We start from the raw sequence: 115,343 nt of genomic DNA, 5'->3' as shown, positions 1-115,343 counted from the left end.
TCAAGCAACTGCTGGTCGACCGCGGCATTCCAGCCGAGCGCATTGGTATCGTGCCGCCGATCGCGGTGCCTCCACGCTGGAGTGATATCCGCAAGGCCGATCCTTGGCAGTGCCTGCAGGACGTACGTGCGGAGGTGCGTGCCGAGCTTGGCTTCGGCGAGCAGGACATCGTGGTCGGCTGCGTGGCCGTGCTGCGTGAGCCCAAAGGCCATGCCGACCTGCTGCAGGCGATGGTGCCGCTGTGCAAAGCCAACCCGGACCTGCACCTGGTGATTGTCGGTGATGGCCAGGCCGTGACGGAACGACTGCAGGCGATGTGCGCCGAGCACGGGCTGCAGCGCCAGGTCCACCTGCTCGGCTACCGCGATGGAGCCTGCAGGCTGATGGCCGGCTTCGACATCTTCGCACTGGCTTCGCACAAGGAAGCGGCCGGCACCGTATTCCTGGAAGCGGCCTACGTGGGCGTACCGATCGTCGCCACGCGGGTGGGCGGCGTGCCGGAGATGGTGATCGATGGCAGCAATGCGATCCTCACCCGTTTGGGTGACAATGCCGCCCTGACAGGTGCATTGCGCCTGCTGGTGGACGACCCGGAACGGCGACGGCAGATGGGGCGCGCTGGCTGGGAGTGGATGCACGGCGCACATCGCTTCACGCCGGACGGCCACGGTGAAGCGACCGAACACTACTACCACCAGTGGCTGAAGGAGCTGGGACATGGCTGATGCACGAACCGTTCCGGTGCTGATGCACCACCACGTCAGCCCTTCGCCGGGCATGATCACCGTGTCGCCGGAGAACTTCGAAAGCCAGATTGCGTGGCTGGCAGCCAATGGCTGGACCTCACTGACGCTGGAGCAGTACGCCGGCTTCCTGGCCGGCAAGCCGGTGCCGCGCAAGTCGATCGTCATCACCTTCGACGATGGCTATCTCGACAACTGGGTGTATGCGCACCCGATCCTGCAGAAGTACGGCATGCACGCGGTGGTGTTCGTGGTCACCGGCTGGATGGGCGAAGGCCCGGAACGTCCGCACGCCGGCATTGCCGGCGCGGCACTGCCGTCGACGCCGGACCATCGTGGCTGCGAAGCGGCGATCTACGAGCAGGACCGCAGCGACGACGTGATGATGCGCTGGAGCGAAGCACGCGCGGCCATTGCCGCCGGCACCTTCGAAGTGCATTGCCATACCCACACCCACACCCGCTGGCTGCGCCGCGACGATCTGGACCGTGCGCAGCGCCGTGCGGGCCTCAGCCGGGATCTGGCGATCTCGCGCGACGTCCTGCAGGACAAGCTGGGCGAGGTGTCCGATACGCTGTGCTGGCCCTACGGCGATTTCGACCAGGACCACATCGAGGTGGCACGCGAGCAGGGCTTCCGCTACCTGCACACCACCCACCCGTTCGGCCGCAACGTGGTCGGCGGTGATCCGGAGCGGATCTACCGCTTCGCGATCCGCAACCGCCCGGCCAGCTGGCTGCGCAAGCGCATCGCGCAGAGCTACAACCCGCTGATCGCGCCAGTGTTCAATGGCTTCAAAGCGCGCCAGAAGAAGATGGTGCCGGGGCCATAAGCACCACGCCCCTGCCGGTTGAATGAAAAACGCCCCGGCTTTGCGGGGCGTTTTTCGTTGGTGCGTATGTGCACGCGCTTCAGGCAGCGGCTTCACGCACCGCTGCGGACAGGCGGTCCAGCGTGTCCTGCATCAGCGTGGCGTCATCGGCCTCGACCGTGACCCGCACCACCGGCTCGGTACCGGACGGGCGCAGGAACGCGCGGCCACGGCCGGCGACAGCCTGCTGCGCCACAACCAGCGCGGACTGCACGCTTTCAGACTGCACCGCAGTCTTGGCCGGGACATTGCCCAGACGCACGTTCACGGTCTTCTGCGGTACCCGCACAAGGCCCTTCAGCGCCTGGCGCAGGGTCTGCCCACTGTTGCGCAGCGCGACCAGCACCTGCAGGGCGCTGACGATGCCGTCCCCCGTGGTGGCGCGGTCCAGGCACAGCAGGTGGCCGGAGGCTTCACCGCCGAGCACACCACCGCCTTCGATCAGCGCCTGGTGCACGTAGCGATCGCCGACATTGCTGCGCACGAATGGAATCTGCAGGTCGGCGAGGGCCTTCTCGATGCCATAGTTGCTCATCAGCGTGCCGACCACCGGGCCGCGCAGGCGGCCTTCGGCCTTCCAGGCACGGGCCAGGATGTACAGCAGGTCATCGCCATCGACCGGGTTGCCCTGGTCGTCGGCCATCAGCACGCGGTCGCCATCACCATCGAAGGCGATACCGAGATCGGCGCCGGTCTCGCGGACCTTGGCCGCAAGGTTGTCGATATGGGTGGAGCCCACGCCTGCGTTGATGTTGATGCCATTGGGCTCGGCGCCGATGCCGATCACCTCGGCACCCAGTTCGCGGAACAGCAGCGGCGCGATCTGGTAGGTGGCACCATGCGCGCAATCCAGCACCAGGCGCAGGCCACGCAGATCGAATGTGCGCGGCACGCTGGCCTTGCAGAATTCGATGTAGCGGCCGACCGCTTCGCGTGCACGGAATGCCTTGCCCAGCTTTTCCGATTCGGCGGTGGTGAACGGAACGTCCAGCGCCGCCTCCAGGGCCAGCTCGGTGGCATCGTCGAGCTTCTCGCCCTGGGCCGAGAAGAACTTGATGCCGTTGTCGTAATGCGGGTTGTGCGAGGCGCTGATGACGATGCCGGCGTCCACGCCCAGCGTGCGGGTCAGGAACGCCACCGCCGGGGTCGGCATCGGACCCAGCAGCTGCACGTCGGCACCGGCGGCGACCAGGCCGGCCTCCAGCGCCGCCTCGAACATGTAGCCGGAAATGCGGGTGTCCTTGCCGATCACCACGATCGGCCGGCGTCCGTCCTGGCCACGCTGGGCGAGCAGGACACGGCCCAGCGCATTGCCCAGGCGCAGCACGAAGTCGGCCGAGATCACGCCCTGCCCGACCCGGCCACGGATGCCGTCCGTGCCGAAGTACTTGCGGGCACCCATCAGGCTACCTGCGGCGCGGGCTGCCGACCCAGCATGGCGAGCAGATCGGACAGGCGGTCGCGCAGTTCGCGGCGATCGCAGATCTGGTCGATGGCACCGTGCTCCAGCAGGAACTCCGAACGCTGGAAACCTTCCGGCAGCTTCTCGCGCACGGTCTGCTCGATCACGCGCGGGCCGGCGAAGCCGATCAGTGCCTGCGGTTCGGCGATGTTGATGTCGCCCAGCATCGCGAACGACGCCGAAACGCCGCCGGTGGTCGGATGGGTCAGCACCGAGATGTACGGCAGCCCGGCTTCACGCAGCTTGCCCAGCGCAGCGGAGGTCTTGGCCATCTGCATCAGCGAGAACAGGCCTTCCTGCATGCGCGCGCCGCCACTCTGCGAGAAGCACACGTAAGGCGCACCGATCTCGACCGCGGTTTCTGCGGCGAGCGCGAAACGCTCGCCCACCACCGAGCCCATCGAGCCCCCCATGAAGGCGAAGTCGAACGACGAGGCGACCAGCGCACGGCCCTTGAGCAGGCCGCGCATGGCGATCAGCGCGTCGTATTCGCCGGTGTTCTTCTGCGCGATCTTGATGCGCTCGCTGTACTTCTTCTGATCCTTGAACTTGAGCAGGTCGGTCGGTCCCAGGCGCGCACCGATCTCGGTGGTGCTGTCGGCATCGAACAGGGCCGCCAGGCGCGCACGCGCGCGGATCGCCATGTGGTGGCCGCACTTCGGGCAGACCTCCAGGTTCTCTTCCAGTTCCGGACGGTACAACGCGCTGCCGCAGTTGCTGCACTTTTCCCACAGGCCCTCGGGGACACTGCGCTTCTTGCTGGGGGTGTTGTCGGTGCGGATGCCGGACGGCATCAACTTGCTGAGCCAACTCATGCGGGAGGACACTTCCGTTCAGGGCGGCCCATGGGCCGCAAAGGCGGACAGTCTAGCTCCGCTTTCCCCGGCCGTGCACCCCCTTGCCAGCTACGGGGCAGCCCGAAAAACCATGCTGGGACGTACGTTTAGGTGCTGCGCGGTGCCGGCCGCTGGCCGGCGGCCCTGCACGCGGGTGGGTACGGACGATGCCGGCCAGCGGCCAGCATTACCGCTACGCGTCCAGCGCCTGCCGCAGCGGGGCGAGGAACGCCCGCGCACGCTGGGCCGCGTCTTCAGCCGAGCCCGCTTCGGCCAGCGCCGCCACCAGCGCACTTCCGACCACCACGCCATCCGCCTGGCGGGCCATGGCTGCGGCACTGCCGGCGTCCTTGATGCCGAAGCCCGCCACCACCGGCACCGAGGCGCGCGCGCGCAACGCCTGCAGGCGGGCGCTGGCGGCGTCGCTGTCCAGGCGCTCGGAGGCGCCGGTCACGCCGGCAAAGCTGACGTAATAAAGGTAGCCACGAGCCAGGGCCAGCAGCTTGTCGGCACGCGCCTGGCTGGTGGTCGGCGACGCCAGCAGGACCAGCGCCAGGCCCGCTGCATCGAAGGCCTGCTGCGCTTCAACGGCTTCTTCCGGCGGAAGGTCGACCAGCAGCACCCCGTCCACGCCAGCCTGCACGGCCGCCCCGGCGAAGGCAGCGTAACCGTGGATCTCCACCGGGTTCAGGTAGCCCATCAGCACCACCGGGGTGTGCGCATCACGCTCCCGGAACTGCGCCACCGCCTGCAGCACATAGCGGCTGCCGGCTCCCCGCGCCAGCGCGCGTTCGGAACTACGCTGGATGGTCGGGCCATCGGCCATCGGATCGGAGAACGGCACGCCCAGTTCAATCACGTCGGCACCAGCATCGACCAGCGCGTGCATGACCGGCACGGTGGCTTCCAGCGAGGGATCACCTGCGGTGATGAAGGGAATCAGCGCCTTGCGCTGCTGTTCGCGCAGGCGCTGGAAGCAGGCATCGAGTCGGGATACGGACATGTCAGGTACATCCTTCGATCAGGTCAACGGCGCCGCTGGCGCCCCAGTACATTCGGGAGATGGTGCCGTCGACGATCTCCACACGGATCGCCAGGTCGGAACCGGGGTCCTGCCAGAGCAGGCTCTCGCCGGCCTCCGCATCATCACCATAGGGTTGCGTGGAAACGCCCTTGGGCAACTGCTGGAAGGCCTGCGCGCGTGGCATGCCCAGATGAAGGCCGAACGGCCCCGGCTGCAGCACCACCTGGCCGGACTCGTCGATGGGGGCCAGGTCGAAGCGCACCACGTCGCCGTCCTGCACCATCATCGCCACGCCCTCGGGCAGCGTGCCGCGCTCGTAGTACTCGCAACGCCCAGCGGTCGACTCGCCCAGCCCGGCCGAGTGCCACTGCGCCTCGCCCTGCAGTTCGCTGAAGGGCTGGCCGATCAGCACCTCACCGGCATGGTCCAGGGCCACCGACACCACCGCCCGGGCCGCCTGGTCCTCGCCGCCATCGCCTGCCGTGAACATCGCCGGGCCCTCGATCGGGCGATGTGCGGCCTCATCGTCGTTGCTGGCCGGTTCGCGTGCCGGGGCGATCGCCGCGGGGGCGGCCGGGGCCGGGGCAAGCACCGGTGGATCGGGCGGCGTGCAGCCGCCCATGCCGATCACCAGCACCAGCGCCCCGCCGTGGCGCAGCACGTGATTCACAGCACAAGCCCTTCGCGCGCGGCGATGGTGTGCACGTCCTTGTCGCCGCGGCCGGACAGGTTGCACAGCACGATCTGGTCACGCGGACGCTCACGCGCCAGCTTGATTGCCTGTGCCAGCGCATGGCTGGATTCCAGCGCGGGCAGGATGCCCTCGGTATGCGCCAGCAGATGGAAGGCCTGCAGCGCTTCCTCGTCGGTGATGCCGAGGTAGCGCGCGCGGCCGGTATCGGCCAGGAACGCGTGCTCCGGGCCGACGCCCGGATAGTCCAGGCCGGCCGACACCGAATGGGTCTCGATGATCTGGCCGTCATCGTCGCACAGCACGTACGTGCGGTTGCCGTGCAGCACGCCGGGGCGGCCTGCCGCGATGGAGGCGGCATGGCGACCGGTACTGATGCCATCACCGGCGGCTTCGGCGCCGACGATCTCGACCTGGCGATCGTTGAGGAAGGCGTGGAACAGGCCGATGGCGTTGCTGCCGCCGCCGACGCAGGCGGTGATCGCATCGGGCAGGCGGCCGTACTCGGCCAGCATCTGCTCACGCGCTTCGCGGCCGACGATGGCATTGAAGTCGCGCACCATGCGCGGGTACGGGTCCGGTCCAGCCACGGTGCCGATGATGTAGAAGGTGTCCTGCACGTTGGTCACCCAGTCGCGCATCGCTTCGTTGAGCGCGTCCTTCAGGGTGGCCGAGCCGGAGGTGACCGGCACCACCGTCGCACCGAGCAGCTTCATGCGGTAGACGTTGATCTTCTGCCGCTCGATGTCGGTGGCGCCCATGTAGACCACGCATTCCAGGCCCAGACGCGCGGCAACGGTGGCACTGGCCACGCCATGCTGGCCGGCGCCGGTCTCAGCGATGATGCGCTTCTTGCCCATGCGTGCGGCCAGCAGTGCCTGGCCGATGGTGTTGTTGATCTTGTGCGCACCGGTGTGGTTCAGGTCCTCGCGCTTGAGCAGGATCTGCGCGCCGCCGACGTGATCGCTCAGGCGCTGGGCGTGATAGATCGGGCTCGGCCGGCCCACGTAGTGCGCCAGGTCGCGGTCATAGGCCGCCTGGAACGCGGGGTCCTGGCGGGCCTGGTCATAGGCCTGGGCCAGTTCCTGCAGCGGGCCGACCAGGGTTTCGGCGACGAAGCTGCCGCCGTAGCGGCCGAAGTGGCCCTGGGCATCCGGGAAGGCGTGGTAGTCGGCAATGGGGGAGGCAGACATGGATACGACCGGTGGTTCAGACAGGTGGATACTCTAGCGCACGGGTCATGACCGGAAAATGGATATTATCTGGCACATATCGTCAGGAAATCTCACGTGAGCCGCTCCCTGCTGCCTCCCCTCAATGCGCTGCGCGCGTTCGAAGCCACTGCCCGCCTTGGCGGCGTCGGGCGCGCCGCACAGGACCTGCACGTCACCCACGGCGCGGTCAGCCGGCAACTGAAGCTGCTGGAGGATCATCTGGGCCTGGCGCTGTTCCAGCGTGCCGGTCGCGGCCTGCGCCTGACCGCTGCGGGCACGCGCCTGCAGGCAGCGTGCAGCGAGGCCTTCGCCGGGATCGAAGGCTGCGTGCGCGAGCTGCGGCGGCCCGCGACCTCCCCAGCACTGGTACTGGGCTGCAGCGGCAGCGTTCTGGCGCGCTGGATGATTCCGCGCCTGCCCGTGCTGCAGGCCGCCCTGCCCGGCGTGCGCCTGCAGTGGTCGGCGCTGGACGGCAGTTTCACCGAAGCGCAGGCGGCGCTGGACGCCGTGCTGTTGCTGGCGCAGGGACCGTGGCCACGGGGCTGGCAGGTCCGCGAGCTGGCACCGGAACGGGTCGGTGTGGTGGTGGCCCCGTCACATCCGGCGGCGCAGCGCCTGCGGCAGGCACCGCCCTCGGCACTGCTGCAGGAAACCGTGCTGCACACCACGTCACGTCCACAGGCTTGGCCCGCCTGGGCGCAGGCACACCGCCTAGACCCGTCAAAGCTGCAGCTGGGCACCGCTTTCGAACATCTCTATTACCTGCTGGAAGCAGCCGTGGCCGGGCTGGGCCCGGCAATCGCGCCCGAGCCGCTGGTGGCCGAAGATCTGGCAGCAGGCCGGCTGGTCGCACCGTGGGGGTTTGCGGCCACCGGCGGCTTCTGGGTGCTGGCGCGGCCGGATGGCCCGGCCGATGCACGGGTAGACGCCCTGGCCGACTGGGCAGCAGCGCAACTGCGATGAGACGAGGCCCCGGGCGGCATCCACCTCCCGGAGCCGGCAATGCAGGCCTCAGCGACCGCCCATCGCGACCCGCTGCTGCTCCTCATGCACCTGCTGCTGGTGCGACGGATCTGCCAGCAGCTTGGCACTGGTCTGCTCCAGCGGCGGCAGCGCCTGGGCCAGATCGACAGCGGTGCGGAAGCCCGGCGTCGTGCCCATCACGAACGGCTTGCCATCCTGCACCGTGATGCTCTGCAGCTTGTGGGCCGCGTCGATACCGTCCTGCTTTGCATGCAGGGTGATATTGGCCGCAGCCTCTTCGGAAAACACGCTGGGAAGCTTGCTGCGGACCGCGTTGTGCAGTGCGTGGTCCGGATGCGATGCATCGTTGAGCGACGGCCCTTTGGGCACAGCCGCTGCGGGTTCATGACCCTGCACACGCCCCGCCGCCAGGGCGGCAGCGGTGTGGCGACCGACGATGCCGTCGGCGGACAGTCCCTGGTTGAGGGTCTGCTGCAAGGCTCACCGTCGACGATGACATCCCGGCGCCCCTCAGGTGACGCGGATCACTCCAGGACGGTGCAATCGGCGCGCCGCACTTCCTCGACGAAGGTGCGCATCTTGTAACCGTCCTTGATGCCCGGCTCCAGTTCGATACCGCTGGAGACGTCCACGCCCCACGGCAGCGTCGCCAGCACGGCGTCGTAGACGTTTTCCGGGTTCAGGCCACCGGCCAGCAGGAACGGCCGATGCAATCCGGTCGGGACGCGGCCCCAGTCGAACGCCACGCCGGTGCCGCCACCGCCACCCGGCGCGTGGCTGTCGAACAGGAAGCCGGCAGCGCTGGGATAACGCAGTTGCAGGGTGCGGGCATTGACCTCTTCGCGCCCCCCCATGGCGATCGCCTTCAGGTACGGCATGTTGAAGCTGCGGCAGAAGCTCTCGTCCTCCTCGCCATGGAACTGCAGCAGCGTCGGTCGTACCGTGCGCAGCACCTCGCGCACTTCTTCCTTGCTGTTGTTGCGGAACAGCGCAACCACGTCGACCATAGGCGCGATTGCCTGGCGCATCGCGCGCGCCTCGGCAGGCGCGACCCGGCGGCTGCTCTCGCGGGCAAAGATGAAACCCACCGCGTCCACGCCCAGCTCACCGGCCAGGCGGACATCGCCGGCGCGGGTCATTCCACAGAACTTGATGCGTGTACGGTAGTAGGAACGGCTCATAGCGTGACCTCGGCGGGCAGATGCCAGTTGTCGGGGTACAGGGGCCCAAGGAACACCAGGCCCTGCGGCGGTGCGGTGGGACCAGCTACGGTGCGGTCGCGCCCAGCCAGCAGTTCGGCGATCCATTCCACCGGTTTTTCGCCGCTGCCCACCAGGATCAACGATCCGACGATATTGCGGACCATGTGATGAAGAAATGCATTGCCACGCACTGCGACTTCGATCACTTCGCCCTGGCGGCTGACCTGCAATGACTGCAGCTCACGCCGGGCATGCAGCGCCTGGCACTGCACCGAACGGAACGCGCTGAAATCGTTCTCGCCGAGCAGGGCCTGGCCGGCGGCGTGCATCAGGGTCTCGTCCAGCGCGCGGCGCTCCCAGCTCAGGGTCTGCCGGTCCAGCGCGGGCCGCACCTCGCGGTTGAGCAGCCGATAGCGGTAGCGGCGCGCACGTGCCGAGAAGCGCGCATGAAAATCATCGGCCACCGGCACGCACCAGCGCACCGCGATCGAACGCGGCAGGCGGGTGGTGGTGCCGAGCATCCAGGCGCGCGGGTCACGCACCACGTCAGTGTCGAAATGCACGACCTGGCACTGGCCGTGCACACCGGCATCGGTGCGGCCGGCGCAGACCACCTGCAGCGGCGCATCCGCCACCGATGACAGGGCCTGCTCGAGGCTGGCCTGCACGCTGGGACCACCCTCGCCCAGGTTCTGCCAGCCCCTGAAATCGCTGCCGTCGTACTCGACGCCAAGCGCATAACGCATGTGCTACCTCGATGTTGCGGGTGGGGCGGCGCTCAGGCCGGATCGCGTTCGGACCAGACCGCCAGTTCGTTGCCACCGGGCTCGACGAACTGGAAGCGGCTGCCACCGGGGAAGGAAAACACCGGGCGTACGATCTGGCCGCCGGCGTCGCGCACGGCGGCCTCGACCGGAGCCAGATCGTCGGCATACAGCACCAGCAGCGGTGCACCGCTGTCGTCGGCCCGCTGCGGCTGGCCACGGAAGAAGCCGCCCTGCAGGCGGCCATCGTCGAAAGCCGTGTAGTCGCTGCCGTAGTCGACGAATGACCAGCCGAACGCCGTTTCGAAAAAGGCACGGCTGGCGGCCGGGTCGCTGGAGGCGAATTCAACGTAGTCGATACGGCGCTCGCGGCTCATGGCAGGGTCCTTGTCGGCGGGTTCGGTCACGGCAGGCGGGCAAGCAGTTCGCGGGCCTGCGCCTGGCTGTGCAGGTCACCGCCCTCGGCCACTTCCAGCAACAAGGTGCGCGCCGTCTGCGCGTCACCCAGATCGAGGTAGGCAATGGCCAGTTCCAGGCGCTCCTGGCCGGCACGTGGCGACCAGCCCGCGTCATCGGCAGGCGCGGGTGCGCTCGACGCGGTGTCGTCGGAATGAGCAGCCTCGGTGCTGCCACGGTCGATGCCGTCGATGGCTTCGGGACCTGCGGCATGCGCCGGAGACGGGTTCTCATGCGCGTCGGCCGGCAGATCGAACACCCCGCGGAACTGCGGCTGCCGTTCGGCATGCAGTGCGTAGTCTGGCACCACCACTTCGGCCGGCACCTGCGGTACAACGCTATCGTCCTGCACCGGCTCGGCCGGGACCACCTCGTCGCCGGTGGTTGCGGGATCGTCCCAGCGCGGCAGATCGGTCACCGCTTCAGGCAATGCCACCGCGTCCTGGTCGCGCAGCGTGTCGGCCTCCTGGTCGGCCCGCACCGCGTGCTCAGCGGTGGGTTCGGCGACCACCACGTCGTGCACTTCGGTTCCGGTCGCCCACGCAGGCATCGCCGGTTCCTGGCGGCCGTTGCCGGCATCAGGCGACGACCACGAGGACTGCTCGGCCAGCGCATCCAGCGCGGCACCTGCCGGCACCGCTGCGGCCAGGCCGGCGGCATCGTCTTCCTCACGCAGCGGCGGCAACGGCGACGGCTTGCGACGACGCAGCAGCCAGGCCGCCCCCGCCACCAGCAGCAGTACCGGCAGCCCCAGCCAGTACCACGGTGTCGCCGCATCACGAGCACCCGGCGCCTGCGCCAGGCGCTGCTGCGCAGCGGCCAGGTCGTTGTCCTTCATCGCGATCAGCGACTGCTGCTGTTCCCTGAGTTTCTCCAGGTCGGCCACGCGCTGCTTCAGCTCGCCGATCTCGGCATCACGGGTGGCGATGTCCTCACGCGCCTGACGCAGTTGTTCGTTGCCCAGCATGTCGCCCTCGCTGCCGGCAGCTGTGCCGGTGGTTGTGCCCGCGTGCGCGGCGTCTGACGCCAGCGCCGGAGCGATCTCAAGCCGTGGCCCGTTGGCCGCAGCCGGGGAAGAAGCGTTCGTGGCTGCCGCCCTGGCAACCGGTGCGAGCATGCCCGCCGGTTGCGGCACGGTACGCGCCTGACGCCATTGCGCGGCGTGCTCGCGCACCAGCGTCGCCGCTTCGGCGGCGTCGACCGCCGCAAGCGCATCGCTGCCCGGCATGCGCAGCACCGCGCCCTGCTTGAGCAGGTTGACGTTGCCACGGATGAAGGCTTCGGGATTGGCACGCAGCAGGGCGATCATCGCGCGGTCGCGACTGACCTGGTTGCCACGCGCCACCACCCTGGCGATCTGCGACAGGGTCTGACCGCGTTGTACGGTGACGCTGCCATCGGCCGCCGGTGCAGCGACCGGCGCGGAGGCCGCACGCGGGCGTGCTGCTGCAGCCGCCACCGTAGATGGCGGCGCAGCGGGCGCCTCTGCGGCTGGCACCGTTGCCAAAGCCGGTGCAGGTTCGCGCACGATCGTATTGGAGAGCGTGCCTGCCGGCGCGACGATTTCCGGCTCGGCCACGGCCAGCGCACTGGGCGGCGCATCGACCAGCGCCGAGTACTCGCGCACCAGGCGGCCCTGGCCCCAGTCGGCTTCGATCAGGAAGCTCAGCGACGGCGTCTCCACCGGTGCCTGCGAGGTCACCCGCACCACCGCTCTGCCCTGCGTGTCGCGGGTCAGCTCGAACTGCAGTTCGCTGACCAGTCCGGTCGGCCGCTGCAGGCCGACACGCTCGAAAGTGACCGGCGAGGCCAAGGCCACCCGCAGGTTTTCCAGCTCGGACGGATCGGCCGAAACGACCGGGATTTCTGCCAGCAGGGGCTGGCCCGGCCTGGACAGGACGCGGATGTCGCCCAACCCCAGGGCGAGCGCCGAACTGCTGGCCAAGGCGAGCAGCGCTGCGGACAGATAGGTGAGCGGGCGCTTTGCGCCCCTGGCCCGTTTATTCATGGGCGACACTATAAAGCGTGCGGACCAAGGTCCGCACCCACCGGAAAGACCCTTGAGGCAATGCCGGCCAGCGGCCGGCACTACCCGGTGAGGCGACCGCGCCGATCAACGCTGCTCGGCGGCAACCAGCTCGGCCAGCTGTACGGCATTCAGGGCTGCGCCCTTGCGCACGTTGTCCGACACGATCCACAGGTTCAGGCCACGCGGGTGCGAGAGGTCCTCGCGGATGCGGCCGACGTACACCGCGTCGGTGCCTGAGGCGTGGGTGACCGGGGTCGGGTAACCACCGGCCTCGTGGCGATCCACCACTTCGATGCCCGGCGACTGCTCCAGCAGCGCGCGCGCTTCGGCGACCGTGACCTTGTCTCGGGTCTCGATCGCCACCGACTCGGAGTGGCCGTAGAACACCGGCACGCGCACCGCGGTCGGGTTCACCAGGATGCTGTCATCGCCGAGGATCTTGCGGGTCTCCCAGATCAGCTTCATTTCTTCCTTGGTGAAGCCGTTGTCCTGGAAGTCATCGATGTGCGGGATCAGGTTGAAGGCGATCTGCACCGGGAAACGCTGCGGATCGATCTCCTGGAAGCTGAGCAGCTGGCCGGTCTGCTTGCCCAGTTCCTCCATCGCCGAGCGGCCGCCGCCGGACACCGACTGGTAGGTGGAGACGTTGATGCGCTCGATGCCGTACTTGCGGTGCAGCGGTGCCAGCGCCACCAGCATCTGCATGGTCGAGCAGTTCGGGTTGGCGATGATGCCGCGCGGACGGTTGGCGACCTGTTCCGGGTTGACCTCGGACACCACCAGCGGCACGTCATCGTCGTAACGGAAGGCCGAGGAGTTGTCGATCACCACCGCGCCTGCTGCGGCGAACTTCGGTGCGTACTCCTTGGACACGCTGCCACCGGCCGAGAACAGGGCGATCTCGACGCCGGTGGGATCGAAGGTGGCCAGGTCCTGGACCTTGACCTTCTGGCCGTTGAACTCGATCTCGCCGCCGGCCGAACGCTCGGAGGCGAGAACGCTCAGGGTGCCGACCGGGAAATCACGCTCGGCCAGGATCGACAACATGGTCTCGCCGACGGCGCCGGTGGCACCGACGACGGCGACGTGGAAACTGCGCTGTGCATTGCTCATGGGGGAACTCTCACGAAAACGGGAATGGGGAAAAACACGCACGACAGCTGGGTTCGGGGAACCTCCTCAAGCGGGGCGCGCGGAGGTTCCCTATCGTTTCCCGGTTTTTTTGCCCAGCGTCACGCGCGCGGCCATCGCCGCATCAGCGTTGATCGCGCTCGGCATGCGCGACGGGCCGCCGTCCAGGCCGAGCCCAGCAACCAGGTTATCCACGGCCAGCTGTACCATCGCCGTGCGCGTGGCCAGCGAGGCGCTGCCGATATGCGGAGTGAGCACGACGTTGCGCAGCGCCAGCAGTTCCGGGCGCACCGTTGGCTCGCCCTCGTACACATCCAGGCCCGCCGCAGCCAGGCGACCGTTGGCCAGCGCGTCGGCCAGCGCGATCTCATCGACCAGGCCACCGCGGGCGATATTCACCAGCGTCGCCGACGGCTTCATCTTCGCCAGTGCGGCGGCATCGATCAGATGATGCGAGGCCGGCGTGTACGGCAGCACCAGCAGCAGGTGGTCGGACTGTGCCAGCAGCGTATCCAGATCCACATAGGTCGCGCCCAATTCCGCCTCGGTCGCCGCCGGCAGCTGCGAACGGTTGTGGTACAGCACGTTCATGCCGAAACCGTGCGCGCCGCGACGGGCGATGCCCTGGCCGATGCGGCCCATGCCAAGGATGCCCAACGTGCTGCCGTGGATATCGGCACCGAGCATGGTCTGGAACGACCACTGCTGCCACTGCCCTTCGCGCAGCCAGCGCTCGGACTCGGTAATGCGGCGCGCGGTGGCCATCAGCAGGGCGAAACCGAGATCGGCGGTGGTTTCGGTCAGGACGTCCGGCGTGTTGCTGGCCAGGATGCCGGCCGCGCTGAGCGCGTCCACATCCAGGTTGTTGAAGCCCACCCCGACATTGGCGATCACCTGCAGCTGCGGGGCGCCGGCCACCTGGGTCGCGCCGATGCGCTCGTTGAGCGTGATGATCGCGCCGTCGGCGCTGGCCAGTTGTTCGGCGATCTGGTCCGGCGCCCAGGCGGTGACGGTGTCGGTGCTGCGCAGCTGCACGCGATCGCGCAGCGGCGCGATGGCCGCGTCGATCAGCGGCTGGCTCACCCACACGATCGGCCGCGTGTCAGCCATCGATCTGCCCGGGAATGCGCGGGGTGACCGTGCCGACATCGCCGCACTGCGCGCGGTGGCGCAGCGCCTGGTCCATCAGCACCATCGCTACCATCGCCTCGGCGATCGGGGTGGCGCGGATGCCGACGCAGGGGTCGTGGCGGCCGGTGGTGACCACCTCGACCACGTTGCCGGACGTATCCAGCGACGGGCCCGGCAGGCGCAGGCTGGAGGTCGGCTTCAACGCGATCGAGGCGACCACCGGCTGGCCGGTGGAAATGCCACCGAGGATGCCACCCGCGTGATTGCTGGCGAAGCCCTGCGGGGTCAGCAGGTCGCGGTGTTCGGTGCCCTTCTGCGCGGCGCTGGCGAAACCGTCGCCGATCTCCACGCCCTTCACCGCGTTGATGCTCATCAGCGCGGCAGCCAGTTCACCGTCGAGTTTGCCGTAGATCGGCTCACCCCAGCCCGGCGGCACGTTGTCGGCGACCACGTCCACGCGCGCACCGACCGAATCTCCGGACTTGCGCAGCGCGTCCATGTACGCCTCCAGTTCGGGCACCTGTGCAGCGTGCGGCCAGAAGAACGGGTTGTCTTCCACCGCCGACCAGTCGAAACCGGCCGGGGTGATGTCGCCCAGCTGCGACAGGTAGCCGCGCACGGTCACGCCGAAGCGCTCGGCCAGCCACTTCTTGGCGACCACCCCGGCGGCTACGCGCATGGTGGTTTCGCGCGCCGAGGAACGGCCGCCACCGCGCGGGTCACGGATGCCGTACTTGTGCCAGTAGCTGTAGTCGGCATGGCCCGGCCGGAACTGCTGGCCGATGTTGGCGTAGTCCTTGCTGCGCTGGTCGGTGTTGCGGATCAGCAGCGCGATCGGGGTGCCGGTGGTCAGGCCCTCGTACACGCCAGAGAGGATCTCGACCTCGTCGGCCTCGCGCCGCGCGGAAGTGTGCCGGCTCTTGCCGGTGGCACGGCGCTGCAGGTCGTGGGCGAATTCGGCCGCGTCCAGCGCCAGCCCCGGAGGGCAGCCATCGATCACGCAGCCGATGGCCGGCCCGTGCGACTCGCCGAACGTGGTGACGGTGAACAGCTTGCCGAACGAATTGGAGCTCACGGGCGCTGCGCCGCCAGTTCGGTGATGCGTGCGCTGTGGGCGATCAGCTCGCGGCATTCGACCGCGAAGATACCCATCTGGCCGACCTTGAACTCGATCCAGGAAAAATCGACTTCCGGCAGCAGCTTGATCAGGTGCTGCTCGGATTCGCCCACTTCGCAGATCAGCAGGCCGTCCTCGCTCAGGTGCAGCGGCGCGTCACGCAGGATCTTCAGCACCAGGTCCAGGCCGTCGTCGCCGGCACGCAGGCCCATCTCCGGCTCGTAGGAGTATTCCTGCGGCAGGGCGTCGGTCTCGTCGTTGGTGACGTACGGGGGGTTGGTGACGATCAGGTCGTAGTGGCGGCCGGTCAGGCCGTTGAACAGGTCCGACTTGATCAGGGTGACGTTGTGCGCCTGCAGGCGTTCCTTGTTTTCCTCGGCCAGCGACAGTGCTTCGTCACTGAGGTCGACGCCATCCACTTCCCAGTTCGGGTAGTAGTGGCCCATGGCGATGGCGATGCAGCCCGAACCGGTGCACAGGTCCAGCGCACGGCTGACATCGCGGCCGGCCAGCCACGGCTCGAAGCCGCATTCGATCAGTTCGGCGATCGGCGAACGCGGCACCAGCGCGCGCTTGTCGCTCTTGAAGCTCAGGCCGGCGAACCAGGCCTCACCGGTCAGGTAGGCGGCCGGGATGCGTTCATCGATGCGACGCTGGAACAGTTCCAGCACGCGCAGCTTTTCGGCCTGCAGCAGGCGCGCCTGGCCATAGGCCGGGCCCAGATCGTGCGGCAGGTGCAGGCTGTGCAGCACCAGCTGGGTGGCCTCGTCCAGCGCATTGTCGTAGCTGTGACCGAAGGTCAGCCCGGCTTCGTTGAAACGGCTGGTGCCGTAGCGGATCAGATCGATGATCGTGTGGAGTTCGGCGGCCGTTTCAGCGGTCATGGCGGTACTGCGGGCAAAGTGGGCCCCGATTATAGGGGCTGGCGCCCGCGGCAGCATCCGTTGCGGCGGAAACGATCCGGCCTCACCCGGTATGATGGAGCCCACTTCGCGCGGGGGCACCCATGTTCAATCGCAATGCCGGCATCATCCTGCTGATCGCCCTGGCGGCGGGCCTGGGCCTGCTGGCCGCCCAGCAGGTGTTTGCGCCGAAGCCGCCGGCCAATGCCCCGGCCACCGAAGCGATCACGCTGTACCCGCAGCCGCGCGAACTGCCCGACTTCAACCTGGCCCAGTCCGACGGCACCCGCCTGATACCGGGCGAGCTGAAGGGCCACTGGACGCTGGTGTTCCTGGGCTTCACCTTCTGCCCGGACGTCTGCCCGACCACCCTGGCCGAGCTGGCTGGCGCGCAGAACCAGTGGGAGGCCCTGCCCGACAGCCTGCGCCCGCGCGTGCTGTTCATCTCGGTCGACCCGGATCGTGACAGCGCCACCCGGCTCGGCGAATACGCGCACGGCTTCCACAAGGACACCCTGGCCGCCACCGCCGATATCCCGTCGCTGGAGCGCTTCGCCACCTCGCTCGGTTTCGTGTTCCAGAAGGTGCCGGGCAAGCACTTCGACGAGAACCCCGAGGATTACACCGTCGAGCATTCGGCCAGCCTGGCCGTGCTCGACCCGCAGGGCCGCCTTGCCGGCCTGGTACGCCCCCCGTTCAACGCGCCGGCGATCGCCCGCGACCTGCAGAAGCTGACCGAGAAAACCGCCCCATGAGCCTCACCACCGCCCTGACGTACGCCCTGCCCCACCGCCTGCTGTCTTCGATGGCGCGTTCGCTGGCGTACTCGGACGATCCGCGCGTGTCGCGCTGGCTGATCGACACGGTCACCCGCAAGTTCAACGTGAACCTGGACGAAGCGGCCAACCCGGACCCGCGCAGCTATGCGACCTTCAACCAGTTCTTCACCCGCGCGCTGAAGCCGGGCGCGCGCGTGGCCGACGCCGATCCGCGCAGCCTGGTGATGCCGGCCGACGGCCGCATCAGCCAGCTCGGCAGGATCGAGGCCGGCCGCATCTTCCAGGCCAAGGGCCAATCGTTCACCGCCGCCGAACTGCTGGGCAGTGACGAGGACGCCAAACCGTACAACGACGGCCTGTACGCGACCGTGTACCTGTCGCCGCGCGACTACCACCGCGTGCACATGCCGTGGACCGGCACCCTGCGCGAGACCGTGCACGTGCCGGGCCGCCTGTTCAGCGTCGGCCCGGCCGCAGTGAACGGCGTGCCGCGCCTGTTCGCCCGCAACGAGCGCCTGGTCTGCCACTTCGACACCAGCTTCGGCCCGATGGTCAGCGTGATGGTGGGTGCGTTGCTGGTATCGGGCGTCGAAACCGTGTGGAGCGGCGAGGAAATTCCGCATTATGGCGACCGCATCACGCGCAAGGACTACCGCGGCCAGGGCATCAGGCTGGAGCGCTTCGCCGAGATGGCGCGCTTCAACTACGGTTCGACCGTGATCGTGCTGCTGCCGCCGGGCGTGGCTGAGTTCGCCCCGCAGCTGGCCGCTGAAAGCCCGGTGCAGCTGGGCCAGGCGCTGGCGAAGCTGCGCTGAGGTACATGTAGAGCCGAGCCCATGCTCGGCTACTGGCTGCAACCGGCCATGCATTTCTGTGGGCAAAGGAAGCCGAGCATGGGCTCGGCTCTACAGCCAGAAGCGCGTTACTGCAGGACCGGGGCCGGACCGACGTCCATGCCGTCGTAGTCTTCCACGCCATTCTCTGCGGCCAGCGCTGCGAATTCCTGGTTGCGGCGGTCCAGCGAGGCTTCGTCGTGGATCTCCACGCGCTCTACATGCAGCACGTGGAACGGCGCGTCGCCCTCTTCCGGCTCCTGCTCGAACAATTCCACGAAGGTATAGCCCTCCGCCTGCAGGTGCTCTGCCAGCGCCTGCAGCGGCTCAGCGGTGGAGTGCACGAAGAAGTACCCCCACAGCAACGGGCCCTTGATGTCCCAGTCGGTGTTTTCGCGGAGGTTGGCGAACAGGTTGCGGGTGTCTTCGAGGTCCATTGCAGATTCCAGCGGTCGTGGGAATTACTTGTCGCAGCCCTGCAGCTTCAGCGTCTGGCCCTGGCGCAGGCTGTAGGCCGGGGCCTTCAGGCCGTTGGCGCGGGCCAGGGTCGGCACATCGCACTGGAACTTCGCGGCAATGGCGCCCAGGGTTTCACCCCGGCCCACCTTGTGGCTGCGCGGCGGCTTTGGCCGTGCGGCCGGGCGCGGCGCGGCCACCGGAGCGACCGGGGTGGTCGGCACGCTGGTGGAGGCTGCGGCGTCGGCCACCGGCACCACGCCGCCCACGGCCACGCTGCCGGTGTAGCCGGCGGCGGCCGGGCGCTTGATCGCCGCGTTCAGGTCGGCGGTGATCAGGGTACGGGCCAGGTCGGCACGCGGGCCGCTGACGCAGTTGCGCTGGTACAGGCCGGCGATGCGGGTGGTAGCGTTGATCAGCGTGCCGGCCGGAATCCAGCCGTCGGCTTCATAGCGCGGGTTGAGGTTGCGCAGCGCGCGCATGTAGCCATCGCGGGTGCCGTGGCTGCCCAGGCAGATGGTCAGTTCGTAGATGGTGGTGGACTTGGCCAGGCGCAGCGTGGCCGGCTGCGCGCTGATCTTCGGGAATTCCACGCCGTACTGCTGCGGGTGCAGGAAGATCCAGGCCGCCGCGATCACCATCGGCACATAGTCCTTGGTCTCGCCGGGGAACTGGTTGTAGACACTGTCGGTCCAGAAGCTCTGGCCCGCACTCTGCTTGAACACGCGCGCGGCACGGCCTTCACCACCGTTGTAGGCGGCCACCGACATTTCCACGTTGTTGTTCAGTTCGCGCAGGCGCTCGTTGAGATAGCTGGCGCTGGCCTCGGCGGCGCTGCGCGCGTCAAAGCGGGTGTCGAAGCCGGTGCCATCCGGGCCAAGGCCGAAGCGGCGGCCGGTAGCCGGCATGAACTGCATCAGGCCGGCGGCGCCGGCGCGCGAGGAGGCATGCACGCGGCCGTTGGACTCCTTGGCCATGATGCCGAACAGCAGCGCCTCGGGCAGGCCGCGCTTTTCCCACTCCGGCCACATCACCGCACGCAGGTTCTGGTAGTTCTCGTAGCTGGTCAGCAGCGCCGGGCGCATGTCGGTCAGCCAGCGGCGGATGCCCGCCTGCACGGCCGGGTTGTATTCGACCATGCTGTCGAAGGCGTGCCGCTTGTCGTTGAGCAGCGCAGCGGCGCGGGCCGCCTCCGGCACGTCGGCGGTAAGCGGGCCGATATGGTCGGGGTCGGCTTCCAGCCGGTCACCGCCCTCGTCGGCCACCTCATCGCTGCCCGCCGCATCGGCGTCGTGCTTGAGCAGGCGCTTGTAGCTGGCCAGCAGCGTGCCCATCTGGCAGCCCTTCTGCTTCACGCAGTCGTTGAGAACGTCTTCCATGTCCTCCAGCGCGGCGTCGGCCTCGTTGCTGCCCTTGGGGTCGGCATTGGCGACCAGCAGCAGCGCATCGCTGTAGCGCTTCTCGGCGACGGTCATGCGCTGCTGCAGCGCATCCACCTTCGCCTTGTCCCGGGCCGAGACCCGCTGCGCATGGGCGTCGGGCGCCAGGGAAACCAGGCCGGCCAGGGCCAGCAGCGGCCAACCGCGGGAAATCAGGACAGAAACGGGCATTGATGGCACTGTGTGCGAAACAGGCAGGCAGAGTAGCGGCGCCGCCAAGGTCGGGGCAAGCCGACCTTCGGACTGCCACTGCCGGCGGTTAACATTGGGCTATTCACCACAAGGGCTGGACCATGGATCCGATTCTGCTCGGCAAAGGCATCACCGACGATGTGGCCGTCACCCTGCTGCCGAAACTCGGCAACCGCCACGGCCTGGTGGCCGGCGCCACCGGCACCGGCAAGACCGTGACCCTGATGACCCTGGCCGAAGGCTTTTCGCGACTGGGCGTACCCGTATTCCTCGCCGACGTGAAGGGCGACGTGTCCGGCCTGGCCGTGCCGGGCACCGGCGCGGAGAACCTGCTCAAGCGCGCCGCCGAGATCGGCGTGGCCGACTACGCACCGGCCGCCAGCCCGACCATTTTCTGGGACCTGTACGGCAAGCTCGGGCATCCGGTGCGCACCACGGTCAGCGAGATGGGCCCGACCCTGCTGGCGCGCATCCTCGAGTTGAACGACACCCAGTCCGGCGTGCTCGACATCGTGTTCAAGCTGGCCGACGATCGTGGCCTGCTGCTGCTGGACATGGACGACCTGCGCGCCCTGCTTGGCCTGGTGGCCGAGGAGCGCAAGGACATTTCCACCGAATACGGCCTGGTCAGCGCGCAGTCGATCGCCGCGATCCAGCGGTCGGTGCTGCGCCTGGCGCAGGATGGCGGCGAGAACTTCTTCGGTGAGCCGGCCCTGGAACTGGCCGACATCATGCGGGTCAATCACGACGGCCGCGGCATGATCGGCATCCTCGCCGCCGACCAGCTTGTGCTCAAGCCCAAGCTCTATTCCACCTTCCTGCTGTGGCTGCTGTCGGAGCTGTTCGAACAACTGCCGGAGGTGGGCGACCTGGACAAGCCGAAGCTGGTCTTCATCTTCGACGAGGCCCACCTGCTGTTCGACGACGCACCGCCGTCGCTGGTGCAGCGCATCGAGCAGGTGGTGCGCCTGATCCGCTCCAAGGGCGTGGGCGTGTACTTCTGCTCGCAGTTCCCCGACGACGTGCCGGGCAACATCCTCGGCCAGCTCGGCAACCGCGTGCAGCACGCGCTGCGGGCGTTCACCCCGCGCGACCAGAAAGCGGTGAAGACCGCGGCCGAGACGTTCGTGCCGAACCCGAAGCTGGACGTGGCCAAGGTACTGAGCCAGCTCGGCACCGGTGAGGCCTTGGTTTCCACGCTGCAGGACAAGGGCGTGCCGATGCCGGTGCAGCAGACGATGATCGCGCCGCCACGCTGCCGGATGGGGCCGATCACCGAAGCCGAGCGCGCCCAGGTGCGTGCCGGCAGCCCGGTCGGCAGTCGCTACGACACCGCGATCAACCGCGAATCGGCTGCCGAACTGCTGGCCCAGCGCGCACAGAAGAGCGTCGAGCAGGCGCAGGCGCCAGCCGCGCGCAGCCGCGAACAGGACGATGCGCAGGAAGGCGGTTTCGGCCAGGCGATCAAGGATGCGATTTTCGGCACCAAGCGCCGCCAGGGCATGATCGAGACCATGGCCAAGCAGACCACGCGCACGGTCGGCACCAAGCTGGGCAACCAGATCGTGCGCGGCCTGCTGGGCGGCATCTTCGGTGGCAAGCGCTGATCTGATCCGCCGCTGCTGGGGTCAGAGCCCTTCCCGCGGAAGCGGAGTCTGCCCCCCCCTCCGCTCGTCCTCCGGAAAAGAAGTCGTATTGCATGTCGCGCTGGCGTCCCCCTGCAGAAAAGAGCACCGCCCTGATCACCGCCTCCGGCCACGCTCGGCTGAAGGCCGAACTGGATGACCTGTGGCGGGTACGGCGACCCGAAGTGGTGAAAGCACTGGCCGCAGCCGCCGCAGAAGGCGACCGTTCGGAAAATGCCGAGTACACCTACCGCAAGAAGCAGCTGGGCGAGATCGACCGCCGCGTGCGCTACCTGACCAAGCGGCTGGAATCACTGCGCGTGGTCGACACTACGCCAACCGATCCGCTGGCGGTGTTCTTCGGCGCGTGGGTGGAGCTGGAGAACGTGGACAGTGGCGACACCAGCCGCTACCGCATTGTCGGCCCGGACGAGACCGACGCAGGCCAGGGCTGGATCAGCATCGACTCGCCGCTGGCGCGTGCGCTGCTGAAGAAGCGGCTGGATGACGAGTTTTCGGTGGAGCTGCCCGGCGGGCGGTTCACCTTTGCGGTGATCGGCGTGGAATACGAGACGGTGTAGAGTCGCCTGTCAGTCGACTACCGCGCGAAGCGCGGCACAAACCTCCACAGCGGGACGGCAAACGCACCGCGATCTTCATCGCGGTTGGTGACTCGCCAAAGCCATCTGTCAGGCGCTCACGGCCTCGGAACGAAGAGCAGTCGACTGACAGTCGACTCTACATGGCCCCGTGCAATGGCGGCGGGTATGCGCGGCCGGCACGCAGCGGGCGGAAGTAGTCGGCATTGCGATAGAAGGCGGCATCCTGTCCCTCGTGCCACCCCGGGATTCCAGCCAACGGCAGCGGACGCAGCTGCAAGGGATCGGTCACCGCCCTGCCCTCGGCGATGGCCACGGCCACCGCGTCAACGCAGGCCGCATCGGCATCGCTGTGCACCACCACGCACTTGCCCACCAGCAATCGCCCCGGCAGCAGTGCCTGTTCCATCAGCGCATGCCCGAATACCGCGGTGATGGCGATGTCATCGCTCTGCCAGTTCACCGGGTCAAACAACGCGGGCCAGTCGTGTGCATCCCAGGCAGCCCGCAGTGAGTCATCGCGCACGCGCACGATCACACCGGTTTCGTCGAACTGGGTCAACGCGGCCTGCGCGCGGTTGCGCTGGCCAGGCGGCATGGCCTCGATATGCCCGCACTGCTGCACATTGAGCGCATGCTTCAGCTGTGGGCATGAGGCCCAGACCAGCGCATTGAACAGGTCGTGCCAGTTGTCTGCGCGGGTGGCGATGCGCCCCTGCGCGATGCGGGCTTCGTAGTGCAGGCCATCGGCCAGCAGCGCGGCGTCCTGTTCAACCAGGCGCTTCCCGGGCAATGCCAGGCGCGCATCAAGTGCAGCGATGGACGGCCAGCGAGGGCCGAGCAGCAGATCCCGGAAATCCTGCAATCCGGCAAACAACGGATGCGCGAACACCTGCGGATCGACCGCCGCACGCGGCGGCGGCACGAAGCGCCGGACACCGCTGCCGTCACCGGCGGCGGCCGTTGCGATCACAGTACCTTGAGGTCGAACGCCGGGCGGGCATTGGCCGGCAGCGCATCGCCGTACAGGTCGTGCTCGTCGCTCTCGGTGATTTCCACGTCGACGAACTCGCCCACCCGCAGCGGCACCTGATCGGCGTTCTGGATATGCACCAGGCCGTCGATCTCCGGCGCATCGGCCCTGGAGCGGGCCACGGCGATATCGCCTTCGATGGCATCGACCAGGCACTGCTGCACGGTCCCGATCTTGGCTTCCAGGCGCGCGGCGGAAATCTGCGCCTGCTTCTCCATGAAACGGGCCAGGCGTTCCTGCTTTACTTCTTCCGGCACAGCGTCGGGCAGGTCATTGGCGGTGGCGCCCTCTACCGGCGAATAGGCGAACGCGCCCACGCGATCCAGCTGCGCTTCGTCCAGGAACGACAGCAGCTCTTCGAACTCGGCCTCTGTCTCGCCCGGGAAGCCGACGATGAAGGTGGAACGCACGGTGATGTCCGGCGCGATGCGGCGCCAGTTCTGCACGCGCTCCAGGGTCTTTTCGACTGCGCCGGGGCGCTTCATCAGGCGCAGGATGCGCGGGCTGGCATGCTGGAACGGGATGTCCAGGTACGGCAGGATGCGGTTCTCGGCCATCAGCGGCACCACCTCGTCCACGTGCGGATACGGGTAGACGTAGTGCATGCGCACCCACGCATCCAGCTCCGACAGGCCTTCGCACAGCGCCTTCAGGCGGGTCTGGTAGGCCTTGTTGCGCCACATCTTTTCGGCGTACCTCACGTCCACGCCGTAGGCCGAGGTGTCCTGCGAAACCACCAGCAGCTCGCGCACGCCGCCACGCACCAGGCGCTCGGCCTCACGCAGCACCTCGTCCACCGGGCGCGAGACCAGCTTGCCGCGCATCGACGGGATGATGCAGAAGCTGCACGTGTGGTTGCAGCCTTCGGAAATCTTCAGGTAAGCGTAGTGGCGCGGGGTCAGCTTGATGCCGTAGTCCGGCACCAGGTCCACGAACGGATCGTGCTTGGGCGGCAGTGCTTCATGCACCGCTTCCATCACGCTCTGGTAGTCCTGCGGGCCGGACACCGCCAGCACGTTCGGGTAGGCCTCGCGGATCTGCTCCGGGCGCTTGCCCAGGCAGCCGGTGACGATGACCTTGCCGTTCTGGTTCATCGCCTCGCCGATCGCGTCCAGCGACTCGGTCACCGCCGAATCGATGAAGCCGCAGGTGTTGACCACCACCACGTCGGCCGAATCGTAGGACGGGACGATGTCGTAGCCTTCCGAGCGGAGCTGGGTAAGGATGCGCTCGGAATCGACAAGGGCCTTCGGGCAGCCAAGGCTGACGAAGCCGACTTTGGGGTTCAGCTGGGACATGGAATCGCGGGACTCTGGGGGCCTGGGCCCCTGCCGGCATGGCAGGGGGTCCTGGGGGCCGGGGCCTGAAAGGGCGCCAGTATACCGGGGTTGGCGGCGGCGCTCTGAACGGGCCAACCCTGCCCGCAGATAGCTGGAGACGCCAGGCAGCTGGAGATCACCGATCCGGCCCAACTGCCGACATGACGTGCACTGACGCGCACCGGATAATCGGCTTTCAGTTTCCAAAGCGAGTCAGCCGCGATGAACGAATGGATCACCCTGGATACGCACCACGGCGCGGTACGGGCCTGGCAGGCACTCCCCGAGGGCACCGCGCGAGGCGGGCTGGTGGTGGTGCAGGAAATTTTTGGCGCCAACCCGCACATCCGCGGCGTGGCCGAGCGCTTCGCCGCCGAGGGCTATGCGGTGCTGGCTCCTTCGTTCTTCGACCTGGTCGATGGACCCCATGCCGACCCGGATGCCCTGCCCTACGACGCCGACGGCGTGAAGCAGGGCCTGGAAAGGGTCAGCGCGCTGGGCATGGAGAAGGCGCTGGAAGTGGTCCGCGCGGCGGCCACCCGGCTGGCCCCCTACGGCAAGGTCGGCACCGTCGGCTACTGCTGGGGCGGCACGGTGGCGATGCTGTCGGCGCTGCGGCTCGGGCTGCCGTCGGTCAGCTACTACGGCGCACGCAACGTCCAGTTCCTCGATGAGACACCCAAGGCGCCGGTGATCTTCCACTTCGGCACCCAGGACAGGAGCATCCCGCCGGAGGCCGTCCAGGCCCACCGCGAAAAGCTGCCGCAGATGGCCACTTTCGTCTATCCGGCCGACCACGCCTTCAACCGCGAGGTCGGACATGCGTATGATCCAGACAGCGCCGCCCTGGCGCTGCAACGCACCCTGGACTTCTTCTCGGAGCATCTTGGATGAGCGAATTCGAACTCGATTCACGCCTGGCCACCGATAGCGTGCTGGTGGCGGAAGGACCGTTGTCGCAAGTGCGGCTGATGAACGACGAACGATTCCCCTGGCTGGTGCTGGTACCACGCCTGGCCGGGGTGACCGAGTGGATCGAGCTGGACGGCGAGCAGCAGGACAAGCTGCGCACCGAGCTCAACCGCGCCTGCAAGGCCCTGAAGGGCCACGACGGCGTGGAGAAGATCAATATCGGCGCGCTGGGCAACATCGTGCGCCAGCTGCACTTCCATGTGATCGGCCGCCATGACGGCGATCCGGCCTGGCCCGGCCCGGTCTGGGGCAGCGGCCCGGCGCACCGCTACGAGCCTGCGGCCCTGGACCAGCATGTCGCCTACTGGAAGGAACGGCTAGGATATCCAGCCCGTCCCTGAGCCTTGCCCGACCCGATGCGATTCAACCTCGTTGCCGCCATCCTGCTGATCCTGATCGGCCTGTTCATGCTCGCCAGCAACCTCGGCTGGACGCACCTGAACCTGTCCAAGCTGCTGCTGACCTGGTGGCCGGTGGCACTGGTGGGCGTGGGCATTGCGATGCTGTTCGGTCGCGGCAAATGACGTAGCGCCGGGTCGTGCCCGGCGAACGCACCGCGTGGACCATGCGAAAACGCCGGGCACGGCCCGGCGCTTTCGTCATGCAATGACGCGGGCGATCAGGTCCGCGGCAGGGTCACGCCGGTCTGGCCCTGGTACTTGCCGCCACGATCGCGGTACGACGTCTCGCAGATGTCATCGGCCGCGGCCTGGAAGAACAGCATCTGCGCCACGCCTTCGTTGGCATAGATGCGGGCCGGCAGCGGCGTGGTGTTGCTGAATTCCAGGGTGACGTGGCCTTCCCACTCCGGTTCCAACGGGGTCACGTTGACGATGATGCCGCAGCGCGCGTAGGTGCTCTTGCCCAGGCACACCACCAGGGTGTCGCGCGGGATGCGGAAGTACTCCACGGTACGCGCCAGGGCGAAGCTGTTCGGCGGGATGATGCACTCATCGGCCGTGATGTCGACGAAGCTGCCCGAATCGAAATGCTTGGGATCGACAATCGTCGAGTTGATGTTGGTGAACACCTTGAACTCGCGCGAGCAACGGACGTCGTACCCGTAGCTGGAGGTGCCGTAGCTGACGATGCGCTCGCCATTGGCCTGCTTGACCTGCCCGGCCTCGAACGGCTCGATCATGCCGTGCTGCTCGGACATGCGGCGGATCCAACGGTCACTCTTGATGCTCATGCTTTGTCCTGTTGAACGAGGGGGAATGGGACTGGGTCCGGGCCGGCGATTCTACAGCCGGGCCAACTGTGCCAGCCACGGTGTGGATGTTGACCAGTCGCCAGTGACCTGGGACCTCGAGCGATGCACGCGCCCGCAAGGCGGATAACAAATGAGACCACCCCGACCAAAGGAAATCAGTTACCACACATTTATGTCAGTTCCAATCGAAGCGCAGGCAATGACACATATCGACATAAAAAAATTTTCTCTTCAAATTCAACAGGATGAGGCGCCAGAAAGCACTTTTTATAAAATGAGCGCCAGATGAACGTTGCATGACGGGAGCCCGATGATTACGGTTTCATTCATCCTGAACAATTCGTTCAGGCCACTTGAACTGAACCGATTTCCGTCTGCAACCGCAAAGGAACACGATGAATCTCAACTTCAATGGCCGCACACTGAAGCGCACTGCCCTTGCGCTGGTTCTCGGTGCCCTGGCAGGCACCAGCTACGCCCAGAGCACCACCGGCGATATCGTCGGCAGCGTGACTTCGGCAGATAAGATTCAGGTCAAGAGCCTGTCATCGGGCACAACGCGCGAGGTGAACGTCAGTAGCGACGGACGTTTCCGCGTATCGCAGCTGCCAACCGGAACCTACGAGGTCAGCACGGTCAGCAATGGCAGCCCAACCGCGACCACCCGGGTAACCGTGGTCGCCGGCCAGTCCTCGATGGCCACTTTCGCGTCGGCATCCTCCGGCAGCGCGACATCCCTGGAGACCGTGAACGTACGCGCACTGGGCGCGGCAAACGCCATTGATCTGGGCAGTGTCGAATCCCGGACCACATTTACCGCCGACAAGCTCAACTCCCTGCCGGTCGCCCGCGATGTCACGAGCGTCTCGCTGCTGACTCCCGGCACCGTATCATCCAGCGGGTACTTCGGCCCAGCGTCGTTCGGCGGCGCGTCGGCGGCCGAGAACAGCTACTACGTCAATGGCTTCAACGTCACCAATCTGTATGACAGTCTCTCGTTCTCGGAGATTCCGTACCAGGCCATCGACCAGTTGGACATTCAGACCGGTGGTTATGGCGCCAAGTACGGCTTTTCGACCGGTGGCGTGACCAGCGTCAACGTCAAGCGCGGCACCAACGAGTGGAAGGGCGGGTTCAGCTGGACAGGCGCTCCTGACTCGCTGCGTGAGAACGAACCGGACACCTACTACAACGATGGCTCGATTTTCCGTTCCTACGACAAGAACAGCAGCAGTTCGAATGTCTACAGTGTCTGGGCTGGTGGCCCGCTGATCGAGGACAAGCTTTTCGTCTTCGCGATGGGGCAGTTCAGCAACTCCAAGACCGGCAGCTACAGCAACCGCGGATCGCAGTACACCACCAACGGTCGCCCGCCGAGTGCTGCTGCGCTTTCAACGACCGGCTACGACTATGAGTCCAAGACGCCCTACTGGCTGCTGAAGGTCGATTGGTACCTCAATGAGAACAATCACCTGGAATACACCGGCTTCGACAACAGCCGTCGCTACAGCTACAACTATTTCAATGCACTCTATGACAAGCCCGACGCTGGTGGCGAACCCGCACGCACCAATGATCTCGGCGAATTGATCGGCAAGACCGGCGGTCAGACCGACATCTTCAAGTGGACCAGCTACCTGACCGAGAATCTGACGGGCTCGATCCAGTACGGCCAGATGCGCAACCGCAGCTCGGAACACACGATCAGCCCCGACGGTGTGACCAGCTTCTATGACGGCAACATCAACAGCCCTGAAGGCGCATGCCCGTACGTGCTGGATTACCGTTCGGAAACTGGCGGCACCGGCCGTCGCATCGGTTGCGCCGTCGCCAGCACAGTAGGCATGTTCGGCGGCCGCAACGAGCGCAAAGGCGCACGTGCCGACTTCGATTGGCAGCTGGGTGACCACAAGATCGGCTTTGGCTACAGCGATGAGAAGTGGACTTCAGTACAGGGCACCTCCTATTCCGCAGGCGCGCTCTGGTATCTGGAAGATGATTACGCCAACCGCGTGAACTTCCGCAATGGTGGCTCGATCGAAATCAAGCAGAAGTCCTGGTATGTACAGGACAACTGGCAGATCACCAACAACTTCATGCTGTACGCCGGCATCCGCAATGACTCGTTCGACAACAAGAACTCCGACGGCATCAGCTTCGTGAAGCAGGATGATATCTGGCAGCCACGCTTCGGATTCTCGTGGGACATTCTGGGTGACGGCCGCAGCAAGCTGTTCGCATCGGCCGGTCGCTACTCTCTGCCCATCGCTGCCAACGTGGCGCTTCGCGCCGCGAGCGCATCGTATTACCTGGACGAGTACTTCACCTACGATGGCATCAATCCGAACGGCTCGCCAATCATCACTGGCAGCTACGAAGATGGTGCCTATGACAACATCGTCAACGGTGAGAGCGGTGTCACCCCGGATCCTCGCGCGGTAGCGTCCAAGGGTTTGAAGCCCTACACCCAGGATGAAGTGATCCTTGGCTACCAGCAACAGATCAACTCCTCGATCGACTTCTTCAATGATTGGACCGTTGGCGTCAAGGCTACCTATCGCCGTGCGAACAAGGTGATCGACGACACCTGCGATTCGCGTTCGCTCTACAACGCGGCGGTAGCCGCCGGCTATGACCTTTCCAACTGGGCCGATCCCTGGACCGTGCCGGAAGGGTTGCCGGGTTGCTGGATCTACAACCCGGGTAGCGACCTGCAGGTAACCCTGGACGTGGACGGCGATGGCAAGGTTGACGACATCACCGTGCCGGGAGCAAGCCTGGGCCCGAAGGCCAAGCGCGTGTACAAGGCCGTGACCCTCAGTGCTGACAAGCAGACCGAGCGCTGGTATGCCAGCTTCTCGTATACCTGGTCCAAGCTGGAAGGCAATTACGAAGGCCTGGTCAAGAGCACCAACGGCCAGGATGACACCGGCACCACGTCCGACTTCGATTTCGCCGAGATCATGTATGGTTCGGACGGCTATCTGTTCAATGACCATCGCCACAGCATCAAGCTTTATGGCGGCTTCAGGTTCACGGATGAGTGGTCGGTGGGTGTGAACATGCTGGCGCAGTCCGGTGCACCGAAGAGTTGCCTTGGCGGCGGCTGGGGCAGCTTCGACAGCGAGTATGGCTACTCCGGTGTGTTCCACAGCTGCGAACTCAACGGCAACCAGCCTGCTGACGATATCTCCAAGGTCGGCAGCGCGGGCCGAACCCCGTGGCAGTTCACGGTCAGCCCGAACATCACTTATACCCCGAACTGGCTGAAGGGCCTGAGCGTTCAGATGTCGGTGATCAACGCATTCAACAACATCAAGCCTGTGCAGGTGTACGAAACAAAGTACGGTCGCCCGAGCTCGGCGCCGACCATCCGGACATATTACAACTACAACACGCCGAAGTATTTCAACGATCCGCGCTACGTCCGCTTCCAGGTTCAATACGACTGGTAAACGGACAACTCTCCAGGAAAGCGCCACTTGCCGCCGGCCTCGCGCCGGCGGCTTTTTCTTTGTAGCTGTGCTCAGAGCAGCGACGACAGAATCGGAATAGAAGCGCGCGGGCGCTTGCCCACTTCCTCGATCAGGCGCTGGGCGGCATGGCGGTAGGCCTGGGCTGGCACCGAATCGGGCTGCGCCACGGTGATCGGAGTGCCAGCATCCCCCTGCTCGCGGATGCCGATCTGCAGCGGCAGCGAACCCAGCAACGGCACACCATACTGCGCGGCCATGCGCTCGCCGCCGCCCTCGCCGAACAGGTGCTCGACATGCCCGCAGCTGCTGCAGGTATGTACCGCCATATTCTCGACGATGCCCAGCACCGGCACCTCCACCTTCTCGAACATCTTCAGCGCCTTCTTCGCATCCAGCGTGGCGATGTCCTGCGGCGTGGTAACGATCACCGCACCGGCCAGCGGAATCTTCTGGGTCAGGGTCAGCTGGATGTCACCGGTGCCCGGCGGCAGGTCGATCAGCAGGAAATCCAGGTCATCCCACAGCGTGTCATTGAACAGCTGGGTCATCGCCGAGGTGGCCATCGGCCCACGCCAGATCATCGGCGTATCCTCTTCGATCAGGTAGCCGATCGACATGGTGTCCACGCCGAACGCGCGCAGCGGCTCGATGCTCTTGTTATCGGGGCTTTCCGGACGACCGGACAGGCCCAGCATGGCCGGTACGCTCGGCCCATAGATGTCCGCGTCAAGCACGCCCACGCGTGCGCCGAGCTGCTGCAGCGCCACGGCCAGATTGACTGCGGTGGTCGACTTGCCGACGCCGCCCTTGCCCGAACCAACCGCGATCACGTTGCGGATGCGGGCATGCGGCGTGAGTCCCTTCTGGACCTGGCTTGCATGGGGACGGCGGGGAGAACTGTTCACAACGAGCACCGGCGGGTCAGGGGAATAACCCAACATCATACAAGCTGGACACAAGCTGACTGAAATTCAGGATTGCTACAGATTCGTGCACAGATTGTTAAGTTCATGTTACGTTCGCTAAGCACTGGTTTTGGGCTGCGTCGCTGTTTCATTGCACGCACGATGGCGCATGCGCAGTGCCGTATTCGTATTTGCTCTTTGAACGGAACCACATGAAAGACCTTCGCAATTCCGCACGTCGCAACACCCTCGCTGTCGCCTTGATTTCCGCCCTGGTCGCCGCCTCGCCGGCAATGGCCCAGGACAAGGCCACCAACCTGGACAAGATCACCGTCACCGGTTCGCTGATCCCGCAGACCCAGGTTGAGACCCAGACCCCGGTCATGACCATCAGCGCTGAAGCCATCCAGTCGCGCGGCTTCAACAGCGTCGCCGAAGTGCTGCAGCAGTCTTCGCTGACCACCGGCGGCATCCAGGGCGGCCAGACCTCCGCCTCGTTCACCCAGGGCGCTGAAGCCGCTGGCATGTTCGGCCTGAATCCGGGGTACACCAAGTACCTGATCAACGGCCGCCCGATGATGTCCTACCCGGCGCTGTACAACGGCGGCGACGCGTTCAACAACATCAGCGGCATTCCGATCGACATCGTCGAGCGCATCGAAGTCCTGCCGGGCGGCCAGTCCTCCCTGTATGGTTCGGACGCGATCGCCGGCGTGGTCAACATCATTCTGAAGGACCACATGGAAGGCGGCAGCCTGTCCGTGCGTGGCGGCACCTCCACCGAAGGCGGTGGCAGCAGCTTCCGCATCAGTGGCGCGCACGGCTTCTCGGCGCTGGACGACCGCTTCAATGCGCTGGTCAACGTGCAGATCGAAAGCAGCAACCCGATCTGGGGCTACCAGCGTGACCTGACCAAGCAGAACAACACCCACGGCTATACCGCACAGCTGCCGTCGAACGACTTCGCCGTCATCGACGCCAAGACCAATGCGCTGTACATGATGGACCCGGGCAACTGCGCCAATGTCGCCGGCCAGTTTGGCGGCACCACCGTGCTGGCCAACCGCCCGACCGGCCAGTCCTGCGGCTCGGTGTTCGGCGCCGGTTACAAGACCCTGAAGAACGGCAAGGACAGCGGCCAGTTCTATTCGTCGATGACCTTCGACGTGAACGACAACTTCCAGCTGTTCGCCGACGTGCTGTACAGCAAGGAAAAGACCGAGTACACCTCGGGCTCGAACTACCTGTGGTGGGGCACCAAGAGCACCATGGGCGGCTTCTACGACCAGGCGTCAGGCAAGCTGGTCAACCTGCAGCGCGCCTTTGCTCCGGAAGACATCGGCGGCGAAGGCTACAAGAGCATCCTGAACAACGACAAGAGCCGTGCCTACCAGGTCACCCTGGGCGGCAAGGGCGCAGTGGGCAACTGGGACTACAGCCTGAGCTTCACCCGCGGCGAATATCGCCTGGATGAAAGCAAGTTCCAGCGCTTCGGCAATGCCATCAACAGCTACTTCGCCGACAAGGTGCTCGGCCCGCAGCTGGGCACCAAGGATGGCTTCGGCATCTACAACACCAACTGGGGCGCGTTCTACTCGCCGATCTCGCCGGAAGATTTCGCTGGCTTCACCGGTTACACCACCAACCACAGCCGCACCTGGCAGAACCTGGCTCGCGCGCAGGTCACCAACGGTTCGCTGTTCTCGCTGCCGGGTGGCGATGCGGGCCTGGCCGTGGTCGTCGAAGGCGGCAGCGAAGGCTGGGACTACAGCCCCGACCAGCGCCTGCTGGACGGCGACGTGTGGGGCTCGTCGGCTGTTGCCGGCAACGGCCATCGCAGCAACTATGCGGTGACCAGCGAACTGCGCATGCCGCTGCTGGAGTCGCTGACGGTGACCGCTTCCGGTCGCTATGACGCCTTCAAGATCGCCGACAACACCGTCGACAAGGCCACCTACAGCGTGGGCGTGGAGTTCCGTCCGATCGAAAGCCTGCTGTTCCGCGGCAAGTACGGCACCGCCTTCCGCGCGCCGACCCTGCCCGACGCCTTCCAGGGTCGCAGCGGCTACTATGCTGCCAACTCGACCGACTACTACCGTTGCGGCGAGCTGGGCTACACCCCGGGCAACACCGACGCCTGCCGCTACGCCGACAGCGTCTCGGTCTATTCCGAGCGTGCCGGCAACCCGGACCTGGAGCCGATCACCGCCGACGTCTGGAACGCGGGTATCGTCTGGGCACCGATGGCAAACCTGTCGATCTCGGCCGACTACTACAACTGGAAGATCGAGAACGAAGTCGATACGGCCAGCACCGACCAGCTGCTGCTGGCCGAGTACTACTGCCGCAACGGCCTGCCGAATGGCTCCTCGGCCACCTGCCAGAACGTGGCCGACTGGGTCGTGCGCGATTCGGCCGGCAACCTGAGCTCGCTGTACACCCCGAAGATGAACGTGGCCCGCCAGAACCTGCAGGCCGTGACCGTCGGCTTCAAGTACCTGCAGGACATCGGCCGCTTCGGTTCGCTGCAGTTCTCGGGCAACTACACCAACATGCTGAAGCGTGAAGTGCAGGCGCAGCCGGGTGAGGACTTCCAGGACCTGCTGGGCAACCCGAAGTCGATGTGGAACTACGACAGCTACGCCAAGGTCCGTTCCGACGCGTCGGTGGCCTGGTCGCTGGACAAGTGGACCACCACGCTGTACGCGAACTACATCGGCCACACCCCGAACTACCTGGCAGGCCTGAACGGCTACGAGTACACCCACGCCGCATCGGGCTACAAGGCAGGCAAGTGGGGTTCGTACACCACCTACAACCTGAGCGTGAACTACCGTGCGCAGGATGACCTGACCCTGTCGCTGATGGTCAACAACGTGTTCAACAAGATGCCCGAACAGCAGGCCCACAGCTACCAGGGCACCTCCGGCACGCCGTTCAACAACTACCTGTACAACGTCTACGGTCGCACCGTGTACGTGCAGGCCAAGTACGACTTCGGCAAGTAATCCCGTCGTTTTCCGGGTTTGATTCCGGACCAGGCCCCGCTTCGGCGGGGCCTTTTTTTTGGTCGCTCTCCCACCGCGGAGTTGGAGACACCCGATTCGTGGTTCCTGGCAGGCGCTTTGCCAGCGCCCTGCGCCAGGAGCAACCGGCATCTGCAGCTGGCGCCTCAAGCAGGGGCCAACGGCCCACCACGCGCTTGCGCCGCCGCGATCGGTGCCCGAGGAATCGGCTGAATGAACCGTTATGCCAGCCCTTCCGCCCCCGCTGGAAAGCAACTGTTGCGGACTACTGAAAGGCCTGTTTGCGCAAAGGGACCCGACTCCCCACATTCAGCTACGCGTCATCCAGCCTTTACCTGCAAATCACAACTGATACTAAGTGACTGTAATTATTGCACTTTCATGTACTTTTGGAGTGACTTCAGAGACATTGCGTGACATTGGCATGCATTTCTCGTTAAGACCGTGTTAGGTTCCATGAACAACGCCCGTTATCTGAACTCAGATGTAACGAACGGACGGAACGGCACGCTTCACTTCAATAGGGGATCCATCACGATGACGTACAACCGCTCACCTGGCCGCCACCCGCTGACCAGCGCCCTGCTCGTCGGCCTGCTGGCCGCGACTTCGGCGCCCGCCTTCGCGCAGGAAGCCTCCTCCAACCCGGTCGATCTGGACCGCGTCAGCGTGACCGGCTCGCGCATTGCGCGTACGGGCTTCGTGACCTCTTCGCCGGTTACCGCCATCACCGCAGAAGAAATCCGCCAGACCGGCGCGCTGACCATCAGCGACCTGATGAACAAGATGCCGCAGCTGGCACCGTCGTTTACGCTGGGCAACTCCACCCGCTACATCGGTACCGCTGGCCTGGGCCTGATGGACCTGCGTGGCATGGGCTACGACCGCACCCTGGTGCTGGTCAATGGCCGCCGCCATGTCGGCGCCAACCCGGGCAGCACCTCTGTTGACGTCAACACCATTCCGGTGGAGTGGATCGAACGCGTTGAAGTGATCACCGGTGGTGCCTCGGCCATCTACGGCGCGGACGCCGTGGCCGGTGTGGTCAACTTCATCATGAAGAAGAACTACGAAGGTTTTGAAGCCCGCGCCCAGAAGGGCATCGCGGGTGAAGGCGGCTTCAACCGCGGCTTCGTGTCGGCCACGGCGGGCACCAACTTCGCCGACGGCCGTGGCAATGCCGCCGTCGCCGTCGAGTACAGCGAGCAGGGTCGTTTCGGCCGTGGCGACCGTTCGATCGGTCAGCGCTATGACGTGACTGTGCCCAATCCGAACTTCGACAGGACCAAGCCGCCGAGCGAGAGCAACCCGCAGACCGTCTTGGCGCGTCCGGGTGGCAACTACTCCACCTCCTACGGCGGCACCTTCGACCTGGGCGGCAAGTTTGATTTCACCAAGCCGGGCACCTACAAATACCGCTACCACTTCAATCCGGACGGCAGTTTCAGCCGCAACCGCTTCGATGGCCCGGTGGTCAGCCCGAGCACCTGCGTCAACTGTGATTTCGCCGATCTGAACGCCGTTGCCGACCTGCAGCCGAAGTTCGACCGCGTCAGCGTCAACACCGTCGCCCACTTCGACCTGACCGACAAGCACCGCCTGTTCTTCGAAGGCAAGTACACCAAGACCGAATCCACCTTCTTCGGCCAGCCCGCTTTCGACAGCACCCTGCGCATCCGTCGTGACAACGCCTTCATCAGCCCGGAACTGGGCGCGCTGATGGACGCCAACGGTGTCAACCAGTTGCAGATGGCCCGCTTCAACGTCGATGCCGGCCGCCGTGGTGAAGAGGTCAAGCGTGAGACCAAGCGCTTCGTCCTGGGCATCGAAGGCATGTTCGGCGACAACTGGAGCTATGAGGCTTCGGGCAACTATGGCGAGACCGAGATCAACCGCGTCAACGTCAACAACCGCATCAACGAACGCTGGCAGGCCGGCCTGGATGCCGTCCGCGATCCGAGCGGCAAGATCGTCTGTCGTGTCGACCTCGACCCGAATGCCACCAACATCAATGCAGGTGGCCGCAAGTACAACCGCGACCTGATCGGCTCGGGCTGCATTCCGTTCAGTGTTCTGGGCAACGGTGCGGTGTCGCAGGAAGCGGCCGACTGGTTCAACACCCGTTCGCACTACTTCGGCAAGCTTCAGCAGACCGTGTTCAGCGCATCGGTCAACAACAACGCGCTGTTCTCGCTGCCGGCCGGTGACGTCGGTATCGCGGCCGGCGTGGAATACCGCAAGGAAAAGAGCCTGGAGCGCACCGATCCGCTGGCGGCCTCCGGCGCGACCTTCCTCAATGCCATCAACGGTGGCGGCGGCTCGTACAACGTCAAGGAAGTGTTCGCCGAAACCAACATCCCGCTGCTGGCTGACATTCCGGGCATCCGCCGCCTGTCGCTGGACCTGGCCGGCCGCTATTCGGACTACAACACCATCGGTTCAACCAAGACCTGGAACGTCGGCCTGGATTGGGAAGTGATCCCGTCCTTGCGCGTCCGCGGTACCCTGGCCAAGGCCATCCGCGCTCCCAACATCGGTGAACTGTACGACGAGCAGTCGCAGAACTTCGCCACCATCAACGATCCCTGCAACACCAACGCCACCAACTCCAACCGTCCGGCCACCGCTGGCGATCCGGCACTGCGCGCTGCCAATTGCGCTGCGCTGGGTATTCCGGCCAACTGGGTTGACTCCTACAGCGCCAACCGTCCTGGCCTGAGCGGCGGTAACCCGGACCTGAAGCCGGAACGCGCCGAGTCCACCTCGATCGGCTTCGTCTGGCAGCCGGAGTTCTTCGAAGGCTTCGGCATGTCGGTCGACTACTGGCGCATCACCCTGAAGGATGCGATCGGCTCGGTCACCGCGCAGACGCTGGCCACGCGCTGCGTCGACTCGCCGGGGGGCATCAACAACGCCTTCTGCGACAAGATCAAGCGCGCCCCGATCGGCGGCGCAACCGGGGCCAACGGCGCCGAGTTCCCGGCGTACAGCATCTACGACTGGACCGCACTGGCCGAGAACCTGGCCAAGAGCCGTCGTACCGGTATCGACCTGGAAATGAACTATGACTTCGGCATGTTCGGTGGCCACACCAACCTGCGCCTGGTCGGTACCCGCCTGCTGGAATCGCGTGAATGGGAGTTCCAGGACTTCCCGAGCGACTACAAGGAACGCTCGAACTACGTGACCAATCCGCGCTGGCGCGGTCAGTTCACTGCCAAGTACACGCTGGGCAACTTCCGCGCCAGCTGGGACATGGTGTACATCCATCGCAACCTGCGCGTGTTCCCGGAGAGCTACAACAGCAACCCGGGTTCGCAGAGCCCGATCTGGAACCCGTCGTACACCTACCACAACATGCAGATCGGCTACAAAATGGCTGATTCCGGTGTCGAGGTGTACCTGGGCGTGGACAACGTGTTCGACAAGGATCCGCCGGTCAACTACTTCGGTGCGGACCTCGGCTCGGCCTACTACGACAACGTTGGTCGCTTCATGTATATGGGCGTCAACTACAAGTTCTGATCCGTCCGGACTTGATGCAATCCGCAGACCCGGCTTTTGCCGGGTCTGCTTTTTTGTACCCGCAATGCCCCCCTTGCACCCGGCCATGACCTTCGACACCCTTGCAGGTCTGGCCGGCGGCGTATCGTTCGGCCCACGGCCGTCCCACGGCCTTTCCCTGACTCACTCGGCCTGGAGGCCATCAAAGTGACCCGTACTCCCAAGATCGTGCTGCTGACCCTGGCCGTTTCGGCCGCGCTGGTCGGCTGCGGCAAGACTGAAACCCCGGCCAAGGACGCCACCGCCTCCACGCCGGCCGCGGCCGAAGCCACCAACTACACGCTGGACGAAAGCAAGCTGCCGGCCTACAACGCTTTCCAGCCCAGCGATCTGGATACCACCAAGGACGCCTGCGGCGCCTTCGGCGACTATGTGAACAGCAAGTGGCTGGCCGCCAATGAAATTCCGGGCGACCGCACCAGCTGGGGTGCGTTCACCATCCTCGACGAGCGCTCGGTGGCCGTGCAACACCAGCTGGCCGAACAGGTGGCGCAGGTCAAGAATCCGAACCACATCGAGAAAATCGTCGGCGACCTGTGGGCCACCGGCATGGACGAGGCCAAGATCAATGCCCAGGGCATCGAGCCGCTGAAGGCCGACCTGGCCGCCATCGACGGCCTGCAGGACAAGGCGGCCATCGCCGATTACCTGCGCACCAGCGCGGCCAAGGGCGACAACGTCCTGTTCGGCTTCGGTGCCGAAGCCGACTTCAAGAACTCGGCCGTGAACATGGCCTACGCCAGCCAGGGCGGCCTGGGCCTGCCGGACAGCACCTATTACACCGACGCCAAGAATGCCGACAAGCTGAAGGCCTACCAGGCGCACGTCGCCAAGGTGCTGGAGCTGTCCGGTGTCGCCGCTGCCGACGCCGCCAAGCAGGCCGAGGACGTGGTCAAGTTCGAGACCCGCCTGGCCAAGGCCTCCAAGTCGCGCGTGGAGCTGTCGCGCAACGTCGAGCTGTACTACAACCCGGTCACCCTGGCCGATGCCGACAAGCTGACCCCGAACTTCAGCTGGACCGAGTTCTTCAAGTCGCAGGGCGTGGCCGCGCCGGAGAAGTTCTCGCTGGCCATGCCGGCCTTCCATGAGGAAGTAAGCAAGGCGCTGGGCGATACCGACCCGTCGGTGTGGCGCGCCTACCTGCGCTTCCACACCGTGGACAGCGCCTCGCCGTACCTGGCTGATGCCTTCGTGCAGGAAAACTACGAGTTCTACGGCAAGACCCTCAACGGCCAGAAGGAACAGAAGCCGCGCTGGAAGCGCGTGCTGAGCACCATCGAAAACGATGCGGGTGAAGCCTTCGGCCAGCTGTACGTGAAGGTTGCCTTCTCGCCGGAAGCCAAGGCGAAGATGGAAGAACTAGTGAAGAATCTGGCCGCCGCGCTGAAGGAGCGCATCCAGGGCTTGAGCTGGATGAGCGAGGAGACCAAGGCCAAGGCCATCGCCAAGTGGGAAACCTTCACCCCGAAGATCGGCTACCCGGACAAGTGGCGTGACTGGTCGGGCCTGCAGACCCAGCGCGACAGCTTCCTGGGCAACGTGCGCGCGGCCAACGAGTTCAACTACAAGTTCAACCTGTCCAAGATCGGCAAGCCGGTGGACAAGACCGAGTGGGGCATGACCCCGCAGACGGTCAATGCCTACTACAACCCGCTGCAGAACGAGATCGTGTTCCCGGCCGCCATCCTGCAGCCGCCGTTCTTCGACCCGAAGGCCGACGACGCATTGAACTACGGCGGCATCGGCGCGGTGATCGGCCACGAAATGACCCATGGTTACGACGACCAGGGCGCGCGCTTCGGGCCGACCGGCAACATGGAAGACTGGTGGACCGCCGCTGACAAGAAGAACTTCGAAGGCCTGACCGGCAAGCTGGTCAAGCAGTTCGACCAGTACAAGGTCGACGGCCAGGCGGTGAACGGCCACCTGACCCTGGGTGAGAACATCGCCGACCTGGGCGGCCTGGCTACCGCCTACGATGCCCTGCAGAAGGCCAGCGCCGGCAAGGAAGACCCGAAGGTGGACGGCTTCACCCGCGACCAGCGCTTCTTCTTCAACTGGGCCACCGTGTGGCGCACCAAGTACACCCCGGAGAACGCCAAGGTCCGCCTGGCGACCGACCCGCACGCCCCGGCGCAGTTCCGCGCCATGGGTGCACCGTCGAACCTGCCGACCTTCGCGGCCGCGTTCCAGTGCAAGGCCGGTTCGCCGATGGCCCGCACCGGCGAGCAGCAGGTGGTGATCTGGTAAGTCCTGACTGACGCTGTTGCAGACCTGCAAAGGCCCGGGAATTCCCGGGCCTTTGTTTTTCCGGGGTGTCTTTCATCCACACATGGCGTGGATCTACTGATCCCGGCGCTCCCCGGTAGCTGCCGACCTTGGTCGGCGAATGCACCGCGACGCGTGCATCCCGCGCCCATGCCTGGCTTGCTATAGTGCGCGCGCCCTCAATCCATCACGGATTCGTTCCACATGCCCAACTTCCGTCCGCTTGCCATCGCCCTGGGCATCAGCCTGGCGACCCTGGTCCCGACTCACGATGCGTTCGCCGCCAAGAAGAAGGCCGCACGCGCTCCGGCCGTCAGCGCCCAGTGCAGCGACTTCTACGACGCCACCAATGCAGGCTGGCTGAAGGCCAACCCGGTGCCGCAGACCGGCGCCGTCACCGCGCTGGGACAGCTGGTTGACCGCAGCCGCCAGCAGCAGCGTGAACTGCTCGACGCCGCGATGAAGTCGCCGCAGGGCAATGTGCAGAAGCTGCTGGGCGACTTCTGGGCCAGTGGCCTGGACGAAGCCGCCGTGGAAGCAGACGGCTCCAATCCGATTGCGCCGCTGCTGACCCGCATCAACGCCATCAAGAAGGCCAAGGATGTGCCGGCCTCGATCGCCGCGCTGCACCAGGTCGGCATCCCGGTGGCCTTCAACTTCGGCCCGGACGTCGACCTGAAGGCGCTGGATCGTCACATCGGCTACTTCATGCAGGGCGGCATGGGCCTGCCGGATCCGGCGTTCTATACCCGCACCGACGCCGACACCGTGGCGCTGATGGGCCGCTACCGCAACTACGTCAAGCAGATCCTGGCGCTGACCGGTACCCCGGCCGCCAAGCTGGATGCCGAGTCGCAGGCGGTGATCGCGCTGGAAACCGAACTGGCACGCAATGCGCAGTCGCTGGCCGGCATCAACAACCCGTTCAACAACTACGCGCCCATCTCCACCAAGGAGCTCAACAGCCGCTACCGCAACCTGCAGCTGGATGCCTTCCTGAAGGCACAGGGCGTGGACGATGACCTGGTCTCGCTGGCCGACCCGGGCCTGTTCAAGCAGCTCGATGGCATGGTCACCAAGCTCAAGCCGGAGCAGTGGAAGGCGTACCTGCGCTGGCGCGTGGGCGACTCGATGGCGCCGTACCTGTCCAAGGCCTACCGCGACGCCGAGTTCGAATTCCGTGGCCGTGTGCTGCGTGGCCAGACCCTGCCGCCGCAGCGCTGGGAATCCGTGCTGGATGCAATCAATGTGGCCGCCGGCCCGATGGTCGGTCGCGAGTACGCCGCCCGCTACCTGTCGGCCGAAGATCGTCGCCAGGCCGCATGGATCGTCGACAAGGTGCGCGAAGTACAGATCGAGGCGGTAAAGAACAGCAGCTGGATGAGTGCCGAAGCCAAGACCGAAGCGCAGGCCAAGCTGGCTGCGCTGAAGATCGAGATCGGCACTCCACTGCGCGACCTGGACTACAGCGTGCAGCCGATGGGCCGCGGCTCGTTCGGTGGCAATATGCTGATCGCGTCGACCTGGCGCCATCGCGAGGAAATGAAGCGCATCGGCAAGGGCAACGCCGACCGTCGCTGGGACGTGCTGCCGCAGCAGCCGTCGCTGGCCTATGACCTGGCGCAGAACCGCCTGATCGTCACCGCCGCGATCCTGCAGGGCCCGGTGTTCAACGCCAAGGCCGACGCCGCCGACAAGTTCGGCAGCTTCGGTGGTCTGGTCGGCCATGAACTGACCCGTGCGATCGATGCCAAGGGCGCGCTGGTCGATGCCAAGGGTGAGCTGCGCAGCTGGTGGACTCCGGCCGACAAGACCGCCTGGACCCTGCTCGGCAATCGCGTGGCAGCGCAGTACAGCGCCTACGACTTCCCGGGCGTGAAGGGTGCCAAGGTCAACGGCACGCTCACCCAGGAAGAGAACCTGGCCGACATCGCCGGCCTGGAACTGGCCTGGGCCGCATACACCGCGCAGGAGCCGAAGGCCAAGCCGGCACAGCAGCAGGGCTTCTTCCGCGCCTGGTCGACGTTGTGGGCGCAGCAGCTGTCGCCGAACGAGGCCGCGCGCCGCCTGACCGCCGACATCCGCGCGCCGGGCCTGTGGCGCAGCAACGGCACGCTGGCGAACCTGCCGGCGTTCGGTGCTACCTTCAGTTGCAAGGCCGGGCAGCCGATGCAGCGCAGCGAAGCCGACCAGATCAAGGTCTGGCGCTGAGGTCTGATGGTTTGTTATTGATGAAAGGGCGCCTCCGGCGCCCTTTCTTTTGCGGAAACGGAGGGAAAAAGGCCCTGACGGATCAGGGCCAAACCAACCCTTGCGGCGAGAGAGAACCGCTGTTCGCGCAGGTCAGAAGTCGTATGAGGCGCTCAGGCGCACTGTCCGCGGTGGTGTGAAGTAGCTGCCCATACCGTAGATGTTGGAGACCGTGTCGGGTCCGGTCTGGTACTTGGCAGTGGACTGCAGCTGGCGCCGCTGGTTGAGCACGTTGAAGATGTTCAGTCCCAGGCCAAGCCGGTTGTCAGCAAACCCGGGGCGATACATCACGCCCATGTCCAGCTGCGCCGTCCACGGCTGCCGGCCCGCGTCGCCGGGACGCGAAGGCTTGCCATTGCAGTAGTGGTAGGCCGAGCCGTAGCCATTGAGTGGATCGGTCTGATCACTGCCGTAGTAGCCCAGACAGCTTTTCGGCATGCCCGACATCACCCGAACCGTGGCAGAGGCTGTCCATTCGTCATCGATCTGGTAGGCACCGAACGCCTTGAACTGGTGCCGGCGATCATTGGCGAGGTAGCCGCCGGCGTACTCCATCAACGCCGCCGCATCCCAGTCTTGGGTCTTGGACACATCGCTCTGGCCGATATCCGATCTCACCTGCCCTTCGGTGTTGCCGAAGCTACGCGACCAGGTGTAGTCCAGGCGGCCGGACCAGCCGTCGGACATCGGACGTTCGATGAACAGATCCAGTGCCACGTACTGGCGCTTCGCCTTCTTGCCGTCGTAGCCCCAGTCTGTCGAACTCATGCTGACCGGCGTGTAGCCGGAGCCATCACGGTGCCGTAGCTGGAAAGTGTTGGTGGCACCCGGATTGAAGATCACGCAACCGGGCAGATCGAAAGTGTCGGCATCCAGACCCATGCCTGCAAGTCTGTCGACGAAGCGGTCTGAATCGCAGGTATCGTCAATGGCCGACTGCAGCTTGCGGTAGGTGACCTTGGCACCGCTGTTCCAACGGCTGCCCAGGGTTTTCTCGAAGCCCAGGATCAGCTCGTCCTGGTACTGCGACTTCAGGTCGGTCGGCGCGACGGCCAGCGGATCGGGCGCCTGCCCGTACTCGCCGTTGGCCGACACCGGACCCGGCCCCAGTGGTGTGAGGCCGGTCGGGTTGCCGTTGGCGTCGATGCCGGTATAGGCGAAGTATTCGCGCGTGTAGGTCGATGCGGAGGCGCCGCGGATAGCCACGCTGTTGGGCAGCGCCAGGTAGTAGCGGCCCAGGTTGGCAAACAGCTTCAACGAAGCATCGCCGAATACATCCCAGCTGGCGCCCAGGCGTGGCGCCCACTGGTCGCCGCTCTCCACGTAGGCGCGGCCGTCGCTGTTGAAGTTGGTGAAGCGGTCGTTGCGAAGGCCAAGCGTCAGCAGCCAATCGGGTGTCAGCTGCCAGCGGTCTTCCAGGTAGTAGGCCCGCTGCTTCACCGACATGCTGGTGGTAGTGGAGAAAATGTACTTCTGCACGAAATAGCCCTCGCCCCCCGGCGGGGCGATGCCGAAGCCCGGGCTGGGCGATGCGCCCGGATTGCCACGCGAATAGATCCAGGCATGACCGGGGCCTGTCATGGACTGCCCTTCGTTGTTGGCCCGGTAGGTCATGTTGTCGACGCCGGCAGTCAACTCGTGGTTGCCGATGCGGTATTGCAGGTCCATGCGCAGCCCGTGGGTCGTGCTGCCCGCATCAGGTGCCTTGCTGTAGAGATCGGGCTGATCGTTGCGGATCGGCGTGCCACCGTTCAACGAGGGATCCTGGTTGCCGGCACCACTGATATAGGGGTTGCCCGAGTCCAGCGGATTGAATTCAAGGTTGCTGGTACGCGCGCGCCCCCACACGGCACTGAAAGTCAATGCATCGTTGAGGTAACCGGTGTACTTGAAGATATCGACGTCGGTACTGGACTTGACCAGGTTGGGGAACGTACCGGTGCGATCCCCCTCGGACAGTGTCTTGTAGTCGAACTCCCGGTAGTAGCCAGCGGTACGATCTGTGTCCTGGAAGCGGGTGTACTCCAGCGTATTGCCGTCGTTGATGTTCCAATCGATCTTGCCGTAGAACTTCGGCGTGTCAACGCGGTAGTGGTTGCGCACCTGCTGCGCGGCGGCTTCGTTGGCGGTTGCAACGCCTTCGCGACGGTTCGATTCGGCAGCAAGGTGGATGAACAGCCTGTCTTCGATCAACGGGCCACTGGCATAGCCGCTGTAGGTCGTCGTGGTTGCCTTGTCACCGCGCCGGTAGCGGTACAACGTGCCCGGCTTGGACGGATTCTCGAAGGCATATCCTTCAGGAAGGGTCATGTCCGGGTAGTTCACCGATGCCGGAGACTCGGCCAGCCCGGCCGGCGACCAGGTGACCTGCGCACCGAACCGCCACGCGTTGGTGCCACGCTTGCCTACCTGATTGATGACACCACCGGTGGAACGGCCATACGCCGCGCCGTAGCCGCCGGTGAAAGTTTCCTGCTGGTCGATGGAGCCGTACGGCAGGCTGATGCCGCCCAGATAGTTGAGCGGGTTGGTGACGTTGAAGCCGTTGAGGTAGTACGCATTCTCGGTGACGCTGGCGCCGCCAAACGACAGCACCGAGCGCGAGCCATTGCTGAAGGAGCCACTACCAGCGACCACGCCCGGCGCCAGCAGCGCGATGGATTCAGCGCTTCGCCCCAGCGGCAACACATCCAGCTGCTCGGAGGTGATGACCGACTTAGAGACGGTGTGGGTCACATCGATCTTCGGCATGTGGGCGACCGTGACATTGACCGCATCAAGCGTGGTCGCCGGGCCTTGTGCGGCGAAGCTCACTTCGGTACCGCTGCCCACGCGCAGCTGCACATCATCGCGCTGTTCGATGATGCGCCCGTCGCGCTGCAGGCTGATGCTGTAGCGCCCCACCGGCAACGCACCGAAGCTGTAGCGCCCCTGGGCGTCGATAACTGCCCTGCGCTTGAGGCCACTGTCGCTCTGCGCAACGACGGTCGCGCCTTCGGAGCCGCTAGCATTGCCGTACAGCGTGCCGGTCGTGCTCTGCGCGGCAACGCTGCCAACGATGGAAAACAATATTGCCGAAAGTGCGCTGCGCTTTAGCACGCGATGTATGGATGCAACTGCCATGAATTCCTCTCCGTTGATGGAACTACCGGGGAGTTATAGGCACGGGTCTGCCGCGCAAGGCAGTGCTGCAACCGGCGATGAATCGGGTGGAATACGCCACGATGCAAGCCTCGACGCGGCCCATGGTTCAATCCATGCACTTGAAAAGCCTGGATATTCAGTGGACCAAGCAACGACAGGTACGGATGCACGACGCACGCCACGACAGACAACATACGTCACGCCAGAGTGCTGACGCACAACATGCAGCGTCCAAAGCGACAGCATGTCGTTCCGATTCCGACACACCCACTGCAGACATGCTCGCCTGCGTCACCCGTCACGCAGGCTGCAGCGTGCCCCGGTAAGGCACGATGCACCTGACCAGCGGCGCGCCGATTTTCTACATCGAACACGAACTGCCCGTCCACGTCGTACTCGAAGCTGATGTCGCCAGGCAGCAGTGCGCGTGGCAGCGCGATGCCCAGCAGCGGCCAGCATCGTGGCATCAACTGCAGGCGCCCCCACCCGCCACCAGCGCAAGGCCGACCGAGACCGCGCCGAAACGCTCGACCAGCGGCGCGTCACCACGACCACGGCCCTTGGTCTGCAGGGTCGGGCCGCTCGGCCTGCAGCGCCGGCGCCAGAGTACGCCAGGCCACCAACAGCTCCAGCTCCGGCAGGTCCGTCAGCAGGTGGATCAGCCGCCCACCAAGCACCCCAATCCATCCAGGATCAGGGGCTGCACGCTTCGTCCTTCGTGCTGCCGTTGACGGGAACTGCTTTCCCCTGCGCTGCAGCACGATGCCGCATTAACACCAGGCGTGCTATCGCTGCGCCTTCGTCCGCTGCGGAGCCCGACCATGGCACACAAGAACACGATCTGTATCTGGTACGACAACGGCGCGCTCGAGGCCGCCACCTTCTATGCCAACACCTTTCCCGACAGCGCGGTGACCGCTGTCCACCACGCCCCGGGCGACTACCCGGACGGCAAGGAGGGCAACATACTGACCGTTGAATTCACGGTCTGCGGTATTCCCTGCGTCGGCCTCAACGGCGGCACCGCGTTCAAGCACAGCGAAGCATTTTCTTTCCAGATCCAGACCGAGGACCAAGCCGAGACCGACCGCCTGTGGAACGCGATCGTCGGCAACGGTGGACAGGAGAGCCAGTGCGGTTGGTGCAAGGACCGATGGGGCGTTTCCTGGCAGATCAGCCCACGCATGCTGATCGAAGCGGTGACCAGCCAGGACAAGGCACTGGCCAAGCGCGCCTTCAACGCGATGATGCCGATGAAGAAGATCGACATCGCCACCATCGAAGCGGCAATCAAAAAAGGGGACGGAGGGGATTAAGTCGTTATTCCCCATTGTCTGTGACCCAATGCGAATTGCGACTTAATTCCCTCCGTCCCCTTTTCCCGAGGTGCTGATGTCCTGGGATGCGATCATCATCGGTGGTGGCCACAACGGCCTGGTCTGCGCGGCCTATCTGGCGAAGACCGGGAAGAAAGTGCTGGTCCTTGAACGGCGCGGTGTGCTCGGCGGCGCTGCGGTCACCGAGGAGTTCCATCCCGGCTTCCGCAACTCTGTGGCGTCGTACACGGTATCGCTGTTGCAACCGAAGGTGATCGACGACCTGCAACTGCATGCGCATGGGCTGCGCATTGTCGCGCGCCCGGTCAACAACTTCCTGCCATTGCCCGACGACCGCTACCTGTTGTCGGCACCTGGCCGCGCCCAGGCCGAAGTCGCGAAATTCTCCGAACGCGATGCGCAGGCGCTGCCAGCGTATGAAGCACGCCTGGGGATCTTCGCCGACGTACTGCGCGCATGGGCCCTGCGCGCGCCGCCGGACCTGGGTGTAGCAGGCGGTTGGCGTGCGCTGCCCGCGCTCTGGCAGATGGGCCGCCTCGGCCGCGAACTGGCAACGCTGGATGCTTCGCTACGCCAGGAACTGCTGGACCTGTTCACGCTGTCGGCGGCCGAGTACCTGGACCGCTGGTTCGAGAGCGAGCCGATCAAGGCCCTGTTCGGCTTTGATGGCATTGTCGGCAACTATGCAAGCCCGTATACACCGGGCAGCGCCTACGTACTGCTGCACCATGTGTTCGGCCAGTGCAATGGCGTGAAAGGTGCGTGGGGCCATGCGATCGGCGGGATGGGCGCAATCAGCCAGGCCATCGCCGCCGCTGCACGCGCGGCTGGCGCGGAACTGCACGTGGACGCCGGCGTGCGACGCGTACTGGTTGAACACGGCAGTGCCGTGGGAGTGGAACTGGCCAACGGTGAAATCCTGCGTGCACGCGCGGTGATCGCCAACGTCAACCCGAAGCTGTTGTACGAGCAGATGCTGGCCCCGGCACAGGTACCAGACGCGACCCGCGAACGCATGGCGAACTGGCGCTGCGGTTCCGGCACGTTCCGGATGAACGTGGCGCTGTCGCGGCTGCCGGACTTCCGCGCCCTGCCCGGGCCCGGCGATCACCTCAGCGCCGGCATCATCATGGCGCCCAGCCTGGAGTACATGGACCGCGCCTGGCTGGATGCGCGACGCGACGGCTGGTCGCGCGAACCGATTGTGGAGATGCTGATTCCCAGCACGCTGGACGCTTCGCTGGCGCCGCCCGGCCGGCATGTGGCCAGTCTGTTCTGCCAGCACGTGGCACCGGTGCTGTCCGATGGACGTCACTGGGATGATCACCGTGACACGGTGGCCGATCTGATGATCGCGACCGTCGACCGGTATGCACCGGGCTTCGCCGACAGCGTGCTTGGCCGACAGGTGCTGTCACCGCTGGACCTGGAACGCACCTTTGGCCTGGTCGGCGGTGACATCTTCCACGGCGCACTGAGCGCCAACCAGCTGTTCTCGGCACGGCCGATGGTCGGCCAGGCCGGCTATCGCGGCGCCCTGCCCGGGCTGTACCTGTGCGGTTCGGGCACACACCCCGGCGGTGGCGTCACCGGTGCGCCGGGGCACAACGCGGCACAGGTAGTGCTGCAGGATCTCTAGAGGCGTGCCGACCAACGGTCGGCACCTACCGCGTCAGATGATCCTGGCCAAGGTGTGCCAACCGAGGTTGGCACCTACCCGCGTGAAGCGAGGCGCATCGCGCCTCACTTCACGCTGCGCAGATGGTTCGGGCGCTTCGGCGGGCCGGGCGGGCGACGCTTGTTGAACGGCGGCTGCCCGCGCCAGTAGCGGATCAGCAACCACCCGAACAGCATGCCGCCCAGGTGCGCGAAGTGGGCCACGCCTGGCTGCCAGCCGGTCATGCCCAGCACCAGTTCGCCCACACCGAACAGGATCACGAAGGTGCGTGCCTTCATCGGGATCGGCGGGAACAGCAGCATCACCCGCTGGTTCGGGAACAGCATGCCGTAGGCCAGCAGCAGGCCGAACACGCCGCCGGAGGCGCCCAGCACCGTGGCCGGATTCTCCAGCAGCGTTCCCACCAGCAGCTGGCAGACACCGGCACCGGCCACGCAGACCAGGTAGTACAGCAGGAATCGCTTCTCGCCCCAGGTCTGCTCCAGTGGTGCGCCGAACATGAAGACCGCCAGCATGTTGAAGAACAGGTGGCCGAAGCTGCCATGCAGGAAGCCATAGGTCAGCAGCTGCCACGGCTGGAAGTTGCCGCCCGGCGAGAACGCATCGAAGCCCTGCTGCAGCGGTTGCAGCATGAACGGCTCGAAGGTCTGCATGCCGAGCAGGAACGGCTGCTGCAGCAGGAACAGGATCGCGTTGGCGATCAGCAGGGCCTTGGTGACGGTAGGCAGTCGCGGGAACATGGGAGCACCGGCATGGAACGGCCTCCATCATAGCCGCAGCACCGTGTGATGTTGGCGCGCCCCCGGGATGCCCTGTTCAGTCGCCAGCGATGCTCAGCCGGGCCCCCACACAGCAGCATCCAGCGCCGCCGCCGGATCGGCCGCCGGCATCCGCACCCGGCCGTTTTCCACCTGCACGCCCTCGGCACGCAAGCGCTGCGACTGCTCGCGCCAGCCGGCCGAGCCTTCTGCCATGGCGATGCGGCCATCCGAACGCAGCACGCGGTGCCAGGGCAGGCCCGGGTCGTCGTTCTGGCCCAGAATGCGCGCGGTCAGGCGTGCACGCCCGGGCAGGCCCGCGCGCATCGCCACCTGGCCGTAGCCCATCACCTGCCCTGCCGGGATCGCGCGGATCACCGCCAGGATGCGCGCACGCGCCTGCTCCGGGGTCAGCGTCGCAGGCGGGTCACCAGCAGAACGCCGATCAGCACCAGTACGGTGCCGGCGATCTGCGCCGGCCCCATCGGTTCGTCGAGCAGCCATAGGCTCATCACGATGGTGGAAACAGGGCCCAGCATACCGACCTGCGCGGCAAGCGACGAACCCACGCGCTGCACCGCCAACATGATCGCCAGCACCGGCAGCACCGTACAGACAGTGGCATTGACCAGCGACAGCCACTGTACCGGCGCCGGTGCCTGCCACAGCAGTGGCAGCGGATGGGTCACCGCGAAATGCAGCAGCACCAGCACGCTGGCCACGCAGCTGGCATAGGCGGTCAGCCGCACTGCACCGATGCGCGCGACCACCTGCCCGCTGCCGAACAGGTACAGCGCGTAGCTGAGCGCACTGCCCAGCACCAGCAGGCTGCCGACGATGATCTGGCCGCCCTCGCGCTGCAGGTCGTGCCCGAAGGCCAGCAGCACGCCGAGGTAACTCAGCACCAGCGCGCCGATCTGCCAGCGTCCCGGCCGCTGGCGCGCCAGCAGCACGTTGATCAGCAGCACCAGGGTCGGGTTCAAGTACAGGATCAGCCGCTCCAGGGTCACACTGATGTACTGCAGGCCCTGGAAGTCGAGCAGGCTGGACAGGTAATAGCCGGTGAAGCCCAGCCACAGCACGCGGGCGCGATCAGCCCAGGACAGCGGCTCGGCCCGGCGCGCGGCCCACAGGGCCATCAGTACGAACAGCGGCAGCGCCATCAGCATGCGCAACGCGAGCAGCGTGGTGGCATCGACGCCATGGCGCAGGCCGAGCTTGACGATGATCGCCTTGCCCGACGCGGCAATGGCGCCGATCGCGGCGAGGCCGATGCCGCCCAGCGCAATGCGCGGGGAAGCAGTGGCGATGCGGGAAGCGGGAGTGGACATCAGGAGGACGGCGGGCCGCGCAGGGCGGCCCGGTAAGACGTGGGGACGCCCATTGTCGCATGGGGGCGCCCGCTGCCCTGTAGAGCCGAGCCCGCGCTCGGCTTCGCCAGGCCGGGGCGAAAGGCAGCCGAGCAGGGCTCGGCGCCACAACGGCCCGGCTCAGCGCATCAGCACCACTTCTTCGGCCGAGGTCGGGTGGATCGCCACAGTGTCGTCGAACTGGGCCTTGGTCGCGCCCATCTTCACCGCCACAGCAAAGCCCTGCAGGATCTCGTCGGCCGCTTCGCCCAGCAGGTGGATGCCCACCACGCGTTCTTCCGGGCCGGCACAGACCATCTTGAACAGGCTGCGCTGGGGGCCGTTGGCCAGCGCCTGCAGCATCGGGCGAAAGCGGCTGTGGTAGACGCTCACCTGGTCGAAACGCCGGCGCGCTTCCTCCTCGCTCATGCCCACCGCGCCCAGCGGCGGATGCGAGAACACCACGCTGGCCACGTTCTCGTAATCCATCTTCGACTGCGGGCGGCCCCCGAACAGCCGGTCCATCAGCCGCCGCGACGCGGCCACCGCCACCGGGGTCAGGCCGACCTTGCCGGCGATGTCGCCGACCGCATGCACGCTCGGCACACGGGTGGTCTGCCACTCGTCCACCTGCACCTGCTCGTGCTCGCCGATGTCGATGCCGAGCGCTTCCAGACCCAGGCCACGGCTGTTGCCGCGGCGGCCGGCAGCGAAGAACACCGCATCGAACACGCTGTCGAGCGGGCCATCATGGCCGAATGCACGTACGCGCTCACCATCGCGCTGCAGTTCGCGCAGGCGATAGCCGAAATGGATGCGCACGCCCTGCTGCTTCAGGTTCTCGGCCAGCTGATCGGTCAGCTCGTAGTCGAAGCGATCCAGCAGCCGCTGACCGCGCACCAGCAGGCTCACCCTGCTGCCCAGTGCCTGCAGCAGGCCAGCCAGCTCCACCGCGATGTAACCGCCACCGATGATCGCCACCTCGGCCGGTGCCGCGCGCAGATCGAAGAAATCATCGGAAACCAGGCCCAGTTCCGCGCCGGGAATGTCCGGGCGCAGCGGGTGCGCGCCGGTGGCGATCAGGATGTGTTCGGCGCTGTAGCTCACGCCATCGCTGCAGGCCACGGTGTGCGCATCGAGCAGATGGCCGCGCGCCGGAATGCGCACCACGCCGGTTTCGTCCAGGCGCTTGTGGTAGCTGGTATGGATATTGCTGATGTAGGCCTGGCGATGTATCACCAGTTCCTTCCACGACAGCGCCGGGCGCGCTTGGACATCGAAGCCCATCGCACTGGCCAGGCCGATGCGCTCATGCAGGTCAGCTGCCAGCCACATGGCCTTCTTCGGCACGCAACCGACGTTGACGCAGGTCCCACCCAGTTCGCCCGGCTCCAGCAGCGCCACGCGCTTGCCGTGCTGCGCGGCGCGGATCGCACCGGCCAGGCCGGCGGAGCCGCCGCCGAGGACGATCAGGTCGTAGTCATAGGGTGCAGTGCTCATCGGAATCGCTCGGGTCGGTAGGGGGCAGGGTCGATCACCGGCGTACGGACGCAGACGAGATCGGCGATCAGCTGGCCGTTGCCGGCGCTCATGCTGATGCCGAGCATGCCATGCCCAGCTGCAAGCCAGACGTGAGGATGCGCGCCCTGCATCGATCAGCCCTGCCCGGCTCCACGCCGCATCGGTGGCCACTGGCGGTAGGTCATTGCACGCCATAGCCATTCCACCGGACCAAAGCGGAAGCGCGCCAGCCACGCGCGCGAAACAGCCACCTGCGCTGCGAATACCAGCAGCGCGAACAGCAACTGCACGCTGCGCGGCATCCGCTCGAACCCGCCCAGGCCATAGTGGTAGAACAGCCAGGTACACAGCAACGACTGGGCCAGGTAGTGGGTCAATGCCATGCGCCCCACCGGCGCCAGCCATCCCAGCCGCGCGCGCCAACGCACGATCCACGCCAGGTAACCCAGGCACATCGGCAGCCCGCCGATCGTCACCAGTGCCATCGCTGCGGTCACCGGCAGGTCGTAGGCGCCCGGTGCCAGATACGGCTTCCAGGCAACGCCGAGCAGCGTGACCGCCAGGCCCAGCGGCAGCGCCACCCAACGCAACAGCACGTACAGCCGTGGGAAGCGCTCGGGTGATACCAGTGCACCGCTGCTGGCGAACCAGCTGCCGATCAGGAACATGCCCAGCACTTCCGGACCGGTAATCAGCAGCGCGCCCATCGACGATCCGAACTCGTGCAGGCGCTGCGCGGTGGCCTGCATCCAGCTGCCGTGCCCGTACACCAGGCGCTGCTGCGCGATGGCCTGCTGTGCTTCGGCAAGCATCTTCTGCATGTCTTCGGCCGAAGCCATCGACACCATCGCACCCACCAGCAACATCATCGCTACACCGCCGAGGTAGACGATCACGCCCATCCACGGCAGCCAGCTGCGCGGCGCCTCGCGGCAGGCCAGCAACGGCAACGAGACCAGTGCATACATCACCAGGATGTCGCCGGACCAGACCAGCAGTGCATGGCACAGGCCGATCAGCAGCAGGCCGGCGCTGCGGCGCAGGTAGAACGGGGTGAAGTCGCGCCCGGCCACCTCGGCGCGTTGCGCCATCACCGCAAAGCCGGCACCGAACAGCAGCGAGAACAGGGTGAAGAACTTGCCCTGCACGAACACATAGACGAAGGCGTCGGCCCAGTGATCGATGCCCCGCCAGTGCACGTCAATGCCGGTGAAGGCCAGGTCCAGCGGACCGCTGAAGGCCTCGATGTTCATCAGCAGGATGCCCAGCAGCGCGGCACCACGCAGCACGTCCAGCACGGCGATGCGTTCGCCGGAAGCCACCGGCTGCAGGGAAGGAGAGACAGCGTTCACGGGGCGTCCGTCAGGCAGGTCCGCCATTATGCCGCCGGCCCGCGCGCCATGGATGGCCGCGCCATGTTCCAGAAACGCAACGGCCCGCCGAAGCGGGCCGTCGCATCCATCACGATCGCGCTGCGATCAGTGCTGGTGACCACCGTCGCCGTGGACGTGGCCGTGGTCGAGCTCTTCCTTGCCGGCTTCGCGCACATCGACGATTTCCACGTCGAAGTGCAGGTCCTTGCCGGCCATCGGGTGGTTCAGGTCGACGTCCACGACGCTCATGCCGACCTTCTGCACGGTCACCGCACGCGGGCCGAAGTTGGTCTGCAGCACCACCTGCTGGCCCGGGGCCAGCTTGGTGTTGCCGAAGTGCTTCTTCGGCACGCGCTGGGACAGGCCCTCGCGGCGCTCGCCGTAGGCATCGGCCGCCTTGACGTCGACGCTGAAGGTCGCGCCGGCTTCCTTGTCCATCATGGCGTTTTCCAGGCCCGGGATGATGTTGCCATGGCCGATCAGGATCGCCAGCGGCTCGCCGCGGTCCTTGGACGATTCAATCGGCTCCTGGCCGACTTCGGAAACGGTGTAGTGGAAGCGGACAACGCGGTCTTTTTCGATCTTCATGCGCAACTCTGTCTGGATCTGCCGGAGGCAGGCGGGTTGGGGCGGGTTGTCGCCCGACGGGGACGCCGCCATCATGACGGCCATTCCAAGGTGGCGCATTATCCGGAGATCATGCACATCACGCCAGTTTCGTCCGGCCCGCGCCGGTTTCTCGCCCCGGCCCTGCTGCTGGCCCTGCCCGTGTTGATGACCGCCTGTGGCGGCGGCAAGGCCACCCGCCCGGCGCCGCCCCCGCCGACGGCGAACTGGCCCAAGACCGTGCCGGACAACCCCGAGGCCGCCAACTCGGTGCTGATGCGGGCCATCAGCCTGGTCGGCACGCCCTACCGCTATGGCGGCAACACCCCGGACTCGGGCTTCGACTGCAGCGGGCTGGTCGCCTATGTCTATCGCGAGATGCTGGACCTGCGGTTGCCGCGCACCTCGCGCGACCTGGCGGCGGTACAGGGCCCCAGGATCGATCCGCAACGCCTGGCCACCGGCGACCTGGTGTTCTTCGGCAGCCGCGGCAGCGTCACCCACGTGGGCATCTATGTAGGTGAAGGGCGTTTTGTGCACGCGCCGAGTACCGGCGGTACGGTTCGCCTGGACTCGCTCAGTGGCCCCTACTGGAAAGACCACTACACGGGCGCGAAACGTGTCCTTCGCTAAGCTGAACAGGCGATATGTCTAAAACTGTGACATACGTCACTATATAAATAACGATTTTATAACGGAATTTTTAACTTATCCGCGCTTTTACAGGGCATGATGCCCCATCGTTTTTTTCCTGTGACCGACGCGTGACGACTGACGACCTGAAAAGCGAAGGCCAGACTTCCGTATCTTCACGTAGTGCCCGCCCGCTGTTGCTTGGCCTGGCACTGTGCCTGACCAGCCTTCCGGCCTGGTCGCAGACTGCTCCAAACCGTTCCGATGTGACCCCGGCCCCGGTGGCCGAGAGCACCGCCCGACCGGCCGCCAAGGCCGAGGCTGCCGCTCCGCAGCGCAGCCGCGTCGATGCCGCCGCCAGTGCCACGCTGGCCGCCCTGCTGCCGCACCTGGCCGCCAACGACACCATTCCGCTGATGGATCGCTCGGCCGTGGTGGCCGGTGACCTCAGCCGCCTGCTCGCCAACTACGACACCAGCAGCGCCGCCAATGGCAGCGTCGTCGGCACCGCCGCCGACAACGGCAAGGTGCAGTCGCTGCTGCGCCGCGCGATGACCCTGCTGGGCACCCCGTACCGTTGGGGTGGCAGCAACCCGGACAGCGGTTTCGACTGCAGCGGCCTGGTCGGCTATGTGTTCCGTTCGGCGCTGGGCATCGAGTTGCCGCGCGTCTCGCGCGAGATGGCGCACGATGACAACGCCGAACTGATCAACGACCGCACCGCGCTGGCGGCGGGCGACCTGGTCTTCTTCGGCCGCAAGGGCCGCGTCGACCACGTCGGCATCTATGTCGGCGACGGCCGCTTCCTGCACGCCCCCAGCTCGGGCAAGGATGTGCGCGTGGACACCCTGCTCAGTGGCTACTGGGGCAACAAGTTCATGCAGGCCCGCCGGGTGGATCTCTGACCCGCTGGCGCTACAGCGCCGCCTGATGCGAGAAGCCGCTGCCCTGCAGCGGCTTTTTTGTTGGGCCCGTAATGGTGGGTGGCTGCCGACCTTGGTCGCCACCGGCTCCATCCATGCATGGTGTGGATCAAGCGGAGGCCGCCTTGGCCGACACCGCCTCGGCCATCCCCAAACAAAAGGCCCGCCGGTCAGGGCGGGCCTTTCAATTCAGCACACCACCTCAGGCGCGTGGTGGTGTCGGGTCGGGATCATCCACGCCCACGTTGCTGGAAGGGTTGTCGTACACCGCCTGGTCAAGCAGCCCGGTCTCCTTGGCCACGATCACCGGTACCAGCATCTGGCCCGTCACGTTCGTCATCGTGCGCATCATGTCCAGGATGCGATCAATGGCATACAGGTAGCCGATGGTCTCCAGCGGCAGGTTGGCCGCACTCAGCACCACCGTGGCCATGATCACCGCAGTACCCGGCACGCCGGCGGTACCGAAGCTGCCCAGCACCGAGGCGATCAGCACCACCACGTACTGCTCCGGAGTCAGCGGCACACCGCTGTACTGCGCGATGAACACCGCGCACAGCGCCGGGTAGATCGCGCCGCAGCCGTCCATCTTGATGCTGGCGCCCAGCGGCACCGCAAACGAACCGTAATCCTTGTTCACGCCCAGGTTGTGGGTGATCGAACGCAGTGCCACCGGCATCGCCGCGAAGCTGGACGAGCTGACGAACGCAACCTGCATGCCCGGCGCCGCACCACGGAAGAACTTCAGCGGGTTCAGTCCATGCGCCAGCAGCAGTGCGCTGTAGACCACCACGATGTGCAGGGCGCAGGCCACGTACAGCGCCAGCACGAAATGCCCCAGCGGCAGCAGCTTCTCGAACCCGTAGCTGCCGACCAGACCGGCGATCAGGCCAAAGGTGCCGATCGGGGTGACTTCCAGCACGAAGCGGGTCACCTGGATCATGATGTCGCTCATCTGGCCGACCAGCTTGCGCGCCTCGGTCACCTTCTCGCCGAGCTTGACGATGGCGAAGCCGACCAGGCCAGCGAAGAAGATGACTGGCAGGATCGAGCCACGGCCGGCGGCCAGCACGGTTTCGCCGGCCGCGTTGACCTTGGTGCCGATACCGGACAGCGCGTAGAAGACATTGGCCGGCACCACGTCCAGCAGCACCTGCACCACGCTGGGGACCTCGCGCGGCACGTAGTTGCTGGCCATGGTCAGCTGCAGGCCACCGGCGCCGGGCTGCAGCACGGTACCCACGCCCAGGCCGACGCATACCGCCAACGCGGCGGTGATCACGAACCACAGGAAGGTGCGGCCACTGAGCGCGGCGACCGACTTCTGCCCGTGCAGCGATGAGATAGCGTTGATGACCGCGAAGAACACCAGCGGCACGGCGATCATCTTGATCAGGGTGACATACAGCTCACCCAGCGGGCCAAACCACGTTTCTGCGGCCGGGCCAAGCGCCCAGCCGGCCAGCGCACCGAGCACGAAGCCACCGACCACGCGCTGCCAGAATGGAATCCGCAGCCAGGCAGAGACCAGCTTCATAGGCAATCCAGAGGGAAGGAAGGGATGCTGGCACGATAGTCCAAAGCGGCCTGCGGAACGACCGCCGGGCCGGCAAATCAGTGTGTCATCGGCGTGCCTTGCTGGGGCGGGCATAATGAATGTCCCGTTACAGTTTGTGAGATCCCAGCGTCCATGCGCCGTTCCGTCTCCCTGTTGGCCGCCTGCGCCACCACCCTGCTGCTGGGCGCCTGCGCCAGCACCACCCCCGCCTCTGCCCCGGCCGGCCTGAAGGTCGCCGTCGATCCCGTCGCCCACCCGGCCGGCGAAACCCCGCAGTGGTGGTACCGCAGCGGCGCTGCCCAGGCCGCCGCCAACGGCGCGATGTCCGGCAAGGCCAAGAACGTCATCCTGTTCCTCGGCGACGGCATGAGCCTGACCACCGTGGCCGCCTCGCGCATCTACGAGGGCCAGCGCAAGGGGGGCTCCGGTGAAGAGAACCTGCTGTCCTGGGAGCGCTTCCCGGCCACGGCGTTCAGCAAGACCTACAACACCGATTCGCAGACCCCGGATTCGGCCGGCACCATGACCGCCATCACCACCGGTGTGAAGACCCACATGGGTGCGATCGGCGTCAGCGCCGGCAGCCGCACCGACTGTGCCGACAGCCTGTCCAAGGGCCTGCTGACCTGGCTTCAGCTGGCCGACAGCGCCGGCCTGGCCACCGGCGTGGTGTCCACCGCGCGCCTGACCCATGCCACCCCGGCCGCGACCTACGCGCACTCGCCCGAGCGCAACTGGGAAAACGATACCGACCTGACTGAAGCGGCGAAGGCGGCCGGCTGCAAGGACATCGCCCAGCAGCTGCTGTCGACTTCGCGCTACGGGCGCGGCCCGCTGGTCGCCCTCGGCGGCGGGCGCGGGGAATTCACCACCGTGGAAGAGCGCGACCCGGAGTACGACGACAAGGTCGGCCAGCGACTGGATGGGCGCAGCCTGGTGCAGGAATGGCAGCAGGCCCATCCGCACGGCGCCTACGTGTGGAACAGCAAGCAGCTGGCCGCCGCCGCCAACGCACCGGCGATCCTCGGCCTGTTTGAACCGGACCACATGCGCTACGAGTACGAGCGCCCGCAGGATCCGGGCGGTGAGCCGAGCCTGGCCGAACTGACCGCAGCGGCGATCAAGAATCTGTCGAGGCACCCGGAAGGCTACGTGCTGATGATCGAAGGCGCACGCATCGACCACGCCAACCACAGCGGCAACGCCTACCGTGCACTGACCGAAACCGTGGCGCTGTCCGATGCGGTGCGCGTGGCCAGCGAGCTGACCTCGGCCGACGACACCCTGATCATCGTTACCGCCGACCACTCGCACACGCTGAACTTCGTCGGCTACCCGGCGCGCGGCAACCCGATCCTGGGCAAGGTGAAGGACAAGGGCGGCGAAGATGGCGCCGGCAAGCTGGACTACGCACTGGACGGCACCGGCCAGCCGTACACCACGCTGAGCTACGCCAATGGCCCGGGCCACACCGGCAGCAGCAACCAGCAGCCGGCCGGCCCGAAGCGCTATCCGCACAACCCGAGCAGCTTCGAACCGGCCAACGGCCGCCCGAACCTGCGCGAGGTCGACACCGAGCATCCGGACTACATGCAGGAAGCGCTGGTGCCGATGAAGTCCGAATCGCACGGTGGCGAGGACGTCGGCATCTGGGCACGCGGCCCGGGCAGCAAGGCGATCCGCGGCACGCTGGAACAGAACGCGATCTATCACATGATCGTGCAGGCCACCCCGGCCCTGCGCGAGCGCCTGTGCCAGGCCGGCACCTGCGATGACAAGGGCGTGCCGGTGCAGCTGCCGGCACCGACCGCGTTCGAGCGCAAGGCCGAGGCCAAGTGATCGCACGGCAGGCCCGCCCTGACGCTGCCAGCGGCTGCTTCGCGCGGTCGCTGGCCCTGCTTGGCATGCTGGTCAGCGCCACTGCAGCGGCACAGGCACCGGCATGCAAGCTGCTGACCGACGAACACGGGTTGTGGCCGCTGCCCAACTGCGAGGTGATCGATCACCGGCCGAAGATCAGTACCGAGACGTTGAAGGGCCTGAACTACGACGACCACGGTCTGGCGGTGGTGTACGCCGAGCAGGGTTTCCACTACGTCGACCGCAAGGGCCGCAGCCTGCCGGTGCTGACCTGGGACAACGGCCCGGAGACGCCGCAGGAAGGCCTGTTGCGCGGCCGCGTCGGCAACCGCGTCGGCTACTTCGACCTGACGTTCCGCCAGGTGGTGCCCGGCACCTACGATTTCGGGTGGCCGTTCCAGGATGGCGTGGCCGAGGTCTGCAATGGCTGCCGCCGCGGTACGCCGGATGCCGATGGCCACACTTCGATGGAAGGCGGAGAGTGGTTCCGCATCGACCGCGCGGGCCGTCGGGTGAAGTAGGGTTTTCGGCAGGGCTGCGCCCTGCACCTGCAGACGCAACGGCAACGGCCGGAAGCAACAGCAACAGCGTGCATTCCGTGGGATGGCGGGGCACTGTGGGTGTGCGGGGACGGCGCGAGTACGTCCATGTAGCCTTGGTCGCCGCATCCATGCGGCTCACACCCCGCAAACCCACAGTGCCCAGCCTTCGACAGTTTTCCGGCGGCTGTTGGTAGGTGTCGACCTTGGTCGACACATCTGTCAGATATCGAATGAGTCATCCACGCATGGCGTGGATCTACTGTGTCCACCAAGGTCGACACCTACCAAAGCGGTGCAAGACGCCGTTCCGACAGATCGCGGCAATCTGTCGAAGGCGGGGTGGGTCCGGTTGCGGGGGCGTGAGCCGCATGGGCCCGAGGCATGCCTCGGGCGGGTTGGGCAGGACGCCCAACCCCGGTCTTGCCGTGTGCGCAGGACTGCGCACACGTGCAAGCGGCGACCGAGCTTACATGGGTGAGGGCGCTTTGCTTGCGAAGCACTGCTTCGCAAGCGCCCGAACGCACAGCCGCCAGCGGCTGGGCCGGGCCCCGGAGGGGGACTTGCAGCGGCCCCCGCAACCGGACCTACCCCGCCTCCCCTCAGGAGGCCAGCTTCTGCTGTTGCTGTTGCTTTTGCTCTGGATCGTAGCGGGTGCAGGGCGCAGCCCTGCCGAGCAACCCTATACTTGCCGCCGTGACCGCCTTCCCTGCCCTCGTTCCGCTGGATGTGCCGCTGCTGGTGGGCTACAGCGGCGGTGTCGACTCGACCGTGCTGCTGCACTGGCTGTGGCGCTGCGCTCAGCTTTCCGGCACGGCACTGCGTGCGGTGCACGTGCACCATGGCCTGCAACCGGCCGCCGATGACTGGGTGCTGCATTGCCAGCAGCAATGCGCAGCACTGGGCATCGAACTGGCCGTGCATCGCGTGCAGATCGACAACCGCGCAGGCCTCGGCCTTGAGGGCGCAGCGCGGCATGCCCGGCGTGCGGCGTTCGCGGCCGAGCTGCGCGACGGCGAAACGCTGGCACTTGCGCAGCACCAGGACGACCAGGCCGAGACCTTCCTGCTGCGCGCGCTGCGCGGTTCAGGCGTCGACGGCCTTGCAGCGATGTCTGCACACAGCCATCTTGGCGAACATCCCCTGTGGCGACCACTGCTGTCGACGTCGCGCGACGCGCTGCTCCACTACGCCCGGCAGCACGCGCTTCAATGGATCGAAGACCCCAGCAACGCGGAAGACCACGCCGATCGCAACTTCCTGCGCCTGCAGGTGTTGCCGTTGCTGCGCCAGCGCTGGCCGCACGCGGCGTCGGCATTGGCCGGCAGCGCGACGCATTGCCGGCAGACCCGCGAACTGCTGGACGAGGAAGACGCCGAGCTGATCGCACATCTGGAAGTGGCACCGCGCGTGCTGTCATTGGAACTTCTGCGCCAAGTGTCGCCGGGCCGCGCCGCACGCGTGCTGCGCGTCTGGGTGCTGGGCCATGCTGCAGCACCGTTGCCGGCCACGGTGCTGAAACAGGCGCTGGACGAACTGCTGCCGGCCGGCAACGATCGCCAGGCACGTGTGCGCTGGCACGATCACGCGATCCAGCAATGGCGCGACCATGCCTACCTGCTGCCAGCCCGGCTACCTGCGCTCCCCCCCGCGTGGCAGGCCGAATGGGACGGACGCGCGCCATTGGCGCTGCCCGATGGCGGACAACTGCGCCTGCAGGGCGCCCCGGCCTTCGAACGCCCATTGCAGGTACGTGCGCGCGCGGGCGGTGAGCGCATCCTGCTACCCGGTCGCCAGCATTCGCACGCGCTGAAGGACTGCCTGCAACGTGAGCGTCTTGCCCCGTGGCGCCGCGCGCAGCTGCCGTTGATCTTCGATGGCCCGCAGTTGCTTGCCGCCGCCGACGTGGTCATCGCAGCTCCCCTGCAGGCCTGGTTGCAGGCCCACGACGCGCAGCTGCAGTGGCGTCCCGGCGGCTGGTGAATTGACCCCCGCGCGCAGCCCGTCCACACTTGCCGCATGGCCAAGAAGTCCCCCGAAAACGCCTCCCCGGTCGCCCAGTTCGAGCAGTCGCTTGAATCGCTGGAACAGCTGGTGGAGCAGATGGAAACCGGCGAGCTGAGCCTGGAAGCCTCGCTCAGTGCTTACGAACGTGGCGTCGGTCTGTATCGCCAGTGCCAGCAAGCGCTGGAACAGGCCGAACTGCGCGTGCGCCTGCTCAGCGATCCGGCGCAGCCGGAAGCATCCGAGCCGTTCGATCCGCCCAGCCATGACGGCTGAAGCCCTGTTCGCGCGCTGGCGCGACCGCATCGAGAGCCAGCTCGACGCCGCCCTGCCCTCGCCCGCCGAGGCCCCGCAACGCCTGCACCAGGCGATGCGCTACTCGGTGCTGGGTGGCGGCAAGCGCATGCGGCCGCTGCTGGTGTACGCCAGTGGCCACCTGTTCGGCGCGCAACTGGAGCACCTGGACGCGGCCGCGATGTCCGTCGAGCTCATCCACGCCTATTCGCTGGTGCATGACGACCTGCCGGCGATGGACGACGATGCCCTGCGCCGCGGCAAGCCGACCACCCACATCGCCTTCGACGAAGCTACCGCCATCCTCGCCGGTGACGCCCTGCAGACCCGTGCCTTTGGCCTGCTGGCCGATGCGCCGCTGACGGCCACGCTGCGCGTGGCCTGCCTGCAGACCCTGGCCCACGCGTCCGGTGCCTCCGGCATGTGCGGCGGCCAGGCGCTGGACATCGATGCCACCGGCCAGCAACAGACCCTGGCGGCACTGACCCGCATGCATGCACTGAAGACCGGCGCACTGATCCGCGCGGCGGTGCGCATGGGTGCGCTGTGCGGCCAGGCCCACGAACCGCAGCTGGCCCAGCTCGACAGTTTCGCCGATGCACTCGGCCTGGCCTTCCAGGTCCGCGATGACATCCTGGATGTGGAAGCCAGTTCTGAACAACTGGGCAAGACCGCCGGCAAGGACCAGGCACAGGAAAAGAGCACCTTCCCGGCGCTGCTGGGCATGGACGGCGCCAAAGCACAGCTGCGCGAACTGGCAGCGCGCATGCAGGCAACCCTGGCCGGCCATGGCGAGGAAGCCGATCCGCTGCGCGCGCTGGCAACGCTGGCGGTGGAGCGCAATCACTGATTGCTGGCGGCGACGCTGCCGCACTGCGCTCACCGCGCTTGGCCCGGCACGAGCGCCAAACAACAACGCCCGGCAATGCCGGGCGTTGCATGTATCCGCGTGCGGACGAACTTACTTGATCAGGCGCAGCGCGAACGGGTAGCGATACGCCTCGCCGTTGTTGGCCTTGACGGCGGCAATGATGCAGAACACCAGGCTGACCAGACCAACGATCGGCATCAGGATCGCGCCGATGACGACGATGGTCAGGATCATGCAGATGACCATGGCGATGGCCACGGTGATCTGGAAGTTCAGCGCTTCCTTGGCCTGGTCGGTCACAAAGGCCTTGCCCGCATCATCCTTGTTGATCAGCCAGATGATCAGCGCGCCGATGAAGCCGGTGAAGATGCCCAGCAGGTGCGCAGCCAGCGCCATCGTGCGCTGGTCGGCCGGGGCCTCGGTGGTCGCCGGCGGCGGCGGGACGTTATCGAATTCGCTCACGACAAAACTCCTTTTCATTGGGTGGTCTTGACCCACCAGCACCAAGCTGGCTGCGTCAGGCGGGCATAGCTTACGCCATCGACGCCATCAATCATTACCGGCAATGGTCATCCGCCCCACCAGGATCGAGCCGGTGCGGATGTGCGAGCGCGGGTCAACATCACTGCCCACCGCTTCGATGCTGCTGAACATCTCGCGCAGGTTGCCGGCGATGGTGATGCCATCCACCGGATACTGGATCTCGCCATTCTCGACCCGGAAGCCACCGGCGCCCCGCGAATAGTCGCCGGTCACCCCGTTGACGCCCTGCCCCATCAGCTCGGTCACCAGCAGGCCATTGCCCATCTGCCGGGCGATGTCCTGCAGCGCGCCAGCATTGGCGGCCAACTGCAGGTTGTGCACGCCACCGGCATTGGCGGTGGTCTGCAGGCCCAGCTTGCGTGCCGAGTAGCTGCCCAGCACGTAGCGCTGCAGGACGCCGTCACGGACCAGCGCCGAAGCTCGGGTGGCCACGCCATCGCCATCGAAGGCGGCCGAACGCAGGCCACGGCGCAGGTGAGGCAGTTCCTCGATCTGCATCCAGCCGGGGAACAACTGCAGGCCGACGCTGTCCAGCAGGAAGCTGGCCTGGCGGTACAGGGCACCGCCGGACACCGCCGACAACAGGTGGCCGACCAGGCTGCGCGCCACTTCCGGGGCGAACAACACCGGCATGCTGCCGGTGGCCATCGAGCGAGGCTGCAGGCGGGCGACGGTGCGCTCGGCAGCACGACGACCGACCAGGCCCACCTCCTCCAGATCCTCGCGGGCCAGCGCACTGGTGTACCAGCCATCGCGCTGCATGCCATCGCCCTGGCCGGCAATCAGCGCACAGCCCACCGAATGATGGGTGCCGCGCTCACGGCCGATGAAACCATGCGAATTGGCATAGACCGACAGGCTCTGCATGCTTGACACCGAAGCGCCGTCGGAATTGCGGATCTGCGCATCGGCCTCGCGGCCTGCGTTCTCACAGGCCAGGGCCAGGTCCACCGCCTCGTCGGCCTGCAGCGCCCACGGGTGCCAGGCATCCAGATCCGGGAAGTCGGTGGCCATCAACGCGGCCTCGGCCAAGCCGGCAGCCGGGTCATCTTCGGTATGCCGGGCGATCGCACAGGCCTGTTCGACCGTGGCGGCAAGGCTGGCCTCGTTCAGGTCGCCAGTGCTGGCACTGCCCTTGCGTTGCCCGAAATAGACGGTGACGGCGATACCGCGGTCACGGGTGGACTGCACGGTCTCAACCTCGCCAAGGCGGACATTGACCTCCAGGCCACGATCCTCGCTGCAGCTGACCTCGGCCTGGCTGGCGCCCAGCGCGCGGGCACGGTCGAGCAGCTGCTGGGAGAGGTCGGCCAGCCGTTCCAGCCGGGCCGCGCTGTCGTCGCCGACGGCCACTTCAGGGGCGATCACGTTCAATGCTTTATCCTGTACGGGTTGGGCCCGGCATCACGCCGGGCGACTTTTTTGAAATCAGGTATGGACGATGCGCGGACGCGACGAAGAAACCGGTGAATTCCACGACAAGAGCCGCAGCCAGAACCGGCGCGACGCGCTCGACGTCCTGGCCCTGGGCGAGAAGCTGGTGTCGTTGACCCCGGCCCAGCTGGCGCGCCTGCCGATCCCGGAAGACCTGCTGCCGCATATCGCCGAGTGCAAGCGCATCACCGCCCACATCGCCCACAAGCGCCAGCTGGCGTTCCTGGCCAAGCACATGCGGCGCGAAGAAGAGGCCACGCTGGATGCGATCCGCGACGCGCTGGACGCCAACAGCGAGACCGGCCGCCGCGAAGTGGCAATGATGCATCGCGTTGAGGGCTGGCGCGACCGCCTGCTGGCCGAGGGTGACAAGGCACTGGCGGCCCTTCTCGACGATTATCCGCAGGCCGATCGCCAGCAGCTGCGCACGCTGGTGCGCAACGCGCAGGCCGAAAAGGCCAGGAACAAGCCGCCGCGCGCCTACCGTGAGATTTTCCAAGTGCTGCGCGGCCTGATGCTGCCGGCCGCGCTGGGCCTGAAGACGGCGGGCGACGAAGACGCCGGCCACGTCGAGACCGACGAAGCCGACGAGGACTGAGTCCGCGCCGGTCGGGGCGGTGGCGCTGGCCATCGCCCGGCTCAGGCCTGGGTACCGCCGACGGTGATGCCCTCGATCAGCAGCGAGGGCTGGCCGACACCCACGGGCACGCTCTGCCCGTCCTTGCCGCAGACGCCCACGCCCTCGTCCAAGGCCAGGTCATTGCCGACCATGCGCACCTTCTGCATGGTTTCCGGACCGTTCCCGATCAGGGTCGCGCCCTTCACCGGCGTGGTGACGCGGCCATCCTCGATCAGGTAGGCCTCGGTCGCCGAGAACACGTACTTGCCGCTGGTGATGTCGACCTGGCCGCCGCCGAAGTTGACCGCGTACAGACCCTTCTTCACCGAACGGATCATCTCCTGCGGGTCGTGCTGGCCGGCACGCATGTAGGTGTTGGTCATGCGCGGCATGGTCATGTGCGCGAATGATTCGCGGCGGCCATTGCCGGTAGGCGCCACGCCCATCAGGCGCGCATTGAGGCTGTCCTGCATGTAGCCGACCAGGATGCCGTCCTCGATCAGCGTGGTGCACTGGCTGGGATGGCCCTCGTCGTCGATGTTCAACGAACCGCGGCGTCCGTCCAGCGTGCCGTCATCGACGATGGTCACGCCCGGGGCGGCAACGCGCTCACCGATGCGGCCCGCGTAGACGCTGGTGCCCTTGCGGTTGAAGTCGCCTTCCAACCCGTGGCCAACCGCTTCATGCAGCAGCACGCCCGGCCAGCCCGGACCGAGCACCACCGGCATCACCCCGGCCGGAGCCGGAACGGCGTCCAGGTTCACTAGCGCCTGGCGCAGCGCCTCGCGGGCGAAGGCCTCGGGGCGCCCGTCCGCAAACAGTTCTTCATACCCGTAGCGGCCACCGCCGCCTGCATAGCCGGACTCGCGGCGACCGTGGTGCTCGACGATCACCTGTACGTTCAGGCGCACCAGCGGCCGCACATCAGCACCCAGCACACCGTCGCTGCGTGCGATCAGCACCGTGTCGACGCCGCCGGACAGGCTCACCATCACCTGCTTCACGCGCGGATCGGCGGCACGCAGGTAGCCATCCAGGCGCTTGAGCACCTCGACCTTGGCCTCGTTGCCGATACCATCGATCGGGTCCAGCGCCGGGTACAGCGCGCGCGCGTTGCCACGCAGTAGCGATCGCCCGGATTGGGCACCGCCTTCGCGTGAGATCGCACGTGCCGACTGCGCCGCCGCCAGCAGCGCGTCGGCGTGGATGTCATCGGAATAGGCGAAGCCGGTCTTTTCGCCGGAAATTGCCCGCACGCCCACGCCCTGTTCGATGGAATGGGCGCCATCCTTGACGATGCCGTCTTCCACGCTCCAGCTCTCGCGGCGGGCATGCTGGAAGTAAAGATCGCCGAAGTCCACACCGGGGCCAAGCAACTGGCCGAAGGTGCGCTCCAGGCCAGCGGTATCCAGGCCGCCGGGGCGCAGCAGGCGGTCTTGGGCAAGCGTCAGGGCGATGTCAGTCATGGTTCTCGATCTGGGGATGCGGGGGCGCTCAGGCAAGCCCCGTGAACAGGAAGGCCGCGCTCACCGCGGGCGCGGCAGGCCGGTGACGGTCGGTGGAATGGCCGGCGCCGGTGCCGGCGCGGGTGGTGGAGCCTTGTCGCGGCTGCGTTCGATCACTTCCACCTTGGGCTCCTTCCATGGACCGGTCACCTTGTAGGTACGGGCGCCAATCTCGCCCAACGGCTTGGACAATACCGCATTGGTGGCCGCGCCCAACGCCGCTCCCACCGGGCCACCGGCCACTGCCCCCACCACGGTCAGCAGATTGCCGGCACGCGGGTTGACGTCGATGGTCTGGTCGAACTGCTGGTTGCGCAGGTCGGCCTGGCCGCGGATGGTGATGTTGGCTGCCGGGCCTTCGATCAGCACCTTGTCGGTGCGCGCCATGCCCTGGCCGAACTGCATGCTGCCGTCGATCTGGTTGAACGCGAAGCCCTTGGAGAAGAAGTCGCGGAAGTCGAACATCAGGCGCCGCGGCAGCTGGGTCACGCTGAGCAGGCCCAGCACGCGGCCAGCACCCGGCTCCAGCTCCAGCAGCTGGCCGTTGCGTGCGTGCAGGTCCAGGCGGCCCTGCAGGTTGCCCAGCTGGAAGTCCGACGGCCCCCCGCTCCAGGTGGCCTGCAGCTGGGCCTGGCCGGAGCCACCACGCAGCTGGCCGCCGTAGTCCAGGTTCTGCATCAGTCCGCCCAGATCCTCGCTGCGCACCTGGGCGGTCAGCTCGGTGCGGGCTCCGCCGGCACGGCCCAGCCAGCGACCGCTGATGTCGATCTCCTGGTCCGGCGCGCGGAAGCGCAGCTCGTCCACGTTCAGGCCATTGGCCAACGGTCGTGTGCGCAGCACCGCCTGGCCCAGCACCACCTTGCCGAACTTGAGGTCGGCGATGTCCAGCGCGAACGGCGGCAGCTTGGCCGGGTCCATATCGTTGGCGCCGGCCTGGACCCGGGCCGGTGCGGCCGGTGCATCCGGAGCTGCCGGCAGCGATTGCCAGTGCACACGGTCGAGCTGGCCGCTGATGGTACCGCCGTCAGCATTGGGGACAGTCAGGCGCCCGGCCAGCGACGGGCCCGCCAGGCGCACGTCCAGCGCCTGCGCGCCCGGATGCAGCTGCAACCGGGTCTGCTCGAAAACGCCACCGATCAGCTTCAATTGACCGACCTGCACGTCCACCGCACGCAGCGGCATCGTGTTGTCATCGCTGCCGCCCCGCGCCAGGCCGATCCACTCCAATGCGTCCAAGGTCGGGCTGCGGCCGTTGACGGTCAATCCGCTGGGCGGCGGCTCGCGATCGACATGGTCGCTGCCCAGCGTCACCTGCACGCCGGTCTGGTTGTTGTGGCTGCGCGCGGCCAGCGCCAGGCGCTGGCCGAACGCCACATCGATGCGGCCGGCACCCATCGGCAGCTGTGCGGCCACGGTGGTCGCCAGCGGCTCGGCAGCCGGTTTGTCCAGCGGCGCCGGCAGATCCAGCCGGGTGCCGACCAGATCGGAGCTCAAGCGCAGCTCGCTGGGCGGCGCAGGAGCACCTGGCGCCACCTTGGGCAGGTTGACCGCGATGGTCCACGGCGAGGTCCCGGTGATGTAGGGCTTGAGCCAGGCCATCTCCGGTGCGCGGTCGATCAGCACGCCGGCGTCAAGCGTGGCCGACAGCTTCGATTCGAAGGCCAGTCTGCTGTCGTGCACGTAGCCACCGGCACGCAGGCTCAGCCGGCCGTCCTGGCCGAGGTGGCGCACCGACAGTTCCTCGGCATCGAAACCGCCATTGCTGTAGCGCGCCTGCCCGTGCATGTTGTCGAAGGCGAGCTGGAAACGCTTGTCGACCAGCTTCACGCCGGCCAGGTCAACCGTCCCCTGCAGATGGCCACCGCCTTCATCGTGGTGCAGCGGTTGCAGCAGATCGAAGGTCACATGCGCCGGGCCCGCTGCGGTGAGGTTGTCCAGGGTATCGCCATAGTCCTTGTGCAGCGGGCTCTGCCGCAGCATGGCCAGCAGTCTGCCGGCCTCGCTCTGTGCATCGGCGCGCACGTACAGCGGCTGCTGCCCGAAATCCTGGATGCCCGCCTCGAACTTCTGCACCGCCACGCCGGCCAGGTCGCCGCGCCCATGCATGTCGAAGCCGGGGCCGATGAAGGCGATATCGGCATCGACCTGGCTCATCAGCGGCCAATCATGCTGGAAGCGGATGTCGCCATTGGTGATGTGGCCGGTGGCCTCGAAGCGGCCATCGTTGTTGTCGAACGGCCAGTCGTCCAGGTCACCGGTGACCAGGCCGACGCCGCCACGTACCTGGCCGCCGGCCAGTGCCATGTCCAGCCAGTCGGTGGCGCCCTTGCTCATCTTGGAGTGGATCCAGAAGCGCTTGGCCGCCGTCATCGGCACGTCGTCCAGCTTGGCGGCCAGCTGCAGCCACGGCCGCGTACCGTCGCCCTGGAACCACACACCGCCGCGCACGTCGGCCGCATAGTCGGTACCTTCCACACGCATCGCCGGCGTCCCGATCCGCCAACCACCGCCCTCGTCGCGCCAGCCCACGATCTGCCCGGCCAGCTGCAGGTCGTGGCGCACGCCGAAGCCGGTGGGCCAATCGAACTGCAGCTGCCGTTGCGGCTGCAGCTGCAGGCTGAAGCCGTTGGCATCGCCTTCGAAACGCCCGCCAAGGCCGCGCAGCCCCGGTGAATTGCCGACGCTTGCAAAGCCCAGCGACTGCAGTTCACCCTGCGCCCACAATGGGCCATCGCGTTCGCCGGCCAGCTGCAACGCGCGCACGTCCAGCTGCGGCCTGGACAGGAACAGCCAGCGACGCAGGCCCGGCTCAAGGCGATCGCTCAGGGCCAGCGCACGCAGCGCGATGCCGGCCTGCACTTCACCGGAACGCACCCGCAGCTGTTTGCCGACCTGCAGCTGCAGGCCATCGAGGCGCTGCTCGCCGTCTTCATTCTTCAGCCGCAGCCGCGGTACCTGCAGCGCCCAGCCCTCGGCCTGGCGCTGCCAGCGCAGGCGGGCCTGCAGTCGCTGCAGCTGCAGCTGCGGCGCCGCCATGCCGGGTATCGGTGCGCCATCGATGCGCACGTCGCGCAGGTCCGAATCCGTGGTCACCGCCACCGGCACGAAATCGCGCAGGGTCAACCACAGGTTGAGTTCGCCCTTGCCCTCGCGCAGGCGCACACCGCCGGCCGCCAACAGCGGAGACCAGGCATGGAAATCGACCGGATCGGCGCCCAGCCAGGCCTCGCCGTTGCCACGCGTGCGGTCCACATCCAGCACCGCAGTCAATGGCAGCGCTTCGGCCTGGGCCCAGGCGCGCACGCCCACGCGCAGGCGATCGCCATTGACCCGCAGGCGCAGGTCGATGCGCGGCAGCGTGGTGTCGATGCCCAACGTCGGCGAGTGCACGCCCAGGCGCCCCCCGATCACCTGCAGCTCGCCCAGCCGGCGCAGCGCGTCCAGCGGATCTCCACCGTCGGCGGACTGTGGCAGCCCACGCACCGACCAGCGACCGCTTGCATCCTGCTGCAGATCCAGCGCCAGCCCACGCAGGCGCAACTCGGTCAGCGAACGGCCAGGCAACAGGCCGCTGTACATCGATACCAGCACCTCGGCCTCGCCAATGGCCAGGCCGCGGCCCGCGCCGATATGCAGGCCTTTGAGCTGCAGCAACGGGCCACGACGGGTCCAGGCCGTCTGCAGCTGGTCGAAACGCACCGGCTGGCCGGCACGTTCGCTCAGCCAGGCCGCAATCCTGTCGGGGTGGCGCTCGGCCAGCGGCAGCAGCTGGCTGAGGGTGCCCACCAGCAGTGCCAGCCCGACCAGGCCCACCGCGCAGGCGGCAATGAGATGACGGCGGATCCTTCGCAGTCGCAGGCGCGGCGGCGCGCTCATCGGCCACCGCCGGCCTGCAGCCGGCGAGGATCAGAGCAGAACGACATCGAACTGCTCCTGCAGGTATTGCTCGTCCGCCTGGAAGCGGATGCTCTTGCCGAGGAATTCCTCCAGCTCGGCCACCGCCGCCGATTCCTCGTCGGTGATGCGCGCGACCACCTTGGTCGAGGCGATCACCAGCAGGCGCGCGGCGTCGAACTGGCGCACCGCGCGGGTGATCTCGCGGAAGATCTCGTAGGTCACCGTCTCGGTGGTCTTGATGCTGCCGCGGCCGCTGCACTGCGGGCAGGTTTCCGACAGCTGGCGCTCCAGGCTTTCCACCGTGCGCTTGCGGGTCATCTCCACCAGGCCCAGCGGCGAGAAGTCATAGACTGTTGTCTTGGCATGGTCGCGCGCAAGCGCCTTTTCCAGCGTGCGCAGCACCTGGCGGCGGTGCTCGGCATCATCCATGTCGATGAAGTCGATGATGATGATGCCGCCCAGGTTGCGCAGCCGCAGCTGCCGCGCCACCGCCTGCGCAGCCTCCAGGTTGGTGCGGAACACCGTTTCTTCCAGGTTGCGCTGGCCGAGGAACGAACCGGTATTGACGTCGATGGTGGTCATCGCCTCGGTCTGGTCGATCACCAGGTAGCCACCGGATTTCAACGGCACCTGCTTGTCCAGCGCGCGGCCGATCTCGTCCTCCACCCCGAACATGTCGAAGATCGGGCGATCGCCGGAATACAGCTCCAGCTTCTCGGCCAGCACCGGCATGTACTTGGCGACGAAGGCCTGCAGCTGGCCGAAGGTCTCCTTCGAGTCCACCTTCACCTTGTCCACATCCTTGCGGATCAGGTCGCGCACCGAACGCAGCGGCAGGCTCAGGTCTTCATAGATGATGCTGCACGAGGGCGCTTCGCGGCCACGACGCTCGACCACGTTCCACACGCGCGACAGGTAGGCGATGTCCTCGGCGATGGCCTCGGCCGGCTGGCCTTCGGCGTTGGTGCGCACGATGTAGCCGTAGCCGCCGTGCTGCGCCGACAGCTCGGTCACCAGCGCCTTCAGTCGGGCGCGCTCGGCTTCGTCCTCGATGCGCGCCGACACGCCCACCACCTTGGACTGCGGCAGCAGCACCATGTAGCGCGAGGGAATGCTGATCTGCGTGGTCAGGCGTGCGCCCTTGGTGCCGATCGGGTCCTTCACCACCTGCACGACGATGTCCTGGCCGTCACGCAGCAGCTCGACAATCGGCACGCTGGCCGGCGGCGGCAGGGTGGTGTTCTCGGTATCGGCACTGGCCACCGGCGCCGGCCGCACCACGTCATTGGCGTGCAGGAACGCGGCGCGCTCCAGCCCGACTTCGACGAAGGCGGCCTGCATGCCGGGCATGACCCGCTGCACCTTGCCCTTGTAGATGTTGCCGACCACACCCCGGCGCCAGCCACGCTCGATGTGCAGTTCCTGCAGCATGCCATTTTCGATCACCGCGACCCGGGTCTCGCGCGGGGTCACGTTGACCAGGATTTCCTCAGACATCTGCAGCCTCCCTGGCGGCATCGGCGGTGGGGGCCGGCACGCCGCAGCGCGCCAGCAAACGATCGGTGTGCAGCAACGGCAGCCCCATGACGCCGGAGTAGCTGCCGGACAGGTGCTCGATCCAGCGCTCGGCCCCGCCCTGGATGGCGTAGGCACCGGCTTTGTCCAGCGGTTCGCCGGTGGCGACATAGGCGGCGATGTCGGCAGCGTCGATCGGGGCGAAGGTCACTTCGGAAATGACCAGTTCGCTGTCCAGCCCGTCCGCGCCGACCACCACTACGGCCGTCATCACCTGGTGGGTACGCCCGGCAAGACGCGCCAGCATCCCCCGGGCATCGGCAGCGTCGGCGGGCTTTCCAAACACCTCGCCATGCAGCACCACCTCGGTGTCCGAACCAAGCACCCGCGCCTGCGGGTCATTGGCCAGCACCCGGGCCAGGCCGGCGCGCGCCTTGTCGGCGGCGACCCGGCAGACGTACTGTTCGGCGCTTTCAGCGGGCGCACGCTGCTCGACGACCTCCAGATCCAATGCCTGGAAGGGGCGTCCGAGTCGGGCCAGCAGCTGGTTGCGTCGGGGGGAGCGGGAAGCTAGGTAGAGCATCGGCACAGCATAACCTGAGGCCGCCACCTGAATCGTCGGCAACCCGTCCCGGAACGCGTTCAACCCCGAACGGACTCACAACGCGTTCATCGCTACGACACCACCCTCAACGGCACAACAAGGAGATCCCATGCGCCTGACTGCCACCCCGCTGCTGCTCGCCCTGTCCCTCGCCCTTGGAACCTCGATGACCGCCCATGCCGCTCCGTCCTCGCCATCGATCGCCGCACCGGCCGAGGGCACGCTGCTGAACATCTCGGCCAATGCCGAGGCCACCCGCGTGCCTGACGTGGCCACGCTGTCGGCCGGCGTGGTGAGCCAGGCTGCCGATGGCAACAGCGCCATGCGCCAGAACGCCCAGCAGATGGACAAGGTGCTGGCCGCGATCAAGGCCGCCGGCATCGCCGAGCGCGACGTGCAGACCAGCGGCGTCAGCCTCAACCCGCAGTACCGCTACGCCGACAACGAAGCGCCGAAGATCACCGGTTACCAGGCCAGCAACACGGTCAGCCTCAAGGTGCGCGACATCGCCAAGCTCGGCAAGGTGCTGGACGCGCTGGCCGCGCAGGGCGCCAACCAGATCAACGGCCCGAGCTTCGAGATCGACCAGCCGGAACCAGTGTATGACGAAGCCCGCCTGGCTGCGCTGAAGAAGGCCCAGGCCCGCGCCCAGACCTATGCCAAGTCACTGGGCCTGCAGGTGCGCCGCATCGTCAGCATCTCCGAGAACAGCAATGGCGGTTTCCGCCCGATGCCGATGATGCGCACCATGGCGGCCGGTGCGGCGATGGACAAGGCCACCCCGGTCGCGCCGGGTGAATCCACCGTATCGGTCAACCTGGACGTGGTGTTCGAACTGGGTCGCTGAGCCGTTGGTCATTGCCGACAGAGGAGGGTTCCCCAGGGGACCCGCCCTTTTTTCGTGCATTCCGACGGCAGTGGCTGAAGGCCAGCCCAACACGGGTGCCCCTGCCTCTATGCAGTGGTCGCCCGGGCGCGCTACTGATGCACTGCCAGCCGCGTGCGGCAACCCCGCCACGGGCCCTGGTGCGTTGAGGACTTCGTCACTGGCATGGAGGTGGACCATGGTTCGTACGTATCCCGTTGCATCCCTGCACTTCGACCCCGCCCGCGTTGCCGCCTGGAGCGCGGCGATCGCCCTGCACCTGCTGGCCTTCCTGTTGCTGCTCATCCCTGCGACCTACCAGGCCGTGCAGGCCCCGCGTGAAAAGACCACGGTCAGGCTGATCGAGAAGATCCCGCCAACGCCGCCGCCCCCGGTGCTGGAACCGCCCAGGGAGGTCGCCCGGGTCGTACCGAAGCCACAGACGCAGCCGGCCGCGCCGCCGCTTCCAGCTCCTACCGCAACCGTGGAAGAAGCCCAGGGCATCGCGCTGCCGGCCGCCGAACCGGCCCCGCCCCAGCTTGCACCGAGCATCGATGCCTCCGCACCACTGGCCGGCGCCCAACTGCAGTACCGCAGCGCCCCGCCGCCGGCCTATCCGCTGGCGGCATTGCGCAACCGCGAACAGGGCACTGTGCTGTTGCGGGTAGAGGTGGACACCCGCGGGCAGCCGACGGGGGTCAGCATCGAGCGCAGCAGCGGTTCGCGCAGCCTGGACCAGGCCGCGCGCCTGCAGGTGCTCCGGCACTGGCGCTTCGAGCCGGCCCAGCGTGATGGCGTGGCGGTACCGGCCATCGGCATGGTGCCGGTGCAGTTCTCGCTGCCGGAGTGAAGTGATCGCCGGCCCGGCCACCTGCCGGGCCGGCGCTTCCCTGCACGTGCCAACGGACGGAACCGGATCAACCGTTACCGATTAAGCAAAAATTCACGACTTCGTCACCTACCGGAAACCTAGATTGATCCGTCCCGGAATCTTCCGGAGACAGCCCTCAACGCTACGGTTTTCCAGTTAGGAGAGAAGCTGTGAAACACCTGATCCAACGGCCCGCCAGCCGCCGCCGCAGCACTCTGGCATCGTCCATCACCCATATCCTTACCGGCAGCACCCTGTTGCTGGTTGGCGCCGCGGCTTCCACCTCCGCCTTCGCGCAGGATAAGGCCACCAACCTGGACCGCATCACGGTCACCGGTTCGAACATTCCGCGCACCAACACTGAAACGCCGTCGCCGGTGCAGGTAGTAACCCGCCAGGAAATCGACCGCACCGGCAAGACCACGGTTGCCGAATACCTGCAGACCCTGACCGCTGATGGCTCCGGCTCCATCCCCAAGACCTTCGGCAACGGCTTTGCCGGTGGTGGCGCCGGCATTTCGCTGCGCGGCCTGGGCGCGGGCTCGACCCTGGTCCTGTTGAACGGCCGCCGCATGGCCACCTACGGCCTGGCCGACGACGGCCAGAAGGTCTTCACCGACCTGAGCACCATTCCGCTCGATGCCGTCGAGCGCGTGGAAGTGCTCAAGGACGGCGCCTCGGCAATCTATGGCTCCGATGCCATCGCCGGCGTGGTCAACATCATCCTGCGCAGCGACTTCCAGGGCGCCATCCTGCGTGGCTCCTATGGCCTGTCCGGTGACAGCGATGGCGACGCGAAAAAGGCGACCCTGACCGCCGGCACCGGCGACCTGGCCACTGACGGCTGGAATGCCTTCTTCAGCCTGGACGTCGGCAAGACCGACGCGATCAAGATCAGCGATCGCAAGAACCGCAAGTGGATCGGCACCGGCGACATCCGTCCTTGGGGCTATGGCAACAATGCCCAGTTCCTCGGCGGCGCCTACCTCAATGGCCGCACCAGCGGAGGCGTCGGTCCGAATGGCTCGGTGTATGACGACCGCAATGTCACAGCGACCAATCCCGCAAGGCTCGTGCCACTGCCCGGCTGCCAAGGCCTGACCACCATCCCGGGCCAGACCGACGCGTCGGTGGCGGCCCAGGGCTGCCTGTGGGATCCGGCGCAGCAGTTCCGTGATCTCACGCCTGAAGAGAAGTACGTCAACGTGTTCGGCCGCGCCAGCTTCGCCTTCGGCGAAGGCGGCGAGGTCTACACCGAGATCGGCTACTCGAAGAAGGAAACGATCTTCAGCAACACACCGTCCGGCGTCTCCGGCAGCTGGGGCTATCCCCTTGGCCCGCGCAATGCCAGCAGCGGCCCGGGCGCCGTGGTGCTGTCGCCGACCCATCCCGACAATCCGATCCAGGGCCAGGCCTCGCGCCTGCGCTACTCGGCCTGGGATGTCGGCCCGCGCGTGACCAACAACACCAATGAGTTCAACCGCTTCCTGGTCGGCGTCAAGGGCAACTGGGGTGACTGGAGCTACGACACCGCCTACCTGCACTCCGGTACCGATCTGGTGAACAAGCGCACCGGGTTCCTGCGCTACAGCGCTGTACAGTGCGCGCTGGGCAACCCGAACTGTGCCGGCGGCGTGTGGCGTATTGGCGACAATGCCAACCTCAACTCGCAGGCGCTGTACGACTACATCTCGCCGACCATCAGCGCACGCGCCAAGTCCAGCCTGGACATGTTCGACTTCACCGTGTCGCGCAGCCTGATGGACCTGAAAGGTGGTCCGCTGGGCCTGGCAATCGGTACCGAGTGGCGCAAGACCAGCAACAGCCTGACCCCGCAGACTTACACCGACCAGGGTGACATCATTGGCCTGGGCTATTCGGCCTATGACGGTACGCAGAATGTCTACGCCGGCTACGTCGAACTGTCGGCACCGGTGCTGGAGCAACTGGAACTTTCCGGCGCGCTGCGTTACGACAAGTACGAAAGCGGCGAAGGCAAGGCCACGCCGAAGCTGGGCATCAAGTGGACCCCAGCCGACTGGATCGCCCTGCGTGCCAGCTACGCCGAAGGCTTCCGCGCCCCCAACCCGGCCGAGAACGGCGATGGTGGCCTGGCCGCCTTCTCCAACGCCCGCGATCCGGTGCGCTGCGCCGTCAGCCCGCCGGCCGATGTCGGCACCAACTGCAGCTCGCGCCCGGTCGCGATCATCACCCGCCCCAACAAGGACCTGAAGCCGGAAGAGTCCAAGAGCTACTCGGTGGGCATCGTGCTGCAGCCGACCTCCACCACTTCGATGACCGTGGATGCCTGGCAGATCAAGCGCACCAACGAAATCGCCCAAGGCTCCACGGCCGATGCCATCGCCGCCGGCAACGTGCTGCGTGACATCGACCTGATCAACGGCATCGCTGGCACCGGCAGCATCCTGGCGGTCAACACCGCGTACATCAATGCGGCATCCACGCGCGTGCGCGGTATCGATACCGATATCCGCCAGACCTTCGATATCGGCCCGGGCCAGCTGGAAATGGACCTGCAGTGGAGCCATGTGCTGAAGTACGAGCGCACCGACTCCGACGAGACCTTCGACTATGCAGGCACCCACGGCAACTGCGACGTGACCAACTGCATCGGTACGCCAAAGGATCGGATCAACTTCGGTACCACCTGGCGTCAGGGGCCGTGGAGCGTGAGCGGCGTCGCCAACTACATCTCCAAGATGGACAACAAGGATTTCCGTGGTCCGGACGGTTCGTACCAGTTCTCCTACGCCGACGGTACCGACGTCACCAAGATCTCCTCGTTCACCACCTTCGATCTGTCCGGCCGCTGGAACATCACCGAAGCCTTCGAACTGAACGCCTCGGTGCAGAACGTGTTCGATCGCATTGCTCCGCTCGATCCGACCACCTACGGTGGCGTGAACTACAACCCGCTGCACTTCAGCGGCGCCATCGGTCGCTACTTCACCGTCGGCGCCAAGTACACCTTCAAGTAATACCGTTCAACGCATCAACTTCGGAGGCCCGGGCAGCAGCCCGGGCCTTCGTCGTTGCACGCCTTGCATGCACGTTCACGGGCACGTGGCTACCGTGTGCAAGCGGCACTACCGCCGCAGGGGATCACCATGGCCACGACATCGCAACGCCTGGGCCTGCCCGCGTTGACTGCACTGGTAGTTGGCTCGATGGTAGGCGCCGGCATCTTCTCATTGCCGCAGAACGTGGCGCGCAGCGCCGGGCCGGCCGCCGCGCTGATCGGCTGGGCGGTCAGTGGCGCCGGCATGCTGATGCTGGCCTTCGTGTTCCAGGCCCTGGCCAACCGCCGGCCGGATCTTGATACCGGCATCTACGCATACGCGCGTGAGGGCTTCGGCAACTACATCGGGTTCTCTGCGGCCTGGGGCTACTGGGTCGCCTCGGTGCTTGGCAATGCCAGCTTCTTCGTGCTGATCTTCAGCGGCCTCGGCCATTTCCTGCCAGTGTTCGGCGAAGGCAACACGCCTGCCGCCGTGGCGGCGTCGTCAGTGCTGCTGTGGACCGTGCACCTGCTGGTGCTGCGTGGCCTGCGTACGGCGGCCATTGTCAATGGCCTGGTGACGGTGGCCAAGCTGCTGCCGATCACGCTGTTCCTGATCCTGGCAGCAGGTGCGTTCCGCATGGAGGTGTTCCGTGCCGATTTCCTTGGCACGCCCGCGCTCGGCGATCTCGGCCAGCAGCTGCGCGGCATGATGCTGGTGACCGTGTGGGTATTCATCGGCATCGAGGGCGCCAGCATCTATTCACGGCGTGCGGCGCGCCGCGCCGACGTTGGCCGCGCCACGGTGATCGGTTTCCTGGGGGTCTGGCTGCTGCTGGTGCTGGTCAGCCTGCTGTCGATGGGCGTGCTGTCGCAGGCCGAACTGGCCGGGCTGCCCAATCCGTCGATGGCCTATGTGCTGCGCGCCATCGTCGGCGAATGGGGCGCGACGGTAATCATCATCGGTTCGATCATCTCCGTCCTCGGTGCATTGCTGGCCTGGGTGCTGCTGTGCGCCGAAGTGCTCTATGCCGCTGCGGGCGACGGCACCATGCCCGCCTTCCTCGGCCGCGAGAACGCGCGTGGTGTGCCGGCCAATGCACTGTGGTTGAGCAATGGCCTGATCCAGTTGTTCCTGCTGCTGGTGCTGGTCAGTTCGGGCAGCTACACCGGGCTGGTGCTGCTCGCTGCGTCGATGAGCCTGGTGCCCTACTTCCTGTCCACGGCATTCGGCGTGCAGCTGGCCTGGCGCGGGCAGGCCTACGCCGATGAGCCCAGTGTGCGCTGGCGTGATTTCGCGGTTGCGCTGCTGGCCAGTGCGTACGCGCTGTGGCTGGTGTATGCCGGCGGCCTCGACAACCTGCTGTTGTCGGTGTTGCTGTACGTGCCCGGCGTGGTGCTGTTCGCACTGGCCCGGCGCCAGCGCGGCGAGCTGGTATTCACGCGTTGGGAATGGGTGCTGTTCGGCGCGATCCTGGCGGTGGCGATCGCCACGCTGGTCGCGTTCTGGAAGGGCCTGATTACGCTGTAGCGCCGAGCCCATGCCCGGCTTCGAGGATGCAGCCGAGCATGGCCTCGGTTCTACAACACGAAAAAAAAACCTGCATCTTGCGATGCAGGTTTCTCAAGGTGGCGCCCGAAGTTGGACTCGAACCAACGACCCCCTGATTAACAGTCAAGTGCTCTAACCGGCTGAGCTATTCGGGCAGACGACTAGTATAACCATTCTTCACGCGCGATGGTAGGGGTGATTGGCGATCATTGCGGCAGCCCGATACAGCTGCTCGGCCACCACCAGCCGCACCAGCATGTGCGGCAGCGTCAATGGTCCAATCGACCACTTCTCATCGGCCAACGCGGATACTTCCGGCGAATGCCCTTCCGGGCCACCGATCAGGAACGCCAGGTCCCTGCCCTGCCCGCGCCAATGCTCCAGGCGTTGTGCCAGCTGTTCGGAGCTGAGCTGGCGGCCCGGCACATCCAGCGCCACCACATAAGCGTTCTTCGGCAGCGCAGCGATTACCCGCCTGCCTTCATCCTCCGTGGCGCGGCGCGGATCGCGGCCCTTGCCGCGCAGGCCAGGCTCGATTTCGACCAGCTCGAACGGCAGCCAGTGCGACAGCCGCTTCTGGTACTCGGCGAAGCCCTGCGCGACCCAGCTGGGGGCGCGTTCACCGGTGGCGATCAGGCGGGCTTTCATCAGCGGTCCTCCAAAACGTCGACGGCGCCATCGGCGCCGTCGAAGGGATGCATCATCGTGTGGCTCAGGCCACTTCGTCGTCGCTGGACGGCGGCTGGTCGCCGACGGTCCACAGGCGCTCGAGGGCGTAGAACTCACGCACGCGCGGCAGCATCACGTGGACGATCACGTCGCCCAGGTCGACCAGCACCCACTCGGCCTCGCGCTCGCCTTCCACGCCCAGTGGCATCACGTCCAGGTTCTTGGCGAAGCGCACGACTTCATCGGCAATCGACTTGACGTGGCGGGTCGAGGTGCCCGAAACGACGATCATGTAATCGGCAACGCTGGACCGGCCGCGCACGTCGATCTCGACCAGGTCCTTGGCCTTCAGGTCTTCGGTGGCTTGGCGGACGCTGGCCAGCAGTTCCGGCACGGACGGCGGCGGGCTGGGAAGATCGACCTTGATGGTCTGGGGCTGGGTCTGGTTGCTCAAAGTGGATCGACTCGATAAACGTGGGGGCGATTATACGGGGATGGCGCGGCCGCGCCATTCACGCCGTGGCCGGGCGGTACAGCCCGTGTGCAGCGACATAGTCGGCCACGGCCGGTGGCAGCAGTGCGCGCCAGGGGCCGCCAGCGGCAATCTGCGAGCGCACGGCGCTGGCTGATTCCTCGCGCAGCGGGTGGTGCAGGCGCAGGACGCGCCCGGCCGGGCTGGCGAACAGGGCCTGCTCATTGTCGGCCCAGCGCCCTTGCAGGGCACGCCCCAGCTCGCCATCGATCGACGCCTGCAACGGACTGCCCGGCCGTTCGGCCACCACGAAGTGGGCCAGGTCGAACAGGGCCTCCCATTCGTGCCAGCCGGACAGGCCCAGCAGGCTGTCGGCGCCCACCAGCCAGGCCAGCGGCCGGCTCGGGCCCAGCTCGCCACGCAGCTCGCGCAGGGTGTCGACGGTGTACGACGGACGACCGGGGCAGCGGGCGGCACGATCCAGTTCGCGGCGGTCCAACAACAGCCCCGGCTCGTCGCCGATGGCCAGCGACAACATCGTGCAGCGCTGCTCAGCGGTGGCACCGGGCACCGCGCGGTGCGGCGGATCGGCGGCCGGCAGCAGGCGCACGGCGACCTGCAGTTCATCACGGGCCGCACGCGCGATCGCCAGGTGCCCCAGGTGCACCGGATCGAAGGTGCCCCCGTAATAGATCCGCAGGCTCATTGCTCAGGCCCGCGCCAACAGGCGCACGGCACGCGGTTCGGCCACCACCACCAGCAGGCGCTCCAGCGCCAGCCAGGCATCACCCTCGGCGCGGCCCTTGGCGATGCGGTCAACCAGCCCGGCTTCGGCCACGAAGCGTTCCCAACGCTTGCTTTCCGGATGCCGCTGCAGCGCGCGCTTGTACGGGGCCTGCCGCGATTCCCAGATACCGCGCGATTTCATTTCAGCCGCCAGGTTGCCGCCACGGGCCTGCACCCGGGCCAAGCCAGCGCCCGCCAGCAGCTCGCGGATCACCATCGGCATCAGCGCAGCCACCGCCTCGCCCTCGCCGCGCAGTCCGGCCAGCATGCGCAGCACCGCCGGCGGTTGGCCGGAAAAGGCCGCTTCCACCAGCCGGAACACGTCATAGCGGGCGGCATCGGCCACCAGCGACTCCATGCGCTCCACGTCCAGCGGCTGGCCATCGGCCAGCAACGCCAGCTTGTCGATTTCCTGGGCAGCAGCCAGCAGATTGCCTTCCACCCGCTCGGCCAGGCGCTGCACGGCGGCAGGATCGGCACGCAGTCCCTTGCCACGCAGGCGGCGCTCGATCCAGTCCGGCAATTCATGCGGCTTGACCGCCCAGGCCACCGACAGCACGCCGATGCGGTTGATCGCTTCGGCCCACTTGCCCTGGTGGGCCTTGCTCCATTCACTTGCGGTGATCATCAGCACCACGTCCGGCGCCGGGTTGGCACAGAACTGGCTGATCACTTCGGCCCCGTCCTTGCCAGGCTTGCCGCTGGGCAGGCGCACCTCAACCAGGCGGCGGGCACTGAACAGGCTGGGCGCGTTGAAGCTGGCGTCGAGCTGGTTCCAGTCGAAATCACGGCCATCGGCGTCGAACACTTCACGTTCGCCGATGCCGGCGGCGCGTGCGCGTGCGCGGATGGCGTCAGCTGCCTCCAGCACACGCAGGGTTTCCGGGCCGGCAATCAGGTAGACCGGCGCCAGCGCGGTATCAGCGCCCTGGCTGGCCAGCTGCTCCGGACGCAGTTCCATGGCCGCGGCTCAGTGCTTGGCTGCGGGGACCGGCTCGGCCGGTACCGCGCCTTCAATCGGCTTGGCTTTCGGCGCCGACAGGCTGCCGCCCTTCTCGAGCTCGGCACGCACCACGCTGTCGATGCGGCGGATGATCGAGGCGGACATTTCCCGGCGCAGCTCGTTGGCCAGGATCTCGCGTTCGGTGGTGGTACCGGTGGCGTCGGTCGGTGGCGACACGTAGTCGCGCGACAGCTCGATCACCTGCTGCGGCACCAGCTCGCTGCCGTCTTCGCGACGGAAAATGAAGATCACCGCGTAGCGCAGGCTGTATTCCTGCGCACGGCCCTGCGAGTCGATGGCGATCGGCAGGTCGCCCCAGCGTTCGGACAGCACCTGCAGCTGGGTACTGGGTTCGTTGCTGTCCTCATCAGCCAGCCTGGCACCGGAAGCCAGCAGGCTGCGGTTGAGCAGCTTGACCAGTTCACTGTACGGGGCGGTGGATACCACCTTCACCGGGGCGGTGTCGGTGGGCAGCATCAGCTTGTTGCGCAGATGGAAGCCGCAGCCGGCAAGGCCGAGGACAAGAACGAGGGCAAGCAGGATTCGGGTCATGGAGACAGTCTGGCGGAGCCGGGCGATCACGGCAACACACAGCGTGCCCGAAGCCGCGTGAATGCAGGGCCATCAAACGCCTGGCCCTGCACCGGAATGGCACCGGCCACCATACGGGTGGCCGGTGCGGGGTACATCAGGCGGCGACGATGTTCACGATCTTGCCGGGCACGATGATGATCTTGCGCACCGTCAGGCCTTCCAGGAACTTGGCCGCGTTGGGCTCGGCCAGCGCCAGTGCCTCCACCTGCTCGCGCGCGGCGTCGGCCGCCACGTCGATGGTGCCACGCAGCTTGCCGTTGACCTGCACCGCCAGGGTCAGCGCGTCGCGCACCAGCGCACTGGCATCGGCCTGCGGGAACGGCTGGTCTTCCAGCAGCGTCTCCGCGTGACCCAGCACCTGCCACAGGGCGTGGCTGGCATGCGGGGTGATCGGGTTCAGCAGCAGCACGATGGCCTGCAGCGCTTCCTGGCGCACCGCACGGCCCTGCTCACTGCCGTCCTCGAACTTGGCCAGTGCGTTCATCAACTCCATCACCGCAGCGATCGCGGTGTTGAAGCTGTGGCGGCGGCCGTAGTCGTCACCGACCTTGCCGATGGTTTCGTGGGTCTTGCGGCGCAGCGCCTTCTGGTTGGCGTCCAGTGCTGCAACATCCAGTGCCGGGGCGGCGCCGTCGGCGGCATGCTTCTGCACCTGGGCCCAGAGGCGGCGCAGGAAGCGGGCCATCCCGTCCACGCCGGCCTCGTTCCACTCCAGCGACTGCTCCGGCGGCGCGGCGAACATCGAGAACAGGCGCACGGTGTCGGCGCCGTACTTGCCGACCATCGCCTGCGGGTCCACGCCGTTGTTCTTCGACTTGGACATCTTCTCGGTGCCACCGACCACCACCGGCTGGCCGTCGGCGATCAGGGTGGCGCCGGTGATGCGGCCGCGCTCGTCGCGCTGCACTTCCACATCGGCCGGATTGATCCAGTCCTTCGAGCCGTCCGGGTTCGGGCGGTAATAGGTTTCGGCGATCACCATGCCCTGGCACAGCAGGTTGCGCGCCGGTTCGTTGCTGTCCACCATCCGCGCGTCGCGCAGCAGCTTGTGGTAGAAGCGGAAATACATCAGGTGCAGGATCGCGTGCTCGATGCCACCGATGTACTGGTCCACCGGCAGCCAGTAGTTGCCGCGCTTGTCGACAGCGTCACGGGCACCCGGCGAGGTGTAGCGGGCGTAATACCAGCTCGATTCCATGAAGGTGTCGAAGGTATCGGTCTCGCGCTCGGCCGCACCGCCGCAGTCCGGGCAGGTGGTCTTGCGCCATTCCGGGTCGGTCTTGATCGGCGAACCGGTACCCGAGAACGCCACGTCCTCCGGCAGCACCACCGGCAGTTGTTCTTCCGGCACCGGCACCGCGCCGCACTTGGCGCAGTAGATCACCGGAATCGGGCAGCCCCAGTAGCGCTGGCGGCTCACGCCCCAGTCGCGCAGGCGGTAGTTGACGCGGCGCTGGCCCTGGGCCTTGCGCTCGAAGCGTTCGGCCAGCGCTTCGAACGCGCCCTGGAAGTCCAGGCCGTCGAATTCGGCCGAGTTGACCAGCTCGAAGGCACGGCTCTTGTCGCTGTACCAGTCCTGCCAACGGCTGCCGTCCCAGGTGCGCTCTTCGTCGGTGCGCGGATCCTTCAGCGCGATGACCTGCTTGATCGGCAGCCCGTACTTGTTGGCCACTTCATTGTCGCGCTGGTCATGGCCCGGCACCGCCATCACCGCGCCGGTGCCGTAGCCCATCAGCACGAAGTTGGCGACCCACACCGGGACCGGCTCGCCGGTCACCGGGTGCAGCGCGCGCAGGCCGGTATCCATGCCGCGCTTTTCCTGGGTTTCCAGCTCGGCTTCGGACACCCCCCCCTGCTTCAGGTCGACCAGCAGCGCGGCCAGTTCCGGATTGTTCTTCGCCGCGTGCAGCGCCAGCGGGTGTTCGGCGGCAATCGACACGAAGGTCACGCCCATCACCGTGTCCGGGCGGGTGGTGAACACACGCAGCGGGTCCAGCGCGCTGCCGTCGACATCGCGCACGTCGAACTGGATCTCCAGGCCTTCGGAACGGCCGATCCAGTTACGCTGCATGGTCTTGACCGATTCCGGCCAGCCGTCCAGCTCGTCCAGGCCATCCAGCAGCTCCTGGGCATAGTCGGTGATGCGCAGGAACCACTGCGGGATCTCGCGCTTCTCGACCAGGGCACCCGAGCGCCAGCCACGGCCGTCGATGACCTGCTCGTTGGCCAGCACGGTCTGGTCGACCGGGTCCCAGTTCACCACCGCATTGCGGCGATAGGCCAGGCCCTTGCGCATCAGGCGGGTGAACATGCGCTGCTCGTGGACGTAATAGTCCGGGCGGCAGGTGGCGAACTCGCGCGACCAGTCGATGGCGTAGCCCAGCGACTTCAGCTGGCTGCGCATGTGGTCGATGTTCTTGTAGGTCCACGCCGCCGGCGCGGTCTTGTTCTTGATCGCGGCGTTTTCCGCCGGAAGGCCGAACGCGTCCCAGCCCATCGGCTGCAGCACGTTGTGGCCGGTCATGCGCTTGTAGCGGCTGATCACGTCGCCAATCGTGTAATTGCGCACGTGGCCCATGTGCAGCGCACCGGACGGGTACGGAAGCATCGACAGGCAGTAGTACTTCGGCTTGTCCGAAGTCTCGTCGACCTCGAAGGCACGGGTAGCGTCCCAGTATTGCTGGGCGGCGGATTCAACCTGCTGCGGGTCGTAGGCGTTGGTTTCAGCGCTGGTCATGGAACACGCGGATGCGGCGGCAAAGCGGTACAGCGTACCGCAGTGCGGCAAACGTCTCCAATCCTGCCCGCCGGAGGCAGGCGCCGCGACGCCCCGGGAGGCGTCTCAGCGTGGGCGCGACAGCGGCAGGGCCGCCCCCAGCCAGACTGCCCAGCACGCAAACGCCAGCCGTTGTGCCAGCGGCGCCGGCAGTACGCCCTGCAGGGCAAACGCGGCCAGCGCGGCCAGCATGCCGCAGCCCAGCGCCAGTACGCCCAGCGCGCGGCCATGCACCTGGCGCAGACCGGATACGGCCAGCAGCAGGGTTCCGGCGACAAAACCCAGCACCCAGATCATCCAGGCGCTGGCATGCAGTTGGCTGGCCGGCCCGTGCAGGTCATCCACATCCAGCGGCAGCAACCCCATCGCGGCGAAGGCCAACCCGGCCAGCAGCAGCATCTGGCTGCCCACCCGTGGCGCCCAGCCGGCGGTTGCCGGCAGCCCGCGGCGCAGGCACTCGGCCACGATCGCCGCCAGCAGGCCCGGCAGCACGAAGCCCAGCAGATTGAAGGCCAGCGCATGCGGCACCCCCTGCGCGCCCAGCAGTGCCACCGGATGACGGGCTTGTGCGTAGCCGTCCAGGCCGGCGCCGAAACCGATCACCGCCAGTACAAACAGCAGCGCGGCGACCAGGCCAGGCAGGCGCAGCAACGGTGACAGGGACGACATGCAGACTCCGGAAAGTACGGCGAGAGGAAGACTGCATTGTCAGGCATTTACCACAACCCGGGTTGAGACCGGCATCGATCGTCACCATAGAATCGGACTCCAGACGCCAAACGATGCCTCCCCCCATGACCGAGACGACCTACGTATTCGACGCCACCACTGCGACCTTCGAGGCCGAAGTCCTGCAGAAGTCGCTGCAGACGCCGGTGCTGGTCGACTTCTGGGCCACCTGGTGCGGGCCGTGCAAGACCCTGGGCCCAATGCTGGAAAAACTGGCCGCCGAGTACAACGGCGCCTTCGAACTGGCCAAGGTCGATGTCGACAAGGAACAGCAGATCGCAGCGGCCTTCCAGATCCGCTCGGTGCCGACCGTGTTCCTGGTCAAGGGCGGCCAGCTGGTGGACGGCTTCCCGGGCGCGATTCCGGAAGGCCAGCTGCGTGAGTTCCTGGCCCAGCACGGCATCGTGCCGGCCGATGTCGGCGACGCCGCGCCCGAAGATGACGCCCCGCTGGACCCGCAGGCGCAGGTCGATGTGCTGCGTGCCCAGATCGCCGCCGAGCCGGACAAGGACGAACTGAAGCTCGACCTGGCCCTGGCCCTGCTGCAGATCGGTGGCGTGGACGAAGCCGGCACCCTGATCGACGGCCTGCCCGCCAATCTGGCCACCGACGACCGCGCCGTGCGTGCCCGCGCCCGCCTGGCCTTCGCCGCCGCGCTGAAGGATGCCCCGGCCGCTGAAGTGCTGGACGCCCGCATCGCCGCCGATGGCAAGGACCTCAAGGCCCGCCATCTGCGCGGCGTGCAACTGTTGCTCGGGGGCCATGACGAAGCTGCGTTGGCCCAGTTCCTGGAAATGCTGCGGATCGACCGCACGTTCGAGGAAGGGCTGCCGCGCAAGGCCCTGATCGACGCCTTCAATGTGATCTCCGACGAGGACCTGGTCGGCCAGTACCGTCGCCGGATGGCCTCGCTGCTGTTCTGAACGGGAGCCGTCCTCGTTCAGAATCCCTGCACTGAACGCGGGCAATAATGCACTGGATGGCGGCCGTGCGGCCGCCACGATCCGTTCGGGGGGATGAGGTCGGGGCCATGGGGTCTTGCAGCTGCGCCCCCGCATTGCCGGGATTGCAAACTGTGACCTTCGTCCGCTCGCTGTCGTTCGCCATGCGCTTCCAGGGCGCGCTGCTCTGCGCTCTTCTCTTCCTGCCGGCCATTGCCGCGGCCCAGGACTGGAACTATCGGGTCCGTCCCGGCGATACCCTGTGGGACCTGGGTGGCCTGTATCTCAAGCCCTCGGTACGCTGGCAGCAGCTGCAACAGCACAACCGCATCGACAACCCCTACCAGCTGCCGCCGGGGCAGCTGCTGCGCTTCCCGATCAGCTGGCTGCGCATCGAACCAGCCCCCGCCCGCGTGCTGTCGGTAAGGGGCAAGGTCGAACTGTCCGGCGCCGATGGCAGCGCCACGCGCGCGCTACTGGCCGGGGAACAGCTTCGCATCGGTGACACGGTGCAGACCGAGGGCGACTCCAGCGTCACGCTTGAATTCGCCGACGCTTCCCGCCTGCAGCTGCGCGAGCATTCCCGGCTGCGCCTGGACCAGCTCAGCCGTTACGGCCACACCGGCATGGTCGATACCCGCGTGCGCCTCCAGCAGGGCCGCGCCAGCAACCGGGTGACGCCTGCCCGTGGCCCCGCCTCGCGCTACATCATCGATGCACCTACGGCGACCAGCAGCGTACGCGGTACCGTATTCCGGGTCAGCGCCGGTGACGCCGGCCACGTGGCTGCCACCGAAGTGCTGCAGGGCAAGGTGCAGGTCGGCAACATCCACGGCAAGCGCCTGGTCCAGCCTGGACAGGCCAGCCTCAGCAGCAGCGCCGATACGGCGCCGGATGCTGTCTCCGCGCTTCTTCCAGCACCGCAGCTGCGCAGCGACGGCATGCGCCTGGCGCCCTTGCCGGCCCTCCTCGCCTGGGACCCCGTCGACGGCGCCGCCCGCTACCGCGTTGAAGTGGTGCTGTCGGCAACGCCGGAAATCCTGCTGTTTGCCGCCACCACCACCGATACCCGGCTGGCGATCGGCGACCTGCCCCCCGGCCAGTTGCGCATCCTGTTGCGCGCCGTGGATGCGCAGGGTGTGGAAGGCCTCGACGCCAGCGCCGATTTCGAACTCGGCGACCAGCCCCCGCCGCCACTGACGGTGGCCCCGCTGCACGGGCAGACCATCAACAGCGACCGACCGCGCTTCCGTTGGAGCCAAGCGCCCGGTGCGCGCAGCAGCGTGCTGCAGATTGCCGCCGAGCCGAACTTCGAGCAACCGCTGCAGGAACAAAGCACCCCGGTCACCGACCTGCGCCTGGCGCAGCCGCTGCCGCCCGGCCAGTACTTCTGGCGGGTGGCCTCGCGCGATGGCAACGGCCACCAGGGCCGCTATGGCCAGGCCCTGCCCTTGCAACTGAGCAATGAACCGGTCGACCCGGCCCTGCAGCCGCCCGAGGCCACGCGTGGCGAACTGACCCTCCGCTGGCAGGCCGGCAGCGAAGGCCAGCGGTACCGGGTGCAGGTGGACCGTCGAGGCGACTTCCGGGCACCCCTGGTCGACCAGACCGTAAGCGAGCCGCAGGTCAGCTTCAAGCAGCCGTGGAGCGGCACCCTGCATGTGCGCGTGCAGTACATCGACGACGACGGGCATGCGGGCGAGTACTCGCCGGCCCAGCAGATCAAGCTGCCTTGCCGTCTGTGCTACGGCGCTGGTGGCGGCGCCCTGCTGCTGTTGCTGTTGTTATGAGGCGCTCGCCGCTGCCGTGGTCGAAGCGGATTCTGCTGGCACTGCTGGCCGGCGTGCTGACGGTGATCGCCAGCCACGGCCAGTGGCTGTGGCGCCAGGACGAAGCCGCCTATGACGCCATGGTTGGGAATTGGGAGTACCGCCCCGACCCCAGCGTGCTGATCGTGGCCATCGACGAGGGCAGCCTGCAGCGCATCGGCCAATGGCCCTGGCCCCGTTCGGTCCATGCGCGCCTGCTGGACCGGCTGACCGACGCCGGTGCCGAGCGCATCGCACTGGACCTGATGCTGTCTGAGCCGGATCGACGCGACAGCCAGCAGGACGATGAACTGGCCACAGCGATCCGCCGCAGTGGCCGGGTGGTGCTGCCAGTGCTGGCGGCGCCGGCCGCCGGCGACCGCATGGCCGAGGAAATGCTGCCGATTCCGCAGATTGCGAGCAGTGCTGCGGCAATCGGCCATACCGATGTGGAAGTGGACGGCGATGGCGTCGCGCGCGGTGTGTATCTGCATGCGGGCATCGGCCAGGCCCATTGGCCGGCGTTGGGCCTGGCGCTGGCCGACCTGCCGCCGGGCACGGTGCACGGCCTGCCCGATCCCGATCCGCAGATCGGTTCGCCCTATCAGTGGCGACGCGACGACTACGTGCGCGTGCGCTATGCGGGGCCGCCCGAGCGCCTGCCGCAGGTGTCCTATGCCGACGTACTTGATGGTCACGTGGACACGGCGATGCTGCATGGCCGCCGCATCGTGGTGGGCATGACGGCCAGCGGCATCGCACCGCGGCTGTTGACCCCGACCACCCGCGAGTACTGGATGAGCGGCAGCGAATACCAGGCCAACATCGCGTCGATGCTGCTGCAGCACAAGCAGATCGATCTGCTGCCACGCCTCTGGCAGCACGCCATCAGCGGCGTGCTGGCCGCGTTGTGCGTGCTCCTGCTCGGCCTGCGCCTGCCATGGCTTGCCGCACTGTGCTCGCTGCCGCTTCCACCGCTGCTGAGCTGGTTGCTGTTGCGTGCCGGTGACCTGTGGTGGGCACCGGCAAGCGCAATGCTGGGCATCCTGCTGGTGTTGCTGTCCTGGGCGATCTGGCGGATCTCGGCCTGGCACCGCCAGGCCAACCGTGATGCGCTGACCGGCCTCGGCAATCGCCTGCGTTTCGAGCAGTCACTGCAGCAGGAATGCGATGCCGCGCGCCGCAGTGGCAGGTCCTTGAGCCTGGCACTGATCGACGTCGACCATTTCAAGCGCCACAACGACCGCCACGGGCATCAGGTCGGCGACCGCGTGCTGCGCGATGTTGCACGGCTGATCGGTGCGCATGCTCGGCGCCCACGCGACATGGCCGCGCGCTACGGTGGCGATGAGTTCGCACTGGTGCTGCCGGATACCCCGGCCGAAGGCGCACGCCAGGTCATCGAGGACCTGATCGCCTGCGTGCGTGCACTGCCGGCCCCCGGTGATGGCAGCGACGGTGCCGTCACCCTCACCATCGGCGTGTTCACCCGCGTGCCTGACGGCACGCTGCAACCGCATCATTTCGTCGAAGGCGCCGACGCCGCGTTGTACCAGGCCAAGGCCAACGGCCGCGACGGGTATGTGATCGACGACAAGGCGTGACCCTCGCCGCCGCCGGGGTGCAACATACGCATGCGAATGGCTAGACTGGGCGCCTCGCCCTGCGTCCCCGCACCCGCATGAACGCCCACCTGTTCCGCTTCGGTATCAATCTCTGGCCACCGTTCCTGTTCACCGGCATCCATGTCACCCGCATCACGCCGGACTACCGGCAGATAGATGTCGAGCTGCGCCTGCGGCCATGGAACCGCAACTACGTCGGCACGCACTTTGGCGGCAGCCTGTTCGCGATGACCGATCCATTCTGGATGCTGGGCCTGCTGCACATCCTCGGGCGCGACTACTACGTGTGGGACCGAGCAGGCGCCATCGACTTCCTCAAGCCCGGCCGCGGCACCGTACGCACGTCATTCCGCATCGACGACGCGCTGCTGGATGAACTGCGCACGGAAGCAGCCAGTGGTGAGAAGGTGCTGCGCTGGTTCAGCAACGACGTGGTCGATGAGAGCGGCGAAGTGGTCGCCCAGGTGCGCAAGCAGGTCTACCTGCGGTTGAAGCCACACGCACGCTGAGCGCGCCTCAATCGCGCGCCAACGCAGCCGAAGCTGGCTCCGCCTGCAGCGGTACCGTCAGCCACGGGTTCTCATCAGCGCTGCGCGCTGGAGAGCGCCGCGGCACCTGCAGATGGTGGCCATCGGCGGACAGCTGCGGCGACCGCACCGGCGAGCGGAACTGCGCCGGCAGCCGCTGCAGGGCGTGCACCGGATCGTCCGTCTGCTGCCGCAGCCAACGCTGCGCCCCCAGCAGCCGCACCATCGCCGCGGCATCCTGTGGCCGTGACGAATACGCAGGATAGACGGGCGCGGCAATCTCGGTCAGCACGCACCCCATCACATTGGACAGGCAACCGAAATCCCGCTGCGGCGGCGCTTGTAACGGCAGCGGCCGATCGGCCTCCAGCGCGGCCGTGGCGGCTGCGCCACAGGCCCAGCCAAGATTGCCGGCCACGCGCGCCAACGTGCTGCGCCGGTCAAGCACCAGGACGCCACCAAATTCCCGGGCCGAGGACTCGATCGCCGCCCGGCTCATCGCGTACTCGCCCTGCATAGCACGGCACAGGCTCTGTTCCTCGGCCCGCAACGGCTGCATGGCCTGTTCGCACTCGGCCGGCAGGGGGTGGTCGGCAGGCAGTTCAACCAGCATGTCGGCCAGCAGCTGGGCATTGGCCTGCACCAGGCTGGCACCGATGATGCTCTCGACCAGATAACTGCTGCCGGGCACCAGCCGCCGGCCCAGCTGCAGGCCACGGCAGGCACCACGCAGGGCACCGTCAATGTCACCCTGCACATAGGCCAGCGCGCGTGCACTGGTGGCGTCCATCACTACGCCATAGGCCGGCAACGGGACCAGAATGCCCTCGCCCTTCGGCGGGAACGGCGACGCGAAGTAGTCGGCGTCGGCCAGCTGATCCAGCCGCGCATGCAACTGCTGGTGCCCGGCGTGGGCCTCCACGAAGCGTTGCGGGTCCGCGCGGACCTGGGCGAGACAGCCGCTGGCGGCCGGCCCGCAACTGGCCCCGGGCCGCGAGTGCAGCTCGGCATGGTTGGCTACCAGGTGTGTCCGGCCGCTGCTTCCGCCATGTGCATCGGCTTCCCAGCGCCGTACATCCTCGGCCAGCGCCTGCTCGCGCTGCTGGGCATCCAGATCGTCGAACGGCAGCGTCCACAACAGTGCATATCCATTGCGGCCGCTCACCGGCAGGCGTGCTTCCAGTCGCTGCTGCGCCTGCAGGCGCGATTCGGGCACCGGCCACATGCGCGAGGCGCACCACACCACGATGGCCAGCACCAGCAGGCCTGCCAGGGTCCAGCCCAGTCCGCGCAGAATCTTCAACACAGCTTCCCTTCCATGTGCCGTTGCCGCAGTCGATTCCCCAGCGTAATCGACCGGCCGTGACCGCTACAATGCGCGCATGTCGCTCGAAGCCCCCGCCCTGGTCCCCCGCCCCTCCCTGCAGCGCCTGTTCCTGACCGGCCTGCTGACCCTGCTGCCGATCTGGCTGACCTGGGTCGTGGTCAAGTTCGTGTTCGTGCTGCTGTCGGGTATTTCCAGCCCGCTGGTGGTGCCGCTGTCCGAACAGATCGCAACCAGCTTCCCGCACTATCTGGGCTGGGTCCGCGCCGAGTGGATCCAGGACACCATCGCCCTGCTGGCCACCCTGCTGGTGATCCTGGCGGTGGGCGTGGCCAGCCGCCGCGTGCTCGGCCAGCGCCTGCTGCGCTGGGTCGGCGCGGTCATCAAGCGTATTCCGTTGGCCAGCATCATCTACGACAGCGCCAAGAAGCTGCTGGACATGCTGCAGACCGAACCGGGCAGCACCCAGCGCGTGGTGCTGATCGACTTCCCGCATCGCGACATGAAATCGGTCGGCCTGGTAACCCGCGTGATCAAGGAACACGGCACCGACCGTGAGCTGGCCGCGGTGTATGTACCGACCACGCCGAACCCGACCTCGGGCTATCTGGAAATCGTGCCGGTGGAACTGCTGACCCCGACCGACTGGACCGTCGATCAGGCCATGAGCTTCATCATCTCCGGCGGTGCCGTGGCACCATCCAGCGTGCCGTTCACCCGCGCCGGCGAACGCACTGGCGAACGCACCGAATGACACCGGCGCCGATCGAGCGCCCGCTGCAGGACCGCGCGGTCCTGCTGTTCATCGTGCTGGCCGCGTTCTTCTGCGGCAACGCGGTGCTGGCCGAGCTGATCGGGGTGAAGATCTTCGCGCTGGAAGACACTCTGGGCATCGATCCGCTGAACTGGAACCTGTTTGGCCAGACCGGCTCGCTCAGCTTCACCGCGGGTACCCTGCTGTGGCCGGTGGTGTTCATCATGACGGACACGATCAACGAGTTTTTCGGCAAGCGCGGCGTGCGCTTCATCTCGTGGTTGGCCGTGGTGCTGATCGCCTATGGCTTCCTGTTCGCCTTCGCAGCGATCTCGCTGGCTCCGGCCAGCTGGTGGGTCACCTCGATGGACGGCCACGGCGTGCCGGACTACCAGGCGGCATTCGCCGCGGTGTTCGGCCAGGGCATGTGGACCATCGCCGGTTCGCTGGTGGCCTTCCTGCTCGGCCAGCTGATCGACGTGGCCGTGTTCCATCGCATCCGCCAGGCCACCGGCGAGCGCCACGTGTGGCTGCGTGCGACCGGATCCACCGCGATCTCCCAGGTGGTGGACAGCTTCGTGGTGATCTGGATCGCCTTCGTGCTCGGCCCGCAGCACTGGCCGACGTCGCTGTTCCTGGCCGTCAGCAGCGTCAACTACATCTACAAGATGGGCTTTGCGATCGCATTGATCCCGTTGCTGTACCTGATGCGGCGCGCGATCACCCGCTACCTGGGCGCCGACAGGGCCGCCGCCCTGCGCGCCGCGGCTGCGGCTGACTGAAGCCCCAGCGGCAAAAAGCTGACTGCGCCTTCACGCTGGCCGTACGCGGCCGGATCGTGCAAGCTCCACGGTCTGTGTTCCACGGAAGCTCCTGATGCCGCATCCCACCCGCGCCCTGGCCGCCGCCATCGCCGCGTTGTTCCTGTTCAGCGCCGTGCCGTCGGCCGAAGCAGCGAAGAAGAAGGCCAGCCGCCCTGCCGCCGCGCAGACCCGCCAGGCCGCCAAGCCCAAGGCCCGGCCCGCCCGCGCCACCGCGCCGGCCCGTGGCAGTTCGGCGCGCCGCGCCGCGCCGCGTCCGGTCGCAGCGGCCCGGGCCGTGCCCAAGCAGGTGCAGCTGGAGCGCCTGTACGACGAATACTGGGATGCCTCGATGCGGTTGAATCCGCTGCAGGCAACCTTCCAGGGCGAGGCCCGCTACAACGACCAGCTGCCCAACATCCTGTCCGCCGCCTGGCGCCAGCAATCGCACGACTTCACCACGCAGTGGCTGGGCAAGGTCGAAAAACTCGGCAGCGACGGCCTGCAGGGCCAGGACCTGCTCAGCTACGAGATCTTCGTGCGCGACGCGCGCGCATCGCTGGCCGCCGAGCGTTACCCGAGCTGGATGATGCCGATCAGCCAGTACTACAACATCGGCAGCATCATGGCGATCCTCGGCTCAGGTGCCGGCGCGCAGCCGTTCAACACCGTGCAGGACTACGACACCTGGTCGCGCCGCTCGCTGGGCATTCCCGAGCTGTTCGACCAGGCCATCGACAACATGCGCCAGGGCATGAGGGCCGGCGTGGTGCAGCCCCGCGACCTGATGGAGAAGGTGCTGCCGCAGCTGGATGCGGTGATCAAGCCGACTGCCGAAGAGAGCATCTTCTGGTCGCCGATCCGCACCATGCCCAACACCATCGGGGCGGAGGACAAGGCGCGCATCAGCGCCGAGTACAAGCGCATGATCGAGCTGCGCATCATGCCGGCCTACCGCGCCCTGCGCGGCTTCATCGCCACCGAATACCTGCCGGCCACGCGCACCAGCAGCGGCCTGGGCGCGCTGCCCGATGGCCAGGCCTGGTACGCCAGCCTGATCGTGCAGACCACCGCCAGCGACCAGAACGCCGCGCAACTGCACGCGCTGGGCGAGCAACGCGTGCAGGAGCTGCAGGCGCAGATTGCCACCGTGATGAAGGATGCCAAGCTGCGCGGCACGCCGACCAAGCTGCTGCGCAGCATGCGCAACGACCGCCAGTTCCAGTACGGTGACGCCAACGCATTGATCAACCGTTACCGCCAGGTGCAGCAGCAGGTCAACGCACGCCTGCCGCAGGTGCTCGATACGCTGCCAAAGTCCGCACTGGACGTCCGTGCGGTGGAACCGGAGCGTGCGCTCACCGCCGCGGCAGCGGCCTATCAGCCGTCCGCGGCCGGACAACCGGCCGTGTTGTACGTGAACACCCGCGACCTGCCCACCCGCAAGCGCTGGAACGTGCCGGTGCAGTACCTGCATGAAGCGATTCCCGGCCACCACGTGCAGCTGGGCCTGCAGCAGGAACTGGCCAAGCTGCCACGCTTCCGCCGCCTCGGTGGCGATCTCGCCTTCGTCGAAGGCTGGGGCCTGTATGCCGAAACGCTGGGTGAGAACCTGGGCATCTACACCGATCCCTACGACCGCATCGGCTACCTGTATTCGCGCCTGCTGCGCGCCGCCCGCGTGGTGGCCGACACCGGCGTGAACGCACAGGGCTGGAGCAAGCAGCAGGCCGTCACCTACCTGCAGAAGACCGTGGACATGAGCAGCGACGACGCCAACGCCGAAGTCGAGCGGATCATGGCCCAGCCCGGCCAGGCGCTGTCCAACGTGGCGGGCCTGACCACCATCGTCGCTCTGCGCGACAAGGCCAAGGAACGCCAGGGCGCCGCCTTTGACCTGCGCCGTTTCCACGCCGAACTGCTGAAGGACGGCTCCATGCCGCTGGACGTGCTGGGCCGCAAGATGGAACGCTGGATGGCGCAGCCCGCCAGCGCCACACCAGCCCCTTCACCCTGACCCCTCCGGAGCCGCCATGCGCCCTGCCGTCGCCCTGTTCGCCGTCGTGCTGGGCCTGCTGCCAGTGGCGGGCTCCGCCGCGCCGGTGCTGACCCCACCGGATGCGGGCATCGACGGCCTGATGCAGGCCTACGATGGCCGGGTGCCCGGCGCCGCCGTGCTGGTGCTGCATGACGGGCAGCCGGTGTTCCGCCGTGGCTACGGCCTGGCAGTGGTGGAGGACGGTACTGCGGTCACTGCCGCCAGCAACTTCCGGCTGGCCTCGGTCAGCAAGCAGTTCACCGCTGCGGCGGTGCTGCTGCTGGTGGAGGATGGACGGCTGGGGTTGAATCAGCCTGCACGACAGTGGCTGCCCGAACTGCCGCCGGCTGCAGCGGCCATCACGATCCGCCAACTGCTCTCGCACACCAGCGGCCTGCTCGATTACGAAGACCTGATGGACCCGGCTGACACGCGGCAGGTGCATGACGCCGACGTGCTGACCCTGCTGTCGCGCGAGGACCGCCTGAATTTCGCACCCGGCACGCAGTACCGCTACAGCAACAGCGGCTACGCGCTGCTGGCCCTGATCGTCGGCCGCGCGTCCGGCCAGGATTTCGCCACCTTCCTGCAGCAACGCATCTTCCGCCCGCTTGGCATGGCGCATACCGTGGCCCACCAGGACGGCGTGGACACGGTCGCCGCGCGCGCCTATGGCTACAGCCGGATCGACGGCCGCTGGCAGCGCACCGACCAGAGCACCACCAGCGCCGTGCTCGGCGATGGCGGCATCTATTCCTCGCTGGACGATCTCGCCCGCTGGGACGCCGCGCTGTATGACGACCGGCTGCTGTCGAAGGCTTCGCGCCGCGCGATGTTCAGCCCGGCCACGGCCACATCGGAACCGGACGTGCCGCATTACGGTTTCGGCTGGCGCCTGAACGGCCCGGTGCAATGGCACAGCGGCGAGAGCATCGGCTTCCGCAACGTGATCGTGCGCCACCCGGAAAAGCACCTGACCGTGATCGTGCTGACCAACCGCAACGATCCCGAACCGTACCCGCTGGCGCAGAAGATCGCCCAGCGCTGGCTGGACACTCTGCAATGAACACCGGTTCCGACGCCCTGCTGGGCATCCACCACGCCGCACTGATCTGCAGCGACTACGCACGCTCGAAGGACTTCTACGTGCGCATCCTCGGCCTGCGCGTGCTGGCCGAGAACCACCGCGCTGCGCGCGATTCCTGGAAACTGGACCTGGCCCTGCCCGACGGCGGCCAGCTGGAGCTGTTCTCCTTCCCCTCACCACCACCGCGCCCCAGCCGCCCCGAAGCCCAGGGCCTGCGCCACCTCGCGTTCCGGGTGGCTGCACTGGAACCCTTCATCCAGCGCCTGGCCGCGCATGGCGTCGCCTGCGAACCGATCCGCGTGGACGAATACACCGGCCGCCGCTTCACCTTCTTCGCCGATCCGGATGGCCTGCCGCTGGAGCTGTACGAAGTCGGTTGAGCGTTTTTCAATCGTGATTCATCCATGCATGGCATGGATCTACGTGTCGACCAAGGTCGACACCCACCAAGAGCAGGCCGTTCCATTCCGGCAGATCGCAGGAATCTGTCAGAGGTGGGGCGGTGTGGATGGGCAGGACCGTTGGCGCCATGGATGGCGCCATCGAGCCCCCATGGATGGGTTTACGGCGTGTCCTGCCCACCCACACCGCCCCGCCATCCCACGGATAGCTCGCTGTTGCGCTTGCTTCGGCTGTTGCCGTTGCCTCTGCGGGTGCAGGGCGCAGCCCTGCAAAGCCCCCCTTCCCCATACCCCGCCGAATGGGTATACAGTCGACCCATGCCGGCACCGTGCCGGAATGAACCCTGGGAGGGGACCATGCGCAAGACCTTCAAGACCCTGCTGCTGGCACTGCCGCTGTGCCTGGCCGCGCTCTCGGCGCAGGCCGCCGATGGCGCCGCAGGCCGCTGGAAGACCATCGACGACAAGACCGGCAAGGTGAAGTCGATCGTCGAGATCACCCAGGCCGCCAACGGCACCCTGACCGGCAAGGTGGTCGACATCCTGCACTCGGACAAGGGCCCGAACCCGGTCTGTGACGGCTGTGAAGGCGCCAACAGGAACAAGCCGGTGAAGGGCATGACCATCCTCTGGAACCTGAAGGCCGACGGCGCCAACAAGTGGTCCGGCGGCACCATCCTCGATCCGGCCAATGGCAAGACCTACAAGTCGAAGATGGAACTGCAGCCCGGCGGCACCCGGCTGGACGTGTCCGGCTGCATCGCCTTCATCTGCCGCGCGCAGACCTGGCAGCGCGAATAAGCGCCTTGGCCCCCGCTTGAACCCCGTGACCCGGCCCCGGCCGGGTCACCTCGTTGCGGGCATGCGATACTCTGCGGTTCCCCTCGGCTTCACCCCGCGACCATGACCCGTACCGCGCTCGTCACCACCGCTCTGCCCTACGCCAACGGCCCGCTGCACCTGGGCCACCTGGTCGGCTACATCCAGGCCGACATCTGGGTGCGTGCGCGGCGAATGAGCGGCGGCAGGGCCTGGTTCGTGTGCGCCGACGACACCCACGGCACGCCGATCATGCTGGCCGCGGAAAAGGCCGGGGTCACCCCGGAAACCTTCATTGCCAACATCCAGGCCAGTCACGAACGTGACTTCGCCGCCTTCGGCGTCGCCTTCGACCACTACGACTCCACCAACTCGGCGGCCAACAAGGCGCTGACCGAGCAGTTCTACCTGAAGCTGGAGGCAGCCGGCCACATCAGCCGCCGTTCGGTGGCGCAGTTCTACGACCCGGCCAAGGGCATGTTCCTGCCCGATCGCTACGTCAAGGGCATCTGCCCGAACTGCGGCAGCCCCGACCAGTACGGCGACAACTGCGAAGTGTGCGGCGCCACCTATGCGCCGACCGACCTGAAGGAGCCGCGTTCGGTCATCTCCGGTGCCACGCCGGAAATGCGCGATTCGGAACACTTCTTCTTCGAGGTGGGCCACTTCGATGCGTTCCTGCGCGAATGGCTGGCCGGCGACGTCGCCCTGCCGGGGGTGAAGGCCAAGCTCGGTGAGTGGCTCAATGCCGAAGGTGGCCTGCGCGCGTGGGACATCTCGCGCGATGCACCGTATTTCGGATTCCAGATTCCCGGCCAGCCGGGCAAGTACTTCTACGTCTGGCTGGACGCGCCGATCGGCTACCTGTCCAGCTTCCAGACCCTGTGCGGCAGGATCGGCGAGGACTTCGACGCGCACCTGCGCGCCGGCACCGCCACCGAGCTGCACCATTTCATCGGCAAGGACATCGTCAATTTCCACGGCCTGTTCTGGCCGGCCGTGCTGCATGGCACCGGCCATCGTGCGCCGACGCGCCTGCACGTGAACGGCTACCTGACCGTGGACGGCGCCAAGATGAGCAAGTCGCGCGGCACCTTCGTGATGGCCCGTACCTTCCTCGACGCGGGCCTGGAACCGGAGGCACTGCGCTACTACTACGCCGCCAAGTCCAGCGGTGGCGTCGACGATCTCGACCTGAACCTGGGTGACTTCATCGCCCGCGTCAACGCCGACCTGGTGGGCAAGTTCGTCAACCTGGCCAGCCGCTGCGCCGGCTTCATCAGCAAGCGCTTCGAAGGCCAGCTGGCCGCGCAGCTGCCTGATGCCGCGCAGTACCAGCGCTTCGTCGACGGCCTGGCACCGATCCGTGAAGCCTACGAGCGCAACGACCCGGCTGCGGCGATCCGCCTGACCATGGCCCTGGCCGACGAAGCCAACCGCTACATCGATGACGTCAAGCCATGGGTCATCGCCAAGCAGGAAGGCGCCGACGCGCAGCTGCAGGCCGTGTGCAGCCAGGGCCTGAACCTGTTCCGCGTGCTCGTCACCGCACTGAAGCCGGTGCTGCCGGCCACCGCCGCGCAGGCCGAGGCCTTCCTGGCCGCGCCGGTGAACGACTGGACCGAGCTGGCGCAGCCGCTGCTGGATCACCGCATCGCCGACTACACCCCGCTGTTCACCCGTATCGACCCGAAGAAGATTGACGCCATGATCGACGCCTCCAAGGACACCCTGCAGCCGGCCGCTGCCGCCGCCCCCGCCGCCAGGACCGAAGCGGTCAAGCCGGCCGCCCCGGCCAAGGACGAAGCAAAGAGCGCCGATGCTCCGGCCTACATCGGCATCGACGATTTCGCCAAGCTCGACCTGCGTATCGGCAAGGTGCTGGTGTGCGAGTTCGTGGAAGGCTCGGACAAGCTGCTGCGCTTCGAACTGGACGCAGGTGAACTGGGCAAGCGCCAGATCTTCTCCGGCATTCGTGGCAGCTACGGCGAGCCGGAGCAGCTGGTGGGCCGCAACGTGGTGTTCATCGCCAACCTGGCCCCGCGCAAGATGCGCTTCGGCCTGAGCGAAGGCATGATCCTGTCGGCCGGTTTCGACGGTGGCGCGCTGGCGCTGCTGGACGCCGACAGCGGCGCGCAGCCGGGCATGCCGGTGCGCTGATGCCTGCAGCGGGCGCGGCCACCGCCGCGCCCGCCGGCAGCACCGGCCACGGGGCACGCGATGGGAGGCAACGGAATGGAACTGGCGCTGTTCGACTTCGACCACACCGTGACCACCTGCGATACCTATGGCCGCTTCCTGCGCCGCGTGGCCACCGCCGAACAGCTGGCGCAGGCGTGGTGGAAGGTCGGCCCGTGGCTGGCTGCGTACAGGCTGAAACTGATCTCGGCCGAACGCATCCGCGCACGCGTCACCCGTTTGACCTTCAGTGACCGCCACAGCGATGACATCGCCACGCTGGCGGCCGGCTTCTCGCGTGAGTTCCTGCCCGACGTGGTACGCCCGGAAATGCTGGAGCAGATCCGCTGGCACAAGGAACAGCAGCACACCGTGGTGATCGTGTCCGGTTCGCTGGACCTGTACCTGCAGCCATGGTGCGAGCAGCTGGGCCTGCAGCTGATCTGCAACCGGTTGGAGAGCCGGGACGGACGCCTGACCGGCCGTTACGTCGGCGGCGACTGCGGCCCGCGCAAGGCCGAGCACATTCGACGCCGGTTCGATCTGTCGCGCTACGTGCGCATCCATGCCTACGGTGACAGTGCCGAAGACAGGCCGATGCTGGCGCTGGCCCACGAGCGCTGGTTCCGTGGGAAACCCTTGAAGTGAACTTGACGCGCAGCCTTCGCCACGCATGAGCCTGATTCCGCCCCTGACCGAACGCCTCGACCGCCTGCTGCCGCAGACCCAATGCGGGCAATGCGGCTACGACGGCTGCCGCCCGTATGCTCAGGCTATGGCGCGCGGCGACGCGGGCGTGGACCGCTGCCCGCCGGGCGGAGATGCCGGTGCGCGTGCGCTGGCGCAGGTGCTGGGCGTACCGGCGATTCCGTTCGATCGTTCGCGCGGCGAGCACAAGGCACCGCAGGTGGCAGTGATCGTCGAAGCCGACTGCATCGGCTGTACCAAATGCATCCAGGCCTGCCCGGTGGATGCCATCGTCGGTGGCGCCAAGTACATGCACACGGTCATCGCCGACCTGTGCACCGGCTGCGAGCTGTGCATCCCGCCATGCCCGGTGGACTGCATCGAGCTGGTGCCAGCGTAGCCACCGGACCAACCGGCAGTGGAGCGGCGGGGTAGAGTCGACTGCTAGTCGACTGCTCTTCGTTCCGGCGGCGCAAAACCGCGCGATGCGTGCGATAGTCGGCCAACAGTCGACTCTACCCCCTCCCTGGTGGGAGGTGACCTTGCCTGCCGTTACGGTACTGCCGCCGTCACCACGATCTCGACCTTCCAGTCGGCGTGGGCCAGCTTGGCCTCGACCGTGGCACGTGCCGGGGTCGCGCCTTCAACCACCCATTCGTCCCATGCCTTGTTCATGCCGTCGAAGTCGGCCATGTCGGCCAGGAAGATCTCCGCACGCAGCACGTGCTGGCGGTCACTGGCGACCAGCGCCAGCAGCTTGTCGATCTCCGCCAGCACCTGCCGGGTCTGGCCGGTGATGTCCTGGCTGGTGTCCTCCGGAATCTGGCCGGAGAGGTAGGCGACCTTGTTGTATACGGTCATTTCGGACATGCGCGGTCCGACGTCGTAACGCTCCATCATGGGCGTGGCTCCTGCGGTTGATCAGGCCTGCATTGTCCTCCAAACCGGTCGACGGTGGGTGCACGGGTGCCCTCCGCGATACGTCATTACCGGGCTCCGACGGTCCCACTGGTCAAATGACGATGACAGGCGCACGATGCGCCACGCCCGCGTTGACACCGCCCTCGCCCCTCCTGCCGCACCCTTGCGCCGATGACCGCCCCCGTCGATTCCACCACTGCCCCTTCCACGCCAACCTGGAAGCGGGTTGCCACCATCGTCATCCCGCTGCTGATCCTCGCCCTGGCCCTGCACGGCCTGGCCAATGAGTTCGACGAGCACGGCTATCGTGCGATCCGCCAGGCGTTCCGGCAGCTCAGCGGCACGCAGATCGCGCTCACCGTGGTACTCGGCCTGGCCAGTTACGCCTGCCTGATCGGCTTCGATGCCATCGGCCTGCGTCGCAGCGGCATCCGCGTGCACCCCGCGCGCGTCGGCATCACCGCGTTCCTTGCGCACACGTTGGGCCAGACCGTGGGCTTTGCCGCGTTGACCGGTGGCGCGGTGCGCCTGCGCGGCTACCGCGGCGCCGGCCTGGATCTGGCGCAGATCGGCCAGGTGGTGCTGATGAGCACGCTCGGTTTCGTATTCGGTGCATGGCTGTTGATCAGCGCGGCCCTATGCATGGAACCCGCCGCGGCAGCGTTGGCATTGCCATTGAATCCCGATGCCGTGCGCATCGTCGGCATCGTTGCCCTGCTCGCCTATCTCGGCACCGTGCTGCTGGTCGGCCGCGACGGACGGCAGTTCAGTGTGCTCGGTCACGCCTTGTGGCTGCCCGATCGCCGCACCATGATCGGTGTCACCGTACTCAGCGTCGTCGAGCTGGTGCTGGCCAGTGCCGCGTTCTACGTGCTGCTGCCGGACTCCACGCCAACCGGCCTGCCGGGCTTCGTCGGCCTCTACCTGGTGGCAGTGCTGGCCGGCCTGGTCTCCACCGTGCCCGCAGGCCTGGGTGTGTTCGAGTGGAGCCTGCTGAAGCTGTTGCCGCAGGTGGCACCGGCAGCGGTGCTGGCGGCAGCACTGATCTACCGCGTCACCTACTACGTGCTGCCGCTGGTGCTGGCCACCCTGCTCGCCCTTGCGCCGGCCCTGCGTCAGCCGCTGCAGGCCAGCGCAGGGGCAACCCGTGCCGGCTGGAACGCGCTGCGCCCGTGGCTGCCGCAGATCATCGCGCTGGCGGTGTTCAGCATCGGCGCCGCGCTGGTCATCGACGGCACGCTGCCGACGCCACGCCGTCACCTGGTGAACGCCTCGCTGCCGATTTTGGAAACCTCACACCTGATCGGCAGCCTCAGTGGCGTCGCGCTGCTGCTGATCGGCCAGGGCCTGGCCCGGCGCAGCCACGCCGCGTGGATGCTGGCGATGGCGGTGTGCGTTGTCACCCCGTTGCCGCTGTGGCTGCGCGGCGGGCAACCATTGATCGCCGTCTCGGCGGTGCTGGTGGCGATGGCCTTGTGGGCTGCACGCCGCGAGTTCTACCGCCAGGGCGCGCTGCTGGATGAAGCCTGGTCGTGGCCGTGGCTGCGCAATCTGGGTCTGGTGCTGGTCGCCGTCACCTGGCTGCTGTTCTTCACCTACAGCCATGTCGAATACCAGAACGAGCTGTGGTGGCAGTTCGCGTTGTCCGGCAACGCACCGCGCGCGCTGCGTGCGTTGCTGGTGGTGGCGATCGCGCTGGTGATGTTCGGCCTGGCCCGCCTGCTGCACAGTACGCGCAGCCCGCTGCCGGCCGCTGACGAGGCCACGTTGCAGTCGCTGGCACCGGTGCTGGCCGGGGCCACCGATACCCAGGCCTGCTTGGTACTGACCGCCGACAAGGCGGTGCTGCGCGATGATGCGAAACAGGGCTTCGTGATGATGCAGCGCTATGGCGGTTCGCTGATCGCGATGGGTGATCCGGTCGGCCCGCCGGACGTGGCCCGTGCACTCATCTGGCGCTTCCGCGAAGAAGCCGACCGGCTCGGCCTGCGCCCGGTGTTCTACCAGGTGGGCGAGACCTACTGGCAGACCTATCTCGACCTCGGCCTGGGCCTGGTCAAGCTGGGCGAGGAAGCGATCGTGCCGCTGCACGATTTCGGGCTGGAAGGCCGCGAACGCGCCGATCTGCGCCAGGCCTGGAACCGCGGCAGGCGCGGCGGCCTGTCGTTCCGCGTGGCACCGGAGGAGGAGGTTCCCGGCCTGCTGCCACGTCTGCATGCGATCTCCAACGCATGGCTGGAGGACAAGGCCGGCGATGAGAAGGGCTTTTCGCTGGGCAGCTACGACCCGGATTACCTGGTGCGCTTCCCGGTGGCACTGGTCGAAGCCGAGGGCCAGATCGTGGCATTCGCCAACCTGTGGCAGGCACCGGCCGGTGCCGAGCTGTCGGTGGACCTGATGCGCCACGTCAACGAAGCGCCGAAGGGGACGATGGACTTTCTCTTCATCGAATTGTTCCTGTGGGGCCGCGCGCAGGGCTATGCGCGGTTCTCGCTGGGCATGGCGCCGTTGTCCGGGCTGGCCCAGCATCGGCTGGCCGGTCGCTGGAACCGCCTGGCCGGCCTGCTGGCGCGGCATGGCGAACGCTTCTATGGCTTCAGTGGCCTGCGCCGCTTCAAGTCGAAGTTCGATCCGCAGTGGCGGCCACGCTATCTCGCGGCGCCCGGCGGCATGCATCTGCCGGCCGCGCTGCTGGATGCCACGCGCCTGATCTCGCTGGATCCGCGGCGGAACTGAAGCCGCGATGCGTCGGGCATGGCTCGACGCTACCCGCTGCTCGGTAGGTGCCGACCTTGGTCGACATGCAACCCCAGCGCCGACCAAGGTCGGCGCCTGCCAAGCGCTACATACCGCCCTTGAGGATCACTTCGGCCAAGCGATCGTAGTCCCCTCCGAAATGGTGATCACCCGGCAGCTTCACCTTCCTCACCCCGTCATTGGCCGGCAGGTCCGGGCACAATGCGTCCTCATCCTTGTCGCCGAACACGCACAGCGTTTTTTCTGCCGGCAGCCTGGCCACTTCCGGGGCGATCGGCAAGCCATCGCCGCCACCGCCCAGCCAGTTGCTGACATGGAATTCGAAGTCGGCCTTCCTGCCCACCGATAGCAGCACGATGCGCTCCAGCCCCTCACGGGTACCGGCATCGAGCTGGTTGATGGTGGCAGGCAACACATCGGCACCCTGCGAGAAACCAATCAGCATCACCTTGTCTCGGTGCCACTGCTGGCGGTAGTGGTCGATGATCTTCTGCAGGTCGCCGGCAAAGCCCTTCGGTGTGCGCTGGCTCCAGAAGTAGCGCAGCGAGTCGATGCCCACCACCGCCACGCCATGCGCGTTGAGTGACGACGCCACGTTCTTGTCCAGGCCCGCCCAGCCACCGTCACCGGAGACGAACACCGCCAGCGTATCGCCGCTGGTGGCCGCCGGCATTTCCACCACCGGCAGGCCCTTCAGTGCAGCAGGCGGCGGTGCCAGGCTGACGCCGGCCTGCGCGCCAATCACCCGCGCCGCCGCCACCAGGCCCGGTGATGCATCACCGCGCGCAGTGCGCTTGAACTCACGCGCCATGGCCACCTGCTGTACGAACCGGCTGGCCTGGCCCGCCCTGCAGCCGTTGTCACCTGCCGCACTCAACCACGGAAAATTCAGTTCGGCCGGCTGCAGCCTGTCGCGCTTCACGCCATCGCCGCAGACCATGCGCTGGTGGCTGTGGTCCGGGCAGAAGCCGGTGGTCAGCACACCGGCGAAAACCTGGGTGTCGGCCTGCGCTGCCAGCGCGTAGGCCATTTCGGCACCTTCACCATCACCGCCGACCAGCGGCAGGTGGTAGCCGGGCAGATGCAGCGAGGCCTGCAGCCAGCGCGAGAAATTCTCGACGTCACCGGAACCGAACGAACAGGTCGGGTCACCCTCGCGCTTGAGCACACCGCGCAGATGCGCAATGTCCACTGCCGCCACCAGCGCGCCGTCGGCACGCAGGGCCTCGATCGGCAGGCGGCTGGTGTCACCGCCGGCAGTGGGTTCGTGGAACCAGATCACCACCCGTTTCGGCGTGCCGGCCGGCATGTGCACCGGAATCTGCTCGAACCGCCCATGGCTGAACTGCTGCGGGGTCACCGCCGCCGTTGCCGGCAGCGTGGCCAGCGCCAATACCACACCCATTGCCCTGCCCAGCCCTGCACGCTTCATGTCGCATCCCCGATGGAATGCGCACACGATACGCCGCCGCCGCGTGCACGGCACGTACCGGCGCAGGCCGTTGGGGATTCAGTCGGCCGCGGCCTGGCGGCTGCGACGGTACAGGGCCGTCGCCAGGTACAGAAGCCAGCCGACGATCACTGCGATCACCACTTTCTGTCCGAGCCCGCGCGGTGGCCCAGCGCGCCACAGCACGTGCAGCCACAGCAGCACGAAGGCCAGCCATGCCCAGCCCCAGAGCAGGTCAGCGGCGGGCTGCCAACCCGGTTCCCGGCGCAGGTACCACGCCTGCAGCAGCATGCCGACGCAGGCACACAGGAACGCCGTGTTGGCTGCCAGCCCGTGGATGAACGGCGCCAGCAACGGGGTCGCTTCAGGCAGCCAACTGTCGCCGATCGCCACCGTCGCCAGGCCCAGGGCGGAAACCGTGAACAACAGCGGTGCGGCCGCACTGCGCCGTGGGCCGATGCTGCCGCGATACAGCGCAACGCCGAGTGCCGCAATGGCCAGCGCCAGCACGCAGTAGGCAGCGCGCAACGCCAGCCCCCACGGCCCGTGCAGATACAGGCTCAACGTCGCCCGCACCCAGTCCAGATCACTGCGCGCAACCTGGGTCCACAGCGCGGTTGCCACGAACAGCAGCAGCGCCACCAGTGCCAGCACCGCCACCGGACGCGCACGGCTCATGCTGCGTCCTCAGGATGCCGCGTCTTCCATTCGGCCAACGCCTTGCGGTAACGCTGCAGCTCCTCGGAGTACAGGTCCAGCACGCACAGCGGGCAGCCGCTGCCGCAGCATTCGTTGGGACCGGGTTCTTCCGGTGGTAGCGGGCGTGGATCGGGATCAGGGACGGACACGGTCGGAAGCGACGATCAGTGGAAGCAGGCCCCAGTGTACCGGGCTGGCTCAGCGGGCCAGCTGTCGGCGCAGGTTCTCCCGAGCGGCCGCATCCAGCCGTTGGTGGAAGAAGTCACTGAGGAAAATCCGCGGCGCCCGCAGCAGGCCCTGCAGGAACCGACGGCGGCCGGCGCGGTACAGGAAGCCCGGCACCACGCCCTTGTATTCGTCGGCCACGCCACGGTCATAGGCGGCAAACACCGGCTCCGGCGCGGCCAGGATCGCCATGTCGCAGTCCAGGAACAGCGCCGCCTCGGCATCCACATCCTGCGGACCCAGCTCACCATGGCGGGCGGTCAGCAGGATCAACTGCCCGACGCGTGCGGCATCCACTGCGGCCAGCTCCGGTGCCTGTGCGATCGCCTGCAGGGCCAGCTGCGCCGAACGGGCCTCGTTGTCCTTGCGCCCCGCGTGGTAGATCGCATCGTGGTAGAGCACGGCCAGATAGATCTCGGCCGGCTGGGTCCAGCCAGGGCCGTCGGCCACCTCCTGGCAGTGCTGCAGCACGGCGCGTACATGGCCGAAGTGGTGGTAGGCCCGTGGCGGCGTTGCATAGCTGTCCTGCAGCGCCTGCCACTGCGCCGGGGCAAGCGTCAGCGGTGAGAAGTCCATGCCCGGATCATCCCGCCTGTGCCGGCGCCGGGCAAGCTGGCGGTTTTTTCACCACGCACTCACAACGCTTGCCGGGCGGGGCCCGGAGCCAGTTGTCCACAGCTTTGTCGAGCGCTGGTCCACATCGGTTGTGGATGACCGCGGCGCCGACCAACGGTCGCTGCAGCCTGACATCCATGGGAATACACTCGCCACAGGCGGGAGCGCCCGCCGCTGCCGGGAACCGTCATGTACCGTTCTGCCGCCCATTGCCTCACCCTTTCGCTGCTGGCCTTCTGTGCTCCTGCCTTCGGCGCAGGCCAGGCACCGCCCGCCGATGTGGTGACGACCCCGACCATCACCGTGTCAGCGGTACGCGTGCCGACCCCGGAAGAAGTGTTCGCCATTCCCGCAGACCTGCGTGCGATGCTCCAGAAGCAGGTGATCCAGCGCAGCTACTCCCGCGACCAGCGGTTGCAGGCGCTCGTGGAGATGATCTTCGGCCAGCACGGGCTGGACCTGCAGTACGACGCCAATGCGACCTACACCGTCAGCGATATCTGGCAGCACCGCCGCGCCAACTGCCTGGCCTTCACCCTGCTGTTCGTGACGCTTGCGCGGGAGGCGGGCATCCAGGCGCGCGTGCAGGAAGTGGGGCAGGTAGTGTCCTGGTACCAGGACCAGGACGCGGGCGTGGTCTACAGCGTCGGCCACGTCAACGCCGGTGTCGACGTCGGCGGGCGTTTCGGTACCGTCGATCTGGATCGCAACGTGCTCTATGACCGCCGTGGGCCGGTTCCGGTCAGCCGTGCGCGGGCATTGGCGCATTTCTACAACAACCGGGGTGCGGAGCGCCTCGCCGACGGTGACTTCGGCGGCGCGCGTGCGTTCTTCGACGCTTCCCTGGGCCAGGACAGCGGGTTCGCTCCGGTGTGGAACAACCTCGGCGTACTCGCCCACCGCGAAGGCAACACCGAGGCGGCGCGGCAGGCGCTGGACCGATCGCTGCAGCTGGACGGCCGCCAGGATGCCGCACTGACCAATGCCTCTGCGCTGTTCCGCAGCCTGGGCTTGACCGCACAGGCGCAGTCACTTGAGCGCCGGCTGAAGTCGGTGCAGCGCGAAGACCCGTTCGCGCAGTACATGTTCGGCGCCAAGGCCGAACGCGCCGGCCAACTGGACGAGGCGATCCGCCATTACCGGCAGGCCGTGCGCCTGTACGACACCGCGCATCAGTTCCACTTCGGGCTGGCACGCGCCTATTTCCTGGCTGGCCAGCTCAAGCGCGCCGATCGTGAACTGCTGCGTGCACGGGAACTGGGGGGCGCGCCGGAGCAGGCGCGCTACCAGGCCAAGCTGGACAGCCTGGCCCGCTGGCGCGCGCAGCAGCAGGCCAGGCGCTGAAGGCGATCAGGCCTTCTTGAGGAAGCAGGTCTTCAGGACCAGGCCCTTGATCTTGTCCGAGTTGCCTTCGATGTGCTCGGCATCATCTTCGACCAGGCGGATGTTGCGGATCACGGTGCCCTGCTTGAGCGGGATCGAGGAGCCCTTCACTTTCAGGTCCTTGATTACGGTGACGGTGTCGCCGGCCTGCAGGGTATTGCCGTTGCTGTCACGCACGACCAGGGTGGAGCCCGCGCTTTCTTCGGGGGTCCATTCGAAGCCGCAGTCGGCGCAGATCCAGAGCGCACCATCGGCGTAGGTGTTTTCCAGGGTGCACTGCGGGCAGGCGGGGGCAGAAGACATCAGCAAGTACCTCAAAGTGAATCAACAGCCGCCATTGTAACCGCCTGGCTTCCCTGCCCCTTTTCCAGGCAGGCCCCGGGCTGCGCACCTGGCCCGACACACAACGGCACGCCCCCGGAACTTGCAGTCGGCGGCGAACTACAGCAGAGTGCGCGGCCCCTGATCGACCCCGGAACTTCCCATGCGCCTCGGCATCGACTTCGGTACCAGCAACTCCGCCGCCGCCATCGTGCATGAGGGAAAGCTGCTGCCGATCCGCTTCGGCGACGCCGAACAGTTCCGCACCAGCGTGTACTTCCCCGGCGTGGTGCCCGACCCGGATGACTTCCAGCTCGATGATGGGCAGGAACACCAGCTGCAGCAGATGATCGACAGCGCTGCGCGCGCGGCCCGCGCCGCCGGCCAGGAACGCACGCCACAGGCACTGCGCCGCGAAGCCCTGCGCGCACTGCGACGGGAGTGGATGGAAGCGCGCGCCGGCAAGGAACGCAGCGCCAGCGACCTGCTGCAGAACGCGGTCTATGGCGATGACGCGCTGGAAGCCTATTTCGAGGAACACGAAGGCAACCTGGTGCAGAGCCCGAAGTCGATGCTCGGCTACAACCTGCACCCGCGCGCCAAGCAGACCATCACCGGCATCGCCGCGCACATCCTCGAGCACATCCGCCTGACTGCCAGCGCCCAGCTCGGCCAGCCGCTGCGTGCCGCCCTGCTCGGCCGCCCGGTGCAGTTCCGCAGCTCGATCGGCGCGGCCGGCAACGACCAGGCGCTGGACATCCTGCGCGAGGCCGCCACCCAGGCCGGCTTCGACCAGATCGATTTCCTCGAGGAACCGGCCGCGGCGGCCATGCATTACCACGCCGAAAGCCGCGAGCGGCACCAGGCGGTGATCGTCGACATCGGTGGCGGTACCACCGACATCGCGCATGCCGAAGTCGGCGGCGACGACGCCCCGCGCATACACCGCGCCTGGGGTATCGCCCGCGGCGGTACCGACATCGACCTGGCGCTGAGCCTGTCCAGCTACATGCCGCTGTTCGGCCGCGGCATCACCCGCGTGCCCGCCCACCACTACGTGGAAGCGGCCACGGTGCAGGACATGACCCGCCAGCGTGACTTCCGCCAGCACAAATACGATCACGTCGACGATCCGTGGCGCGCGCGCCTGCAGGCCCTGCAGGACACCGGCAATACCGCCCGCCTGTACCGCGATGTGGAACGCGCGAAGATCGCCCTCAGTGCCGCCAGCGAGCACCGCAGCACGCTGGACTACATTGCCCGCGACCTGCATGCCGACAGCAGCGCCGCCGGCCTGGCCGCTGCCGCTCACGGCTACCTGGAACAGATCCGGGAACTGCTGGCCCAGGTCCGCAGCGACATTGGCGGCGACCCGGATGCGGTGTTCCTGACCGGCGGCATGTCCCGCGCCGGCTACCTGCGCCAGGCCGTGGCCGAGGCCTTCCCGGGCGCCCGCATGGTCCACGGCGAGCCCTCGCTGGGCGTGGTCCAGGGCCTGGCACTGGCGGCAGCCAGCCCGGATTAACAAAACGTTACGCGGTCTAAGTTACTCTTGGTCGGCTAGAACCCCGCTGCACCTTCCACTGGCCACGCCGGTGTGTGTCCACGGTGCAGCCTGGCCCGCCTGCGGGCCTAGCGGCCATGCCTTCCTGGCTCGTTCATGGTCCGCGCAGCACCTGAGCCGCCATCGAGACCCGCTTTGGGCACCCGCCAGGCCCCTGTGGCCTTACAACCTGACGCAGCACCTGCACCCATCGACTGCCGCCGTTGTGACGCGGTCTGTTGTCGGCTGCCCGTGCTGCTGCAGCCCGGCGACCACGTGCCTGGCCAGTTCCTGTCACGCGACTCCCACGGCCGTGCCGTGATGGCGCGCAACGAGGAAGGCTGGTGCGCGGCGATCGATCCCTATCACCTGCGCTGCACGATCTATTCGCAGCGCCCGGCGATCTGCCGCCAGTTTTCGATGGGCGGCGATGACTGCCGCCGCGAGCGGCAGGACTACCTGCGCCAGGCTGATGCCTGGTCGCTTTCCTCCCCTTCCACCTGACAGGAGCAACCATGCCCCGCAAGGCAAAGACCCCCGCGAAGGCCAGCAACAGCATCCGCAGCGAACGCAAGGGCGCGGCCGCCAGCACCGTGGTCAGCAGCGATTCGATCGCTTCGGACCTGGCAGCGTTCCGCAAGGCCGGTGGCAAGATCGAAGTGCTCGGCACCACCTGGGCGCTGAAGAAAGCCAGCTGACCCAGCACCGACCGCGGCGGCGCTGCCGCCGCGGCCTGCCGGACCGCGCTCAGCGATCCAGGCGTACCCTCACACTGCCCGAGTGCGACTGGATGCGGATGTCTCCATCACCGCCGCCCAGACGCGTGTCGAGATGGCTGCCCGGCCCATAGCGCGGCCGCTCCACCTGCCCGGCATCGCTGTTGATCGAGCCGCTGAAGCTGTTCACCGACAGCTGTGCCGACACCGTGCGCGGCAGGCTCAGCGTGACCGGGGCACTGACCGATTCGACATTGATGCGGCCACCGGGCGCCAACCCGGCTGCTGCCAGATCGATGCTGCCCGAGACGGTCTCCACCGCCAACCGCTGCACGCGTCCGGCCTCCACCGCAACCCGGCCGGATACCGTCTGCGCACCGATATCACCGGACACGCCGCCGCCGGCCTCGATCCGGCCACTGACCGTATTTACGTCCAGCTTCGGCGTCTGCAGGCGTGCGCTGACACTGCCACTGACCGTGTTGAGTTTGCTGTCGCCGCTGCGGCCAGCCGCGCTGAGGCTGCCGCTGACGGTGTCGGCCTGCAGCCGTCGCACATCGATGCCACTGATGTCCTGGCTGGCGCTGACCGTGCTCAACAGCAGTTCCACCGAGCGCGGCACGTTCAGCACCAGCGTCGCGCCACCATTGTTGCTGCGGCGCGGGTATTCAATCTCCCAGCGCACCCGGTTGGCGCTCTTTTCCTGGCGCAGCTGCAGGCCATCGCTGAGCGTGCCGGTGAGTTGCACATCATTGCGGTCCCAGCCACGCACGGTCACCTTGCCGGCCACGTTGCTCAGTTCGATGCGACCGCCCGCAGCCAAGGTGTGGCGCTCGTCGATGCGGGTGTCGGCCAGCGCCACGGCAGGGGACAGCAGCAGTGCGACACAGCAGGAAATCAGGGTTCGGGTCATGGGGGTCTCCTCAAGTCGTCAGGCCGGACTCGGCGGCATAGGCCGCCTGCCGGGTCAGTTCCAGCCGCAGCGCATAGGTGCGCTTGAGCTGGCCAAGCAGGTGCGGCGCGCGCGGGTCCTGCGCCAGTGCGGCACGGATCTGCGCCGCGCTTTCATCCAGTTCGTGCAGGGCCGGCTGCCATTCCGGCGCGCGCCCATCGGGCAGCGAGGCCACGGCCTGCTGGTACTGCTCGGTCATCGCAGCCGCCTGCAACTGCAGCGTGGACGGCACCGGTGTATCCGGCTGCGCATGCCACCAAGGGGCCACCGCGTAGATCGCCAGGCTGGCAGCCAGGGCAGCGCCGGCCGGCAACCACCAGCGGCGCCGCGAACGCGTTGCCAGGGCCACCACGCTGCCCGTTGGCGCAGGTGCTGCCTGTGGTTCACGCGGCGGCAGCCGGGCAGACAGGCGTGCCCAACCATCAGTGGGCACTTCGCGCTCATTCGGCAGCGCACGCAGCCGGGCCAGCAGGTCGTGATCGAAATCGTGTTCGTGCGTACTCATGTCATGTCTCCCAGCCGTGCGCGCAACAGGCCGCGCGCACGATGCAGCTGTGCCTTGGAACTGCCGACGGCCATCTGCAGCTGCTCGGCGATTTCCTGGTGTTTCCAGCCTTCGATGTCGTGCAGCACCAGTACCGCACGCGCCCGTGGTGGTAGTGTCGACAGCGCGCGCTCCAGGTCGCGCTCGGTGCCGGCGCAGCGGTCACGCACCGCCAGTTCCTGCAACCCTCCGTCCACTTCGTCGAGGCTGTCATGGTCCTGCCCGCCCGCCCGGCCACGCAGCTCCATGAGCGCGGCGTTGACGCCCAGCCGATGCAGCCAGGTCGACAGGCTGCTCTCGAAGCGGAACCCCGGCAGCGCTTTCCAGGCCTGCAGGAAGGCCTCCTGCAGCGCATCCTCGGCACGTGCCTGCTGGCCGCCACACAACCGCCACAGCACAGCGAATACACGCGGCGCGTGACGCCGGTACAGCAGTTCGTAGGCAGCAGTGTCTCCCGCAGCGGCCGCCCGCACCAGGGCGGGTTCGTCGACGGGGTCGTTGGCGGCAGGCAGCGCTGGCATGGTGGTGTCGAGCATATCGCTTGGATGCGGCGGCCTGGAAAAAGGTTTAGAGGTGATAGGCGATCAGGGACATGCAACCTTTTCGACGATGGCTGCATCCATGAAAGGTCTTCGAGAAAACACCTCCGGGAGTCCAGTCATGTCCAGCCCCGCCTGCGCCGCCGTGCTGGTGATCGCCGCCTGCGTCGTGCTGCAGGCATTGGGCCTGTCCCTGCAGCTGCGCACGGACAGTGGCCGCGCCTGCCTGCAGCAGCATCGCCAGGAACTGGTGTGCCTGGCCTGGGCACCGGCAGTCGAATCCACGGCAGGCGCCGGGTAACATCAAGGGCCGTTATTGCCACCTGTTGTCGCGCCATGATGTTGTCGCTGAAGGATCATCTCCCCGCCTGGACCCACCCCTGGCTGCATGACGTGGGTATCGCCGTGAAGATCCTGCTGACCCTGCTGGCCGCGTGGCTGCTGCGGGTGCTGGCACGGCGCCTCATCCGGCGTTTCGCCGAGCACTACACACTGCCACCGGAGATGGCGATGGGCGCCCGGCGGATCACCAGTTTCGTGGTCTATTTCAGCGCCCTGCTGTACATCCTCAGCCTGCTGGGCGCGTCGCCTTCGGTACTGTGGACGGCGTTCACCGGCTTTGCCGCCGTGGGTGCGGTGGCCTTTTTCGCGGCGTGGAGCGTGCTCTCCAACATCTTCTGCACGCTGCTGATCTTCACCACGCGCCCGTTCCGCCTGCATGACTACATCGAGGTGCTGGAGAACGGCGAGAAGCCGGGTCTGAAGGGCCGGGTGATCGATGTGAACCTGATCTACACCACGCTGCAGGAAACCGGCGACGGCCACGAGGGCACGGTGCTGCAGTTGCCGAACAACCTGTTCTTCCAGCGCACGGTGCGCCGCTGGCGCGACCCGGCACAGGCGCCTGGTGGCATCCAGGGCGACGGCTGAGGCGCGGTGTTCGGCAGGGCTTGCAGCCCTGCACCTGCCGAATCAACGTCAACGTCAACGGCAGAAGCTGGCTATCCGTGGGTAGGCGGGGTGGGTCCGGTTGAGGGGGACGCTGCAAGTACGTCCATGTAAGCTCGGTCGCCGCATCCATGCGGCTCACGCCCCCTCAACCGGACCCACCCCGCCTTCGACAGTTTTCCGCGAGCTGTCGGAACGACGCATTGCTCTGGTGCGTGTCGACCTTCGTCGACACGGTGGATCCACGCCATCCGTGGATGACTCATTCGATATCTGACAGATGTGTCGATCAAGGTCGACACCTACCAACAGCCGCGGAAATCTGTCAGAGGTG

The 115,343-nt window shown here is 66.8% G+C and carries 99 protein-coding genes, 1 tRNA gene and 2 pseudogenes (1 of these 102 cut by a window edge); 49 read left to right on the top strand and 53 right to left on the bottom strand.

Annotation, left to right across the window (positions count from 1 at the left end; translation table 11 throughout):
* On the top strand, window positions 1–725 hold the 3' portion of the coding sequence (locus AC5P65_RS06355; protein WP_058981121.1) for a glycosyltransferase family 4 protein. The gene continues 421 nt to the left of window position 1, outside the view; 725 of the gene's 1,146 nt are visible here — the last part of the coding sequence; its start codon lies beyond the left edge, outside the window; its stop codon occupies window positions 723–725.
* Window positions 718–1,575: a polysaccharide deacetylase family protein gene (locus tag AC5P65_RS06350; protein WP_111098601.1), complete on the top strand. Its 858-nt coding sequence runs from the start codon at window positions 718–720 to the stop codon at window positions 1,573–1,575. The genes AC5P65_RS06355 and AC5P65_RS06350 overlap by 8 nt, the downstream gene beginning before the upstream one ends.
* Window positions 1,576–1,654: 79 nt before the next feature.
* Here AC5P65_RS06350 and glmM read toward each other — a convergent pair whose 3' ends face one another.
* The 5 genes from glmM to trpB all read right to left on the bottom strand — a co-directional run bounded on the left by glmM (window position 1,655) and on the right by trpB (window position 6,820).
* Window positions 1,655–3,016 (bottom strand): phosphoglucosamine mutase, encoded by a 1,362-nt coding sequence (glmM, locus tag AC5P65_RS06345; protein ID WP_021203417.1) that lies wholly within the window; start codon window positions 3,014–3,016, stop codon window positions 1,655–1,657.
* The gene (gene accD, locus AC5P65_RS06340; protein WP_019660593.1) at window positions 3,016–3,891 is read right to left on the bottom strand and encodes an acetyl-CoA carboxylase, carboxyltransferase subunit beta; all 876 of its coding nucleotides are present in this window, start codon (window positions 3,889–3,891) and stop codon (window positions 3,016–3,018) included. Before accD ends, glmM begins: the two co-directional genes overlap by 1 nt.
* Before the next feature lie 214 nt (window positions 3,892–4,105).
* Window positions 4,106–4,915, bottom strand: a complete 810-nt coding sequence (gene trpA, locus AC5P65_RS06335) for a tryptophan synthase subunit alpha (protein ID WP_019660594.1) — start codon at window positions 4,913–4,915, stop codon at window positions 4,106–4,108.
* Between the two features lies 1 nt (window position 4,916).
* Complete coding sequence (locus tag AC5P65_RS06330) at window positions 4,917–5,606, bottom strand: hypothetical protein (protein ID WP_495215528.1); 690 nt, start codon at window positions 5,604–5,606, stop codon at window positions 4,917–4,919.
* Window positions 5,603–6,820, bottom strand: coding sequence for a tryptophan synthase subunit beta (gene trpB / locus AC5P65_RS06325; RefSeq protein WP_014647880.1), 1,218 nt, complete (start codon window positions 6,818–6,820; stop codon window positions 5,603–5,605). The genes AC5P65_RS06330 and trpB overlap by 4 nt, the downstream gene beginning before the upstream one ends.
* Window positions 6,821–6,916: 96 nt before the next feature.
* Here trpB and AC5P65_RS06320 point away from each other — a divergent pair, with 96 nt between their 5' ends.
* Window positions 6,917–7,804: a LysR family transcriptional regulator gene (locus tag AC5P65_RS06320; protein WP_111098600.1), complete on the top strand. Its 888-nt coding sequence runs from the start codon at window positions 6,917–6,919 to the stop codon at window positions 7,802–7,804.
* Window positions 7,805–7,852: 48 nt separating this feature from the next.
* Here the strand turns inward: AC5P65_RS06320 and AC5P65_RS06315 are convergent.
* From AC5P65_RS06315 to prmB, 9 genes and pseudogenes are all read right to left on the bottom strand, one after another.
* Window positions 7,853–8,281 (bottom strand): annotated as a pseudogene (locus tag AC5P65_RS06315) (peptidoglycan-binding protein); the annotation flags it as partial.
* Between the two features lie 68 nt (window positions 8,282–8,349).
* A complete protein-coding gene (locus tag AC5P65_RS06310) occupies window positions 8,350–9,006 on the bottom strand; it encodes a phosphoribosylanthranilate isomerase (protein ID WP_019660598.1) in 657 nt (218 codons plus the stop codon).
* The gene (gene truA / locus AC5P65_RS06305) at window positions 9,003–9,773 is read right to left on the bottom strand and encodes a tRNA pseudouridine(38-40) synthase TruA (protein WP_019660599.1); all 771 of its coding nucleotides are present in this window, start codon (window positions 9,771–9,773) and stop codon (window positions 9,003–9,005) included. The genes AC5P65_RS06310 and truA overlap by 4 nt, the downstream gene beginning before the upstream one ends.
* Window positions 9,774–9,805: 32 nt before the next feature.
* Window positions 9,806–10,168 carry a VOC family protein gene (locus AC5P65_RS06300; protein ID WP_021203413.1) on the bottom strand — a complete coding sequence of 121 codons (363 nt, stop codon included), beginning with the start codon at window positions 10,166–10,168 and terminating at the stop codon, window positions 9,806–9,808.
* Window positions 10,169–10,194: 26 nt separating this feature from the next.
* A complete protein-coding gene (locus tag AC5P65_RS06295) occupies window positions 10,195–12,255 on the bottom strand; it encodes a FimV/HubP family polar landmark protein (protein ID WP_031270228.1) in 2,061 nt (686 codons plus the stop codon).
* A gap of 105 nt (window positions 12,256–12,360) precedes the next feature.
* Window positions 12,361–13,389 carry an aspartate-semialdehyde dehydrogenase gene (locus AC5P65_RS06290; RefSeq protein ID WP_019660602.1) on the bottom strand — a complete coding sequence of 343 codons (1,029 nt, stop codon included), beginning with the start codon at window positions 13,387–13,389 and terminating at the stop codon, window positions 12,361–12,363.
* Between the two features lie 90 nt (window positions 13,390–13,479).
* Window positions 13,480–14,517: a 2-hydroxyacid dehydrogenase gene (locus tag AC5P65_RS06285; protein WP_495215527.1), complete on the bottom strand. Its 1,038-nt coding sequence runs from the start codon at window positions 14,515–14,517 to the stop codon at window positions 13,480–13,482.
* Window positions 14,510–15,613, bottom strand: a complete 1,104-nt coding sequence (gene aroC, locus AC5P65_RS06280; protein WP_019660604.1) for a chorismate synthase — start codon at window positions 15,611–15,613, stop codon at window positions 14,510–14,512. The genes AC5P65_RS06285 and aroC overlap by 8 nt, the downstream gene beginning before the upstream one ends.
* On the bottom strand, window positions 15,610–16,539 hold the full coding sequence (gene prmB / locus AC5P65_RS06275; protein WP_021203410.1) for a 50S ribosomal protein L3 N(5)-glutamine methyltransferase: 930 nt from the start codon (window positions 16,537–16,539) through the stop codon (window positions 15,610–15,612). The genes aroC and prmB overlap by 4 nt, the downstream gene beginning before the upstream one ends.
* Window positions 16,540–16,661: 122 nt before the next feature.
* Here prmB and AC5P65_RS06270 point away from each other — a divergent pair, with 122 nt between their 5' ends.
* Window positions 16,662–17,312 (top strand): SCO family protein, encoded by a 651-nt coding sequence (locus AC5P65_RS06270; protein ID WP_021203409.1) that lies wholly within the window; start codon window positions 16,662–16,664, stop codon window positions 17,310–17,312.
* The gene (asd, locus tag AC5P65_RS06265) at window positions 17,309–18,151 is read left to right on the top strand and encodes an archaetidylserine decarboxylase (RefSeq protein ID WP_021203408.1); all 843 of its coding nucleotides are present in this window, start codon (window positions 17,309–17,311) and stop codon (window positions 18,149–18,151) included. Before AC5P65_RS06270 ends, asd begins: the two co-directional genes overlap by 4 nt.
* A 107-nt stretch (window positions 18,152–18,258) precedes the next feature.
* Here asd and AC5P65_RS06260 read toward each other — a convergent pair whose 3' ends face one another.
* Complete coding sequence (locus AC5P65_RS06260; RefSeq protein WP_021203407.1) at window positions 18,259–18,606, bottom strand: ribonuclease E inhibitor RraB; 348 nt, start codon at window positions 18,604–18,606, stop codon at window positions 18,259–18,261.
* Between the two features lie 24 nt (window positions 18,607–18,630).
* Window positions 18,631–20,235, bottom strand: coding sequence for a transglycosylase SLT domain-containing protein (locus AC5P65_RS06255; RefSeq protein WP_021203406.1), 1,605 nt, complete (start codon window positions 20,233–20,235; stop codon window positions 18,631–18,633).
* A gap of 122 nt (window positions 20,236–20,357) precedes the next feature.
* Between AC5P65_RS06255 and AC5P65_RS06250 the strand changes: the two genes are divergently transcribed.
* On the top strand, window positions 20,358–21,863 hold the full coding sequence (locus tag AC5P65_RS06250) for a helicase HerA-like domain-containing protein (RefSeq protein WP_019660610.1): 1,506 nt from the start codon (window positions 20,358–20,360) through the stop codon (window positions 21,861–21,863).
* A gap of 92 nt (window positions 21,864–21,955) precedes the next feature.
* Window positions 21,956–22,462 (top strand): transcription elongation factor GreB, encoded by a 507-nt coding sequence (gene greB / locus AC5P65_RS06245; RefSeq protein WP_111098598.1) that lies wholly within the window; start codon window positions 21,956–21,958, stop codon window positions 22,460–22,462.
* Between the two features lie 157 nt (window positions 22,463–22,619).
* Here greB and AC5P65_RS06240 read toward each other — a convergent pair whose 3' ends face one another.
* Together AC5P65_RS06240 and rimO are read right to left on the bottom strand one after the other, a co-directional pair.
* A complete protein-coding gene (locus AC5P65_RS06240; protein WP_111098605.1) occupies window positions 22,620–23,450 on the bottom strand; it encodes a DUF3025 domain-containing protein in 831 nt (276 codons plus the stop codon).
* Complete coding sequence (rimO, locus tag AC5P65_RS06235; RefSeq protein ID WP_111098597.1) at window positions 23,450–24,811, bottom strand: 30S ribosomal protein S12 methylthiotransferase RimO; 1,362 nt, start codon at window positions 24,809–24,811, stop codon at window positions 23,450–23,452. Before rimO ends, AC5P65_RS06240 begins: the two co-directional genes overlap by 1 nt.
* 243 nt (window positions 24,812–25,054) lie before the next feature.
* Here rimO and AC5P65_RS06230 point away from each other — a divergent pair, with 243 nt between their 5' ends.
* The 3 genes from AC5P65_RS06230 to AC5P65_RS06220 are packed head-to-tail and all read left to right on the top strand — an operon-like array spanning window position 25,055 to window position 26,328.
* A complete protein-coding gene (locus AC5P65_RS06230) occupies window positions 25,055–25,726 on the top strand; it encodes a dienelactone hydrolase family protein (protein ID WP_111098596.1) in 672 nt (223 codons plus the stop codon).
* Window positions 25,723–26,145, top strand: a complete 423-nt coding sequence (locus AC5P65_RS06225; RefSeq protein WP_111098595.1) for an HIT domain-containing protein — start codon at window positions 25,723–25,725, stop codon at window positions 26,143–26,145. Before AC5P65_RS06230 ends, AC5P65_RS06225 begins: the two co-directional genes overlap by 4 nt.
* A gap of 15 nt (window positions 26,146–26,160) precedes the next feature.
* Window positions 26,161–26,328 (top strand): LiaI-LiaF-like domain-containing protein, encoded by a 168-nt coding sequence (locus AC5P65_RS06220; RefSeq protein ID WP_005410498.1) that lies wholly within the window; start codon window positions 26,161–26,163, stop codon window positions 26,326–26,328.
* A 95-nt stretch (window positions 26,329–26,423) separates the two neighbouring features.
* On the opposite strand, the gene dcd is transcribed toward AC5P65_RS06220, so the two are convergent.
* Entirely contained in the window at window positions 26,424–26,996 is a 573-nt protein-coding gene (gene dcd / locus AC5P65_RS06215; RefSeq protein ID WP_005410499.1) for a dCTP deaminase, read from the bottom strand.
* Window positions 26,997–27,412: 416 nt separating this feature from the next.
* On the opposite strand from dcd, the gene AC5P65_RS06210 reads away from it, so the two are divergent.
* Window positions 27,413–30,472 (top strand): TonB-dependent receptor, encoded by a 3,060-nt coding sequence (locus AC5P65_RS06210; protein ID WP_111098594.1) that lies wholly within the window; start codon window positions 27,413–27,415, stop codon window positions 30,470–30,472.
* Window positions 30,473–30,543: 71 nt separating this feature from the next.
* On the opposite strand, the gene apbC is transcribed toward AC5P65_RS06210, so the two are convergent.
* Window positions 30,544–31,434 (bottom strand): iron-sulfur cluster carrier protein ApbC, encoded by an 891-nt coding sequence (apbC, locus tag AC5P65_RS06205; RefSeq protein WP_219633825.1) that lies wholly within the window; start codon window positions 31,432–31,434, stop codon window positions 30,544–30,546.
* A gap of 176 nt (window positions 31,435–31,610) precedes the next feature.
* Between apbC and AC5P65_RS06200 the strand changes: the two genes are divergently transcribed.
* From AC5P65_RS06200 to AC5P65_RS06185, 4 genes are all read left to right on the top strand, one after another.
* A complete protein-coding gene (locus tag AC5P65_RS06200; RefSeq protein ID WP_019660618.1) occupies window positions 31,611–34,406 on the top strand; it encodes a TonB-dependent receptor domain-containing protein in 2,796 nt (931 codons plus the stop codon).
* A 555-nt stretch (window positions 34,407–34,961) separates the two neighbouring features.
* On the top strand, window positions 34,962–37,949 hold the full coding sequence (locus tag AC5P65_RS06195; RefSeq protein ID WP_111098593.1) for a TonB-dependent receptor domain-containing protein: 2,988 nt from the start codon (window positions 34,962–34,964) through the stop codon (window positions 37,947–37,949).
* Between the two features lie 186 nt (window positions 37,950–38,135).
* The gene (locus AC5P65_RS06190) at window positions 38,136–40,238 is read left to right on the top strand and encodes a M13 family metallopeptidase (protein WP_111098592.1); all 2,103 of its coding nucleotides are present in this window, start codon (window positions 38,136–38,138) and stop codon (window positions 40,236–40,238) included.
* A gap of 222 nt (window positions 40,239–40,460) precedes the next feature.
* On the top strand, window positions 40,461–42,467 hold the full coding sequence (locus tag AC5P65_RS06185; RefSeq protein WP_021203396.1) for a M13 family metallopeptidase: 2,007 nt from the start codon (window positions 40,461–40,463) through the stop codon (window positions 42,465–42,467).
* 132 nt (window positions 42,468–42,599) lie between these two features.
* Here AC5P65_RS06185 and AC5P65_RS06180 read toward each other — a convergent pair whose 3' ends face one another.
* Window positions 42,600–45,629 carry a TonB-dependent receptor gene (locus AC5P65_RS06180; protein ID WP_111098591.1) on the bottom strand — a complete coding sequence of 1,010 codons (3,030 nt, stop codon included), beginning with the start codon at window positions 45,627–45,629 and terminating at the stop codon, window positions 42,600–42,602.
* Window positions 45,630–46,471: 842 nt separating this feature from the next.
* Here AC5P65_RS06180 and AC5P65_RS06175 point away from each other — a divergent pair.
* Window positions 46,472–46,966 carry a VOC family protein gene (locus AC5P65_RS06175; protein WP_111098590.1) on the top strand — a complete coding sequence of 165 codons (495 nt, stop codon included), beginning with the start codon at window positions 46,472–46,474 and terminating at the stop codon, window positions 46,964–46,966.
* Between the two features lie 76 nt (window positions 46,967–47,042).
* Window positions 47,043–48,626: a phytoene desaturase family protein gene (locus AC5P65_RS06170; RefSeq protein ID WP_111098604.1), complete on the top strand. Its 1,584-nt coding sequence runs from the start codon at window positions 47,043–47,045 to the stop codon at window positions 48,624–48,626.
* A gap of 104 nt (window positions 48,627–48,730) precedes the next feature.
* On the opposite strand, the gene AC5P65_RS06165 is transcribed toward AC5P65_RS06170, so the two are convergent.
* From AC5P65_RS06165 to AC5P65_RS06135, 7 genes and pseudogenes are all read right to left on the bottom strand, one after another.
* Entirely contained in the window at window positions 48,731–49,405 is a 675-nt protein-coding gene (locus tag AC5P65_RS06165; protein ID WP_005410509.1) for a rhomboid family intramembrane serine protease, read from the bottom strand.
* A gap of 93 nt (window positions 49,406–49,498) precedes the next feature.
* On the bottom strand, window positions 49,499–49,927 hold the full coding sequence (locus tag AC5P65_RS06160; protein WP_425605136.1) for an MGMT family protein: 429 nt from the start codon (window positions 49,925–49,927) through the stop codon (window positions 49,499–49,501).
* Entirely contained in the window at window positions 49,834–50,754 is a 921-nt protein-coding gene (locus AC5P65_RS06155; protein ID WP_019660628.1) for a DMT family transporter, read from the bottom strand. Before AC5P65_RS06155 ends, AC5P65_RS06160 begins: the two co-directional genes overlap by 94 nt.
* A gap of 159 nt (window positions 50,755–50,913) precedes the next feature.
* Window positions 50,914–52,272, bottom strand: coding sequence for a glutathione-disulfide reductase (gene gorA, locus AC5P65_RS06150; RefSeq protein ID WP_495215523.1), 1,359 nt, complete (start codon window positions 52,270–52,272; stop codon window positions 50,914–50,916).
* Window positions 52,269–52,412: pseudogene (locus AC5P65_RS06145) on the bottom strand (amino acid dehydrogenase); the annotation flags it as partial. The pseudogene AC5P65_RS06145 and the gene gorA, both read right to left, overlap by 4 nt.
* A gap of 15 nt (window positions 52,413–52,427) precedes the next feature.
* A complete protein-coding gene (locus tag AC5P65_RS06140; RefSeq protein ID WP_111098589.1) occupies window positions 52,428–53,672 on the bottom strand; it encodes a DUF418 domain-containing protein in 1,245 nt (414 codons plus the stop codon).
* 99 nt (window positions 53,673–53,771) lie between these two features.
* The gene (locus tag AC5P65_RS06135; protein ID WP_111098588.1) at window positions 53,772–54,254 is read right to left on the bottom strand and encodes an FKBP-type peptidyl-prolyl cis-trans isomerase; all 483 of its coding nucleotides are present in this window, start codon (window positions 54,252–54,254) and stop codon (window positions 53,772–53,774) included.
* A 111-nt stretch (window positions 54,255–54,365) separates the two neighbouring features.
* On the opposite strand from AC5P65_RS06135, the gene AC5P65_RS06130 reads away from it, so the two are divergent.
* Window positions 54,366–54,905, top strand: a complete 540-nt coding sequence (locus tag AC5P65_RS06130) for a C40 family peptidase (RefSeq protein ID WP_031270212.1) — start codon at window positions 54,366–54,368, stop codon at window positions 54,903–54,905.
* A 131-nt stretch (window positions 54,906–55,036) separates the two neighbouring features.
* A complete protein-coding gene (locus AC5P65_RS06125) occupies window positions 55,037–55,810 on the top strand; it encodes a C40 family peptidase (protein WP_005414115.1) in 774 nt (257 codons plus the stop codon).
* Window positions 55,811–56,030: 220 nt separating this feature from the next.
* Here the strand turns inward: AC5P65_RS06125 and AC5P65_RS06120 are convergent, their stop codons facing one another.
* Window positions 56,031–57,365: a dicarboxylate/amino acid:cation symporter gene (locus AC5P65_RS06120; protein ID WP_019660634.1), complete on the bottom strand. Its 1,335-nt coding sequence runs from the start codon at window positions 57,363–57,365 to the stop codon at window positions 56,031–56,033.
* A gap of 153 nt (window positions 57,366–57,518) precedes the next feature.
* Between AC5P65_RS06120 and AC5P65_RS06115 the strand changes: the two genes are divergently transcribed.
* The 5 genes from AC5P65_RS06115 (at window position 57,519) to AC5P65_RS06095 (ending at window position 62,933) form a co-directional block, all read left to right on the top strand.
* Window positions 57,519–59,225, top strand: a complete 1,707-nt coding sequence (locus tag AC5P65_RS06115) for an alkaline phosphatase (protein ID WP_019660635.1) — start codon at window positions 57,519–57,521, stop codon at window positions 59,223–59,225.
* On the top strand, window positions 59,222–59,767 hold the full coding sequence (locus AC5P65_RS06110) for a WG repeat-containing protein (RefSeq protein ID WP_111098587.1): 546 nt from the start codon (window positions 59,222–59,224) through the stop codon (window positions 59,765–59,767). Before AC5P65_RS06115 ends, AC5P65_RS06110 begins: the two co-directional genes overlap by 4 nt.
* A gap of 714 nt (window positions 59,768–60,481) precedes the next feature.
* On the top strand, window positions 60,482–61,768 hold the full coding sequence (gene tilS / locus AC5P65_RS06105; protein WP_258391452.1) for a tRNA lysidine(34) synthetase TilS: 1,287 nt from the start codon (window positions 60,482–60,484) through the stop codon (window positions 61,766–61,768).
* 36 nt (window positions 61,769–61,804) lie between these two features.
* Window positions 61,805–62,065 carry an exodeoxyribonuclease VII small subunit gene (locus AC5P65_RS06100; protein WP_005410522.1) on the top strand — a complete coding sequence of 87 codons (261 nt, stop codon included), beginning with the start codon at window positions 61,805–61,807 and terminating at the stop codon, window positions 62,063–62,065.
* Entirely contained in the window at window positions 62,055–62,933 is an 879-nt protein-coding gene (locus AC5P65_RS06095) for a polyprenyl synthetase family protein (protein WP_058982172.1), read from the top strand. Before AC5P65_RS06100 ends, AC5P65_RS06095 begins: the two co-directional genes overlap by 11 nt.
* A gap of 111 nt (window positions 62,934–63,044) precedes the next feature.
* Here the strand turns inward: AC5P65_RS06095 and AC5P65_RS06090 are convergent, their stop codons facing one another.
* Complete coding sequence (locus AC5P65_RS06090; RefSeq protein WP_019662100.1) at window positions 63,045–63,416, bottom strand: DUF4870 domain-containing protein; 372 nt, start codon at window positions 63,414–63,416, stop codon at window positions 63,045–63,047.
* Window positions 63,417–63,503: 87 nt separating this feature from the next.
* Window positions 63,504–64,871, bottom strand: coding sequence for a metalloprotease PmbA (gene pmbA, locus AC5P65_RS06085; protein ID WP_019662101.1), 1,368 nt, complete (start codon window positions 64,869–64,871; stop codon window positions 63,504–63,506).
* A gap of 67 nt (window positions 64,872–64,938) precedes the next feature.
* Between pmbA and yjgA the strand changes: the two genes are divergently transcribed.
* Complete coding sequence (gene yjgA, locus AC5P65_RS06080) at window positions 64,939–65,529, top strand: ribosome biogenesis factor YjgA (protein WP_021204304.1); 591 nt, start codon at window positions 64,939–64,941, stop codon at window positions 65,527–65,529.
* Window positions 65,530–65,570: 41 nt separating this feature from the next.
* Here yjgA and tldD read toward each other — a convergent pair whose 3' ends face one another.
* Genes tldD through AC5P65_RS06060 form a run of 4 tightly spaced genes read right to left on the bottom strand, consistent with a single transcriptional unit; the run spans window position 65,571 to window position 73,050 of the window.
* Window positions 65,571–67,016 (bottom strand): metalloprotease TldD, encoded by a 1,446-nt coding sequence (gene tldD, locus AC5P65_RS06075; protein ID WP_019662103.1) that lies wholly within the window; start codon window positions 67,014–67,016, stop codon window positions 65,571–65,573.
* 60 nt (window positions 67,017–67,076) lie between these two features.
* Entirely contained in the window at window positions 67,077–70,931 is a 3,855-nt protein-coding gene (locus AC5P65_RS06070; protein WP_171952914.1) for a YhdP family protein, read from the bottom strand.
* Window positions 70,932–70,961: 30 nt separating this feature from the next.
* On the bottom strand, window positions 70,962–72,449 hold the full coding sequence (rng, locus tag AC5P65_RS06065; protein ID WP_019662105.1) for a ribonuclease G: 1,488 nt from the start codon (window positions 72,447–72,449) through the stop codon (window positions 70,962–70,964).
* On the bottom strand, window positions 72,442–73,050 hold the full coding sequence (locus tag AC5P65_RS06060) for a Maf family nucleotide pyrophosphatase (RefSeq protein WP_021204306.1): 609 nt from the start codon (window positions 73,048–73,050) through the stop codon (window positions 72,442–72,444). The genes rng and AC5P65_RS06060 overlap by 8 nt, the downstream gene beginning before the upstream one ends.
* A gap of 130 nt (window positions 73,051–73,180) precedes the next feature.
* Between AC5P65_RS06060 and AC5P65_RS06055 the strand changes: the two genes are divergently transcribed.
* From AC5P65_RS06055 to AC5P65_RS06040, 4 genes are all read left to right on the top strand, one after another.
* Window positions 73,181–73,918: an SIMPL domain-containing protein gene (locus AC5P65_RS06055; protein ID WP_021204307.1), complete on the top strand. Its 738-nt coding sequence runs from the start codon at window positions 73,181–73,183 to the stop codon at window positions 73,916–73,918.
* 217 nt (window positions 73,919–74,135) lie between these two features.
* Complete coding sequence (locus AC5P65_RS06050) at window positions 74,136–74,786, top strand: energy transducer TonB (RefSeq protein ID WP_111099030.1); 651 nt, start codon at window positions 74,136–74,138, stop codon at window positions 74,784–74,786.
* Window positions 74,787–74,977: 191 nt separating this feature from the next.
* Window positions 74,978–77,806: a TonB-dependent receptor gene (locus AC5P65_RS06045; protein ID WP_111099029.1), complete on the top strand. Its 2,829-nt coding sequence runs from the start codon at window positions 74,978–74,980 to the stop codon at window positions 77,804–77,806.
* Window positions 77,807–77,935: 129 nt separating this feature from the next.
* Window positions 77,936–79,357: a basic amino acid/polyamine antiporter gene (locus AC5P65_RS06040; RefSeq protein ID WP_058982163.1), complete on the top strand. Its 1,422-nt coding sequence runs from the start codon at window positions 77,936–77,938 to the stop codon at window positions 79,355–79,357.
* 99 nt (window positions 79,358–79,456) lie between these two features.
* Here AC5P65_RS06040 and AC5P65_RS06035 read toward each other — a convergent pair.
* From AC5P65_RS06035 to AC5P65_RS06000, 8 genes are all read right to left on the bottom strand, one after another.
* Window positions 79,457–79,533, bottom strand: a tRNA-Asn gene (locus tag AC5P65_RS06035).
* Window positions 79,534–79,555: 22 nt separating this feature from the next.
* Window positions 79,556–80,026 (bottom strand): 23S rRNA (pseudouridine(1915)-N(3))-methyltransferase RlmH, encoded by a 471-nt coding sequence (gene rlmH / locus AC5P65_RS06030; RefSeq protein ID WP_019662111.1) that lies wholly within the window; start codon window positions 80,024–80,026, stop codon window positions 79,556–79,558.
* Window positions 80,027–80,090: 64 nt separating this feature from the next.
* Window positions 80,091–80,501, bottom strand: a complete 411-nt coding sequence (gene rsfS / locus AC5P65_RS06025) for a ribosome silencing factor (protein ID WP_005410536.1) — start codon at window positions 80,499–80,501, stop codon at window positions 80,091–80,093.
* A 58-nt stretch (window positions 80,502–80,559) separates the two neighbouring features.
* On the bottom strand, window positions 80,560–81,225 hold the full coding sequence (gene nadD / locus AC5P65_RS06020) for a nicotinate-nucleotide adenylyltransferase (protein ID WP_019662112.1): 666 nt from the start codon (window positions 81,223–81,225) through the stop codon (window positions 80,560–80,562).
* A 3-nt stretch (window positions 81,226–81,228) separates the two neighbouring features.
* Window positions 81,229–82,266: a DNA polymerase III subunit delta gene (gene holA / locus AC5P65_RS06015; protein ID WP_019662113.1), complete on the bottom strand. Its 1,038-nt coding sequence runs from the start codon at window positions 82,264–82,266 to the stop codon at window positions 81,229–81,231.
* A 9-nt stretch (window positions 82,267–82,275) separates the two neighbouring features.
* On the bottom strand, window positions 82,276–82,860 hold the full coding sequence (locus tag AC5P65_RS06010; RefSeq protein WP_019662114.1) for an LPS-assembly lipoprotein LptE: 585 nt from the start codon (window positions 82,858–82,860) through the stop codon (window positions 82,276–82,278).
* 136 nt (window positions 82,861–82,996) lie between these two features.
* Window positions 82,997–85,639, bottom strand: a complete 2,643-nt coding sequence (leuS, locus tag AC5P65_RS06005; protein ID WP_026347280.1) for a leucine--tRNA ligase — start codon at window positions 85,637–85,639, stop codon at window positions 82,997–82,999.
* A gap of 105 nt (window positions 85,640–85,744) precedes the next feature.
* A complete protein-coding gene (locus AC5P65_RS06000) occupies window positions 85,745–86,347 on the bottom strand; it encodes a DUF998 domain-containing protein (protein ID WP_019662116.1) in 603 nt (200 codons plus the stop codon).
* A 125-nt stretch (window positions 86,348–86,472) separates the two neighbouring features.
* Between AC5P65_RS06000 and trxA the strand changes: the two genes are divergently transcribed.
* The 4 genes from trxA (at window position 86,473) to AC5P65_RS05980 (ending at window position 91,290) form a co-directional block, all read left to right on the top strand.
* Window positions 86,473–87,330: a thioredoxin gene (gene trxA, locus AC5P65_RS05995; protein WP_019662117.1), complete on the top strand. Its 858-nt coding sequence runs from the start codon at window positions 86,473–86,475 to the stop codon at window positions 87,328–87,330.
* Between the two features lie 107 nt (window positions 87,331–87,437).
* Window positions 87,438–89,138: a FecR family protein gene (locus tag AC5P65_RS05990; RefSeq protein WP_111099028.1), complete on the top strand. Its 1,701-nt coding sequence runs from the start codon at window positions 87,438–87,440 to the stop codon at window positions 89,136–89,138.
* Complete coding sequence (locus AC5P65_RS05985) at window positions 89,135–90,760, top strand: CHASE2 domain-containing protein (RefSeq protein WP_021204312.1); 1,626 nt, start codon at window positions 89,135–89,137, stop codon at window positions 90,758–90,760. The genes AC5P65_RS05990 and AC5P65_RS05985 overlap by 4 nt, the downstream gene beginning before the upstream one ends.
* A 77-nt stretch (window positions 90,761–90,837) precedes the next feature.
* Window positions 90,838–91,290, top strand: coding sequence for a DUF4442 domain-containing protein (locus AC5P65_RS05980; protein WP_019662120.1), 453 nt, complete (start codon window positions 90,838–90,840; stop codon window positions 91,288–91,290).
* A 7-nt stretch (window positions 91,291–91,297) separates the two neighbouring features.
* Here the strand turns inward: AC5P65_RS05980 and AC5P65_RS05975 are convergent, their stop codons facing one another.
* Window positions 91,298–92,614: a hypothetical protein gene (locus AC5P65_RS05975; RefSeq protein ID WP_111099027.1), complete on the bottom strand. Its 1,317-nt coding sequence runs from the start codon at window positions 92,612–92,614 to the stop codon at window positions 91,298–91,300.
* Between the two features lie 76 nt (window positions 92,615–92,690).
* On the opposite strand from AC5P65_RS05975, the gene AC5P65_RS05970 reads away from it, so the two are divergent.
* The 9 genes from AC5P65_RS05970 (at window position 92,691) to rnfB (ending at window position 101,796) form a co-directional block, all read left to right on the top strand.
* Window positions 92,691–93,386 carry a DUF502 domain-containing protein gene (locus AC5P65_RS05970; RefSeq protein WP_005414135.1) on the top strand — a complete coding sequence of 232 codons (696 nt, stop codon included), beginning with the start codon at window positions 92,691–92,693 and terminating at the stop codon, window positions 93,384–93,386.
* Window positions 93,383–94,168, top strand: coding sequence for a queuosine precursor transporter (locus AC5P65_RS05965; RefSeq protein WP_021204314.1), 786 nt, complete (start codon window positions 93,383–93,385; stop codon window positions 94,166–94,168). The genes AC5P65_RS05970 and AC5P65_RS05965 overlap by 4 nt, the downstream gene beginning before the upstream one ends.
* A gap of 94 nt (window positions 94,169–94,262) precedes the next feature.
* Window positions 94,263–96,203: a DUF885 domain-containing protein gene (locus tag AC5P65_RS05960; protein WP_021204315.1), complete on the top strand. Its 1,941-nt coding sequence runs from the start codon at window positions 94,263–94,265 to the stop codon at window positions 96,201–96,203.
* Window positions 96,204–96,219: 16 nt separating this feature from the next.
* Window positions 96,220–97,290, top strand: coding sequence for a serine hydrolase domain-containing protein (locus AC5P65_RS05955; RefSeq protein ID WP_021204316.1), 1,071 nt, complete (start codon window positions 96,220–96,222; stop codon window positions 97,288–97,290).
* Window positions 97,287–97,691 carry an SMU1112c/YaeR family gloxylase I-like metalloprotein gene (gene gloA2, locus AC5P65_RS05950; RefSeq protein WP_111099026.1) on the top strand — a complete coding sequence of 135 codons (405 nt, stop codon included), beginning with the start codon at window positions 97,287–97,289 and terminating at the stop codon, window positions 97,689–97,691. The genes AC5P65_RS05955 and gloA2 overlap by 4 nt, the downstream gene beginning before the upstream one ends.
* A 378-nt stretch (window positions 97,692–98,069) precedes the next feature.
* On the top strand, window positions 98,070–98,513 hold the full coding sequence (locus AC5P65_RS05945) for a DUF2147 domain-containing protein (RefSeq protein ID WP_005410552.1): 444 nt from the start codon (window positions 98,070–98,072) through the stop codon (window positions 98,511–98,513).
* A 102-nt stretch (window positions 98,514–98,615) separates the two neighbouring features.
* A complete protein-coding gene (gene metG / locus AC5P65_RS05940) occupies window positions 98,616–100,691 on the top strand; it encodes a methionine--tRNA ligase (RefSeq protein WP_021204691.1) in 2,076 nt (691 codons plus the stop codon).
* Window positions 100,692–100,766: 75 nt separating this feature from the next.
* Window positions 100,767–101,357: an HAD family hydrolase gene (locus tag AC5P65_RS05935; protein ID WP_031270850.1), complete on the top strand. Its 591-nt coding sequence runs from the start codon at window positions 100,767–100,769 to the stop codon at window positions 101,355–101,357.
* A gap of 25 nt (window positions 101,358–101,382) precedes the next feature.
* On the top strand, window positions 101,383–101,796 hold the full coding sequence (gene rnfB / locus AC5P65_RS05930; RefSeq protein ID WP_111098026.1) for an Rnf electron transport complex subunit RnfB: 414 nt from the start codon (window positions 101,383–101,385) through the stop codon (window positions 101,794–101,796).
* 152 nt (window positions 101,797–101,948) lie between these two features.
* On the opposite strand, the gene AC5P65_RS05925 is transcribed toward rnfB, so the two are convergent.
* On the bottom strand, window positions 101,949–102,296 hold the full coding sequence (locus tag AC5P65_RS05925) for a RidA family protein (RefSeq protein WP_019662128.1): 348 nt from the start codon (window positions 102,294–102,296) through the stop codon (window positions 101,949–101,951).
* Between the two features lie 192 nt (window positions 102,297–102,488).
* Between AC5P65_RS05925 and mprF the strand changes: the two genes are divergently transcribed.
* Window positions 102,489–105,053, top strand: a complete 2,565-nt coding sequence (gene mprF / locus AC5P65_RS05920; RefSeq protein WP_111104628.1) for a bifunctional lysylphosphatidylglycerol flippase/synthetase MprF — start codon at window positions 102,489–102,491, stop codon at window positions 105,051–105,053.
* 106 nt (window positions 105,054–105,159) lie between these two features.
* Here the strand turns inward: mprF and AC5P65_RS05915 are convergent, their stop codons facing one another.
* From AC5P65_RS05915 to AC5P65_RS05900, 4 genes are all read right to left on the bottom strand, one after another.
* On the bottom strand, window positions 105,160–106,506 hold the full coding sequence (locus AC5P65_RS05915) for a virulence factor family protein (RefSeq protein WP_275942782.1): 1,347 nt from the start codon (window positions 106,504–106,506) through the stop codon (window positions 105,160–105,162).
* A 78-nt stretch (window positions 106,507–106,584) separates the two neighbouring features.
* Window positions 106,585–107,202, bottom strand: a complete 618-nt coding sequence (locus tag AC5P65_RS05910) for a DUF998 domain-containing protein (protein ID WP_111098028.1) — start codon at window positions 107,200–107,202, stop codon at window positions 106,585–106,587.
* Complete coding sequence (locus AC5P65_RS05905; protein WP_080241960.1) at window positions 107,199–107,372, bottom strand: oxidoreductase-like domain-containing protein; 174 nt, start codon at window positions 107,370–107,372, stop codon at window positions 107,199–107,201. The genes AC5P65_RS05910 and AC5P65_RS05905 overlap by 4 nt, the downstream gene beginning before the upstream one ends.
* Window positions 107,373–107,421: 49 nt before the next feature.
* The gene (locus AC5P65_RS05900) at window positions 107,422–108,024 is read right to left on the bottom strand and encodes an HD domain-containing protein (protein ID WP_021204685.1); all 603 of its coding nucleotides are present in this window, start codon (window positions 108,022–108,024) and stop codon (window positions 107,422–107,424) included.
* 228 nt (window positions 108,025–108,252) lie between these two features.
* Between AC5P65_RS05900 and AC5P65_RS05895 the strand changes: the two genes are divergently transcribed.
* Window positions 108,253–109,407, top strand: coding sequence for a transglutaminase-like domain-containing protein (locus AC5P65_RS05895; protein WP_111104622.1), 1,155 nt, complete (start codon window positions 108,253–108,255; stop codon window positions 109,405–109,407).
* A 6-nt stretch (window positions 109,408–109,413) separates the two neighbouring features.
* Here AC5P65_RS05895 and AC5P65_RS05890 read toward each other — a convergent pair whose 3' ends face one another.
* A complete protein-coding gene (locus AC5P65_RS05890) occupies window positions 109,414–109,749 on the bottom strand; it encodes a zinc ribbon domain-containing protein YjdM (protein WP_021204683.1) in 336 nt (111 codons plus the stop codon).
* Window positions 109,750–109,930: 181 nt separating this feature from the next.
* Here AC5P65_RS05890 and AC5P65_RS05885 point away from each other — a divergent pair, with 181 nt between their 5' ends.
* From AC5P65_RS05885 to AC5P65_RS05875, 3 genes are all read left to right on the top strand, one after another.
* Window positions 109,931–111,292 (top strand): Hsp70 family protein, encoded by a 1,362-nt coding sequence (locus AC5P65_RS05885; RefSeq protein WP_111098030.1) that lies wholly within the window; start codon window positions 109,931–109,933, stop codon window positions 111,290–111,292.
* Between the two features lie 228 nt (window positions 111,293–111,520).
* Window positions 111,521–111,814, top strand: a complete 294-nt coding sequence (locus tag AC5P65_RS05880) for a YkgJ family cysteine cluster protein (protein WP_080112561.1) — start codon at window positions 111,521–111,523, stop codon at window positions 111,812–111,814.
* Between the two features lie 11 nt (window positions 111,815–111,825).
* Window positions 111,826–112,008, top strand: coding sequence for a hypothetical protein (locus AC5P65_RS05875; RefSeq protein ID WP_005410566.1), 183 nt, complete (start codon window positions 111,826–111,828; stop codon window positions 112,006–112,008).
* A gap of 49 nt (window positions 112,009–112,057) precedes the next feature.
* Here AC5P65_RS05875 and AC5P65_RS05870 read toward each other — a convergent pair whose 3' ends face one another.
* Genes AC5P65_RS05870 through AC5P65_RS05860 form a run of 3 tightly spaced genes read right to left on the bottom strand, consistent with a single transcriptional unit; the run spans window position 112,058 to window position 114,058 of the window.
* Window positions 112,058–112,939, bottom strand: a complete 882-nt coding sequence (locus tag AC5P65_RS05870) for a DUF4097 family beta strand repeat-containing protein (protein WP_019662136.1) — start codon at window positions 112,937–112,939, stop codon at window positions 112,058–112,060.
* 10 nt (window positions 112,940–112,949) lie between these two features.
* A complete protein-coding gene (locus AC5P65_RS05865) occupies window positions 112,950–113,483 on the bottom strand; it encodes a hypothetical protein (RefSeq protein WP_111098031.1) in 534 nt (177 codons plus the stop codon).
* Window positions 113,480–114,058: an RNA polymerase sigma factor gene (locus AC5P65_RS05860; protein WP_111098032.1), complete on the bottom strand. Its 579-nt coding sequence runs from the start codon at window positions 114,056–114,058 to the stop codon at window positions 113,480–113,482. The genes AC5P65_RS05865 and AC5P65_RS05860 overlap by 4 nt, the downstream gene beginning before the upstream one ends.
* A gap of 124 nt (window positions 114,059–114,182) precedes the next feature.
* Here AC5P65_RS05860 and AC5P65_RS05855 point away from each other — a divergent pair, with 124 nt between their 5' ends.
* Window positions 114,183–114,362 (top strand): hypothetical protein, encoded by a 180-nt coding sequence (locus AC5P65_RS05855; protein WP_019662139.1) that lies wholly within the window; start codon window positions 114,183–114,185, stop codon window positions 114,360–114,362.
* A 35-nt stretch (window positions 114,363–114,397) separates the two neighbouring features.
* Window positions 114,398–114,991: a mechanosensitive ion channel domain-containing protein gene (locus tag AC5P65_RS05850; protein WP_019662140.1), complete on the top strand. Its 594-nt coding sequence runs from the start codon at window positions 114,398–114,400 to the stop codon at window positions 114,989–114,991.
* The last annotated feature ends 352 nt before the right edge of the window (window positions 114,992–115,343 follow it).

The sequence above is a fragment of the Stenotrophomonas sp. YJH_SMC_48-3 genome (assembly GCF_059369375.1).
The sequence above is the reverse complement of the archived record's forward strand: the minus strand, read 5'-3'. Positions and strand labels throughout refer to the sequence as shown.

Bases quoted from the DNA above. Each gene is read 5' to 3' on its own strand.
- AC5P65_RS06350 (WP_111098601.1), top strand. From the start codon at position 718: ATGGCTGATGCACGAACCGTTCCGGTGCTGATGCACCACCACGTCAGC.
- glmM (WP_021203417.1), bottom strand. From the start codon at position 3,016: ATGGGTGCCCGCAAGTACTTCGGCACGGACGGCATCCGTGGCCGGGTC.
- accD (WP_019660593.1), bottom strand. From the start codon at position 3,891: ATGAGTTGGCTCAGCAAGTTGATGCCGTCCGGCATCCGCACCGACAAC.
- trpA (WP_019660594.1), bottom strand. From the start codon at position 4,915: ATGTCCGTATCCCGACTCGATGCCTGCTTCCAGCGCCTGCGCGAACAG.
- trpB (WP_014647880.1), bottom strand. From the start codon at position 6,820: ATGTCTGCCTCCCCCATTGCCGACTACCACGCCTTCCCGGATGCCCAG.
- AC5P65_RS06310 (WP_019660598.1), bottom strand. From the start codon at position 9,006: ATGAGCCGTTCCTACTACCGTACACGCATCAAGTTCTGTGGAATGACC.
- truA (WP_019660599.1), bottom strand. From the start codon at position 9,773: ATGCGTTATGCGCTTGGCGTCGAGTACGACGGCAGCGATTTCAGGGGC.
- AC5P65_RS06300 (WP_021203413.1), bottom strand. From the start codon at position 10,168: ATGAGCCGCGAGCGCCGTATCGACTACGTTGAATTCGCCTCCAGCGAC.
- AC5P65_RS06295 (WP_031270228.1), bottom strand. From the start codon at position 12,255: ATGAATAAACGGGCCAGGGGCGCAAAGCGCCCGCTCACCTATCTGTCC.
- AC5P65_RS06290 (WP_019660602.1), bottom strand. From the start codon at position 13,389: ATGAGCAATGCACAGCGCAGTTTCCACGTCGCCGTCGTCGGTGCCACC.
- AC5P65_RS06285 (WP_495215527.1), bottom strand. From the start codon at position 14,517: ATGGCTGACACGCGGCCGATCGTGTGGGTGAGCCAGCCGCTGATCGAC.
- prmB (WP_021203410.1), bottom strand. From the start codon at position 16,539: ATGACCGCTGAAACGGCCGCCGAACTCCACACGATCATCGATCTGATC.
- AC5P65_RS06270 (WP_021203409.1), top strand. From the start codon at position 16,662: ATGTTCAATCGCAATGCCGGCATCATCCTGCTGATCGCCCTGGCGGCG.
- asd (WP_021203408.1), top strand. From the start codon at position 17,309: ATGAGCCTCACCACCGCCCTGACGTACGCCCTGCCCCACCGCCTGCTG.
- AC5P65_RS06260 (WP_021203407.1), bottom strand. From the start codon at position 18,606: ATGGACCTCGAAGACACCCGCAACCTGTTCGCCAACCTCCGCGAAAAC.
- AC5P65_RS06255 (WP_021203406.1), bottom strand. From the start codon at position 20,235: ATGCCCGTTTCTGTCCTGATTTCCCGCGGTTGGCCGCTGCTGGCCCTG.
- AC5P65_RS06250 (WP_019660610.1), top strand. From the start codon at position 20,358: ATGGATCCGATTCTGCTCGGCAAAGGCATCACCGACGATGTGGCCGTC.
- greB (WP_111098598.1), top strand. From the start codon at position 21,956: ATGTCGCGCTGGCGTCCCCCTGCAGAAAAGAGCACCGCCCTGATCACC.
- rimO (WP_111098597.1), bottom strand. From the start codon at position 24,811: ATGTCCCAGCTGAACCCCAAAGTCGGCTTCGTCAGCCTTGGCTGCCCG.
- AC5P65_RS06230 (WP_111098596.1), top strand. From the start codon at position 25,055: ATGAACGAATGGATCACCCTGGATACGCACCACGGCGCGGTACGGGCC.
- AC5P65_RS06225 (WP_111098595.1), top strand. From the start codon at position 25,723: ATGAGCGAATTCGAACTCGATTCACGCCTGGCCACCGATAGCGTGCTG.
- AC5P65_RS06220 (WP_005410498.1), top strand. From the start codon at position 26,161: ATGCGATTCAACCTCGTTGCCGCCATCCTGCTGATCCTGATCGGCCTG.
- dcd (WP_005410499.1), bottom strand. From the start codon at position 26,996: ATGAGCATCAAGAGTGACCGTTGGATCCGCCGCATGTCCGAGCAGCAC.
- AC5P65_RS06210 (WP_111098594.1), top strand. From the start codon at position 27,413: ATGAATCTCAACTTCAATGGCCGCACACTGAAGCGCACTGCCCTTGCG.
- apbC (WP_219633825.1), bottom strand. From the start codon at position 31,434: ATGTTGGGTTATTCCCCTGACCCGCCGGTGCTCGTTGTGAACAGTTCT.
- AC5P65_RS06200 (WP_019660618.1), top strand. From the start codon at position 31,611: ATGAAAGACCTTCGCAATTCCGCACGTCGCAACACCCTCGCTGTCGCC.
- AC5P65_RS06195 (WP_111098593.1), top strand. From the start codon at position 34,962: ATGACGTACAACCGCTCACCTGGCCGCCACCCGCTGACCAGCGCCCTG.
- AC5P65_RS06185 (WP_021203396.1), top strand. From the start codon at position 40,461: ATGCCCAACTTCCGTCCGCTTGCCATCGCCCTGGGCATCAGCCTGGCG.
- AC5P65_RS06180 (WP_111098591.1), bottom strand. From the start codon at position 45,629: ATGGCAGTTGCATCCATACATCGCGTGCTAAAGCGCAGCGCACTTTCG.
- AC5P65_RS06175 (WP_111098590.1), top strand. From the start codon at position 46,472: ATGGCACACAAGAACACGATCTGTATCTGGTACGACAACGGCGCGCTC.
- AC5P65_RS06170 (WP_111098604.1), top strand. From the start codon at position 47,043: ATGTCCTGGGATGCGATCATCATCGGTGGTGGCCACAACGGCCTGGTC.
- AC5P65_RS06165 (WP_005410509.1), bottom strand. From the start codon at position 49,405: ATGTTCCCGCGACTGCCTACCGTCACCAAGGCCCTGCTGATCGCCAAC.
- AC5P65_RS06160 (WP_425605136.1), bottom strand. From the start codon at position 49,927: ATGGCTGCTCGACGAACCGATGGGGCCGGCGCAGATCGCCGGCACCGT.
- AC5P65_RS06155 (WP_019660628.1), bottom strand. From the start codon at position 50,754: ATGTCCACTCCCGCTTCCCGCATCGCCACTGCTTCCCCGCGCATTGCG.
- gorA (WP_495215523.1), bottom strand. From the start codon at position 52,272: ATGAGCACTGCACCCTATGACTACGACCTGATCGTCCTCGGCGGCGGC.
- AC5P65_RS06140 (WP_111098589.1), bottom strand. From the start codon at position 53,672: ATGGCGGACCTGCCTGACGGACGCCCCGTGAACGCTGTCTCTCCTTCC.
- AC5P65_RS06135 (WP_111098588.1), bottom strand. From the start codon at position 54,254: ATGAAGATCGAAAAAGACCGCGTTGTCCGCTTCCACTACACCGTTTCC.
- AC5P65_RS06130 (WP_031270212.1), top strand. From the start codon at position 54,366: ATGCACATCACGCCAGTTTCGTCCGGCCCGCGCCGGTTTCTCGCCCCG.
- AC5P65_RS06120 (WP_019660634.1), bottom strand. From the start codon at position 57,365: ATGAAGCTGGTCTCTGCCTGGCTGCGGATTCCATTCTGGCAGCGCGTG.
- AC5P65_RS06115 (WP_019660635.1), top strand. From the start codon at position 57,519: ATGCGCCGTTCCGTCTCCCTGTTGGCCGCCTGCGCCACCACCCTGCTG.
- AC5P65_RS06100 (WP_005410522.1), top strand. From the start codon at position 61,805: ATGGCCAAGAAGTCCCCCGAAAACGCCTCCCCGGTCGCCCAGTTCGAG.
- AC5P65_RS06095 (WP_058982172.1), top strand. From the start codon at position 62,055: ATGACGGCTGAAGCCCTGTTCGCGCGCTGGCGCGACCGCATCGAGAGC.
- yjgA (WP_021204304.1), top strand. From the start codon at position 64,939: ATGCGCGGACGCGACGAAGAAACCGGTGAATTCCACGACAAGAGCCGC.
- tldD (WP_019662103.1), bottom strand. From the start codon at position 67,016: ATGACTGACATCGCCCTGACGCTTGCCCAAGACCGCCTGCTGCGCCCC.
- AC5P65_RS06070 (WP_171952914.1), bottom strand. From the start codon at position 70,931: ATGAGCGCGCCGCCGCGCCTGCGACTGCGAAGGATCCGCCGTCATCTC.
- rng (WP_019662105.1), bottom strand. From the start codon at position 72,449: ATGTCTGAGGAAATCCTGGTCAACGTGACCCCGCGCGAGACCCGGGTC.
- AC5P65_RS06060 (WP_021204306.1), bottom strand. From the start codon at position 73,050: ATGCTCTACCTAGCTTCCCGCTCCCCCCGACGCAACCAGCTGCTGGCC.
- AC5P65_RS06055 (WP_021204307.1), top strand. From the start codon at position 73,181: ATGCGCCTGACTGCCACCCCGCTGCTGCTCGCCCTGTCCCTCGCCCTT.
- AC5P65_RS06050 (WP_111099030.1), top strand. From the start codon at position 74,136: ATGGTTCGTACGTATCCCGTTGCATCCCTGCACTTCGACCCCGCCCGC.
- AC5P65_RS06040 (WP_058982163.1), top strand. From the start codon at position 77,936: ATGGCCACGACATCGCAACGCCTGGGCCTGCCCGCGTTGACTGCACTG.
- rlmH (WP_019662111.1), bottom strand. From the start codon at position 80,026: ATGAAAGCCCGCCTGATCGCCACCGGTGAACGCGCCCCCAGCTGGGTC.
- nadD (WP_019662112.1), bottom strand. From the start codon at position 81,225: ATGAGCCTGCGGATCTATTACGGGGGCACCTTCGATCCGGTGCACCTG.
- holA (WP_019662113.1), bottom strand. From the start codon at position 82,266: ATGGAACTGCGTCCGGAGCAGCTGGCCAGCCAGGGCGCTGATACCGCG.
- AC5P65_RS06010 (WP_019662114.1), bottom strand. From the start codon at position 82,860: ATGACCCGAATCCTGCTTGCCCTCGTTCTTGTCCTCGGCCTTGCCGGC.
- leuS (WP_026347280.1), bottom strand. From the start codon at position 85,639: ATGACCAGCGCTGAAACCAACGCCTACGACCCGCAGCAGGTTGAATCC.
- AC5P65_RS06000 (WP_019662116.1), bottom strand. From the start codon at position 86,347: ATGTCGTCCCTGTCACCGTTGCTGCGCCTGCCTGGCCTGGTCGCCGCG.
- trxA (WP_019662117.1), top strand. From the start codon at position 86,473: ATGACCGAGACGACCTACGTATTCGACGCCACCACTGCGACCTTCGAG.
- AC5P65_RS05990 (WP_111099028.1), top strand. From the start codon at position 87,438: ATGGGGTCTTGCAGCTGCGCCCCCGCATTGCCGGGATTGCAAACTGTG.
- AC5P65_RS05985 (WP_021204312.1), top strand. From the start codon at position 89,135: ATGAGGCGCTCGCCGCTGCCGTGGTCGAAGCGGATTCTGCTGGCACTG.
- AC5P65_RS05980 (WP_019662120.1), top strand. From the start codon at position 90,838: ATGAACGCCCACCTGTTCCGCTTCGGTATCAATCTCTGGCCACCGTTC.
- AC5P65_RS05970 (WP_005414135.1), top strand. From the start codon at position 92,691: ATGTCGCTCGAAGCCCCCGCCCTGGTCCCCCGCCCCTCCCTGCAGCGC.
- AC5P65_RS05965 (WP_021204314.1), top strand. From the start codon at position 93,383: ATGACACCGGCGCCGATCGAGCGCCCGCTGCAGGACCGCGCGGTCCTG.
- AC5P65_RS05960 (WP_021204315.1), top strand. From the start codon at position 94,263: ATGCCGCATCCCACCCGCGCCCTGGCCGCCGCCATCGCCGCGTTGTTC.
- AC5P65_RS05955 (WP_021204316.1), top strand. From the start codon at position 96,220: ATGCGCCCTGCCGTCGCCCTGTTCGCCGTCGTGCTGGGCCTGCTGCCA.
- gloA2 (WP_111099026.1), top strand. From the start codon at position 97,287: ATGAACACCGGTTCCGACGCCCTGCTGGGCATCCACCACGCCGCACTG.
- AC5P65_RS05945 (WP_005410552.1), top strand. From the start codon at position 98,070: ATGCGCAAGACCTTCAAGACCCTGCTGCTGGCACTGCCGCTGTGCCTG.
- metG (WP_021204691.1), top strand. From the start codon at position 98,616: ATGACCCGTACCGCGCTCGTCACCACCGCTCTGCCCTACGCCAACGGC.
- AC5P65_RS05935 (WP_031270850.1), top strand. From the start codon at position 100,767: ATGGAACTGGCGCTGTTCGACTTCGACCACACCGTGACCACCTGCGAT.
- rnfB (WP_111098026.1), top strand. From the start codon at position 101,383: ATGAGCCTGATTCCGCCCCTGACCGAACGCCTCGACCGCCTGCTGCCG.
- AC5P65_RS05925 (WP_019662128.1), bottom strand. From the start codon at position 102,296: ATGATGGAGCGTTACGACGTCGGACCGCGCATGTCCGAAATGACCGTA.
- mprF (WP_111104628.1), top strand. From the start codon at position 102,489: ATGACCGCCCCCGTCGATTCCACCACTGCCCCTTCCACGCCAACCTGG.
- AC5P65_RS05915 (WP_275942782.1), bottom strand. From the start codon at position 106,506: ATGAAGCGTGCAGGGCTGGGCAGGGCAATGGGTGTGGTATTGGCGCTG.
- AC5P65_RS05910 (WP_111098028.1), bottom strand. From the start codon at position 107,202: ATGAGCCGTGCGCGTCCGGTGGCGGTGCTGGCACTGGTGGCGCTGCTG.
- AC5P65_RS05900 (WP_021204685.1), bottom strand. From the start codon at position 108,024: ATGGACTTCTCACCGCTGACGCTTGCCCCGGCGCAGTGGCAGGCGCTG.
- AC5P65_RS05895 (WP_111104622.1), top strand. From the start codon at position 108,253: ATGTACCGTTCTGCCGCCCATTGCCTCACCCTTTCGCTGCTGGCCTTC.
- AC5P65_RS05890 (WP_021204683.1), bottom strand. From the start codon at position 109,749: ATGTCTTCTGCCCCCGCCTGCCCGCAGTGCACCCTGGAAAACACCTAC.
- AC5P65_RS05885 (WP_111098030.1), top strand. From the start codon at position 109,931: ATGCGCCTCGGCATCGACTTCGGTACCAGCAACTCCGCCGCCGCCATC.
- AC5P65_RS05875 (WP_005410566.1), top strand. From the start codon at position 111,826: ATGCCCCGCAAGGCAAAGACCCCCGCGAAGGCCAGCAACAGCATCCGC.
- AC5P65_RS05870 (WP_019662136.1), bottom strand. From the start codon at position 112,939: ATGACCCGAACCCTGATTTCCTGCTGTGTCGCACTGCTGCTGTCCCCT.
- AC5P65_RS05865 (WP_111098031.1), bottom strand. From the start codon at position 113,483: ATGAGTACGCACGAACACGATTTCGATCACGACCTGCTGGCCCGGCTG.
- AC5P65_RS05860 (WP_111098032.1), bottom strand. From the start codon at position 114,058: ATGCTCGACACCACCATGCCAGCGCTGCCTGCCGCCAACGACCCCGTC.
- AC5P65_RS05855 (WP_019662139.1), top strand. From the start codon at position 114,183: ATGTCCAGCCCCGCCTGCGCCGCCGTGCTGGTGATCGCCGCCTGCGTC.
- AC5P65_RS05850 (WP_019662140.1), top strand. From the start codon at position 114,398: ATGATGTTGTCGCTGAAGGATCATCTCCCCGCCTGGACCCACCCCTGG.